Raw genomic sequence first — 115,343 nt, 5'->3', positions numbered from 1 at the left:
CGCACAACGCAAGTTTTTGATCGTGGCAGCTGGATGTCAAAAACCGATACCGTAGAACCGGGCACCCCAGAGAGCCTTAATGCTTGGAACACAGATTGGCCTTCCAACCGCTTGGGTCTTGCGCAATGGATCGTAGACAAGAAAAACCCTTTAACAGCACGTACACTTGTAAATAGAGTCTGGCACCAAATCTATGGCAGAGGCCTTGTATCTACCGTAGAAGACATCGGTTCTCAATCGGACGCGCCCTCACATCCTGCAATGTTAGATTGGCTTTCACTACGGTTTATGAACAAACACAACTGGAGCATGAAAAAGCTGATAAAAGAAATTGTGATGTCCGGCACCTACCGCCAAAGTTCAGAAAGCAACCCTGAAATGTATGAAATAGACCCTGAAAATGAACTTTATGCCCGTGGCCCTAGAATGCGTTTGGGAGCGGAACAGATCAGGGACCAAGCTTTGGCCGTATCCAATCTATTAAGCAGTAAAATGAACGGCCCAGGAGTAATGCCACCTCAGCCCGATGGCGTTTGGCAAACCGTTTACAGCGATGCCCAATGGATTGAAAGCAAAGGCGAAGATCGCTACCGCAGGGGTATCTACACCTTTTTAAAGCGTACAAGCCCCTACCCTTCTTTCTTGACTTTTGATGCCGGTAGCCGCGAGGTTGCTACTATTAGAAGAACGGTTACCAATACCCCGTTACAGGCTCTGGTTACTTTGAACGACCCCGTTTATTTGGAAACTGCTTACCATTTGGCGAAAAACAATTACAGAGAAAATGATATTGACCAAAGTATTGCCCTAAGTTATAAAAGAGCAACTTTTAAAGAAATAAGTCCCAACAGGCTAGAGGCGCTAAAAACCCTCTACCGCACCTCCTTAGCGGAATTCAATAAAAATAGCAAAGCTTATGAACTATTTCTTCAGTTTGAAGAAAAGCCAACGGTAGAACTCGGTGCCCTTACCATCGTGGCCAACGCCATTATGAACTTAGATGAATTTTTAACAAAAGTATAGGCCATGAAAGACCAAATAGAAAAACTGGTTCAAGAACACTTGGCTAGAGAAACACAAGAAAAAACAAGAAGACACTTTATAAAAAGTTGTGCCCAAGGACTGGGCGGATTGGCACTAAGTTCCATTTTTATGGGGTGTGACCCGTTAACCAAGCAGAGCAAAAAATCAGCCTCTACTTTTTCCGAGCGTGATCTTAACCCATTGGCAACTTTGGCTCCTCATTATGGCCCTAAGGTAAAATCGGTTATTTACCTGCACATGGCGGGAGCACCTTCGCAACTGGAAATGTTCGATTACAAACCAACTTTACATAAACTAGACGGTCAAGATTGCCCAGAATCCCTTTTGGCCGGGAAAAAATTCGCCTTTATTAAAGGTACTCCAAAATTAATGGGACCACAGGCCGAATTCAAACAAGAAGGAGAATCTGGTAATTGGGTTTCGAACTTTATGCCCCATTTTAAAAAGGTAGTAGACGATGTCGCCTTTTTAAAGGCAGTGCATACCGATCAGTTCAACCATGGCCCCGCACAACTTTTTATGCATACGGGTAGCGCGCGTTTAGGTCGCCCTAGTATTGGTTCATGGGCTACCTATGGTTTAGGTTCAGAAAACCAGAACCTACCCGGTTTTGTTGTTTTGACCTCCGGCGGAAACACTCCAGATGCCGGAAAAAGTGTCTGGGGAAGCGGATTTCTACCTTCGGTCTACCAAGGGGTACAATGCCGCTCTAAAGGAGACCCTGTACTTTATCTTGAAGACCCCGATGGAATTTCTAGAGACTTGAAGAAAAGTACTATTGATGCCATTACCAAAATAAACAAGGAGGAGTACGCCAAGTACGCAGACCCGGAAATTCTGGCTCGTATCAACCAATACGAAATGGCCTATCGCATGCAAATAGCGGTCCCGGAAGTCATGAACATCAATAACGAACCTGAACATATTAAAGAAATGTACGGTGTGGAACCGGGTAAAGAGTCTTTTGCGAATAATTGCCTACTTGCTAGAAAATTGGTTGAGGACGGTGTACGTTTCGTTCAATTGTTCGATTGGGGCTGGGATAGCCATGGTGTAATTCGTTCCGGATCTATTGATAAAGGACTCCGAAACAAATGCACGCAAATAGACAGACCTTTAACCGCCCTGATCATGGATTTAAAACAACGTGGACTCCTAGACGATACTCTAATTGTATGGGGTGGCGAATTTGGTAGAACGCCCATGCAAGAAAACAGGGGAAACAAAAAAATGCCTTTTAAAGGGCGTGACCACCATGGCGATGCCTTTACCATGTGGATGGCCGGTGGAGGCATCAAAAAAGGAGCTTCTCACGGACAAACGGACGATATTGGATTCTCGGGAATTGAAGGTCGTGTATCGGTCCATGACGTACACGCTACTATTTTACACCTACTTGGCTTTGACCATGAAGAGTTTACTTATGAATTTCAGGGTAGACCCTTTAGACTAACCGATGTTGAAGGGAATATCATCAAAGAAATTCTAGCCTAGAGTAATTAAAACATCAACCTAACATTAAACCAAACCATTCATGAAAGTACCCTTTACCCTCATTATCCTATTGTTTTCAATTTTAGGGTTTTCTCAAGAAAAAAAATTGCAATTTTTTCAGACCGATTGGGGCCGACAGGTTTCTTGGGATCACTTCTGCGAAAAAACAAAAACTGCAAGCTACGATGGTATAGAAACATGGTTTCCTAGAGATGAAAAAAGTCAGAACGAGTTAAAAATCGCCTTAAAGAAATACAATTTAAAAGTCGGTTTCTTAAACGGCACCAATAAATCCGTTCCTTTTGAGGAAAGTTTAAAGCAATTCACCACGCATTTTAAAACACTGGTCTCTTGGAACCCTGTCTACATCAATTGCCACACGGGAAGTGATTTTTTTACTTTTGAACAGAACAAGGCCTTTATAGATGCTGCCAACAAAATAGCCAAAACGCATAATATTCCTATTTATCATGAGACGCACCGTGGGTGTTTTAGTTTTAGTCTTCCCGACACAAAAAAATACCTTTCCGCCATTCCAGAACTAAAATTGAATCTGGACATTAGCCATTGGATGGTGGTTCATGAGTCTCTTTTACAGGGACAGGAAGAAGAATTGCAAGAAGTCATCAATCGGTCGCACCATATTCATGCGCGTGTAGGCCATGCCGAAGGCCCACAGGTAAACGACCCCGAAGCCCCCGAATGGAAAGAAGCTGTAGAGCGCCATATGAATATTTGGGAAAAAATTATTAAAAAACAATGGGAAGGCAAAGACGTTTTTACGATTACTACCGAATTTGGCCCCGCAGACTATATGCCCACTTTACCCTACACCCAATTACCCGTAGCCGACCAATGGAAAGCAAACGTTTACATGATGAAGTTATTAAAAGAACGTTTCAACATAAATTAAGCTATTTGTATGGACGTTCTTAAACAACTTCTAGGAAGGTTACATCCGCTTGTGGTTCACCTACCAATAGGATTCATACTTATGGGGCTCCTTTTGCAATGGTACGATCGAAAGAAAAAAGACAACACCGCAACAATCTCCATTATTTTCCTTTGGGCCGGTATTACCGCCACCCTTGCCTGCATTACAGGTTACTTACAATATTTGGGTGAAGGGTATGCCTTTGATACGGTAAAATGGCATTTATGGTCCGGCATTGCGACTGCCCTGTTATCTTTTTTAATGTATGCCAAGTTAAAGGGAATTCAAGTTTTTGATTTCTTATCGAAGCTCCCGGCAGTCGGTTGGGGTATTTCCCTTTTTATATTGATATCCTTTACAGGTCACCAAGGCGGGAATATTACCCATGGCGAAACGTATTTGATCGAACCGTTACCTAATTCTATAAAATCAGCTTTAGGTTATGAAACTTTTGAAGAGAAAGAAATTAGCCTAAACGAAACCAATTGGCAAGATGCACTACTCTACGAAGATGTAATAAAACCTATATTGAACAACAAATGTGTAAGTTGTCATAACCCTAAAAAAACAAAAGGCGAACTCCTATTACATTCCAAGGAAGGTATTTTAAACGGTGGAGAGAGCGGTGCTATTATTGAAGCCTCAAAAGCATTGGAAAGTGAGCTGTTCACGAGGCTCGTACTGCCTATGGATAATGATGACCATATGCCTCCCGAAGGGAAAACACAGCCATCAAAAGAAGAGATAGAACTGGTACGTGCTTGGATAGATGCGGACGCACCTTTTGATAAAACCATAGCCCAATCCGGTCTTGAAAAAACTCTTTTTCTTTCTTTCTTCCCTCAAAAAGAGGATTTTGACCACCCCAACATAGAAATAGCTGCTGTAGCCCAAGAACAGATTAAAGCTATAGAACAGTCTGGTGTACATATTGATCAAATAAGTAATTCTTCTCATTTCTTGAGTGCTTCCTGCATTAATAAACCCGATTTTACAGATGCCGATTTTGAATTGTTACTACCCATTAAGGAACAGATATCCAGACTTGATTTGGGACATACAAAAGTTACCGATGCCATTTGTTCCAAACTGGCCCAATTACCAAACCTGACCATCCTCTCTTTAGACCATACTGCTGTTACCGGAAAGGACTTTCAACTTTTAACTTCATTGGAGCATCTAAAATCCATAAACCTAACAAGCTCGGCCATCAAGGCAAATCAGCTAGCAGTTTTAGACAAACTAAAAAACTTACAAAAGCTCTATTTGCACGATACGGAAGCTACACCTAAGAACACTTCCTTGAATACTTCAAAAATTACCGTTGTTTTTGGCAATTATCAACTTCCACCAATAGCATCGGACACTATTGTATATTAATTTTCAAAAGAAAAAGAAAAAGTCTAGTTTTAGGAGCACCAATTCAAAACTATGGAATCCAGTAAAAAAGCGGGACTTTTTTTAGGCCCCATTCTTTTTTTCATTATTCGCTTTTTACCGTTTGACCTGGTCTCCGATAAAGGAGATGCCGTAATTGCCGTTGCCGTTTGGATGGTAGTTTGGTGGATTACCGAAGCGGTTTCCATCTCCGTAACCGCACTACTTCCCTTACTCCTCTTTCCTATATTAAAGATTATGGATATTGGTGAGGTTGGGGCAAATTATGGAAGTCCTATAATTTTCTTGTTCTTTGGTGGTTTTGTTCTAGCCTTGGCTTTGGAAAAAGTGAATCTCCACAAACGCATTGCCCTGAATATTATAAAAATAACGGGTACTACTCCCAACAAAGTTGTCCTTGGCTTTATGATCGCCACGGCGGCATTGAGCATGTGGATCAGTAATACGGCCACTACCGTGGTCATGTTGCCCATTGCCATGTCCGTTATAAATCTTTTGGTGAACGATGCGGACGGGTTTACCAAAAGCGATAGGAATTTTGCCCTTTCGGTGATGTTGGGCATTGCCTTTTCGGCTAATGCAGGAGGTGTTGCCACGGTTATTGGTACTCCGCCCAATTCGGTAATGATCGGTCTTCTAGAAAACGAATACAATATAGAAATCTCCTTTTTAAAGTGGATGGTCCTAGGCGTTCCATTCTCCGCCTTAATGATATGGATCAGTTATTTGGTTCTGGTAAAATGGATGTATCCCAATCGAGACCTTGTATTTTCGGCATCAAAAGACGTCATACATAATGAGTTAAGAAAATTAGGCCCAATGAGCGGAAAAGAAAAAATGGTCCTTGCTATTTTTGGTGTTACTGTTTTCCTGTGGATTTTTAGAACGGTCATAAACGGTATTTTCCCTGCCCTTAAATTAAACGACACCATGATCAGTATTATGGCCGCCATCGCTATGTTCGCCATACCCTATAATATGAAAAAGGCAGATTTTATCATTGAGTGGAAAGACACCCAAAAATTGGCTTGGGGCATCTTGATCCTCTTTGGTGGTGGATTGGCATTGGCCAAAGGCATGTCCGTTAGTGGTATTGTAGATATGGTTTCCGCAGCAATTGGAGACAGTAACGTTAGCATACTGTTTACGGCCATACTCCTTATTACCCTCATGCTCTTTATGACCGAGCTTATGAGTAACGTAGCCTTGATTGCTGTACTGGCCCCAGTAGTGGCGGGTATAGCCATTGGTTTGGATATTCCCGTTCTTTATTTGCTGATTCCCGTTACCATAGCCAGTAGTTGCGCCTTTATGCTTCCCATGGCTACCCCGCCCAATGCCATTGTCTTTGCCAGTGGTTATGTAAAAGTGAACGAAATGGCCCGTGTGGGTGTTATCCTTAATATTATTGCTGTTGCCCTATTAGTTTTGATGTTTCAATTTGTAGTGCCTTTACTATTTTAAAATGGGCCAAACATCTGGCCCTGTATCCATATTATCTTAAGGGTAGAGGTCATTACCCGAAAAATCCGGATTTTATGAGAAGTTCGGTCTGCTTGTTCCTTCATTTTGTTATTTTTATCAAATTCGGTATAACAAAAAAATAGCGTTACCACTTATCCACTAATTTAATCGCTCTTGATGAAAAAAATAGTTCTCCCACTACTAGCTTTAGTACTGTTCAGCAGTCATATCATGTATTTGAAATTGGATTCTTATTTTCTAAAACCTAACAAATCTGCAACCATCCAACTGTTTAATGGCACTTTTGACAAGAGTGAAAATGTAATAGACAGAGATCGCATGCTAGATGTTAGCCTGCTAAACAACGGTAAAAGAATTAAAGTAGACGAATCTCAGTGGAGCGAAAAGGATAGCATTACTTTTTTAAACTTCAGAACCGGTGAACCCGGTACTTATGTAGTAGGAGTTTCTACAGCGCCTAGATCTATTGAAATGGATGCCGAGGCATTCAACACCTATTTGGAACATGAAGGCATACAAGATATGCTAACATGGAGACGAGACAATGATGCTTTAGAAAACGATGCCAATGAGCGGTATTCCAAACATGTAAAAACCATTTTTCAAGTTGGGGACAAACGGACGGATGATTGGCAGAAAGAACTAGGGTACCCCATTGAATTTATACCACTTGATAATCCGTATGAATTGAATACCGGAGACGATTTTAAATTTAAACTGTTATTCAAGGGGAAACCTTTAGCAAACCAACTGGTATACGCCAATTACAAAGGCAATTCGGAAGAACACAGTCATGGAATGGGCGAGAATGCCCATAGCCATACCAGTAATCCTGAAGCCAATACACCAGAAAACAACGAGACAAATCATAGTCACGACCACAACAAGGAAGAAGTCCATAGTCACGAAAAAAAACAAGAAAAACATAGCCACGATCATAAAAAGAAAGAAAGTCATAGCCATGGAAAAGGGGAAGAAACTCATAGCCATGATCATAACACGAAAGAAAATCATAGTCATGGCGCAACCCAAGAAACCCATAGCCATGACCCTAAAGAAGAAAACGCCCATAGTCATGATCCAGAGGTGAGCGGCCACACCCACACTTCCGGACAGCAGCTTAGAACCGATTCCCAAGGAATGGCAACCGCTAAACTTACCGCAGATGGAATCTGGTATTTACAGACCATTCATCTACAAAACCTCGAAGAGCAAGAAATTACACATGAGTCTAACTGGTCAACCCTAACCTTTGAGGTTTCTCATGCGCATGGAGCGGATACACATACCCATGCCCCTGTAGAAGAAGAAATCCCTTCTTACGTTTATTGGGTAGGCAGCTTATTTTTATTAGCTATATTATTCTTTTGGTTTAACAGAAAACAATAAATGAACCCACTTTTAAAAAAACTTCCGGTAACATTACTATTTCTGCTTACTCCGTTATTATTGGCTGCTCACGGCGTAAGTTCAGAAGACCAACAAATACTCAATAATGGTGGTTTGCTCTCTTACATTTATGTTGGGGCAAAACACATGGTTACTGGGTATGACCACCTTTTGTTTTTAGTGGGGGTAATTTTCTATTTAAGCGGATTAAAAGACATCGTACGCTTTATTACCGTTTTTACCATAGGACATAGTGTAACCCTAATTGGGGCCACCTACTTAGGCATTAAGGCAGATGAACATTTAATAGATGCCGTTATTGCCTTGAGTGTCTTCTACAAAGGATTCGAGAATTTGGGCGGTTTCAAGAAGTACTTAAAATTTGAATCGCCCAACCTTTTATTGATGGTCTTTATTTTTGGGCTTATCCATGGTTTTGGCCTATCAACTAGACTACAGTCTTTTGATGTAGGAAGTTCTCAGTTTCTTGCAAAAATCGTCAGTTTTAATATTGGAGTGGAATTGGGACAGATTTGTGCATTGATTCCCATTGTTTTTATAATCACACAATGGAAATCCAAAAAGAGTTTTTCCGCTTTTTACAAAGCGGCCAATGTCTACCTCATCATTGCAGGAATAGGCCTATTTATCTATCAGATGTACGGTTATTACTATGGAGGCCACTAAACAACTCATAAACATGCACTTGCACATTTCCTAAAACAACAAAATTAGGAACCCCACATAGGTAAAAAACAAAACCCCTGATTTCAACAGGGGTTTAGCTAGCTAATTCAAATAATTTACAATGGTTAATTGTTCCTTATATACGGGTCAAACCCGCTAGGTAGATGTTTTTTTGTATCAAAATCTAGAGCAATTTCATCATTCTCGTCAATATAATTGAACCCTTCAACATTTTCAGGGAATGCATACGCATCAAAGCTCTGTGGAAGGTACTTTTCTGTGTTGATGTTTACCTCAGATTCGGCCTCAATAAAACTAATTGCATCTAAATTGACATAGATGTCATTGGCATCAAAATCTTCCGGTAAATAATCCGCAGTATCAAAGCCTAAATCAAAATAGGTATCCTCATCTATATAGTTTATAGAATGAATAACCGTCTCATCTTTTTCGGTCAAAGGGTCAGCTGCAATAACTCCGTTTGCAAATATAAGACCCAATAGCATACTTATTTTTAAACTCTTCTTGTTCATAACGTTGTAGGTTTGTTTATGAGTCTATATAACGCAGAAACATCTCTTTATTGTTCTTTTTATTTTGTGGGAGCTTTCCTAAAAACAGTGAAATAATCATATTCTCAAAAAGTGGATTGAAACAATATGAACTTCGCATTTTAGCATCTTTCAATTTGCCATACACGCACTTAATCTAATGTATTTTTACGTCATAAAAATTCACATTTTATTTCCGTTATATTGCACCTAACAAGCAGAGTATTAGCTAATCGGAGTTTTTACGCCTTACACCGGAGCCTAGAAAAGGGAAATAATTGAAAATAGAAAAGCTGCTTCGGCCTATATCATCAAAATCACTTTAAACAAACCTTAAAAGATAAAGCATCTAAAAATATTATATTTACAAACATTAGTAGGAATCATCTTTATAGATGACTTCTCTTTTTCAAGTATAGTACTCAAAACTCTAACCAAAATTACATGCTCAAAACAGTTTTTACCCGATTGGTTTTTTCTTTATTAGTTATCAGCTCCCTATCTGCGGAAGCACAAATTTTCAAAAAGAAAAAAGACAACACTGAAAAGACAGACAAAAAAGGAGACGACAAAAAGGACAAAATAAAACCTTACAATAAGGTAATTACCAAAGATGCCAAAACGGATAAAGGGCTTTTTGATGTGCATGTGGTTGATGAAAATCACTTTTATGAAATACCGGATTCCCTTTTCAACAAGGAAATGTTGATGGTAAGCCGTATCTCAAAAACAGCCACAGGCATTGGTTTTGGTGGAGGAAAAATTAATACCCAAGTACTCCGTTGGGAAAAAAAGCCCAAAACAGTTTTACTTCGTGTGGTAAGCCATGGTGTTGTTGCCGCAGATTCCCTACCCGTTCATGAAGCTGTTGTAAACTCCAATTTTGAGCCTGTACTCTTTGCCTTTGATATCAAGGCCATTAAAAAAGATACCGTTAACCCGTCTACGGTAATTCAGGTAAACGAACTTTTTGAAAAAGATGCTCAAGCCTTGGGAATGCCCGACTTTTACCGGGAAAAATATAAAGTATCACGTTTAGATGAAGCTAGAAGCTATATTGAGGCTATTAAAAGTTACCCTTTAAATGTAGAAGCACGTCACGTAAAAACCTACTTGGCAAAAAAACCGCCCAGTAACGGTAGTTTGGGTTCAATTTCCATAGAAATCAATAATTCTATGATTCTTCTTCCCGAAGAACCCATGAGACGCCGGTATTTTGACGAGCGCGTTGGTTGGTTTGCCAGCGCTCAAACAGATTATGGTCTGGACGTTCAAGAAAGTAAAACCGTGAAGTTTTTGGACCGGTGGCGTTTGGAAGTAAAGGATGAAGATTTAGAAAAATTCAAAAATGGAGAATTGGTTGAGCCCAAAAAGCAGATTGTATATTATTTAGATAGAGCTACTCCAAAAAAATGGATTCCTTATATCAAACAAGGTATTGAAGATTGGCAGGTGGCATTTGAAGAGGCCGGTTTTAAAAACGCCATTGTTGCCAAGGAACCCCCAACCGTTCTCGAGGACCCGGATTGGTCTCCAGAAGATGTACGTTATTCCGTGGTACGGTATCTGGCATCACCTATTCCCAACGCCAACGGCCCACATGTAAGCGACCCACGAAGTGGTGAAATCTTAGAATCGGATATCAACTGGTACCATAATGTTATGACCTTGTTACGCAACTGGTTCTTTGTTCAGACGGCTGCAATAAATCCAGATGCCCGCGGAACCGAATTTAAAGATGAAGTTATGGGGCGTTTGATCAGGTTTGTTTCCGCTCATGAGGTGGGGCACACCTTAGGTCTACCCCACAATATGGGAAGTAGCGTTGCATATCCGGTAGATTCTCTTCGTTCGGCATCGTTTACCGAGAAATACGGTACGGCACCATCTATTATGGATTACGCCCGTTTCAACTATATAGCCCAACCAGAAGATGGTGATGTGGCCCTAATGCCCAATATTGGAATCTATGACAAATATGCTATTAAATGGGGGTACAAGCCTATTTTAGACGTTTCCACTGAGGAAGAAAATAAGATTTTAGACACTTGGATTTTAGAGCACGCCGGAGACCCCTTATATCGTTTTGGCCATCAACAGGTAGGAGATGTAGTTGACCCTAGTTCGCAAACAGAGGATTTAGGCGATGACGCTATTAAAGCCAGCCAATACGGTATAGAAAACTTAAAGCGCATAGTTCCCAACCTTATTACATGGACCAAAGAAGACGGTAAAACCTATGAAGACCTAGACAAATTATACGGTCAGGTTATTGCGCAGTTTAACCGTTATATGGGGCATGTATCAAACAATATTGGCGGTGTTTATGAATACCATAAAACTTATGACCAAGAAGGTGCCGTTTACATTCCGGTCACTAAGGAACATCAGCAAAATTGTATGTCTTTTTTACAAGAACAACTTTTTACCACACCCCAGTGGCTTATTGACCAAAACATCTTTAACAAGATTCAATACTCTGGTTTTGTGGAGAAAATTAGGGCCACACAAACCAAAACTTTGGACAACATCCTAAGTTTAGGAAAACTACAGCGTTTGGTGGAAAACGAAACCGCCAATAAAGCGGAAGCCTATAGTCTAACGGATATGATGAACCAACTGCGTAACGGCATCTGGTCAGAACTTAATACCTTAAGCGCTATTGACACCTATAGAAGAAACTTACAAAAGGCACACGTTGAACGCTTAAATTACCTAATGACCGCAAAAGACCAAAAGAAACAACCGGACTTTGGCGGCTATCAAAAATCAACAGTGGTGCATACCAACCAATCGGACATTCGTTCAGTAGCACGTGGTGAGTTACAGAGTATACAACGAATAATCAAAAGTGCCATTGGCCGTACCTCCGATACCATGAGCAAATATCACTTAGAGGATGTAAGCGGGCGTATAGAGCAAATATTAGAGCCAAAATGATAAGCAAAGGACATTTTCTAAATAACATATTCAAGCCTTCCGATTTTTCCGATGAAGAACTTGCTGCGATTATTCCTAAGTTTAAAAAAGTGGTTTTCTCCAAGAACGACTTTATATTAGAACAAGGGAAAACCGAAAACCACTATTGGTTTATTGAAAGTGGGTTTGTACGTTCTTATGTGGTGAATACCGAAGGCAAAGACATCTCCACGAACTTTTATACTGTTGGCGATATTGTTATTGATTGGACTTCTTTTTTCCTTAGAAACCCTACTAGAGAGAACATTCAAGCTTTGACGGATTGCGTATGCTGGCAATTAGATTTTGATACTTTTCAGGAACTTTTTCATAGCATACGCAGTTTTAGGGAACAAGGACGTACAACTTTGGTTAACAGTTATTTCTCGTTAAAAGAACAAAGCGTAGCTATGATCGCCGATCAAGCATCCCAGCGGTATCTGAAGCTCTTAAGGGAAAAACCACATATTATTCAGAACATTTCGCTTAAACATATTGCCACATATTTAGGTGTTACGGACACTTCTTTAAGCCGAATTAGAAAAGAGATTTCCAGCGAATAGGTTTTCTTGCCCTATGACAAGTTTTATTTTTTGAAATGCAGGTAGCTTAGCCTCATTGAAATATATGAACCATAAAACTTTGAAACAATGGAAAATCTTCAAGACTTCATGTTGCTATTTCGGATGCAACCAAATGACCAACAGCCCACATCTGACCAAATAAGCGAAATGCAGAAAAAGTGGGGTGCCTTTATTGGTGGCATTGCCGCTCAGGCTAAACTTGTAAGCACTACCCGCTTGGCCTTTGAGGGTGTTTTAATCGATAATAAATTAAACGTTAGCACAGGAATTACCATTGCGGACAACGAAACGCTAAGTGGTAACATGGTCATTAAAGCCACCATATTTAAAGAGGCTACCAAAATAGCAAAAGGATGCCCTATTCTTTCCATGGGCGGTTCCGTAGAAGTAAGAAGCATAATACCAATGGAAGCTTAAAACCCGGCAAAAGATGAAAACAATTTTTGATAACAACACAGTTGCCGAATTGGTTGATAGAATAAATTCCCTGCAAATACATGATCAGGCGCAATGGGGCAATATGAACGCTTACCAAATGCTTAAACATTGTACATTAAGCGAAGAGTTGTTTCATGGAATAAAAAGCTACAAGCGTTTGTTCATCGGCAAACTGTTTGGCGGCATGGCATTACGCGGCATTGTAAAAGACGAGCAACCGATGAAGAAAAGTCAACCTACCCATCCTGAGTTTAAAATTACCGGCACAGGCAACTTTGAAAATGAACGTAAAAAATGGATTGAATTGCTTCAAGCATATGACTCCTTTTCAAACCCTGATTTTGTACATCCATTTTTTGGAAAAATGACTAAGGAGCAAATTGGTGTTTTTGTTTACAAACATACGGACCATCATTTAAGGCAATTTAAAAGCTAGCACTATGCTACCATTTCTATTTATTGCAACAACCCTTTTGTCCCTAATTCTTTTCTATCAAGGAACAGGAAAGGATAAAAGGGTGCTTGTTTTTAGCATATTTTGGTTACTTAGTATAGGTCTAATTTCATATAATGGATACTTTGAAAACACCCAAGAAAAACCACCTAGGTTCATTTTTGCTGTTATCCCTACTATAATTGCCTTTATATGGTTTTATAGAACGATTGATTTAAACAGAATTAAACCTAAGTTTCTCGTGGCTGTTCATGTAGTCCGTATTCCTGTTGAACTCATACTTTTTGAATTGTTTCTTCAAAAGAAAGTTCCTCTTTTGATGACTTTTAAAGGGTGGAATTTTGACATTTTAATGGGAATATTGGCCACATTCATTCTTTTTTACATGCTGTACACGAAAAAGAATCCATCCAAATCTTTTGTTTTGTCTTGGAATATTTTGGGTCTTCTTTTTCTAACGGCCATTGTCTTGATGGCCATATTATCGTCTCCATTACCTATACAGTTACTTGCATTTGACCAACCCAATCTAGCAGTCTTACAGTTCCCTTACATCTATCTACCCACTTACATTGTTCCTGTTGTCTTTATATCTCACTTGTTAACTTTAAAAGATACGCTACACGGATAGCGCAAACTTGGCAGCAATTGTTTCAATTTAAAACATTAAAGCATAGACGAAATACAGCAAACCTCGCTAAAGTGAATTTACAAACAACAAAATTGGGCTTGTTGACCACATCCTGAGCTCACTTTGCAACAACCTACAAAACTGCTTTCTTCTTTTACTTAACTTGGTATCAGAATCAAAAAATACATACCATGTCTCAAAAACTTAAAAGTTCTCTGTACCTAGCCGGATTCGTAATTGCTTCAGTAATATATTACAATCAAACCAATTCTGACCAGTCTCCCCAGACTGTAGAAATGGCTTCGGCGGACATTGAACAAGTTATGAATCCTGAGACATTGGATTAAAATACACACACATTGAACGACCTACTATGTGAGGGCGAAGAATTATTTCTTCGCCCTTTTTTTATATCCAAACCCCAGCCTCTCAGATGTTAATTATTACATAAATGGAATATCACTGTTAAACCTTCCACTACTTTTTCACTCTAAGGTGTATAAACAATAAATTAAAAAAGATGAAAAAGATACTTATAGCATTAGTATGTATGGTAGGGTTGACCGCAATGGCGCAAAGAGAAAAAGGTCATCATGGTAGAGATGGAATGAAAGATTTGACCGCTGAGCAAATAGCAACTTTACACACAAAAAAAATGACCTTGGCCTTGGACCTAACCCCGGACCAACAAGCAAAAATGAAGGCCATTAACTTAGACGAAGCAAAACAGCGCAAAGCAAAACTAGAAGAACGTAAGGCCCAAAGAGAAGAAGGAGAACGTAAAAAACCAACATCTGAAGAGCGTTACGCCATGCAAAATGCTAAATTAGATAAGATGATTGCTCGTAAAGCACAAATGAAAGAGATACTCTCTACCGACCAATTTGAAAAATGGCAAAAAATGAACCATAAAAAAGGAAAGCGACATTCCAAAGAAGGAAGAGAAGGACGCAAAGCAAGAAAGTAGGGGGAAGTTTATTTATATAGTTGGGGCTGCACGCACATGCAGCCCTTTTTTTTGCCCTATACCTAAACGGAGACTTTAGATTTCACTATTTTTAAGCCATGTCCAGAAAAACCAATACAGAAGAACTTAAGGGTATTTTTAGTACGGTTTACCAAACTTCCAACCTGAACATCTCAAATTTTGAATTAGAACAGGAAAGTAAAGAGTATAAGGCCTGTAGATTTCAATTGAAAAACCATACCATTATCTGTAGAGATTCAAAAATTACTCCCAAAAAAATGGGACAGTTCGTTACTTTTTGGAAGCGAATTGAAAATGGCCCTATTTCTCCATTTGAAGAGCAAGATACTTTTGATTATTTTATTATTAATGTACAGAAAGGCGATTTGTTGGGGCAATTTGTAATACCGAAAGAAGTACTGATAAAAAAAGGGATTATTTCTACCCAGAAAAAAGAGGGCAAACGGGGTTTTAGGGTATACCCACCATGGGACAAGGCAACAAGCAAACAGGCTGCAATGACCCAAAAATGGCAATTACTTTACTTTCACGAAGCAAAAGACCAACCGGATTTACATAAAATACTCATCCAAAATAACGAACTTTAAGCGACTCTAAAATTCAAGTAGTATGAAAAAGATGACATGTAAACAATTGGGCGGTGCCTGTGATATGGAGTTTTCGGCCAATACATTTGAAGAAATTGCCGAACTCAGCAAAAAGCACGGTATGGAAATGTTTGAGAAAAAAGATGGGGCCCATCTAAAAGCAATGGAAGAGATGCAAAATCTTATGAAATCTCCTAACGGTATGCAGGATTGGTTCGAAAACAAAAGAAAAGAATTTGTTACAATGCCGGATATTGAATAATCCGGCATTGTAATAATTATCTATAGATTCACTTTTTTTAAAGCTGCAACGGTCTCATCTATATCTGCATAGCTGAGGGCATCGTTCAAAAAGTAACTTTCAAAAGCACTTGGTGGCAAGTACACACCGTTTTGCAACATACCGTGAAAGTACTTTTTAAAGGTATCATTGTTTCCCTTAGCTGAACTATTAAAATCTACCACGGCTTCTTCCGTAAAATGTACGGATATCATACTTCCAAATCGGTTAATTTGGTAAGGAACATCTTTCGTTCTTAAAACGGAATCCAAACCTTCATGAAGATAAGCGGTTTTTTTGTCCAGACTTTCAAAAACCTCTGGTTTATTGTTAAGTTCCGTTAGCATAGCTAGACCTGCGGCCATTGCCAATGGATTACCGCTCAATGTTCCTGCTTGGTAAACTGGGCCTTCAGGAGCTAAATGAGACATAATCTCAGCTCTTGCCGCAAAAGCACCTACCGGTAAACCTCCGCCAATAACTTTTCCGAAACAAACAATATCAGCATCTATACCTAGTGCTTCCTGAGCGCCACCTTTGCCCAAACGAAAACCGGTCATAACCTCATCGAACAACAATAAAATACCTTCTTGGGTACACAGTTGGCGAAGTCCCTTTATAAATTCATCCGAAGGAATAATACAACCCATGTTACCTGCTACGGGTTCAATAATTATGGTTGCAATTTCCCCTTTGTTGGCCTCAACCAATGCTTTTACGCTTTCAATATCATTGTAGGTGGCCAAAAGCGTATCCTTTGCGGTACCTTGGGTTACCCCAGGGCTGTTGGGACTACCAAAAGTTACGGCACCACTACCCGCCTGTATTAAAAAAGAATCTGAGTGGCCATGGTAGCACCCTGCAAATTTGATGATTTTATCCTTTCCCGTATACCCTCGGGCCAAACGTACGGCACTCATACAAGCTTCCGTACCGCTGTTCACAAATCTAATTTTATCAATATTGGGTACCATGGAAACTGCCAATTGCGCTAACTGGGTCTCAATCTCCGTAGGCATTCCGAAGGAGGTTCCTAATTTTGCTTTCTCAATTACCGCATTAAGTACAGGTTCATGTGCATGGCCCAAAATTAACGGACCCCATGAAGCGATATAATCAATTAACCGATTATCATCTTCATCATACAAATAGGCACCTTTTGCCTTTTTCACAAAAATTGGGTCGCCTCCTACGGCCTTAAAAGCACGTACTGGAGAATTGACACCTCCAGGTATATATTTTTGCGCCTCAGCAAATAGGGCGCTACTTCTTTGATATAACATCTATTTATTGAAATTTTGAGTCTTAACAGTAAGCTTTTGACCAATATCCAGATTGTTGTCGTACATATAGTTCCATCGTTTTAAATCATCAACGGAAACAGAATACGCCCTGGAAATTGAATATAACGTATCTCCCTTCTTGACCACGTGCACCTTATTCTGGGTACGCGCCGCTATTACGGGTTTTTCTTTTGGTTTGCCATAGCCTTGTTTGGCAATCTCAGTATCATACTTGTACAATTCATACCGCTCAATAAGCGATATCAATTTTTGCGGGTAATGTTTATCCGTAGCATAACCGGCCTGTCGTAAGCCCTTTGCCCACCTCTTATAATCATCGTTACTATAATCAAACAAAAATGCATAACGTGAACGACCTTTTAAAAATATACTGTGATCGCGGTACGAATACATGGGGTGGTTATATTTTCTAAAACACTCCCCTTTTTCATCATCATCATGAAAATCATAATCGCCCTCCCAACCGGTATGGCATTTTATTCCAAAATGATTGTTGGTCTTTAAGGCCAAAGCCCCTTTTCCCAGTCCGCTTTCCAACAACCCTTGCGCCAATGTAATACTGGCAGGAATACCAAAAGCCTTCATTTCCATTTGGGCTATTTCAGAAAATGTCTCAACATATTCCTCCGGTGATTCAATACTAAAATGAATGAATTCACCCGTATCATCGGGCATAGGGTACAGACCGTCATCTGCTTTTTTATTCTCCTTCTTAACCACTACAGCTTCCGTTTTCTTCCGTGGAGTTTCACTACGGGTGGCTACCGTTCGTTTTGCTTTACATCCAATAAAAAATAGGCTCACAAGAGCTACTGCTATAACGCTACGTATCATAAGCTTAATAATGGTAGATTTTTCTTTTGCAAATTACGGTTCATTCCGTCAATACCTTGGAGCCCTCCTGTATGGATTGCTAAAATTTTTGTGTTAGGGGGAAAATATCCTTTTGTAACCTGATCTACTATACCATACATCATCTTGCCCGTATAAATCGGATCCAAAGGTATTTGGGTCTTACTCTTAAAATCGTTTATAAAATGTATGAGGTGTTCATTGACCTTTGCATAACCGCCAAAATGATAGTCCGTTATAAGTTCCCAATTTTCCCTTGCTGCGAATTTACGAATATCTTCTTGTAAAAAATCGCCTTTGAGCGCCGGAAAGCCCAAAACTTTTTGAGCCGCAAAAGCAGAATTACTTATTCCTGCAATAGTACCGCCCGTACCTACCGCACAGCAGATTACATCAAAACCAGCATCGGTATTTGTTAAGATTTCTTCGCAACCTTTAATGGCCAAAGGATTGGTTCCACCCTCGGGCAAAAGATAAAAAACGCCCAATTCTTCTTTCAAATCCTTGATGAATTGTGCATTATTCTTATTCCTAAAAGCTTCCCTAGAAATAAATTTAAACTGCATACCATGGGAATTGGCCAGTTTTAAAGTAGCATTTTCTTGCCATTTTTGAGCCAGTTCTTCCCCACGTATTACCCCTATGGTTTGTAGACCGTGTAGTTTTCCGGCATAGGCCGTCGCGGCAATATGATTGGAATATGCCCCTCCAAATGTAAGCAGGGTGTTCAGCCCTTGAGATTTTGCCTCCTCTAAATTGTATTTGAGTTTTCTGTATTTATTTCCAGAAATAAACGGATGAATACGATCCTCCCTCTTAAGTACAAGGGTTACCTTTTTTTGTTCAAGAACGGGTAAATGAATTTCTTGATTTTTAACAGTTTCTCGCATACTCCGTAAAAGTAGGGCGAAAAACAGTGGTATTAAAGTTCTGTTTTAATTAGACCGGAAGTATTGTACAGGCTAATTTGAAAGATATTTAATAAAACTAAAGGCTTTGCGTTCGTTGGTATAATTCAAATTTTTCTCGTTTGAATAAGCCTCGCGTTCAAAGCTAATGTTTTGATATGCCTTATAACTATCAAAATAAATGGCCGTTCTTATAAGCCATTCCGATATATAGAAAAAGTAGAAGAAAACAATAAGTAGTTCCTGTTGTTGTTTTAAGTGGATTTTCTCATGATTGATCAAGACAATATCTTCTTTGAGTTCATCATGCTTAAGAATAATGAATGGCCAAAGTGATAGACCAACATAATTCTTATAAAAAAAATGTTTAAAGACTAAGATCATAATCAAAGGTTTAAACGGTACAAAACAAAATTGATTGTTGTTGAACCATCTTAATGGGATAACACAACTTTGTTGCCAATAATTGTAATCATTCGTTAAAATACACCTAAACCCTGTAAAATGTGCGGTTTTAAGATGGATTTAAGTACTCTATCAACAAAATGCAGTAATTTTAACCTAAACAAGGTATCGGAAGATAAATTAATGAAAAAAATAATTCCGCCCGAGGAAGGCGACTTTTACCTAACCGAAGAAGGGTATAGAGTATTTACAAAACAGTACCACTTAAAAAGAGGGTATTGTTGCGAGAGTGGTTGCAGACATTGCCCATACGGCTACGACCCTAAGACTAACCGGCAATAAACACGGTTCTTCGGCATGATTTTTGAGACTGTTTTAAACAGAAAATGATGTGTTAACACCAAATACTATTATCCGTTATGAAAAAGATTAAAATTTTAGTGGTGCCAATGCTCGTGTTGTTGTTTTTAAGCTCCTGTACATCTGTACGTGTGCTTTCGGATTACGACAAAGAGGCTAACTTCAACAGTTATAAATCCTACGCGTTTTATAAAACCGGAATTGACAAAGCCCAGATTTCCGATTTGGACAAAAAGAGAATTCTAAGAGCTATTGAAGCCGAAATGACCAAACGTGGTTTTACCAAATCTGAAAACCCAGACATTCTGGTAAGCATTTTCACCAAAGAAAAGGAACAGGTTGACATCTATAACAACTACTGGGGCGGTGGTTGGGGCTGGGGCTGGAACCCATACTACTGGGGTCCCGGTTGGGGCGGAAATAACGTCAGCACCCGTACGGAAGGTTCATTATACATAGACCTTATAGACTCCAAAAGTAAAGAATTGGTGTGGCAAGGTAAAGGCGTTGGCAACCTTACCAACACTAGTAACATTGCTAAGAAAGAAGAGAGAATTAGAGAATTTGTATCTGAAATCTTAATGCAATACCCGCCCAACATTGTTGCCACAAAGTAGGTTGGTTTAACTAATACAAGTCTTAATGACAAAAGCTCTTTCCATCAAAAAGAGCTTTTTTTACACCCAACTTAGTCCTTGTAAATATTAGAAAAAGCGCTCTACCCTTTTTTGTATCTTTATAACAGAAAATTTTGTTGTATGACATACACTAGTAATCCTGTACTTGATAAACTACCTGCACATTTGCAGCAGTATATAAAACCGCAAGACTACAATGAATACTCGGCTATTGACCAGGCCGTTTGGAGATATGTAATGCGCAAAAACATAGATTATCTAAGTAAGGTAGCACATTCTTCCTATTTAGATGGGTTACAGAAAACAGGTATTTCCATAGACCACATTCCCAATATGTACGGTATGAACCGTATTTTAAAAGAAATTGGTTGGGCGGCCGTTGCCGTAGACGGTTTTATTCCACCTTCTGCGTTTATGGAATTTCAGGCATACAATGTGCTTGTTATTGCCTCGGATATTAGGCAATTAGACCATATAGAATATACGCCTGCCCCAGATATTATTCATGAAGGCGCTGGGCATGCCCCAATAATTGCCAATCCTGAATATGCAGAGTACTTGCGTAGATTTGGCGAGATTGGTTCAAAGGCCATTTCAAATGCCAAAGACTATGAGCTTTACGAAGCGGTACGCCACCTTTCAATTATAAAAGAGGCCCAAGGCACACCACAGGATGAAATTGACAAAGCCGAAAAACATATTGAAGACCTTCAGAACAATATGGGTGAACCCAGTGAAATTGCACTCATAAGAAATTTACATTGGTGGACCGTAGAATACGGACTTATCGGAACACCTGAAAATCCTAAAATTTATGGTGCAGGACTACTTTCTTCTATTGGAGAAAGCGCCTGGTGCATGACGGATGAAGTCAAGAAAAAACCGTATTCCTTAGATGCGGCGTACACGTCTTTTGACATTACACAGCCCCAACCTCAACTTTTTGTTACTCCGGATTTTGCTTACTTGAGTCAAGTTTTAGAGGAGTTTGCGAATACCATGGCTTTACGCAAAGGCGGATTGAGCGGAATTAAAAAACTGATTGCCTCCAAAGAACTGGGCACAATAGAACTGAGTACCGGCTTACAGATCTCAGGTAATTTTGATAGCGTTATAGCGCATGATGGTAAGCCTGTTTTCTTTCAAACGGTTGGAGCTACGGCTTTATCCTTCCGCGACAAAGAATTGGTAGGGCACAGTACAAAACAGCACGCTACCGGTTTTGGGTCCCCATTGGGCAAGTTAAAAGGAATAAACTTGGCTATTGAGGATATGAGTCCGCTTGACCTAAAAGCTTACAATATTTTTGAAGGCCAACGCATTTCTTTAGAATTTGAAGGACATATAAAAATAGCTGGAGAAATCGTTACCGGAACCCGAAACCTGCAAGGAGATATTATTCTGGTCACCTTTAAAGATTGTACGGTAACCCATAAGGAAAATGTTCTTTTTAAAAGCAAGGAAGAGCTTTACAGTATGGCCGTAGGTAGCGAAATTGTTTCGGCTTTTAATGGTCCGGCAGATTTGAACAGTTTTGACCTGGTTACCCATAAAGTGTCATCCACTACCATAAAATCAGAAGGCAACGCTTCTCAGAGCCAATTGGAACAATATTACGAACAGGTTCGACACTTCCGGGAAGGCAAGAACATTACTATCTCCAGACACAAGGTTTTTGAAGCCATAAGGGATAATTACCCTGGTGATTGGCTCCTGCCTGTTGAACTCTACGAGCTTGCCAAAGAAAACGGAGACCATGAGTTTGCCCATGAGATATCCGAACATTTACAATCAGTAAAACTGAACAATCCAAAGGTTGGACATTTAATAGATGATGGCCTAAATTTGGTAAACCAAACATGTGAAACAGAAAATTTGAACTAGAAATCTATATTTCCTAATTGACCCCAAACCAAACCGCCGTGAAACGAATAACCTCTCTCTTTTTTATAATTTTCAGTACCATCCTATTGGCACAACCCGAAGCTAATTACGATGAGACCAGAATACCAAAATTCTCAGTTCCAGACCCTCTCACCTCTTTTAGTGGGCGAGCGATAACGGATACCGATCAGTGGGAAAAAAATAGAAAACTAGAAATCTATCAGTTTTTTGAGAAGCAAATATATGGCAAGGTCCCTGCCATGTTGGACGAGTACTCCTTTAAAGTCATAGAACAAGATAATAATGCATTTGAGGGAAAAGCACAACGCAAACAAATTGCGGTTGGCTTAAAGAAAAACGGACGGACGTTAAATTTCAACATCCTTTTATACCTTCCTAACGGACATGAAAACGCACCTGTATTCCTAGGCTATAATTTTCATGGGAACCACACGGTAACGAACGACCCAAAGGTCATAATCACCGAAGCTTGGAATGCCAACAACAACGATTTAAAGATAAGCAATAACAGAGCTACAGAAGCTTCGCGAGGCGTGCGTACCAACCGCTGGCCCATAACCAAAATGCTCGAAAAGGGATACGGTCTCGCCACGGTGTATTATGGAGAAATAGACCCGGATAAAAATGACTTTTCGGATGGACTGCACAGTTTGTACTATACTGAAGAACAGACCAGACCAAGGACCAACGAATGGGGTAGCATAGCCGCATGGGCTTTTGGACTAAGCCGCGCTATGGACTACTTAGAAAACGATACTAATATTTCTAATGTAATAGTGTTTGGGCACTCAAGACTAGGAAAAGCAGCTTTATGGGCAGGTGTAACAGACCCTAGATTCTCCGGTGTAATCAGTAATAATTCGGGTTGCGGAGGTGCGGCCTTATCCAAACGAAAGTATGGAGAGACCATAGATCACATTACTACTTCCTTTCCACATTGGTTTTCCCAAAGCTTTAAAAAATACAGCAACAGAGAAGAAACACTACCTGTAGACCAGCATCAGCTACTGGCATTGATCGCCCCAAGGCCATTGTACGTAGCCAGTGCCATTGAAGATGAGTGGGCAGACCCCAAAGGTGAGTTCTTGTCTTCTCAATATGCGTCTAAAGTGTACGAGCTATATGGCAAAAAAGGACTGTCCCTTACAGATGTTCATGAGGTTGACAAGCCTATTCAGCGAACCCTAGCCTACCATATGAGAGCCGGAAAACACGATATAACCGAATACGACTGGGACCAATACATGATTTGGGCAGATACTTTTGCCAAATAGGTAAAATCTAATCCTTGAAAAGTATTTGGGGCAGATTCTCTTCTACCGGCTGACCATTGTAGACCAGAGACCATCCCATGGAATTGGTTAAAATATAGAATTTCTGAAGTTCGCTGATCAGACGGTTTTCAGCGTTCTTTTTTAAAGCCGATGCTTCTACTTTTTTCATTAGGGAAGCATTTACGTTTTTCTTGATTTTATTATAATCACTGGCATCGAACATATTTAAATAGTCCGAAGTAACATCGTAATACTCAAAATCCGGACTGATCTTTACTTCCGGCTCCGGTATGCTTTTGATGTGTAAAGTCTTGTTTGCCTCATCCACTTCAAAATTAATTTTACTTAAATCATAGGCAATAGTAACATCGGCATTTACCACGACCAACGCTTTCTTTTCCGCGGAAATAAAAGGCCCAAAAAGCATCTTAGAATCTTTGTAATTGTAGACTTCCGCAAAGTGACCTTCGGTAACTATTAATTTACTTACGTTGTCTATTTGTGTCTGTATGAGCATGCTGTTTTCTTCAAGGATGGATTTTTCCTCCCTATCTTCTGAGCACGAACGAAAAACCAAAACAGCGGCCAAGGTAATCAAGACGCCTACAAATACTTTTTTCATAAGATGAAGTTACAATACATATTGAAATTGACGAAACGGAAAGCGGATTCTAACACCCTGAATCTTAACTTGAAAAATCCATAAACGAAAACTGCTTTTGAAGATTGGATATTTTAACGTCCAAGGATTTTAAAAACTTTAAATGTTGTTCCGATTTTGGGTAAAAAGGCCTATGAAGGAGTCCTTTCTGAACAGCATCTACCTGAAGCATAGTTTTTTGGGCTTCTTCCGTAATCCAAACCAATTTAAACTTTTCCCAAATATAATTGACCGCCAATGCGTTTGGGTGGACCATATCTTCTTTATAAAAGCGATAATCTCGCAGTTCGTCCATTTGAATTTCATACGAAGGAAAGTAATCTACTTTTAGCTTCGCAGTTTCAATCACTTCATGAACAGCAGCTATTAAATGTGCCTTGCTACGTTGATTTTCTACAAATCCATCTTTTATATGACGCACTGGCGATACGGTAAAAACAAACTGTACATTGAGGTTCATAGATGTTACCGATGCTATAATACTGCTCAGGCTAGCTGTAATCTCCCCAATACTCAACAGCTCTTTTGAAAACTGTTTTTGAGGAACTTTATGGCAATTAGCTACCACTGCATCTGTTTCCGTATGTCTATACACCCAAGCCGTACCCAGTGTTATGCAAATATGGGTAGCTTGTTTCAGATGATTTGCAGTTTTTTCAATTCCGTCATTTAAGGCATTAAGCAGACTTACTTTGGAAACCGCACTTAAATCTGAATGGGCATCATAGCACTGCCAACGCTCATTGTGAAAAAAAACATCCTCCTCCGTATAGACCTTCCCCAATACGGCACGAGAGACCAAATTGGCAATAGCCAACGGGTGGAATAAAATACCGAACGGGTTCTGAAGTTCGCGAAATTTAAAGTAACTGAATTTTTGCCCAATATTCTCCGAAAAGCAGGAACCCAACAACACTAACCTACTTTCATAGTCAATTTGGTTTTGAGCCTTTTGTAAAGGTATTTGGGTTTGGAGTTTCATCTTAATTTGTTGCTTTTTTCTACCACTCAAAGATAGTGTCCAATTTAGAGGATTTTCAATTCCTTCAACTCAGATATTAAACCAGTATTCCCATTATACCAATTGCTAGGCATAAAGGAATAAAAACTTTTGAATCTGCATTCGCGAATGTGGTATGTTTTATTTTCTTAAAAAGACCAACGTACTTAAATTCGCCTATCGCCCGTAAAATAAAAAGAGAAGGAATAAACCAATATGCATAATTTATAATCCAATTTGGGCCATCAATAGTCAGAAGTCCTGATTTTATTAGATATAGCAAACCAAATAAAACTAATACAACTGCTACAAAGAATGTCGCTATTTTGGGAATTGCTAAAGAGCTCAACCCATCTTTTGTAGGAATAGCTTTTTCTAGTCCCCAAAGCCCTCCAAAGAGCCAATAGAAATGAAAACCGCCCAAGACAACAAAAATTAAAAACAGAATTAAAGATAATATCATAACTACCATAAGCTTGCTCTTTTAAATACCAATTCCCTTGTTTCTTATTCAAACAAATGTCCAACATCTCAATAACATCACGACTTAACTTTGGGTAATTAATGCTTTGAAACCTGATTTCTAATTCTACTTAATGATTGTGGTGTTATACCCAAATAGCTCGCAATATGTTTTAAAGCGTACTTTTGAAAATATTCAGGATGATTTTTCATGAGAAGCAAATACCGCTCCGTTGGATTTAAAAATAGCAGTTGTTCCGTTCTCCGTTTACTATTTACGAATATCTGCTCGCTAATAATTCTCCCAAATTTATTCCAGTAAAAAGAGGTTTCGTAAAGAGAATACAGGCCAGTTCTATCCAAAAAAATAGCTTCCCCTTTTTCTATGCCCTGTATCCACAAGGTAGAGGGCTGTTGACTTACAAAGCTCTCATAGTCCGTTATGAACTCATTAGCGGATCTTAACAACAAATTCGTTTCTACCAGTTGGTCATTTATATGGTAAGACCGCAAAGACCCCAAATTGATAAACGCAATAAAGCGGCATATTTGGGGCGGACAGAGCAACTGTTCACCTTCTTCAAACCCAACAACTGAGAGGTAAGGCAATATATCTTGCCAATCCTCTTCCGTAATAGGAAGAATACTGTTCAATATGCGTTTTAGTTTTTCTATTGGTATATTATTTATATGACTACGCCCTGCCTAGTACTATGAATGCTTTTTATTGATTTGATATTCAAAACTCAAAACCCGAAATCGCCACAAAGTTAAGGTCTGTATTGCTTTAATGCTTCCATTTTCTGAACTAACCACCAGTTTATCTTTAAATGATGAAATAAACTTAGTCCATTTATTTCCCTTGGAATCGTTCAGTAAAAAATAAAATCCACTATCACCAATTGTTTTCCCCGAAGAGGTTAAAATTAATTCACCGTTCTTTCCCACACTTGGGCTTAAAATAACCGTAGCATTACCATTGGGCAACGGAAATATAGCTTTTACACAAGTCTGCCCTTTTGGAATAGTACAGGTTTCATAAACCCCAGAATACACCACTTGCCCCGAGGTTTTAAAGGTTCTTAGCCAAATGGTACGTTTTACTTTTTTTGTTTGCCCATCCAACAAACAAATGATTTCACTTGTCATTGCCTTGGAACCTTTATTGTTTTTAATAGGCACATTTAATTGTTCAATTCTATTACTGAACAATAGGCGTAAAAGTACACCAAACCCTTTAAAGAAGGGATTCCATTTCACTTTTAAGTCAAGATCATAAGTACTTGTATTTTCATAAAAATCGATTACATTTTTGGACAATTTACCCAACTCTGTTTGAGGTAGTTTAAGTTGATTAATGGATTGCAATATACCTTTAGCATGGGTACTTTTATCTTGATTCAACTCTTCCTTATGCGCCAGCTCTTGAATGAACTTTTCTCCAATTCCGTTTTTTGTTCCAAAAGGTCCCAGAAGCCACTTACTAGTATCTTCATCAACTTTTTCCCCAAATAGGATAACCCATTGTTGGGTAATCCAATCCTGTACGTTTTGCTTAAGAATAGCAAGCCCCATTTAATCTACTTTAAGATTAGGAACAAAATTTCTTTGACCTTCCCATGAACCAGATTCCGAGATGGGTTTAAAACGCAGAGTGGTAAATTCAAAATGAAAACTCTTCCTTTTTCTTTCTTTCATTGCAACCGCATGTCTTTGGGGTTTAGACACTTTACTATGACCACGCACCATATCTGTCATTTCTTTCTCCGTTCTCCAAATAGAAAATGTGGATACCGTATTGGGAAATCTAAATGAAGCCAAAGAAAGCGTAGTTCCCGGGTGGTCACGGACCAACTTTTCTACAGGTCTGCCCCAATGTAAAAACCGTGGGATTTCAAAGGGTTTCATTCTCGCAATCGTAACCGCTACTACGGGAGAATTTGGACCATCTAACTCAGATTTATGTTCCGGAATATTAAAGTCCCTAAATTTTCCCCACTCTCGCACAAAAGACAAGCGAACATGCCAGCCGTTAGCTAGAATTTTACCAAATTTCTCTTCTTCTAAATAATCATCTATAGCATCTTCGTTTTCCCATTGGGCAAAGACCACTACCTCCCGAATTAAAAATCTTGATGGGGATACAATAGCAGAACCCAATGTCATAGAAGACATATATTCCGCATGAATCAAACCTTTTGTAAGCTTAGGAACAGGATTTGAGAATACGCCTTTTACGGCCGTAGAAAATGGTATTTTGGCCAAATGATAAGAAAATATAGTCATACTTAATTTAATATCTACGCCACAGAACAATCCACAAAAACTGTAGCCCATGCCTAATTTCAAAGTTAAAGATAGCCCATTAGTTTGACAGGGAAATTTATAAAAATCAGCGAATTTTATATAACATCTAGACTCTTTTCTTGTTTTATAAATAAAACTTGGTGTCAAATTATTTTTGGACGTAATTTCTTACCTTTAAATACGTTAAAATAAATATACTACACCGGCCTAAAAATGTTTTCAAAGTATTGTTGTAAGATTTTTACGTTTTTTATTCTTTTTCTTTCCATACACACGGTTAGATCTCAACAAACAACATCCTTTGATTTTCAACACATTACAGAAGGAATATCACATAGTACAGCTACGGTCTTTTTAGAAGATAGTTACGGTTTTATATGGATCGGAACCAGAAATGGACTGAACAGGTACGATGGTAAGGATTTTGAAATATTCAACAAAACATTAGATAGTGTAACGGGACTTACCCACGAATATGTAGTTTCTTTATATGAGGACGGTGAAAATATACTCATAAGCACCAATGATGGCTTAAGTTTATACGACCGTAGTTTAAATCTTGTTGTTCCATATCCATTTAAGAAAGAGGGAAAGGAAATAGAATCCAAAAGGTTTCAAGGGGTAACAAAACTACATGGTTATTTATGGCTGGGCACGGAAAAAAGCGGACTATATAGGTATCAACCCGAAACTGGAGCGATAAAACACCTTAAACTTCCAAATGACTATGTAAAACTAAAAAACAAACGTATAGATAGAGTTCTTCAAATAATGCCCTTGGCCAGCGATTATATGTTGGTTATTACTACTTACAATATTCTGGTAATAAACAAGGATATGGAAATCCAGAGCAGACATCAGCAAACAGATGAAATCTTTGCGGCTACCACCATAGATAAAAACAAATATTTACTGGGCACCCTATACGGATCTCTCGTAGAACTACAGATAGATAAGAATTTAAAAATACATACCAAAAGAAAGGTTGTAAGCCCAGGTTATTGTATCCGCTCCTTAACCAAAAGCAGCAATGACCAATTGTGGATAGGTACAGAAAACAACGGCCTCTACATCTACAATAAAAATTTAGAACAGCTCCAACATATAGAACATAGTGTTTATAAACCTAATTCCATTTCGGGCAACTCCATTTGGGCACTGCTAAACACTCGCAATGGTATTATGTGGGTAGCCCCGTATAGAAGTGGCCTAAATTACCATGACCCAGAACTATTTAAATTTAAACACTTTACATCAGACCCACTAAACCCCAAATCTTTAAGCAACAAGCTGGTAAATTGTTTTAATGAAGATTCTAAAGGTAATATATGGATAGGAACGGATGGTGGTGGACTAAACTATTGGAACAGAAGTTTAAATACGTTTGAAGATTACTCAATAAAAAGCGAAAATTTTGGCAGTGATGTAGTGCTTTCATTGCTCCAGACAAAACCAAACGAATTATGGGTTGGCACTTGGACCAATGGTATTCTCATCTTTGATACGAAAAGTAAAAAGTACGAAGAATTAAACACCCAGAATTCCTTTTTGAAATCCAATATTGTAGTTAACCTCTTAAAGGATAAAAGTGGTCGTATTTGGATTGTCCATTATTTTACGGGTGTACAGGTTTTTAACCCTAAGACAGACGAACATGAAGACATTACCCTGACCTCTGAAGTAGATGGTACGGAAATAAATTCGTTAAACACCATATTTGAAGACAACCAAGGTAATATTTGGATAGGCACTCTTAACTCCGGCTTGTTTAAACTATCAGAAAACAATGGTACTTGGACAAGCACCCATTATCACATTAAAAATTCGTTAAGCAACAATTTTGTCAACTCTATCATACAGGATACCGAAAATACCATTTGGGTCGGTACCCAAGGAGGACTTAACAAATACGTACCTGAAAAGGATTCTTTTGAGATAATCAACAAATCAAACGGACTTAAAAATGATGCTATTAAAGAAATTATAGATGATAAGAATAAACATCTGTGGTTAAGTACGGAGGAAGGTATTATTAGATACCATACGGGTAACGAAAAAACAATGGAATATGGGGTAGTTGATGGTCTGCAGGCCAACCAATTCAACCCTAACGCCTCGTTGGTTACCAGTAAAGGAGAATATATTTTTGGAGGCGTAAATGGGTTTAACATTTTTACGGCCAAGGATGTTATTAAGCGAAAAGATAAACTCGCCCTGTTTATTTCAGACCTTAAAATTTTCAATAAATCAGTTCTGCCCAATGATGAATTTGGAGTTTTAGAGAAGGATATTAGCCAAGTTGACTCCCTTATCCTCAACCATGATCAATCCGTAATAAATATTGATTTTAAGGCGCTTACCATGAGACACCCAGAAAGTGTTGACTATGCCTTTTATTTAGAGGGGTTTGAGAAAGATTGGAATTATGTAGGAAACAATCCCAGTGCCACATATACCAACCTCAACCCGGGAGAATATACGTTACGAATGAAATCTACCAATTCTGATGGTGTTTGGGTAGACAATGAATTAAAGCTACATCTGACTATTACCCCACCCTATTGGCAAATGTGGTGGTTCCGATTGTTATTGGTCGTATTGATTCTACTATTGCTATATCTAGCCTATTACCTCAAAGTCCGAAATTTCCGGAAAAATCAAAAAGTATTGGTTCAAAAAGTAGCGGAACGTACCCAAGAATTAAGGCTTCAAAAAAACAAACTAGAGGAAGCCGCAAATAGCTTAAAATCTAAGAACAAAGAGATTCAACAATTTACCTTTGCCGTCTCCCATGACCTAAAAAGTCCGCTTAACAATATTAAAGGAATTGCCGGCCTTATGTCCATGTCTATTGAGACTGCAGATTTTGAGACGGTAGAAGAATATCTAAACTTAATAGATATTTCCTGCGATAATATGAGCGCATTGATTTCGGATATTACCAAAATTGCGGAATTGGGTAAAGTCGAAAATAAAAACGAACTGTTGAACACCAATGATATATTGAGTTTATCCAAAGATTTGATCAAAGGAAAACTAGACAAAGAAAAAGTTGAACTTATTATTGCGAACGATTTACCCCAAATTTATGGTGACCACAAAAGGATAACCCAGATTTTTTGCAACTTCCTGGACAACTCTATCAAATATATGGGTGACCAAAAAAATCCAACAATAGCTATAGATTATATTGATAATGGTGACACAAACAGCTTCTTAGTACGTGATAATGGATTAGGAATGAACGAGCATGCCTTACAAAACCTATTTACACCATTTGAACGCTTTCACAAGAATACAGAAGGCACAGGCTTAGGACTCTATATGGTCCAGAAAATTGCGGTCTCGCATGGGGGAACCATAATTGCCGAGTCTGACGGCGTTGGAAAAGGAACCACCTTTAAGTTAACTTTGCCAAAAGCAGAAATAGCAGTACAAAAAGCAAAAGACAACGGTCAGCCACCTATCAAGTCTTAAAAATAACCCAGAAGAATTTTACCCTTATTTATCTAATATTTTCTAAACCCATAGAACACATTCCTCTTCATCAACAATGGACCGTGAATTATGATTCCTTTGAAGATTAGTCAAGTCTACCCCAAAAGAAAAAAGCCCCACCATAATTAGCGAGGCTTTCTAGTATGTTACTTTAAATACTCTTTTGACTTGGCCAATGCCTCATCAATTCCTTCGGGTTTCTTGCCTCCTGCGGTAGCAAAGAAAGGCTGGCCACCGCCACCACCTTGAATGAATTTCCCCAATTCCCTAACAATGGTTCCCGCATTCAAATCCTTTGAAGTCACTAGTTCTTTAGAAATGTAACAAGACAATAATGCTTTTCCGTTTTGCTCCGTTCCAAAAAGAAGGAATAGATTATCTTGGTTCTGACCCATTTCAAAAGAAAGGTCTTTTATTCCTGCGGCATCCAAGTCAATCTTCTTGGCCAAAAACTGAACCCCGTTCACATCTTCCAGTTCGTTTTTTAAATCGCCTTTTAGGTTTTTTGCTTTATCCTTCAATAAGGCCTCTACCTCTTTTTTCAATTTGGCATTTTCATCTTGTAAGTTTGAGACAGCTTTCACCGGGTCTTGGGCATTGTTCAGCAAGGACTTTATATCCACAAGGACCCTATCATTATCAGCATAAAAATCCTTTACGGCATCAGAGGTAATCGCTTCAATTCGGCGTATTCCCGAAGCCACTGCTCCCTCCGACTTAATTTTGAAGTGCCATATTTCACTCGTATTCTTAACATGGGTACCTCCACACAATTCTATAGACTGACCAAAACGCACCGTTCGCACAGCATCACCATACTTCTCTCCAAAAAGGGCCATAGCCCCTTCTTTCAAGGCGTCTTCCATTGGTATGTTTCTTTGCTCCACAAAAGGCAACTGACCATCTATACGTGCATTTACGAAGTTTTCTACCTCGCGTAGTTCCTCTGGTGTTACTTTTGAAAAGTGAGAAAAATCAAACCGTAAATACTTGGAGTGTACAGCAGAACCTTTCTGCTCTACATGCGTGCCCAATATTTCGCGTAAAGCCTGGTGCAATAAGTGCGTAGCCGTATGGTTTGCTTGCGTACGTTCGCGCTGTTTCCTGTCCACTACTGCTTTAAATGTTCCGCTTGTATCTGACGGAAGATTTTTAGTAAAATGGATAATTTCGTTGTTCTCCTTTTTGGTATCCAGAATGTAGACTACATCGCCATTGGGCATCTCCAAATAGCCCTTGTCCCCTACTTGTCCACCTCCTTCAGGATAAAAAGGAGTTAGGTTAAAAACCAATTGATACTGCTCACCGGCCTTTTTGGAAGTTACTTTTCTGTACTTCACCAATTTTACATTGGCCTCGAGCACATCATACCCAACAAACTCCTGCTCCAAATCTCCTGAAAGCACTTCCCAGTCATCCTTAGAAATCTCCGAAGCCGATTTTGAACGGTTCTTTTGCTCTTGCATAGCCGCCTCAAAACCTTTTTCATCCAAACTCAATCCTTTTTCAGAAAGAATCAGTGCGGTTAAATCTATAGGAAATCCGTAAGTATCGTACAGTTCAAAAGCTTTTCTTCCATCTACTTCCTTACCCTTTACATTTGCAATTACTTGATCTAAAAGAACCAACCCTTGTTCCAAGGTTTTCAAGAATGAATGTTCTTCCTCCTTTATAACGTTTTCTATCAATTGACGCTGTTCCTTCAACTCAGGAAAAGCTTCCCCCATATTCTCCGTAAGCACACTTACCAAACGGTACATAAAGGGCTCTTTGGTATTCAAAAACGTAAAACCGTAACGCACGGCACGTCTTAAAATACGGCGGATTACATATCCGGCTCCCGTATTACTTGGTAACTGCCCGTCTGCAATGGAAAAAGACACCGCACGAATGTGATCCGCAATTACACGAATAGCAATATCCGTCTCTTCATCTTTACCATACTTGCTATTGGTTATGGTCTCAATTTCACGAATAATAGGTTTAAAAACATCTGTATCGTAATTGGATTGCACACCTTGAAGCACCATGCACAGACGCTCAAACCCCATTCCCGTATCTACATGTTTTGCCGGCAACGGCTCCAAAGTACCGTCTGCCTTACGGTTGTATTGCATGAAAACCAAGTTCCATATTTCAACTACCTGTGGGTGATCGGCATTTACCAAAGAGGCTCCTGAAACCTTTGCTTTTTCTTCCGCAGAGCGAATATCCACATGAATCTCGGAACAAGGGCCACAAGGCCCCTGATCACCCATTTCCCAAAAATTGTCCTTCTTATTTCCTAGAATAATCCGGTCTTCCGGCACAATGGCTTTCCATAGATCATAAGCTTCGGTATCTAACGCCAAATTATCGGCATCTTTACTTCCTTCAAAAACTGAAACATACAAACAATCCTTATCAATTTTCAAAACTTCCGTGAGCAGCTCCCATGCCCAAGAAATCGCTTCTTCCTTAAAATAATCGCCAAAACTCCAATTGCCCAACATTTCAAACATGGTATGGTGGTAAGTGTCCTTGCCCACTTCCTCTAAATCATTATGCTTACCACTTACCCGCAAACACTTTTGGGTGTCTACGACCCTAGGATTCTTGGCAATACTATTCCCTAAAAAGAACTCCTTAAACTGGTTCATACCCGCATTTGTGAACATTAGCGTGGGGTCATCTTTAATGACCATAGGGGCAGATGGAACTATTTTATGCTCTTTTTCTTTATAAAAATTTAAGAATTGAGATCGGATTTCCTTGGAAGTCATAGAGAATTATAAGGTTTTACAAAAATTAACGTTTTAAAGGAAAGTATTTCTATATTTGTTTATCCCAGTAAAACGTCACAAAAATAGGATAAAATAGATTCATGTCTAAGGTAAAGTACTATTACGATCCGGATACACTTTCATATCGCAAGATAGAACCTAAAAAATCTAGGCGCTATCGTAATATTGCCCTGTTTTTTGTAGGGTCATTTCTATTTGGACTCATGTGTTTGGTATTTTTAATGAATACCAACCTGATCAATACTCCAAGGGAACTTTCGCTAGCACGTGAAGTGAAAAATTACGAGCTTCAATTTGAGCTTTTGAATAGAAAAATGGGCCAGATAGAAGAGGTTTTGGCCAATATAGAAGAGCGCGACAATAATATTTACCGCTTGTACTTTGAGGCTAACCCTATTCCGGAAGAACAGCGAAGAGCCGGTTTTGGAGGTGTTAACCGTTACAAATCTTTGGAAGGCTTTAATAATTCCGAAATGGTAATTGCCACTACAAAACGACTTGACATTATTAAGAAACAGATGTCCATTCAATCCAAATCATTGGATGAAATCACAAAACTTGCCGAAGAAAAAGAAAAATTCCTAATGGCCATTCCGGCAATTCAGCCGGTTACCAACGAAAGTCTAAAGCGTATGGCTTCCGGTTTTGGCTGGCGTTCGGATCCGTTTACAAAAGCACGTAAACTGCATAGGGGAATGGATTTTTCCGCTCCAAAAGGCACTCCTATTTACGCCCCTGGAGATGGTAAGGTCATTCGTGCCGATAACGGTTCATCCGGTTACGGCAAGCACATTCGTATAGACCACGGCTATGGCTACAAGACGCTTTATGGGCACTTGAGCGAGTACAATGTAAAAAAAGGTCAAAAAGTAAAACGCGGAGATCTTATTGGTTTTGTAGGAAATACAGGCCGTTCGGAAGCTCCCCATTTACATTATGAAGTCTGGAAAGATGAAGAACGCATCAACCCCATAAACTTCTACTATGGTAGTTTGACCGCAGAAGAATTTGAGAATATGCTGAAATACGCAGCACAAGAAAATCAATCTTTGGATTAATGCAAATAGAACTTCCAGAAAAGAGGTATTACGGTATTGGCGAAGTCGCCAAGGCCTTTGGTGTAAACACTTCCCTTATCCGTTTTTGGGAGAAAGAATTTGATGCGCTCAAACCCAAGAAGAATGCAAAGGGAAACCGTAAGTTCACCCCACAGGACATAGACAATCTAAAGCTCATTTACCACTTGGTAAAAGAGCGTGGCTTTACCTTGGAAGGCGCTAAAATCCACTTAAAGGAAAACCGTCAAAAAACGCTCAATAACTTTGATATTATTGATAAATTAGAGCGAATTAAGGCCGAATTGACCAAAATTAAAGAGCAGTTGTAACAATTGCACAACTTTGTGGTCTAATATTCCAAATACACTTTTTGCTTACAGCAACACATTAACTATAACCTAATATTTTTAAAATGAAAAAAGGATTAATTGTTCTTATAGTACTAGGAGTCATTGCTTTTGGTCTTTATAATTGGGCCGTAGGCTTTAACAATACCGCAGTAGAACTAGAAGCCAATGCCAAAACAGCTTGGTCTAATGTTGAAAGTGCCTACCAACGTAGAAACGACCTCATAGGAAACTTGGTAAAAACCGTACAGGGCGCCGCAGATTTTGAACGTGGCACTTTAAAAGATGTAATTGAAGCAAGGGCCAAAGCTACCTCAACCTCTATTGATGCCAATAACCTAACACCAGAAAAAATGGCCGCTTTTCAACAAGCACAAAGCGGACTTACAGGTGCACTTAGTAAATTAATGGTAGTTGTAGAGCGCTACCCAGAGCTCAAGGCAAACCAAAACTTTCTTGAACTACAAGCACAGTTAGAAGGTACTGAAAACCGTATAAACGTTGAACGAAACAAGTTTAATGAGACCGTAAACCTTTACGATATACACATTTCTAAATTTCCAGGGTCATTCTTGGCAGGCATTTTCGGGTTTGAAGATATGGCTCGGTACAAAGCAGATGCTGGTTCTGAAAATGCACCGGACGTAGAATTCGACTTCAATTAAGATATGTCCAGAGTAGAAGCATTTTTAACCGCAGAGGAAGAGCAAGAAATTGTTGAGGCCATAATAAAAGCCGAAAAAGACACTTCTGGCGAAATCAGGGTACATATTGAACCCCATACGCGGCTAGACCCAATGGATAGGGCCAAAGAAGTGTTTCTACTTTTAAAAATGGACAATACCAAAGAAGCCAACGGAGTTTTGATATACGTTGCCGTAAACGATAGAAAATTCTCTATTTACGGAGATAGCGGCATTCATAAGGTGGTACCGGAAAATTTCTGGAATACTACCAAAGATGTTATTCAAGACCAATTTAAAAAAGGAAACTTTAAGCAAGGTATCATAGATGGTATCTTAAAAGCCGGCAAAGAACTCCAAGCCCATTTTCCTTGGCAGCGCGGCGATAAAAATGAACTCAGCAATGAAGTATCTAAGGGGTAGTCTACTCATCATTTTACTCTGTTGCTATAGTCTGGTCACGGCTCAATTTCAAATTCCGGACATGCCTAAGTTACAGACCAGTGTTTACGACTACATAAATCTATTGAGTAGTGGTCAAAAACAGGCGCTAGAGCAGAAATTAATTCGTTATTCGGACAGTACGTCTACACAAATAGTTGTTGCCATTATTAGCTCTACGGAAGGAGAGAACATCAATTTTCTTGGGGCTCAGTGGGGCGAGAAATGGGGAATTGGCCAAGATAAAAAGGACAATGGTATATTGATACTTTTGGCCAGAGACGACCGAAGAATAGCCATTAACACAGGATACGGCGTAGAATCAAGGCTTACGGACGCCCTGTCTCGCCGAATTATTGACCAGGCCATTCTACCCAAGTTCAAACAAAACGATTATTACGGAGGCCTAAACGCGGGATCTGATGCCATTTTTCAAGCTCTTAATGGGGAGTTTGAAGAAGAGCGTTCGTTTGACGATGGCGGTGGCTTTCCTTTGGGACAGTTTTTACCATTTATTATTTTCTTCATTATTCTTATCATTCTATCCAACCGAAACAAACGAGGAGGTGGTGGCAGAAACGGAGGCAAACGCGGAAGAGGCTTAGACCTTTGGGACATTATCATTCTAAGTAACATGGGCCGTAGTGGAGGCTCCGGCAGCTTTGGAGGCGGTGGTTTTGGAGGAGGTTCCGGCGGTGGCTTTGGTGGCGGTTTCGGAGGTGGTGGCTTCGGAGGCGGTGGTGCTTCAGGCGGATGGTAATCTTTTAGCTCTATCTCGATTCCCATACTTTACCTGAAGTTGATGATGGAAAGAGGGTTAATAACCGATATATTTTGGTTTAAACAAACACCTCATCAATTTACAGATCTGAGCTGGAACTATATTTAGTCCCTATATACAAAATCCCCATAAACCATTTAGACCAACCAAATTGTTTATGGGGATTATATAAGTCTCTAAAAGAGGATAATTAAATGTCTATCCCTATTTCTTTCTCATATAAATAGTAATGGGAACACCGTTAAAATCAAAGTTTTCCCGCAATTTATTCTCCAAGAAGCGCTTGTAAGGTTCCCGAACATATTGGGGTAGGTTACAGAAGAACGCAAACTGAGGGTAGTTTGTTGGCAACTGTGTAATATACTTGATTTTTACATACTTATCCTTGTAAGCAGGTGGTGGTGTGCGTTCAATTATAGGCAACAATACGTCATTAAGCTGACGTGTCTTAATTTTTTTGGAACGATTTTTATACACATCTACGGCCGTCTCAATAGCCTTATAAATACGTTGCTTGGTCAATGCCGAAATAAAGATAATCGGCACATCTACAAAAGGTTCCATGGCCTGTTTAATACGCTGGGTATATTCCTTCATGGTATTGGTTTCCTTATCCTCCACCAAATCCCATTTATTCACTAAGACCACAATACCTTTGTTATTTCGTTGTGCCAACCAGAAAATATTTTCCACCTGACCATCAAAACCACGTGTGGCATCAAACATTAACAAGCAAACATCGCAATGTTCAATAGCACGAACGGAGCGCATTACGGAATAAAATTCCAAATCTTCCTTTACCTTGGCCTTTCTTCTGATACCTGCAGTATCAATTATATTAAAGTCAAAACCAAAACGGTTGTATTTTGTATCGCTACTATCCCTTGTAGTACCGGCAATATCGGTTACAATGTACCTATCTTCACCGATCAAAGCATTTATGAACGATGATTTACCGGCATTAGGTCTTCCTACAACGGCAAACCTTGGCAACTCACTTTCTTCTTTTTCACTTTCAGGAAGCACTTCTACTAAAGCATCCAACAGATCTCCAGTACCGCTACCGTTAATGCTGGACAGCGTATAATAATCACCTAAACCTAACGCATAGAACTCTACTGCATCTTCGGCACGTTTGGCATTATCTACTTTGTTCACCGCAAGAAATACTGGCTTTTTAACCCTACGGAGCAAATTGGCTACATCTTCATCCATGCCCGTAATACCACTTTCAACATCTACCATAAAAATAATGGCATCGGCCTCATCAATGGCAAGTTCTACCTGCTTATCTATTTCCTGCTCAAAAATATCGTCGCTACCCTGTACGTAGCCACCTGTATCTATTAATGAAAATTCTTTTCCGTTCCAATCACTTTTTCCGTAATGACGGTCACGGGTAACACCACTTACGGCATCAACAATAGCTTCCCTTCTTTGAATCAAACGGTTAAAAAACGTGGATTTCCCTACATTTGGTCTCCCTACAACGGCTACAATAGCACTCATACTTCCTTAAATTTGCTGCAAAAATAGTATTAATCCCGATGGAATCGCAATTCTAAACCACTAATCGTAAGTAAATTAAAAAGAGAATCCCCAAATCTCAAAATGAAATTAGGGGATTCTGTCTTTATAGTCTGTTGAAACCTACTATTTTATCTCGTAAATAGAAACGGTATTTGATACTTCGTTGGTTATTACCAAAAGGTTTTCACCGTTAGGAGACTCATCGGAAGGAATTACCAAAAGTCCCTCTGGAGCAACATCTTGTGTATTGAAAATCCACTTTAAAAACTCAGGAGCCGAAGGCTGGCTAATATCGTACACCATAGCGCCACCGGTTCTTTCCAAGCCTACGAACAACAATGTAGATTCACCAATTTTAAGGGTAGTAACAGACTCAGGTTCCGCACCCTTGTCATCACTTCTACCATCTGCTTCACCTTCATCATTATTGAACAATGCAGGTGCAATTTCCAAAGTTCTTCTTCCTATATCATCACCACTATCATAAACCATTTGGCCCTGAGGGCTCCAAATCGTGAACGATCGTGCACCGTAAGAATAGATTTTATCAAAATCGCCATCGCCATCTGTATCACCATTGGCCGTTGTAGTCTTTAATCTACCTAAATTTTCATCAGCTTGAAGTTGCTCTGCATTTGGAAAAACCGTTGCGTCCAATTCCAGGTCCTTTACTCTTTCCTCTTCTGAATAGCCATCGTAATCACGGGAATCTCCTTCGTTAGCAGAAATGATGTAACCTGCACCTCCAATTTTGGCATAAGTGATAGCATCGGGCATATAAAACCCTAGAACCGGCCATGTTTTAAAGTTTCCAACAATATCATCTTTGTTACTTGCATCCAAAGCATTTTCAGGAAGTGAGTGGTCCTTTACGCCCAAACCAAAAACATCGGTCAAGGTCATTGTGGTCAGATCCACCACGGCCATACCATTGTTTTCCTGTAAGCTAACATAGGCATATTTACTATCATCGGAAACAGCAACATATTCCGGTTCAATATCTTGGGCAACTGTAGCACCGGGACCAAAAACCCTAAAATCATTACCTATAGACTGACCGTTGTAGCTCGTAAAAGCCAACGTATTTACCTTACCGTTTTCTACATCTATTACCGAAATAGAGCCTTCCGGATCAACGGTATAATCATCATTTGGCTCCCCTTCGTTAGCGGAAACAATATACTTACCATTAGGACTAAATGTAACCATATCCGGCAATGCACCAACAGGATAGGAATTTGTCAAAGCCATAGTCTCTGTTTCATAAACCTCTATAGTACCATCTGCCTGTTTGTTGCTGTTCTCTACGGCTATGGCCAAAAGACCACCGTGAACCGCAACGCTATTAGGTGTTCCGCTTAAGGAAATAGAAGATTGTTTAGATGGAATTGTAGGTTCGGAAATATCCCAAACAGAAACCTCGGTCTCCACAGGGTTTACCACGAATAACTTACCGGTTTTGGAATCATACGCACTAATCTCGGCGAAGCCCTCATCACCGGAGCCATTTACGAATCCTCCAATCTTTGTAAAAGTAAGTTCTGATGTGTTTACGATTGGTTCCTCATCCGGGTGACCAACATAGTCTTCTAATTTCTCACAGGAAAAAGCTGTAAGTGCCACTAGGGCAAGTGAAATACTTCTAAAATTTTTCATCTTCAAGTTTGGTTATTAATCGCCAAAGATGAAATTTCAGGATCACTTTAAGGTTAGCTAAAAAACAACCAATGTTTAAAAGAACGCTACCAAATAGTTAAGAAGTTTTAGTTATTGTAACCAAAACGTTTTAGCTGACGGGCATCACTACGCCAATTTTTATTGACTTTTACGTACAACTCCAAATGTACCTGCTTGCCAAAAAACTGTTCAAGGTCTTTACGTGATTCTACCCCTACCCTTTTTAGGGCAGCACCCTTATGACCGATTATAATACCCTTTTGAGAGTCGCGCTCTACCATGATTACCGCGCGCATTCTAATGATATCCTCATCTTCAAAAAACTCTTCGGTCTCTATTTCTACGGAATAAGGAATTTCCTTTTTATAGTACATCAAGATTTTCTCCCTGATATTCTCGTTAACAAAAAACCGCTCGGGCTTATCCGTCAATTGGTCTTTTGGATAATAAGCGGGCGCCTCTGGAAGCAATTCGATTATACGTTCAAAAATATTTTTAATATTGAAGTTGGACAAGGCCGAAATAGGATGCAATTCTACCGTTGGAAGCATTTCTTGCCAGTACTGCACCTGCTCCTCCAACAACTCTTGCGTTGCGGTATCTACCTTATTCAACAAAAGTAAAACGGGAATCTTACTGTTCTTTATTTTCTCAAAGAAAGCTTCGTCCTTTAATGCCTTTTCGCCAATCTCTACCATGTACAGAAGTACATCTGCATCCTCAAAAGCAGATTTCACAAAATTCATCATGGAAGATTGCAGTTCGTAGACCGGTTTGATAATTCCCGGGGTATCCGAAAGTATCACCTGAAAATCATCGCCATTAACAATACCCAGAATACGGTGCCTTGTGGTCTGCGCCTTGGAGGTAATTATAGATAGTTTCTCGCCTACAAAGGCATTCATTAAAGTAGATTTCCCCACATTGGGATTACCTATAATATTTACAAATCCGGATTTATGATTTCCCATACTTTATCTTTTAACGCATTCGCGGTTTTGATAGATTCCTATCATACATAACAATACTTCCGGCAACGGCCACATTGAGGCTTTTTACCGATTTAAAACGAACCAAATGGTGCGACTTTTCACAAGCATGATTGGAAAGTCCGTGGTCCTCAGCACCCAGCAAATATACGCATCGTCTTGGGTGTTCAAAAGTTTCCAAGTCTACCGCATTTTCCTTCATTTCCACTCCTACCAGCATAGCACCCTTGGGCAAATTTTCATAGAATGCTTCAAACGTTTCATAATGAAAATAAGGCATGGCCTTCACCGCATGGTGCGTATCACTTGCCTGTTTGGCATATCTATTACCAATCGTGAAGATAAAACTGGCCCCTAGATTTTGTGCCGTTCGCCACAACACCCCTAAATTTTCCGGTGTTTTTCCGTTTTGGATACCGATACCAAAAAACTCATGTTCAAAATTATCCGTGCTCACCTTTTAACCTCTGAAAATATTTTCTTGCCTCTTTGTTCACCTTTGGTGCCAGCAAAAGTACGGCAATCATATTGGGTATGACCATTAAAGCGTAGGAAAGATCTATAAGGTTCTTTACCAAATCCAAAGAAGCTACGGCCGCAAATACGATCATAAGTACAAAATACCAGTTATAAAACTTGCCGATTTTTGCATTGGTCAAGAAAGAAAGACATTTTACACCGTAGTACGAATACGTAAACAAGGTAGAAAAGGCGAATGCCGTAACAATTATCATGAGCAAAACATCGCCATAACCGAACAATGTAGTCTCAAATGCCGAAAGGGTCATTACAATTCCGCTTCCATCCTCCAAATAAGCTCCACTTAATATAATGACTACGGCAGTAAATGTACATACCAAAATAGTATCTATAAAAGGGCCGAGCATGGCAACCAACCCTTCTTTAATAGGGTTATCCGTTTTGGACTGACCATGGTACATAGGCGCACTACCCAAACCTGCTTCATTGGAAAACATAGCCCTACGAACCCCAATAATGACCAGACCCCAGAACCCCCCGGTTACAACGGTCTTAAAATTCCAGGCCTCCGTAATTATCAACTTTAATGAAGGTATTATCTGCGAAGCGTTCAAAACCATAACCACAACCACCGCCACTAGATAAACCAACACCATAAATGGAACTATGGCTGATGCTACTTTGGCAATTTTGGTAAGTCCACCAAAAATGACGAACGATGTTACCACGGCCAGAACAACCCCAATACCCAACTGCCAATTAAAATCGCCAAAATTGGCTATGGTTTCATTGGGCTCCACAACGCTCATAAAAGTTTCCGTAAACTGGTTTGCCGTAAAAACACCTAAAAACCCGAATAGACCACAGACCGCAAAAAATAATGCCAAAGGCTTTGCTTTTGGCCCCAAACCTTGTGTAATATAGTACATGGGGCCACCTTGCAATTTACCATCGGAGTCCGTACTACGGAACATAATGGCCAGACTACAGGAATAAAATTTGATACACATACCGATAAGGGCGGTAACCCATATCCAAAACACTACACCCGGACCACCGTCATGAATGGCAATGGCTACCCCGGAAATGTTTCCCAAACCAACTGTTGCAGCAACAGCGGCCGATAAGGCCTGAAAGGAACTTACATCTCCTTCTGACTTATCATTATCATATTTACCTGCCGTTATGGCAATGGCGTGACCAAAGTACCTGTAGGGTAAAAATTTAGAATAGAAGACCAGAAAAAGTCCACCTCCAATAAGTAAAAGAAACATGGGCCACTCCGTAAAGGGCAGCGCTGCAGAAATAAAATCGTTAATTGTATCCATACGTAGGCTTGCTAGTCCCGAAGGTATGGAATTTGGAGATTTTTTAGGGTATGCATAAAAAGATTCTGCTCTAAGTTTGGTTTTAAGTAAAAAACAGTTGTATATTTGCAGCCCGTTACAAATAGTAGCGCACCTTTATCTCGTCAGCGTAATGACCTGAAGTTGGAAGACAAGTGAGATAAAAACCAATATCGCGGGGTAGAGCAGTAGGTAGCTCGTCGGGCTCATAACCCGAAGGTCGCTGGTTCGAGTCCAGTCCCCGCTACTAAGTTTAAAGTATTTAAAAACAACGGTTTAGTTTTCGCTAAACCGTTTTTTTATGCCTAATTTTAAGGAGTTAGTTACCTTTGAATACGAAAATGAATACGAAAGTGCATACGATTTGTCTTTAAAAAGAACCTTTTCCTCACCTAAAATATATTCTGCAAACGGCGATTTAAAAAAACGCTGGTATGTCTATTTTTCTTTTCGGGAACCTAAAAGTGGAAAATTAAAGCGTCAAACTCCTTTCTACGGGGACGCAAATAAATATAAGACCAAAGAAGATAGAATGTCCGTTTTGGTCATCTATAGAAAAGTTTTATTAAGACTACTGAACCAAGGTTATAATCCTTATTCCGATAACTTAGAATTACACCAAAGTTTACATCGCAAAAACAATGTTGCAGTTCCTGCCGATCTAACCAATAATAATTTAGAGAAATCCATTCCACTGCCAGGGAAAACATCGATGACAGTAAAGGAAGCTTTTGATTTTGGAATGAAGCTAAAAGAAAAATTGGTAAGCACTAGTACCAAAAGAGATTATCAAAGCAAAATAAAGAACCTTTTGGAATGGCTTTCAGTAAATCACCCTGAAATACGATTCATACCTGAGCTTAACAAAAAGCTTGTTGTAGGATTCTTAAACGATGTGTTACACAGAAATAGTGCACGAACAAGAAATAATTACAAAACCGACCTAAGTAGTATTATACAAGTACTTGTAGATAATGAAATCATAGAACAAAATTTCGTAAAGAAAATACCTAAACTAAAATCTACACCAGAACGTAATAAAACATATTCCCAGAATATTCAAGAGGAAATTTTTGAATATTTAGAAGTTCATGACCCAATTCTATTACTCTACATTAAATTTATCTCTTATAACTTTTTACGACCAATAGAAGTCTGCCGACTTAGAGTAAAAGATATTGATATAAAAAATAGACGAATACAATTTAAAGCAAAGAACAGCCCATTAAAAACCAAAATTATACCAGAGCTGTTATGGAACGATTTGCCAGACCTCAGGAAATTGGATAAAGAAGCCGTCTTATTTACACCGGAAAAAATTGGCGGCGAATGGGACACCCTTGTAGATAATAGGCGAGACTATTTCAGTAAACGCTTTAGAAAAGTCGTTAAAGAGCATTTTAAATTAGGAATAAATTATGGGCTATATAGCTTTAGACACACCTACATAACTAAGGTTTATAGAGCTTTAATGAAGGACTCCTCCCCTTTTGAGGCTAAAAGTAAGTTGATGTTGATCACAGGACATTCTTCCATGACGGCCTTAGAAAAATATTTAAGGGATATAGATGCCGAACTTCCCGAAGATTACTCAACAATGTTAAAAAATGTACATGAATAAAACCTCTTTGGAACTATTGTACAAGAACCTGATCTCAAAGCTGTGGGAAGAACTATTATTTTTCATCCCTGATAATGAAGTTTCAAATGAATTCTTAGAAAACCATAAAGAAATAGAATTCGAAAAACTTCGTAATAAAATATTAGTGATAGATTATTATAAGGGACCTACACGCTACGAAACAGGTAGGGACAATTACATGATAATACTTAAAGACAGCACATTAAAAAAAAGTACACGTCAATTATTAAATGCAAAAGCAAATTCCAATGCACAGGAATTTAATTACATTCTAGAATTATATTTCGAGCAGGTTGAGTGCTTACATTTTATTACAAATTGGCTGAATAAAAATATAACCCAAGTACTACCTCAAGAGGACACTATTCTAGGTTTGTTTAAACTCCAATATAATTTTCACAAGTCACATTTTGAAACAATTCTTAAACAGTTTTATCCCGATATGCAATCTTTGCCGAAAGGTAATTTTAATATCGGAAAATCGGTAGAGTCATCTTTGCCTCATGTATCCAAACTTTTTTATACTAGGGATATACAAAATGTAATACCTGGAGTTTCAAATTTACAAGAAGAGCTGCATGAAAACCTTCCCACTTCTACAGATAAGAAAACACAGCGCAGCAAAAATAAAAAACTACCTCTTATTTCCGATTCTGAGGCAGAAGCGATTTTATTAAAACGTATTTTCAATATTGATTCAAAAGTACTTAAATAAATTATACGTAAATTAAACGTTTAATTTACGTATAATTATGACAAAAACTGAAATTTGCAAGTATTGTGGTGGTGACTATGTTCCAAAAAGAAGAGGTGCGCAAAAGTTCTGTAGCAACTCTTGCCGTAGTTTAAACTGGAAAAACAACCAACAGATTAAAGAATTGAAGGTACCAGATGTAAACACTATAGATGAGAAACCTGTTTTAGTACAAAAGCCGAGCTTTCATGAAAAAATGTCTTTAGCAGGAATTGCAAATGCTGCCGCAGGAGCTGCTGTTACAGAAATAGCAAAGGATTTTGTAACACCTTATGCTAACAAACCTGCTACTAAAAAAGATATTGAAGATTTAAAAGCATTTCTTAAATCTCGTTATTTACCTATCTACAATTTAGGCAAAGATGTATATAATAGAATCCCATATTATGATGTCAAAACATGTAACATTATTTACTTGAAGAGTTAAAATAGAACAGACAAACTTCACTCATAAATATTTAAAAGCTTAAAAATACCAGAATTTTAAATCTCTATTTGCTGGTTAATGTTCCTATATCTTGCTCTATGGTGTTCCGGATATTTGGCATTCTACTCTCGGTAATTTTTAAAAAAAGCATACTTAAAAATAATATACTATTCTATAGAAACTTTGGAATTAAATTACAAATTAACATTCTCCGCACAAATTTAAAGCAGTTTTATAAGTATAGGTGGGGCATTAAAATATTGCGAAAAGCGCCATTAACAAAGTTATAGTTTTGCGAAAATAAAGTTTGAGCGAAACCGGTCGTTGCTGCACTTGAGTAAAAAAAATAATGAACCAGAAGAATCCTGTAGTATTTTATAAATGATACGTCTTAATTTTGAGGGTTTGATATGATTTAATAATACTGATTTTGATTTGAACCCTGTTTAAGTTTTTCATTTATGCTTTATTTTTTGATTTAAGACAAGGGAAGTATGAATTTGTTGATCTGTAAGTTTCGTTTAAAATATTTCGGAGCAATTCTCCTATTATCAAACTATAAATAATATTCTTTATAGGAACTGATAGAATAATTTTCTCAAATTCTCAAATGAATCAATGTGATGGTAAAGCGTATGACGCCATTAAAAAATACGCAATGCCTTAATATTCCGAAATTAGTTTAGAAATATTAAATAAAGGTACACTCTAAATGTGATGATTAAAATCAACGAAATAGGAAATACGGGCTTCAACCTTGCAATTGCACCTAAAAAGGATAGTTGTCTTATACTAAATAAAACGTTTCAACAAGGAAATCAGCTAAACTTATTTTAAATATACTATTCCATTCTAGAATATGCTTTTAAATAAATGAAGCTAACTTAAGTAAATCGAATCCACGAATTAAACAGATAATTTACAAATTTAAACGACTTTATTCCTCAACACCCCAATCCCCTCAATCTCTAATTCAACCTCGTCCCCAGGCTCCAATGGTCTATGAACCGAAAAGTTATTTTCAATAAGACTTCCCCATCCAACGGTACCACTACCTAAAATGTCACCAGGCATTAACTGAACATTATTTTCTGAAGCTCTTTTTATCATTTGTGGAAAAGTCCAATGCACGGTTTTATAATTACCCTCACACATAGTTTCTCCATTAATGCGAGCAGTCATTTTTAAGTCAAATCGCCCATTTGTGGTTAAGGGCATTGCTAAATGTTCCGGATGGGTATCCCTGGAAATGGTGCAGCGATATTTTTCGAACTCGTCTTTGGTTACAATACAAGGGCCAATTGCATTGGCAAAATCCTTTCCTTTATGCGGTCCTAGTGGCACGGTCATCTCTTGTCTTTGTATTGCCCTCGCGGTCCAATCATTAAATACTGTATAACCAAAAATATGGTCATCTGCATTTTCGGCTTTAATATCCGCGCCTTTTTTACCCATGACGACGGCCATTTCTAGTTCAATGTCAAATTTGGTTTCTTTCTCAGGTCTCTTTATCTTATCTTCTGGGCCATAAATGGCTTGGTGATTGGTGAAATAGAAAATAGGAATGTTATACCATTCTGGACTAACGGTATGTCCGAAAGAATTGGATGCATTCAACATATGCTGTTCAAAGGCAACATAGTCTCTAAAGCTTCTCGGGTTGGGTAGTGGCGCTAATAATTTTATTTCCTCTAAATTATAGTGTGGGTCAATTTCCTCTAGATTATTATCCTTTATTATTTGGAAATAGCTTTCATGGTCATCTATAAAACTAAGCATATCATTAGGAAGGCGGTCATCTGCCTTTTGCATGCCAACAACGCCATCTGCTTTTAACCATCCGGTCTGTATAGACCCTTCTTTATTTTGGAATGTTACTAATTTCATTTGTGTTTTATTAAAATGGAGCCATTAAAGTACCTACTGCTTGGCCTATTACTTTACCTAAATTAGCTCCTTCTGGTAACGGTTTTCCTTCAAACTCCATTAGCTCCCATTCGGCCAATGTCTCAGAAGCATTTACAATGGCCATACAACGGTCGTAGCGTCTTTTCATAAAGGCTTTAAAAGCTTCGTCAACTGTAGAAGCTTTTTCTAATTCTTCTGCTAAAACAACCCCATCTTCAAGAGCCAAAGCGGCACCTGAACCTAGTTGTGGTACCGTTGCATGTGCACCATCGCCTATAACAATCGCCCTATTTTTAAACCAAGGGCCTGGTAAGTGGCTTGCTTCGATTGGGCGATAATTTACCAGGTTTGGATCTGTAATCTGTTCTCTTGCATCTTGGGCAATTTTAACCGGGAACTCAGCTAAATAATCTTTCAGCATAGGTATATAGGCCGATTTTTCTATCCAAGGATTATCAGCACCTTCTGCCGATACCAAGAACATATACATTGTTTTATCACACATTGGAATAAAACCGATTTTACTTCGCTTACCATAATACATATAAGCAGTATCTAAGTCCTCATGCTTTTTAAACGCATATCTCCAAACCGAAACACCCATATAGCGAGGTTTAAATTCACCAAAAATTAAAGCACGCATATCAGAGTTTATTCCATCCGATGCTATTAAAATATCATAGGTACCTTGGGTATTGTCTGTAAAGGTTACCGTTACATCATTTTCATTGTTATCTATTTTTGTAACTGTAGTTCCCATTTTGTAAATCACTCCGATTTTTATGGCCTCTTCATACATGATTTCATGAAGTGTTCTACGAGAAATACCATTATGGCTAGGATATTTCTCTACAGGAGGTGCACCGGCAAGTCCTAAAAAATGCCCACCTGCAGTGAACATTTTCAACTGTCCGTATGGGTAGCCTTCTTCCATGGTCTTATCAGCAAGACCAATTCTATCTAATGCTCTAAGGGCATTAGATTGTTGGATAATACCAACTCCATACACATTAAATGCATCCAAGCGTTCTGCAATTTCAACCTCTACACCTTTTTTTGCCAATGCTATCGCTACAGATTGACCTCCTATTCCTCCACCGACTACAAGTACCTTTTTAACTGCTGACATATTGTGAATTTTATGAATTAAACAAAAATGAACGTTAGGCGTGAATTTTCTCTGCAATCCAATCGAACATGTCTAGAGCAGGCATAAAATTATCTACTTGACAATGTTGAGAACCACTTTCTCCTTCAGGTACGATTTTCATTTTGTGTTCGCATGTTAAATGTTTTTCTAAAGTAATTGCGTGCTCCACAAAATTCTGTTTATCACCACCGCCATGCATTATAAATGTTGGTATAGAGATTTTTTCGGCTACGCCGTTCTCCAAGGTATATCCTTCCAATTTTTTAAGAACATCTTCATAACTATCAACACCCATAATATGTTGAACGATTTCTGCTAAAGGATGTTTACCACTTCTACCGGCCCAAACGGAATAGTAAGACCAAACAGCTCCAAATATCATGCATACTTTAAAACGAGGTTCAAAAGCTGCACAACGTGCGGCCATGTATCCTCCCATGGATACGCCTGCAATACCAACGCTAGTGGTATCAACTTCATCTTTCAGGTTTTCTAAAACCCAATCCAAAACTGCGGTACCAGCAACATTATAATCATGTCTAGAGTGAATATGGTTTAATCGTAAAGCGGCTCCTTGGCCTGGACCGTCCATAGCTAACAAGGCAACACCCCTTTCCATTAAGTGGTCACCAATTCCAAAATAAAGTTCTTCAGCCAAACTATCCAATCCGCCAAACATCACCATTACTGGTGGATTTTTCACACCTTTTGGCTTAAATAGATATCCCGGCAAAAAGGAACCTTCAAAAGGAACTTCTACCTGAATTGGTTTTTCTTCAAAATATTTGGTCGCCTTTATAAAAGCCTCTCTTGCTTTAAGGTAAGTTGGTATTTTTCGATCATCTTGTAGATTCATGAAAAATTCCGCCGTGCGTAAATAATTGAATGCTCTTAAATAGGTTCGTCTAGCAGATACAAAAGCATTTTTGTTTTCATAATCTTCTGCCCAACCATAAACCTCATTTCCTTTATTTAGCCAAGCTATATTAAAGGTTTCTCTATTATCTGGGTCAATATTACCCGCTGCTTCTAATATTTCTGCAAACTCGCCACCACCATAATGTGCTTGGGTCAATGCTCTATTAACTTGATAAGAAGGCATGTATTTGCCTGGAAAAAAATGCCACATAATACGTGTGTGTTTTAAAAATTGTTATCTCTACTTAAATAAAGTAGCTTAAATATCTACAGGTTTCACTGTACCATCATCAGATAGTCCAAGTTTTTTACCTTTTGCCATTTCTGCAAACGGATTTACAGAACCCCATGCATCATTTGGGTTATCTTTTAAATAATGAACGTCTAAATGATCTGGTGCAAAAACTAATCTTGCACAAGCATAGTATTCAAATAAGATTCCACTTCCTGGGTCAACAATGTAGATAAAGAAACCTTCATCTGCTTTGTGTCTTGTTGGTGCCCCCATAACACTTTTGTAACCCTTTTCTATGAAATAGTCCAAAGCTAAAAGTACTTCTTCACGGCTGTCAACGTTCCAGCAAATATGGTTTAAAACTGCTTGGTTAGGTTCTATATTCGGGTCTGTAAAGATGGCTATGTCATGAGATAGGTTCGCAAGGGTGTGTAAACCTCCAATTGGGGGTATCTCATCTGAAATACGAATCTCATCCGGATTTTTAAACCCTAAAGCTTTCCAAAATGCTTTTTCAGCAGGGTAAGCGCCTTTAGATACCATATATGTTACGTGGTCAAATCTTCTTGGATTTGCCCCTTGTAGTCGGTTGCTGGAATAGCGGTCTGCATACACGCTACCACGTTCCCCTTCTTCGCGAAGCCATTGCACATCCCAAAAAACTTCATGCATATGACCTTCAGGAGATTGAAATTTAAAAGCTTTACCATGGCCTTGGTCACCATCATACCAACCCCTACCGGCACCAATACTTTCCAAATATTCAACGGCTTCTTCTAAAGCCTCTGGGCTATCCGCTCTCCACCCAATATGTCCAAGTCCAGACTTGTCGCTTTGTGTCAATTTTAAGGTATGATGAAAATAATCTCCCCAAGCTCTTAAATAAACAGAACCTTCTTCTCTTCCTGTAATATCCATTCCAACAATATCACCAAAAAAATGTACCGATTTTTCAAGGTCCTTGGTTAAGACCTCAACATGGGCCATTTGCGAAAAATAATGTGGGTTTTTTGCCATTTCTATAATTTTTTTTATTCTTTCTTTAGTATTACAAATTTACTTTATACTCACTCAAATTCTGAATCATTAAGAGGGATGTACTATTCTAAATCAATTATTTTTATATTTATTACAAGGTTTATTTGGTTTAAATCATTCATTTTAAGCTAAAATCTACTTAAGATTAAAAGGTGACTGATTTAGTGTTTAGACCAATTTTACATATTAGGTCTCAATTACACTGAACTATTACCAATTATCTGCTTTTCGTTATTAAAACCTATTTTATTTGTTCGTATTGACTCAATTCCATTCCACTTCCAATAGGCAATAATACCGAAGTGAAAACTCCTGTATTACGTATTCGGTTTTGATAGCGTTTTGTTTCTTCAATTGATTGCGGCGGGAATATCATATTATCTGCAACTACCCAAGCCTTATTTTTTAATTTAGGATAAAACAACTCAAAGCAAGGCAGGTATAATTCTTTCCAAACATCTACTAAAACAAAATCAAAAGACTCTTTTGCCTCTTTCATAAGCGCTAAAGCATCACCCACTCTAAAATCAACATATTCAGAAAGACCCGCTTCATTCAATTTATGTTTAGCGTATGTTACTTTGCTTTCATCAGCCTCTAACGTAATTACAATGCCGTCATTTTCTCTTGCTGCCTCTGCCAACCATAGGGTAGAATAGCCATAAGATGTACCTATTTCTAATATCGTTTTCGATTTAGCTGATTTTAATAAGGTATTCATAAAAACGGCAGCATCTTCACCTACCGATAACAAAAACTCATCTCGCCGTTTCATACCTTCAACAACAGGCAAAGACTTCATAATCTCATCCTCTGACTGCATGCGCTCATCATAATCCGCTAAAACTTGAAGAAATTTCGAATCCTTTTTCATGCCTTTTTATTCCGCTGATTTTAATTTTTTCATCATAGCACCAAAAGCTGGTCTAAAATCTTCAAATAGTGGATTGTCTTTGTTCTTTAACATCACCTCGCTAAAAAGTTTAAGTCCAATTGCAAATTCTACCGAATCTTGTTCCGTCTTGAATCGATTTCGTTTTTTCATGCGTTCAATAATCTCAAAAATATTGTCATGATTTCCGAACTCTAATTCTATAGGCTCATAAATGGTGTCATTTGGCCTAAGTAGTTCTAAAAGCTCAAGTTTCAGTTTGTATTTATTTGCCTTTTTTTCCATAATATCAATATTGCTATTCCATAACTTCAGGTAAACATTTACCATCAACTTTAAAAGGTTTTGCCTCTATTAAGACAAAAAGTATTCTACAAATATTTGTAGTACTAGGGTTTCTCCATTTATGAATTGTACCACGTTGCACTATAATTTCTTGTGGACCTACCGTTTTAATTATTTGGTCGTCTAATTCTAGTTCAATGGTACCGCTCAATACAATACCATAATCTATACTATTACTACGATGCATAGGTGAGCTTGCACCCGGTAACATGTCAACAATTCGTATTACCGAACCTCCATTTAGTGTTGTACCTACATCGTTAAACCTACCATCGGTTTCATCATTACAGTCTGCAGGTACAGTTAACGTACTCCAAATGGTGGCCATTGCTGCATCACCGCTTGTTATGATTAAAGGCTCAATAGAATTATCCGAACTAAAAATAGCTTTGCCATTTTTGGTATGACCAGTAACAATTCTACGAATTGAGTTTTTCATTTACCCCACAGCATTTTCTGTAAATACCTTTCCTTTTGTTTCTTCTAATTTGGATAAGAAAAATAAGGCTAGAACAGCCAATACAGCAGCAACCCATAAAAAGGCTGATTCATGAACAATATCAGAAAGTGCGCCTGAAATAGCAGGAACAATAACCCCACCTATAATTTCGGCGACTGCAGTTACAAAGCCAATAGCTTTCGCCTTTAAATGATTTGGAACGGCTTCAGAAGGTACAATTGCAGCAACCAAGGGTATGGCGCCTACCATAGCATAACTAAAAAACATAGCGGGTAAATGTATGTCAGATCCGTTTAGGTAATATACCGCAAAAGGGTAAAAAATGCCCAAAATTACTGCGATATACAATGCTTTTTTTCTTCCTATTTTATCTGAAATTCCAGGGAAAAACAAGGAGGATATTAGCATTGCTACCCCTAATAGCCCCATTGTCTTTTGCATATCATTGGCGGCCATACCTTGTACATCTGTAAAGTATTTGGTAATAAAAGGAATGGTCGCAAACCACCAGCCAAATACACAACATGCCAATGCCGTACCCCATTTAATGTTTTTATATGCCCAAATTTCTTTGAGGGCAAATCCCGTATCCTTTTTGGCTCCCCTACTTTCAGTAGTCGATTTTTTTAAATAGAAAACTGCAATGAGCCCTAGTAATAGACCCGGCACACCTGCTACATAAAAAGCAGTACGCCAACCCATATTTTCAGCTATCTGAATAAGAATTACAGGGGCTAGAATAGAACCAAATAATGCACCGCCAACGGCTTGTAATATGCCTACATTAAGACCAAGTCTGCTTGGTGTAGATTCTCGTTCCACAAAAACTTGTGCTAATGGAATTACCGGACCTTCTGCTAAACCCATTATTAACCGGGCAACAAATAAAGTACCAAAACCAATAGCCATACCTGAACCAAATGAACATACCGAAAAAATAACGATGGCAATTAGAAAGGTGATTTTGTTCTTGTTTTTGGACTCTGACCAAGCCGTGGTATAATAACTGGAAAATGCCCAAGCCAAGGATAAAATTCCTGCTAAGAGCCCTATTTGTGTATTATTTAAATTAAGGTCTTTGGCTACGAATGGTACTAAATAATTTAGCGCTAATCGGTCAAAAAATAGTACTCCAAAGGTCAAGGCCATTAGTGTAACTATTCCATTTTCATAAGAGAATAATTTTTTCATAGCTATAATTATTTAGTGTGGAGATTTTCTAAACTGTGTTTTTTTACCTAGCTCATCTGACCATTCGATAACTCCATTTGCATTTGCCCAAACGTTATAAATCGAATCCATTTTAGCAATGATTTCTGGCTGGGAAGCAGCGATATCATTAGATTCGGTTCTATCGGTAGAAAGGTCATACAGTTCCCACTCTTTTTGGTACTGATGAACACCCTTTAAATCGCCCAACCAAACGGCACGGTCACCAAACCATTCAAAACAAATGGGTTGTTCCCTGTTCCAATCTTCACCTTGTAATAAGGGCAGGAAACTTTCACCGGCAAGGGCGTTCGCTTTAGTGCCATTATAGGTTTCAGGGTATTCAATACTGGCGATATCCAATAATGTGGGCATTATATCTACCACGTGGCTTCCCCCTTTCATTACCTTTCCCGCTTCTTTTTGATTTGGATAGCGTATGATAAACGGTGTTGCTAGGCCCCCTTCATAAGGAGATGATTTATAACTTCTTAATGGACTGTTAGACACCTGGGCCCATTTTTTGGAATACGATTGCATTGAACCAGCAGTACCCACAGTGCCTTCATTTCGTTTAACCGTAAAAGGCATTTTGCCAACATCCATATTTTCAGCGCCATTATCAGATAGAAAAATAACTACCGTATTATCCAATTGATCAGTGGTACCTAAATAATTCAGTAGTTTTCCTATATTTTGGTCCAAATTGTCTACCATAGCGGCATAGACTTCCATTTTAAGTGTCCATTCGCTTTTTTCTTCTTCAGTTAAACTATCCCAAGGTGGTAATAATTTATCTTTAAAGAGATTCCAGTCTTCATCAGCAAGTCCTAGTTTTTTGATGTTCTCAAAACGGAGTTTACGTAGTTCATCCCAACCAGCGTCATATTTTCCTTTATACTTGGCAATATCTTCTGGTTTTGCATGTAATGGCCAATGCGGAGAATTATAGGCCATATAAAGTAGAAATGGTTTTTCTGCTGGATTGTTCTTTACAAAATCGATAGCTCTTGTAGTTAGTTCATCCGTTAGGTAAAAATCTTCCTTTTCTATAGTATAAACCTCATTACCTTCATACAAGAATGCTGTTGAAGGTGGACCTTTTAGCAAAGGCTTAGTATCAAAATAACTGGCGCCACCATCCAAAAACCCAAAGAAATTATCAAAACCACGCTGTAGTGGCCAATGTGGTCTCTCATTACCTACGTGCCATTTACCGGCCATATAGGTGGAATAACCACCTGCCTTAAATACTTCACCCAGGGTCAGCGATTCTTTATTAATATAACCTTCATAACCTTTTACCCCAAAATCTTCATTAAAGAAGCCCATACCTGCTTTGTGCGGATATTGCCCAGTAAGCAAACTGGTGCGTGAAGGAGCGCAGATGGTATTGGTGTAAAAACGCGTTAACCGTGTTCCTTCAGACGCAAGACGATCAAGGCTTGGCGTATTTATTTCTGATCCATAATTTCCCAAATCAGAAAAGCCCATATCATCTGCCAAAATCAAAACTATGTTCGGTTTTTTTTCTGGCTGGGTAGCCTCTGCTTTATTTGTAGCGGCGTCTTTACAGCTAAGACAGAAAAGGGTAAAAACTCCTAAAATCAGTATTCTCATAAAACAATTTTTTAAAATTATAAAACGCTCATTTTCAGCTCGTAAAATATCAAATTGGGGTTTGTCTTTTGAAAGAAACTAAGGATATAGAATTTGAAATTCAATATCCTTAGCGTAAAACACTTATTCAATAAACAAAAACAAAAATTAGAATCTATAAGTGGCAGTTAAGAAATAAGCTCTTGGCATGCTACCCTGTGTTGAGAAAGTTGCATTGGGATTGTTGGCAATATAATCAGGACCAAAACCATCTCTGTTCAGAGCCTGTGGAAAACCACCTGGCCCTTGCCATCCTAAAATTCCGTATTTGTCTAACACATTATTTATATTTAGTTGTAGACCGAATTTTTTAGAAAAATCATAACCAAATGCCAAATCAACGTTACCAAATGCAGGTAGGGTAAAGGCATTAAGTACATTTGCTTGTCTATCACCCATATAGCTATAGTTTAATGATCCGTAGAACTTTTCACCATTGTAAATAGGGTTGATGTTAAATATAAGGTTAGCACTGTTATCAGCTTCATTACCAGAGTAATCTACAATTGTATCATCACCAGCTCCATCTTCACCTTCTGCCCAAGCTGTATATTTATCAGCTTTTGCATTTTGCACTACTGCATTTGCCCTTACCAACCACTTATCGGTAATATTATAGGTTCCTTCCAATTCAAAGCCCAAAGTAGTATACTCGTTGAACTGATAAGTAGGAGAATAGTTAGTACGACTCTCAGTTGAAAAAGTTTGAATGTTTGGTACATTTTTCAGGTTACTATAAAATGGCGTCGCCACTAGTTTTAATTTATCAGTGTTCACTTTATACCCTATTTCAAATTGGGTTATTTCTTCTAAAAGAGATTCACTCTGATTTAATGTATTTACTAAATCATCATTGTTTAAATCTAAATAAAAGGAGGTTGATGGCGCCTTGTTACCACGCGCAAACCTTGCATAAATAGCGCGTTGTTCACTAAACTTATAATTTAGACCTGCCGTATAAGAAAAGCTGTTTAAATCATAATCGTAATTTATTGGAGGGCCTGCTGTACCCCCTCCATTATCCCAAAGCGTAAGCGGGTTTCCATCACGACCACCAAAAGATGGGTCGTTTTGTCTAGGGTTTCCAATTGCAATAGAATTAAATCCTTCCGAAGATATATTCTCATATCTAAGTCCGTAATCGAATGTAAGTTTTGGTGTAATTTTCCAATTATGTCCAAAGAAAAGTGCAAACACACCCTGAGTAGTTTCTCCATCATCAGAACCTGTCCACCCTACATTCATAAAACCTTCAGGACTTGTAACTTCATACGTATTTCCGTCATTGGCGTCTAAAGTAATCTGAGCTGGCACTGGGCGATCTTGGATAAGCCCACCACTAAGACCCATACCTTTGCTGTAATTTGTAATATCTAATTTTGAGCGGCTATAAAAGCTACCTAAGTTAAAACTACTTTTTTCTGTTTTTTTAGTAAGAATTAATTGATTGGCAATTTCATTTCTGTCAATATCCGTATAGAATAATGGCATAAACATTAATGAATTGGGCTGTATATTAGATCCAGGAAAATTATTATTTGCTCCTGGTGTAAACAGTACAGGTGGCCCGGGCACTGCATTTGGCCCAACGTTAGGAGTCAATGTTACAGTACCAAATTCTTGTCCTGTAGTTGGATCTGCAAATCGGTATGTTCCGGTACGATGTGGTGCCGGCCCAGCAAATAATCCCGGTATTGCATAGAATGGAATGGATGTAGTGCTAATAGGGGTTACTACGGCCGTAGCATTTCTTTCATCATCCTTTCTAGAATATTTAAAATCATTTTTTAAAGAAAAGCCATTCCCCAAATCTTGCACCCAGTTAAAACCAATAGAACGATCTATATTGTGCAGCAAATCTGTAGAATTAATAGTTCTAGAGCCTTCGTCGTTAAACGGTACTTCCAATGAGAAGTCATATAGCGCATAAGAATCGTACTTAGAAAAACCATTTGCTATTTGTGGGTCTTCCCAGTTTGTAGAAGGTATGAAAGCCATTCTGTCATTCTTATCATTCAAATATTTTAAGTTTACTCTAAAAGAACCTGTATTGTATTTTTTTACAATATTAGCTCTAATTTGACCACCCTTATTAATTGGATAGCCACGGTCTCTTGCTCCATCTGATTTACGGTAAAATCCACCAATATTGTATGTCCAACCATTACTTAAAGGGCCACCTACATTAAAATCAGCTCTGTAATATGGGTTTTGGCCATTGCCTTCAAGACCATATTTAGCCCTTACTTCGCCTGCAAATTCATTTCCTCCTGTTTTAGAAACGTAATTAAAAATACCACCTGGAGCATTAGCGCCTAAAATAGATGCGGTACCACCTCTAACAGCTTCAACACGAGACGTCATAGCATCAGCTCTTAAAAATAAATCAGGATATAACTCAACATTTGTAACAGGTAACCCATCTTCTTGCAAAGAAACATAGCGGTAACCATTTAAATTATCAATTGAGTTTGCAGAAAGCCCCCTTGAATAAACGGAGTTCCAAATTTCTCCTCTTGCTTGGTTTACAAAAACACCTGGTATGTTCTTCAATAAATCTGCAGAACTTGTAGGTGCCACTCTTGCCAATTGTTTAGCTCCAATAGTTGTAATTGCCACAGATGCATCCATACGACTTCGTGCATCAAAAACACCGGTAACAATAACATCATCTAATTGCGTAGCATCTTCTGCTAGCGAGACGGATAAAGGTTGTGATTGTGGAACGGAAACAGCAATTTTCTTTCTTGTAAAACCAACATAAGAAATTATTACTTGGTAATCTCCACTATCTAGACCGCTAAGTCTAAATTTCCCATCAAAATCTGTCATGGTTCCATTCTTTGTTCCTTCTATTAAAATAGAAGCACCAGGTAGTACAGCACCAGATTCATCTTTTACTTGACCAGTAATTTCGCCTGTTTGAGCTTGGGCAAAACCAATCATTAAGAATCCGAAGCAAGTTAAGAGTAGCCGAACGTTATTTTTCATTTGAGTTAGTTTAAGTTGGATAAAAAATGATATTTATCATTTTAATATTTAAATTTTATTAATATATCAAAAATGATGTCTCCAAATTTCCAATATAATAACGGTAATTGTGAATCAAAAAAAGAACTATACTATTCAAAATCAATTCTTTTTGATGTTTTTTTAATTTAGGGTTTGATTAAACACAATCCAAATAGATATAATTTTTCTACAAAATCATTTAGCAGAATCAATACCGGAAAGTGGCAAAATTTAAAATGGGAATAAAGGGCAATTTAAAATGGAATACACTAGTTGGTTTGTGCGTATTCTTTTGGTGAAAGTCCGGTTTGTTTTTTAAAAAAACGCGCAAAATTACTTGGGGTCTGATTACAAAGTTTCACGGCGATTTCCGAGATGTTAAGTTCAGAATGTTTGATCAAAGTTTTTGCTTCTAAGATGAGCATTTCTTTAAGAAGATCCTGTGCGGTTTTATCAATTGCGGTTTTAACACATTTATTAAGGTAGTTTGGTGTAACGTTCAACAAATCTGCATAGTCGGTTATATTTTGATAATCATAAATATGTTTTGCAAGGGCATGTTTGTACCGTTTTGTAATTTCAAAATTAGATTTTCTATTTTTGGTTCTTACCTCTGGCATTTCAGATTTCAGTTCTTCAAAAATGGTCATAAGGTATAAGGAAATTAAGTTTTTACTAGAACTCTCTCCTCTATATATAGTAAATAATCGCTCTAAAATAGTGGCAATAATTTCCTGTGTTCTTGTATTTAATTGGACTATAGGATTAGACTGGTATTGAAAAAACACAAAGCGTTCGGTCAAAATTCCTTTTGGGAATATATCAAGGATACGTTCATGAAAATGGCAGTAAAAACCTTGGGCATCTTCACTGATCATATCATGCTCCGTAATTTGGTATGCGGGTAAAAAGAAAATAGCAGGAGCCTTAATTTCATAACTATTTAAACCCTTACTTCTTCTAGAGGTTCCTTTGGTTAAAAAAAAGAAATCGTGAAAAGTTTTACGATGCGGTAGTACATGAAAACGTTTCTTGTCACTTATATCATCAATCCTATTGATATGGAAATCATCATGTCTTGTGTTGGATATTATGGGCAACCAATCAATAGAATGCATATGAAAATTAGATATTTCATATGAACTTAACGTTGGTATGTTCTTTTCGTTTCCCATGAATACTAAACAAATAAATACTACAGATTACTCTTCTAAAATAGCAACAGCTCTGGTCCATCCTGCGCTGGCCTTTTCAATTTTTGCTGGAAAACACGCCACTTTAAATCCAAAAGGGGGAAGTTTGTCCAAGTTAGCCAATTTTTCTATTTGGCAGTATTCTTTTTCAATACCCACGTAGTGTGCTTGCCAAATGATCCCTGGTCTAGGATTTGATCTGTAATCCTTAGCTTGTAGGTGTAGAGGAATGTCCCAACTCCATCCATCTGTACCCATAACCTTAATGCCTTGGTCTATTAGCCAATGGGTTGCTTTTGCAGAAGCACCAACATGCCTGCTGGTAAAATCTTCTTCATGTAAATGTTTGGAAGCATCACAACGAATTAGAACAATATCGTAAGGTTTTAAGGTGTATTTAATGGCGGCTAATTTCTCTTTTAAATCGTTTGGTTCAAACATATAACCGGCGGGCTTATCCGTAAAGTCCAACACAACTCCATCTCTAAAAAACCAATCCAGGGGCATTTCATCAATTGTTCTTGATGGTTCGCCATTACAGGTTGGGTAATAATGGTAGGGAGCATCAACATGAGTCCCCGCATGACTATTTACCGTTAAAAATTCTCCGGCAGGGCCATTTCCATCTGGGAATACATTACCTAAACCGTCGAATAAAATCTTACCCATGGTTTTGGCCCCTTCTTTGTGGTCTTCATAATTAATGGCGGTAGGGAAAGGCTCTTTTACTTTGTCTGAAATGGTTACGGATAAGTCAATTATTTTCATATTCTATTGGTAATAATACATTTTTAGTATGGGCTTTATAAATAAATCCTATTTTTTGCAGGATACTTTTGTAAAGTTGATAAAAAGAATTAATAAAATTGAATCATTTGTACGCTAAATATATTCAATATCAATCCTTTATTGTGAAATTTATTAAAAATGTGTCAAATTGTATTCTAAATCATAAGGTTTAGCAGATAATCCTATAAAATAACATCATGTCTACACATACTTTTACCATGAACGAATCTTTCCCCATGAACGCTTGGTATGCGGTTGCTTGGGATGTGGAACTGAAGCATAAATTATTGCCTCGCACTATTTGTAACAAGCCTTTGGTGTTATATCGAAAAAAAGATGGAACGCCAATAGCTTTGGAGGATGCTTGCTGGCATAGACTATTGCCCTTGTCCAAAGGTAGTTTAAGGGATGATACGGTTGTTTGTGGCTATCATGGGCTTGAGTATAATAGTGATGGGCGTTGTTCGTATATGCCATCGCAAGAAACCATAAACCCATCTGCCTGTGTTCGCTCCTATCCTGTAATTCAGAAATATCGTTTTATTTGGGTATGGATGGGCAACCCGGCATTGGCCGATGAATCAAAAATTCCGGATATGCATTGGAACGATGATCCGGACTGGGCAGGTGACGGACAAATGATCAAAGTGCACTGTAATTACAGGTTGGTGGTTGATAATTTGATGGACCTTACCCACGAAACCTTTGTACATTCAGAAACTATTGGTGACCGTAATGTGGCAGAAGCACCCTTTGATGTACACTACGATGAGAAAACGGCGACCGTTACGCGATGGATGAAAGATATACAGCCACCACCATTTTGGAAAGGGCAATTGAACAAAGTATTTGACCATGATGGTACCGTAGATCGTTGGCAGATCATAAAATTTGAAGCTCCCTGTACCGTAAATATAGATGTCGGCGTAGCCCTAGCAAATACAGGCGCTCAAGAAGGTGATAGGTCAAAAGGGGTCAATGGCTACGTATTAAATACCATAACACCATCTACGAACCAGACCTGTCTTTATTTCTGGGCCTTTAGCAGAAATTATAACTTAAAGGACCAAAGCAATACCACAGAACTTAAAAATGGGGTCGCCCATATTTTTTCTCAGGATGAGGATATTTTAGAGGCCCAACAAAAGGCAATCAACGAAAACCCGGATCGTGAATTTTATAATTTGAACATAGATGCCGGGGCCATGTGGGCAAGAAGAATTACTGATAATATGGTCGCAAAAGAAAAGAAGGACTAATGAGATATAGGAATACTTGGGAAGATGCCGTGGTGGGTAAAATGGAAAAAGTTGCAGATAATGTAATGCAAATTCAAATTATCCCTGCAGGTGACACAGCGGCCTTTACAGTGGGATCACATTTAGATATTGCTGTTTTGATCAATGACTTGCCAGAAATCAGGAGTTACTCTTTGGTTGGGCGGTACGGTTCAAATAAACCCTATACCATAGCGGTAAAACGTTTGCCCGCAAGCCGTGGCGGGTCCAAATATATGTGGGGATTAAAAGAAGGTAGCAAATTGCGCATTTCACAGCCCACCAATCACTTTGAACTTAGTTTTAATACTTCAAATTATCTACTTATAGCAGGCGGTATTGGAATTACGCCCATTCTAGGGATGGCAGAAGAGTTGATAGCAAAAACTGACAAGAATGTACGCATGTTATATTTGGGCAGGTCTGCCCAAGAAATGCCTTATATAGAAGTATTACAAAAGGTATTGGGGCAACGTTTAACAGTACATTATAGTGATATTGATGGTTTTTTTGATACGTCAAAGATTTTAAAATCTTGCGATATTGAAACGCAAGTATACCTATGCGGACCCATTGGTTTAATGAATGCAGTTCGAAAGACGTGGGAAAATGGACCGTTAAATAATCAAAATTTACGGTTCGAGACTTTTGGGGCTTCGGGTTTGTTTGCTCCCCAGGCATACACTGTTAAATTACCAAGGTTTAATAGAGAAGTACAGGTAAATGAAAATCAAACCTTATTGTCAGCTTTACTTGATGCAAAAATAGATGTCATGTATGATTGCAAAAAAGGAGAATGCGGATTATGTCAAGTAGATATTCTTGAATATTCTGGCGATATTGATCATCGCGATTTCTTTTTCAGCGAAGAAGAAAAAGGTGAAAATAAAAAAATGTGTGCCTGTGTAAGCAGGGTTGCCAATGGTAATATTACCATAGACACTGCTTATAGGGGATAGTTACAACGTCTAATACCAAATAAAATGTCTAAACCAATTGCACTGCAGTTAGATGAGCGTGCCATCTCTACCATGCAATACGCTACCATATTCGTTTGTTTTTTAATGAACATTTTAGATGGTATGGATGTGCTGGTCATTTCATATTGCGCCCCTGCAATCGCTAAATCGTGGGCTGTTGGTCCCGAGGCTTTGGGTGTCGTATTTAGCGCCGGTCTTGCAGGTATGGCATTGGGTGCATTATTGCTGGCGCCATATGCGGATAAGATTGGTCGAAAAAAAATGATTTTAATAAGTGCCTTTTTAATGGGTACAAGTATATTTTTAACAGGTTACACAGAAACAGTACCGCAATTAATTTTTCTACGTTTTATTAGTGGCTTAGGCATTGGTAGTATGCTCGCCAGTACCGCATCTTTAACGGCCGAATACACACCAAATAAATCTAAAGATTTTTGGGTAAGTTTTGTTATAGCTGGTTATCCTGTTGGGGCAGTTTTGGCTGGGTATCTAGCAGCGTCTGTTGTGCCATCTAGCGGATGGCAAATGATGTTTAAATTAGCAGGCTTGGCTTCATTTATTACTATTCCGTTAATTTTTATATTCCTTTCGGAATCCATTGAATATTATGTAAGAAGGCAACCAAAGCATGCACTTGTGAAGGTTAATCGTCTTTTAACTAAATTAAAAATACCTGAAATTTCTACCTTACCAGAAAAACCGGCTAAATCGTTGGGTATTCCTGTAAATCAATTGCTTTCTAAAAAATACAAACGATCTACTATTCAGTTATGGGTAGCCTTATTTTTTGCCTTCGGATGTTTGTATTTTCTCGTCAGTTGGATTCCAAAACTGGCTACGAATGCGGGCTTGTCTATGGAACTGGCCATTTACTCGGGTACGGTTTTTAATGTAGGTGCATTTTTCGGTATTGTCATACAAGGGTATATTTCATCTAAAATGGGACTTAAAAAAACCATTGCCCTGTTCTTGGGAATAACAGCTGTTTTAATGGCAATGTTCAGTGTATTTGTGGGTTCAGATTTTATACTGATAGTCTTTGGACTACTAGGTTTTACCCTACAAGGTGGTTTTGTTGGGCTGTATGCCGTGGCTGCCCGTATGTATCCCACAGAATTTAGAACTACAGGTCTGGGCTGGGCCATTGGTGCAGGTAGACTGGGAGGTGTATTGGGTCCTGCACTTGGCGGTGTACTCGTAGGTATGGGGCTTTCGATGTCCGCCAATTTTATGATTTTTGCCGTTCCTGCGCTTTTGGCAGGGGTGGTTACCTATTTTATTTCATCAAAGGAAATTTCTTAGAAAAACAGAGCATAAACAAGTATTGCTCAAAGCGATCAACAATGAACAATTTAAAATCACTTCTTACAGGAAAATATATGCTTTGGCTTCTATTGGCCATACCGGGCGTTATGATGACCTTAGATTACGCAAAAGGACAATTTAAGTATGAAGATATCATGCATATTACCGGAGAATTTGCTGCTCGTATGTTGATTATAAGTCTTATTGCAACGCCAATACGTTTAATGTTCCCTAAAACGAAAGTAGCGCAATGGTTATTAAGAAATAGACGCTTTTTTGGTGTTGCGGCATTTGCCTATACCTTACTCCATACCATTTTTTATGTGCTGGAATTTCCAATTTCTAAAATAGTAAACGAATCAATAGAGCTATCAATATTAACGGGGTGGATTGCCTTTTTCGTGTTTATTCCTTTAGCTATGACGAGTACCAATGCAGCAGTCAAACGAATGGGGCGCAATTGGAAAAAGTTACAACAATGGGTGTATCTGGCTGCTATTATGGCTTTCGCTCATTGGGCACTTCTTGGGCTACAAGGAGAAGAAGGTAGTATGGCCGGAGCTTTGGCCCATTTTGTACCTGTAATGCTTTTACAGCTGTACCGGGTTTATAAGCAGAAGTTTTCAAAGTAATCAGCAAGCTTTTTAGGTTTCTGTCTTTGTTGAATTATGCTTTAATTTTCATTCTAAAATCTGTAAAATTGAACTTCCCAATTTTGCTAGCCAAGGGGATTACTCTTATCCTTGAATTAAAACTCCAGTGACTGGTAGACCCAATGACTGAATACGCTCTTTGCTGTATTGCATTTATACTGCCCTAAATACCAATTCCGGAACAATAGTTTTAGCGTTAGTAAACCTACAACAACAGCAATCATTTCTTTACATAATTTTAGTACCCTTTTTATGCGCTAGGTTTCAATGCAGAAAACAACAATATGTAAATCGTATCGTTACTTTTTAATAGCGGTAGGTAACCAAAAGTGCTAACATAGGGTTATAACACTATGTGGCATATATTGAGAAAACTAAAAAAGAACAGGTGTAATATGGTAACGAAGAGCGTAGTATCCAATTTTAAGCATATCATGAGCGGAAAAATGTATTTCTTCTTTAAAAAAAGTGTGTGGAGCTACCTTTTGGCAACCCTAATGATTGCGGTTGTGGTGCCTGTAAAGCAGTATAATTTCATCACCTCTTTTCTGATCTATTTTTTTGGTTTACTGCTGATCGTATTTCCAATAATGATCATGGCCGCCAGGGTTCAGGGTAAAAAAATGGAATTTGATGCGGAGGTAACATTTGCTGAAGAAAAGATAACAATTAGGCATAGGAATAAAGACTTGGTAGAAACCAAGGATTGGAATTGGATCAAGAAAATAAGTGCTACAAAAGATAGGTTTGTGTTGGTGGTAAACCAACGACAGCAATTTGTAATTTCTTTAGCTAAAGAAGAGCTAACACAAGCTGAAATAGCGTTTTTTGAACGAAAAAAATAAACAACTCCTAACTACCCTATAGAATCCATCAACCATCAACCATCAACCAAACTTTACGCTTTCCCGTAATTTAGTACCATTAAGTTTATTTACCTTTCCATTGAATACTAAAGCATACCTCCGTCTACCGCTTTAGAATTTAGAATTACCTGTAGTGTGGTTTATGTATGATTACATATATCCGTACGTTGTAAAACATAGAAAAACTAACACCTTAATGAGTTGGATTGAAGATTTACCTGAAAAATGTCCACCAAACGAAGCTTTCGTACCGGACAAATTTAAAGTTTTTAGACTTGCAACAACTGAGAGTACAGATGAAATAAACTTTCAATCTCAAAGAGCGTTAAAACCAAATGCAAGATTTAAAGGGGTTGATGAATGCGTTGCTCGCTCAACATCTGTTTTCGATGAAATTAATAAGTGCATAAATATGTCAAAACTTCCGTTATATAAGAATAAATGGAAGGCTGTTTTGGAACTTGAACTTAATCAAAAAGATGGTTTAGTATTAAAAACATTTAAAGACCCTAATCATTATTCTTGGTGGAGAAGCACTAATTTTGAAACAAACAATGTAATAATTAAGACAATTGAATAGAGTCTTAAACATATCGCAAATTCTGGTCTACTATGACTTTCCGCATATTTTCATTGCGAATGACGTTGTAGGGACTGACTACCTATGTATGTTGGCAACATATGAAGACGATGAAGCTAATTTTATTGCGGTGCAAATCTCTAAGAATAAGCTAATAGGTTTCCTCAATGGCAGTTTAGATTTGAGAGATATATTCGAAAGTCCAGAAATTAAACAATGGTTCACTTTTAATACGATTGAGGATAATGTTATTGCTAATGCTCTTGATATAGATGTTTTACCAAATGAATATCTTCCAGAACCAGGTTTCAATTTTAAAAATCATGAAAAATCGGACGATATAATCGTAAATGAATCAATTGAATATTCTAATGCCGTTGTTCATTTGGCAATATCAGATGAAGAAGACAATTACAGTATAGAGGCAGATGATTTGGGAGATATCATGAAACTTTATCAAATAATCTTAGAAAATACTTATAAGAAAGAACTTTTCAATCGAAAAGTAAAAGATAAAAAATCATACTACTTACCAAAGAATTATAAGTTAAGAGCATTTGCTTCTTCGCATAGCTCATTTAATGTTCATCTATATTCGACTTCACACACGGACTTATTTGGTAATGCAATCATCGAAATGGGACTTGAAAAGTTGAGTAAGATAATATCTGACTTTGATAATGAAGATAGTTATCTAGAAATATTGCGTAGTGTCAAAGGTCATTCAGTAAGTACTTTAAAAAAACTAGTAAAGAAAATAATTGATGATAATCTCGTAATTAAACATAAATGGTATTCACCAAACCAAGAAAAAGTTCACTTTACAAGAATAAATTCTGTCAATGCAAAAAAGATTTATGACGTACTGAATTCATCTGAAGAACTCGCTGAAGAAACAAAAGAATTTATCGGTTATTTAGTTCAAATTGATGTCGACAAAGGAACTTGGAGAATTTTTAACCTTGAAGATGAAAAGGAATATAGCGGAGATAGTAATCCAGAATTATTGCAAGGTCTTACAGTTGAAACTGTAAATTATAAGTTAGTGTGTACAGAAATAATTGAAGCAATGAAAGTATCTCAAAACGAAAAAGTGAAGTATATTCTAAATGAAATCACAGAGTTGAAATAATACATTTTACAACAAAACCTATAAACAATACGGGCTTCGAACTTAAACGAAAAGTCTGTGTAAATTTATAAAGTCGCAAAATCTTTTGGATTTTGCTCAGGATAGGAAAAAAAATAAATCAAAAAGATTATTCCACGTGTCAAACTTTGTATTTAGCTTAAAATTTAGTGCTTGTTAACGTCTACTTTGTATACGGGAAAACGTATAATAACAACCACCAACCAAAACTCATCCCTTCCTAAACTCCCCAGGTGCTACGCCCACCCGCTTTTTAAACAAGCGGCTAAAATAGGCAGGGTCGTTAAAATTTAAGAAGTAGGCTACTTCGGCAATGGAGTAGGAAGTATTTAATAGGTATTTTTTGGCCTCGATCATGGTGAAATCTTGTACCACTTTAAGGGCAGATTTTCCGGTTACGGTATGGCAAACACGGTTAAGATGGGTTTGGGTAATGCCCAAGGCATCGGCAAATTTCTTTATGCTCAGCAGATTTTGTGCATGTAGTCGTATCAATTCTTGAAATTGCTGATAATACGCCAAGTTTTTATTGTTGGAAAGTAGGGCATCTGCCGTATTCCTGAATTTTTCACGAAAGAGCGCTAGGTACACCAATTCAAAATACCTTCTTAAAGCTAAAAGTTTTTCTGGAGCATCATCAAAGATTTCGGTTTGAATTTTGTCTTTAAGGTACCGCACATCAGAAAAAGTAGTGGTGTTCTCTAAAAAGGAAAAACAGTTCAATTGGTTGCTCTGCTTTTTAATACCGGCTTTATCCTGTAAAAGAGTGTCATAAAAAGATACGGAGAGGGTAATGACCTCCCCAACAATAAAAGGCTCAAAATGAAACCCATGTAAGACGTTGGCAGGTACCGTAACCACGCAGGGGGCAGCAAGTTCAATACGGTTACCTTCAGAAAGTAAAACACCGCTACCTACTTCTATGACAAACAACTGCACCAAATCTGTATGAATATGCTCGGCAATCTCCCACTCATAAATTTTACTGCGATCCTCTAAGGGTTCAATATGTATAAAGTCGGTCACCAAAGGCTGTTGATGCTCGCCGTACAATCCCTTATAACGTAGTAAATCGTTCATTATGTTTATTTATAACTGATGTTATTATGTTTTAAATATAGTATAAAGTAATGTATTACAGTATTTTAATTAAATATATTATCTTATTTAAACATTTTACAGTATTGATAATGTTTATTTTGTCCTACTATTATTCAAAATTGTCCTAAGGATTAAAAATTACTTGTACTAGCTTTGGAAGACAGTAGTTTAATACATTGAACATGAGCATTACAACGGACTCCAAATTTGATATCGAAGTACAACCGCCCTATCTAGACGAAGCCTATAAATCGACTATTTTAAGAGCGCCATTGCAACCCTTGGTCGTCCCTAAAAAGAAGGACATTACCTTATCAGGTCCGCTTTTTAAAGATTTTAAATTAGGGGCTTTAGACCATGATCTTACCAAGAATTCAGTAAAAGACGGAGAACCTATTGGTGAGCGTATTGTGGTGCATGGCAAAGTCACCAATGAACATGGGCACCCTTTACCACATACGTTAATTGAGTTGTGGCAGGCAAATTCTGCTGGGCGCTATGTACATAAGGTAGATCAACATGACGCACCCTTGGACCCTAATTTTTTAGGTACGGGACGTTGTATGACAGATGCACATGGCTATTATAAATTCTACACCATAAAACCGGGTGCTTACCCTTGGGGAAACCACCCCAATGCATGGCGACCGAATCATATACATTTTTCGTTGTTCGGGGGTGATATTGCCAGTAGGTTGATTACCCAAATGTACTTTCCTGGCGATCCGCTCTTTGAGCATGACCCTATTTTTAAGGCTGTTCCCCTAAAAGGCAGGGAATTGTTGGTGTCAGCTTTTGACCTATCGGTTACCGAGGCCAATTTTGCACTGGGCTATCGGTTCGATATTGTTTTACGCGGAAAAAATGCAACCCCATTTGAAAATTTGTAAACAAGTATGAAGACATCAGCAGTTAAAAAACAGACTCCTTCACAAACTATAGGGCCTTATTTTGCCTACGGGTTAACGCCACAACAGTATGGCTATGATTTTGATAGTTGGGTAGACCATGATATGGTTAAAGGGTTAAATAATGTGGAAACCATTACCATAACGGGTACCGTTTACGATGGTAATGCACAGCCCGTAGATGATGCCATGATAGAACTTTGGCAGGATGATGGAGTGCATAAATTGTTTGGACGCTACGGCTCGGGTACGGATGAAGGAAATACATTTACCTTTAAAACAATAAAACCAAAATCGGTTAATGGTCAGGCACCATTTATTCATGTAATACTATTTATGCGTGGTCAATTATTGCATTCATATACACGTATTTATTTTGCCGATGAACAGCAACTTAATGAAACCGATGCTAATTTAAATGCTGTTGACGCCGATAGAAAGCACACGTTGATTGCGGAGAAGAAAGGCGATTCCTATGTATTCAATATTCACATGCAGGGCCCCAATGAAACCGTTTTTTTTAAAATTTAATACATAGCAGTACATGTCGCTCTACACTGAGACTTTTTACGCCAAAGAACTCACTGAACTTTTTTCCGATCGTGAGTCCGTCACCAAACTTTTAAACGTAGAAGCTGCCTTGGCACAGGCACAAGCTGAGGTAGGGTTGATCCCATCAACGGCATCAAAAATAATATCAGAATGTTGTGTGGTAGATGCTATTGATATTAATGCTTTAAAATCTGATATTGTTTTAGGGGGTAATGTTGCCATTCCTTTAGTAAAGCAATTAACAAAGGCCATTAAAAATCGTGATTTTGAGGCCTCTAAGTATGTGCATTTAGGAGCTACCAGTCAAGATATTATAGACACTGCAACGATACTAACGATCAAGGAATACGTTGTTTGGTTAGAGGGCAAATTAGAAGTTTTACAGCATGCATTGGTACAACTCACCAAAGACCATGTGCACACGATTATGATGGGTAGAACCTTGTTGCAGCAAGCAAAACCCATGACGTTCGGTCTAAAATCTGCCGGATGGCTAGAAGGTATTTCGCGCACTGGAACAAGATTGAACGAACTAAAAAGTCGTTTGTTTTGCATTCAGTTGGGTGGTGCCGTAGGTACTGGTAATGCCAATATCACAACCGAGGTTCAAATGGCCTTCGCAAAAAACCTTGACTTGAATACATCTTTTCCATGGCAGTCACAGCGAGGTTCCTTAGCAGAATTTGCTTCTTTTTTAGGGGTTCTGTCAGGTTCTTTGGGTAAAATAGCAAAGGATATTTCCTTACTCATGCAAACAGAAGTTGGGGAGGTTTTTGAAGGTGCCGAAGAAGGCAAAGGTGGTTCCAGTACCATGCCACATAAACGCAATCCTGTTGGATGCACGCTTATTTTGAGCAACGCCACCCGCACACCCGGTTTAGTGGCTACAATGCTTACCGCTATGCCCCAAGAACATGAACGTTCTGCCGGATTATGGCATGCGGAATGGGAAACATTAACGCAACTCATGAATTTAACTGGTGGTTCTTTAGAAAAGTCCGTCGATTTAATAACGAATCTAGAAGTTAATAAAGACCGGATGCTCCAGAATATAGAGATTACGAACGGACTCATTTATGCCGAAAAGGTGTCATTGTATCTATCAAAATCCTTAGGAAAAATGCAAGCCCACGAATCGGTAAAAAAGGCGTGTACCTTGGCTTTGCAACAACAAAAGCATTTAAAGGAGGTAGTTCAAGAAATGCACCCACAAATAGAATCTATAGAAGATTTGTTCAAACCTGAAAATGCCATAGGCAATAGTGTGGTCTGGACAGAAAATATATTAAAAAAGTATTCATAAGGTTATGAAAACAAACTATAAATTACAGGGAACACCCAACAGTCCCGTACTGATGTTCTCCAATTCTTTAGGGGCAGATTTAACCATGTGGGATGAATTGGTGCCGTATTTACTACCTTATTTTAGGGTTTTACAATATGATACTAGGGGGCATGGGCAAAGCGAACTTACGGATGGACCATACACAATAGAACAATTGGGCCACGATGTAATTGACCTTTTGGATACATTAAAAATAGATAAAGTGTATTTCTGCGGCTTGTCCATGGGCGGGTTGATCGGTCAGTACTTGGGCATCAACCATCCAGACCGTTTGCACAAACTCATTATCAGTAATACAGATGCTAAGATTGGTACTGTAGAACGATGGAACGACCGTATTGAAACCATCAATGAACAAGGCATGCAAGCTATCGTAGATGCCACAATGGAAAAATGGTTTACCGAAAGCTATCACCAAACGCATCCATCCCGCGTAGCGGAAATGAAAAAAATATTCTTGGCGAACAGAACAGAAGGATATACCGCCTGTTGTGCTGCAATTGGCAATGCCGATTTTAGGGCGGATATTAAACAAATTCAGCCAGAGACTTTAATCATTACAGGTGATGAAGATGCCGTTACCAATGTGGCCCAAGCCGAAAACATGCAAAAAGAAATAGCAGGTGCTAAGCTAAAAGTATTTCATGCCAGACATCTGCCAAGCACAGAATTACCATCATATTACGCTGAAACGCTTATCAATTTTATAGTCGGCGAAGATACTTTTGATAGAGGTATGCATGTACGTAGAACGGTTTTAGGTGATGCCCATGTAGATAGGGCCAACGGAAACAAGAATGAATTCAATACCGATTTTCAAGAATTTATTTCGCATTACGCATGGGGAGAAATTTGGACCCGACCGGGTTTGCCCAAACACAGCAGAAGCCTTATAACCCTTGCCATGTTGATACCGCTCAATAAGAAAGCGGAGTTTAAAATGCATGTAAAAGCGGCATTCAACAATGGTGTAACCATAGATGAAATAAAAGAAGTGATTCTACAATCAGGAATTTATTGTGGTTTACCCGCAGCCAACGATGCCATGCATTCGGCAGAAGAAGTATTTACAGATTTAGGAATAGAATACTAACCGGATGATAAATATCAAAACACAAGTAGGAATTATAGGTGCCGGACCTTCTGGGATGGTCTTGGCAAATTGGTTGAAAAAACACGATATAGATGCCGAAGTCATAGAACTGCGTTCACGGGAGTATGTTGAAGGTAGGGTTCGTGCCGGTTTGGTAGAACAGAACACCAAAGATATTTTGAAGGAATTGGGTCTTGATGCCAGAATGAAAAAAGAAGGCATTGTTCATGATGGCGTATACCTTAGTTTTGATGAGGAACGTGTTCATATCCCTTTTGGCGAATTGACCGGCGGCAGAACCATAACTATTTACGGTCAACAGGAAATTACCAAAGACCTTACGGATGCCTGGTTGCAAGAGGGCGGAGAACTGCACTTTGAAACCAGGGCGACCAAAATAGTAGATTTTGATACGAAGCGTCCCAAAATACATTTTGAAAAAGACGGCGAAGAAGGAATTCTAGAATGCGATTTTGTGGCAGCCTGTGATGGTTTTCATGGCATAGGAAGAAAGGCCTTGCCAAAGAAAAGTTTCCAGTCCTATGATATTACCTATCCGTTCAGCTGGTTGGGCATATTGGCAAATGTAGCACCTTCAACAGATGAGTTAATATATGCATACCACGAGAATGGTTTTGCATTACATAGTTTACGTTCAGAGACCGTAAGTAGATTATATGTTCAGGTAGACAATGATGAATCGGTAGATAATTGGTCAGACGACCGTATTTGGAGCGAACTTTCCCAACGTCTTGCGGCCCCTGGTTTTGACTTGGAAGAAGGTCCTATTTTTGAAAAAGGAATAACGCCAATGCGCAGCCATATGATTGATAGTTTACGAAGTGGGAGATTATTATTGGCTGGCGATGCGGCTCATATCGTTCCACCAACAGGGGGTAAAGGAATGAATTTGGCCATTGCCGATGTAAAACATATGGTTGACGCCTTTGTGGCCTATTATAAAACGAATTCTGAAACGTTACTCGACACCTATACCAATGATGTCCTTCGTAGAATATGGAGAGCGCAGGACTTCTCTAATTTTATGACCAAATTATTTCACAAACAAGACGCTCATGGGTCATTTACCTATCGCTTACAAAAAGCAAAATTTGATTATCTAAAAGTATCTAGAGCATATAAAACCACCATAGCAGAGAACTATGTAGGGCTACCGTTTGAATCGTTTAAAAATTAAATTCCAATGAAAACAGTTCCAATAATAAGTGCTGAAAAAGCAGCAAGTTTAGTAAAAGATGGCGACATCATTTTAGGGGGTGGCTTTGGTATGACGGGTAATCCCGTGAATATCATTCATGAATTGGCAAAGACCAAAACCAAAGATTTAACCTTTATCGCCAACAATGTTGGAGAGCCCAATATGGGCGGTGGTCGCTTGTTGAACAATGGACAATTAAAGAAAATGATCGGCTCTTTTTTTACTTCGAATAGAGAAGCCGTTTTAGCGGCACAAGAAGGTCGTGTGGAATATGAATTATTGCCTCAAGGAACTTTGGCAGAAGCCATACGGGCAGGTGGTGCAGGTATTGGCGGATTTTATACGCCCACATCAGCAGGAACCTTGATTGCTGAAGGACGGGAAACCAAAATGCTTAATGGAAAAGAGCAAGTTTTTATAGAAGGTATTCGAGGAAATGTAGCCATCATAAGAGCTTGGAAAGCAGATACGGCAGGAAATCTGCAATACCGCATGACGGAACAAAATTTCAATAGAGCAATGGCAACAGCTGCTGATATTGTAATTGCCGAAGTGCAAGAAATTGTTCCTAATGGGGAAATTGACCCTAATGAGATTCATACTCCAGGTTGTTTTGTGGACTATTTGGTGGAGCGAAAACTAACAGAAGAAGATTTGGGTTCATCAGCATCGGTAGGTTCGTCAAAAGTAATTGATGAAAAACGGATGAATATGGCCAAACGTGCGTTTGCGGAATTAGAAAAAGGCGATGTGGTGAATCTTGGAATTGGCATCCCAACTTTAGTAGCCGATTTGATAAAACCAGAAGACGGCATCATTCTACATACCGAAAACGGAATGCTAGGTGTAGGCCCCGAACCAAAAGATGGTGGCGGCGCAATGTACTATCCTGTAAATGCGGGTAAAGTACCCGTTACGGCGTTGCCTGGAAGCAGTTATTTTGATAGTGCCGATAGTTTTGCCATGATTCGTGGCGGGCATATTGATGTAGCCATTATGGGCGGATTGGAAGTAGATGCGCAAGGAAATCTGGCCAACTGGTCCGTACCTGGAAAACCTTTATTAGGTGTAGGCGGTGCGATGGATTTAGCATCGGGCGCCAAAAAATTAATTATTACATTACGCCATACGGATAGAGACGGCGGTTCAAAAGTAGTTGAAAATTGCACGTTACCCATTACGGATTTTAGCTGTGTAGATATGTTGATTACGGAATTGGCCGTGTTCAAATTTATTGACGGGCAGTTGACCCTTATAGAGATTTTACCAGGTAGCACCTTGGAAGAAGTACGTGAAAAAACCGAAGCCAAATTTGTAGAACAGTTACAGTAGAAAAATGAAAGAAGCATATATAGTTGACGCGATAAGAACCCCAATAGGAAGTTTTAGAGGTGCTTTGGCACAAGTGAGAGCAGATGATTTGGCGGCAATTCCCATCAAGGCCTTACTCGAAAAATATCCGAATCTACCCAAAGATGCGATTGATGATGTTATACTAGGATGCCATAATCAAGCCGGGGAAGACAATAGAAATGTGGCGCGTATGGCGCTACTCTTGGCAGGATTACCCTATACCGTTCCAGGTGAAACGATCAATAGATTATGCTCGTCAGGTATGTCTGCCGTGGTGCAAGCAAATCGTGCTATTAAAGCTGGTGATGGCGATGTATTTATTGCCGGAGGAATGGAACACATGTCTAGAGGACCTTTGGTGATTTCAAAGTCAGCTATAGCGTTTGGCAACGATTCCAAAATGGAAGACTCTAGCTTTGGATGGCGTTTTGTGAATAAAAAGTTACACGAAATGTATGGTACGGATGCCATGGGAATTACCGCAGAGAATCTAGCCGAGATGTTTAGCATAAGCAGGGAAGACCAAGATTTATTCGCGTATAATTCTCAAATGAAAGCCACTAAAGCACAACAAAATGGAATTTTAGGGGAAGAAATTTGTCCGGTTGAAATTCCGCAACGAAAAGGAGACCCCATTATCGTGAGTCAAGATGAATTCATAAGACCGAGTACAACGGTAGAAAAATTAGCCACTTTAAGAACCGTCTTTAAAAAAGATGGAACGGTAACCGCAGGTAATGCATCAGGATTAAATGACGGTGCGGCAGCCATGTTAGTTGTTTCAGAAGATGCCTTGAAAAAATACAATCTCACGCCAAAAGCTAGAATAGTAGCTTCAGCTGTAGTGGGTGTAGAACCAAAAATAATGGGTATTGGTCCTGTCTACGCCACTAGAAAAGTCTTGGCAAAAGCAGGTTTAGAATTAAAGGACATGGATGTACTGGAATTCAACGAAGCTTTTTCGGCTCAAGCGCTAGCCTGTACACGAGAGTTAGGTTTAGCAGATGATGACCCAAGAATAAACCCTAACGGCGGAGCGATTGCTATTGGACATCCATTGGGTATGTCGGGCACACGAATTCTTCAGGCAGCTACGAATCATTTAGTTCGTTCTGGGGGTAGATATGGCTTGGCCACGATGTGTGTAGGAGTGGGCATGGGATATGCCACTATAATCGAAAATGTAAACAGGTAAAAAAATCATAAGAATCAAACAGTTAACAATTATATTGATAATGAAAAAAATAACCATTAGGCTACTAGTTTCAAGTATGTTTTTCTTTGGTGCCTTTTCACAAGCACAATCCGAAATTCAAACGGGTGCAAACATTGCAGTTGCACAAACAAATTCTGGAAAAGTCCGTGGATTTATTCATGATGGAATCTATACCTATAAAGGAATTCCATACGGAACAGCAGAACGATTTGAAAAATCAGTAAAACCAGATGCTTGGGAAGGCGTGAGAAGCTCGACTATGTATGGTCCTGTTGCTCCGTTAGAAGTTCCTACCACAGCAGTTCGAGATGAATCTGAATTTGTTTTTGACCATGATTGGGGTTTTTCTAATGAAGATTGTTTGAACTTGAATGTTTGGACTCCTAGTATTAATGATGGTAAAAAAAGACCAGTCATGTTCTGGATTCATGGTGGAGGATTTACCACCGGTTCAAGTCACGAATTACCGTCCTACGATGGGGAAAACTTAAGTAAAAAAGGTGATGTTGTTGTAGTTTCAATCAATCATCGATTAAACGTTTTAGGTTTCTTGGATTTATCCGCCTATGGTGAAAAGTATAAGAATTCAGCAAACAATAGTATTTTAGATTTAGCTTTATCCTTAGAATGGGTAAGAGACAATATTTCCAATTTCGGTGGTGACCCAAATAACGTAACCATTTTCGGTCAATCGGGTGGTGGTGCTAAAGTGAACACGCTAATGGCCATGCCACGGGCAAAAGGCTTGTTTCATAAGGCAATTAATCAAAGTGGTTCTTTCAGAACTGCCATGTTGGAAAAAGAAGATACCCAAGATATCGCCAAAGAAACGATTTCCATTTTGGGACTGGAAGCAGCTACTATTGACAGTATCCAGAATATTCCTTTCGAGGATTTGGTAGCAGCAAGCGGAAAAGCCCTGAAGATAGTGGCGGAGAAAATGAAAGCTGCAGGAAAACAGGTTATTGGTTTCGGCCTGAACTGGGGGCCGAGCAGAGATGGTGTTGATTTACCATATCAGTTAGGCTCTGAGGAAGCACTGGCAATGTCAAAAGACATTCCATTGTTGCTAGGTACCGCCAAAAACGAATTTGCCCCATTTATGAATATGCGATTTGTTGGAGCTTCAAACGAGGTTATTATGGGGCACATTAAAGAGCAATTCAAAGAGAAAGCGGACGATTATATAAAAGCGGTTAAAAAGGCCTATCCAAATGACACTGCGGCCAAAGATTTAATAGACGTTGATACCATGTTCAGGCCCGGGGCGGTTGCTGAGGCAAATGCAAAGTCTGCACTTAAGGATGGTGCTTCTGTGTATATGTATTTGTTTACATGGCAGTCTCCGGTTTTTGATGGGAAATACAAAGCATTACACTGTATGGAACTTCCATTTATGTTCGATAATATAGCATTGGCAAATCAGATGACCGGAGGTGGAGAAGAAGCACATGTCCTGGCAGCTAAGATGAGCCAATCATGGATAAATTTCGCCAAAACAGGAAATCCCAATCATACGGACTTGCCAGCTTGGCCCGCCTACAATAGCTCAAATACAGCGACAATGCACTTTGACACAAGCTGTGAAGTCAAGCCACAAATGGATAAAGAATTATTCGCTATCGTAAAAAGAAACTAAACAAATGAAAATCAAAAGAACAAAACTAGGATTTACAATAGCGATTGTTAGTGCAATGGCACTAAGCAGTTGTGGCGAAAAGTATACTTCAGTAGTTAAGGACGGAATAACAGTTGTTAGTAATCAAGAAGGCGCAACTTTAGGTCATTCAGCAGATTCTGGTGTCAAGATTATTGCCCAAGACCGTTATGCTTTTAAGGACCTTAACAAAAATGGAACCTTAGATGCATATGAAGATTGGCGTTTACCAGTAAATGAACGTGCTCAAGATTTAGCAAAACAAATGAGCCTTGAAGATATAGCAGGACTGATGCTATACAGCTCGCACCAATCTTTACCAGGAAGAAGCCGTGGTTTTGGCTCATCAACTTACGGCGGAAAATCATTTGCGGAAAGTGGTGCGGTTGCCAGCGACCTATCGGATGAGCAGAAGAAATTTTTGACCGATGACCATCTACGTCACGTATTGATTACTTCGGTAGAGTCTCCTGCAGTTTCGGCCCAATGGAACAATAATGCCCAAGCTTTTGCGGAAGGGCTATATTTAGGAATTCCTGTAAATACCAGTTCAGATCCACGACATGGTAGTGATTCCTACGCTGAATTTAATGCCGGTGCGGGTGGAGACATTTCTATGTGGCCGGGCACCTTAGGTATTGCCGCTTCTTTTGATCCGGCATTAATGAAGCAGTTCGGTGAAATTGCCTCAAAAGAATATAGAGCTTTGGGTATTGCCACCGCATTATCACCTCAAATAGACTTGGCAACGGAACCACGTTGGAGCCGGTTTGATGGCACTATGGGTGAAGACCCTGTCTTGGCTGCAGATTTGGCCAGAGCTTATGTAGATGGCTTCCAATCTACCGATGGTGGTGATTGGGGTATGCAAAGTGTAAACGCGATGGTAAAGCATTGGCCAGGTGGTGGCCCCGAAGAAGGTGGCCGAGACGGTCATTTTGGCTACGGTGCTTACGCCGTATATCCTGGGAAAAATATTAAAGACCATATGAAACCATTTACTGAAGGTGCTTTTAAATTGGACGGCCTCACAAAAATGGCTTCCGCTGTAATGCCGTATTACACCATTTCAACAGGAGAAGGAGAAAACGTAGCTAATGGATATAATAAATATCTAATTACCGATGTCTTACGAGGGGAATATGGTTATGAAGGCGTATTGTGCACAGATTGGGGTATTACAAGAGATATCACCTCTGTATCTAAATTTGAAGGTAAACCTTTTGGTGTTGAAGGCCTTTCAGTTGCGGAACGTCATTATAAAGCTATAGATGCTGGTATGGACCAATTTGGAGGGAATAATGATATGGCTCCAGTTTTGGAAGCCTATAAAATCGGGGTTGCCGAATTGGGCGAAGATGCCATGCGTGCTCGTTTTGAGGAATCAGCTGTTCGTTTGTTAACCAATATTTTTAGAGTAGGACTTTTTGAGAACCCCTATTTGGATGTTGAAGAAACAAAAACAATTGTAGGCAATAGCGAGTTCATGACAGCTGGTTTTGATGCACAATTAAAATCTATCGTTATGCTCAAGAATAGTAACAAGAGCTTACCGATAAAAACAAAGAAAAAAGTTTATGTTCCTCAGCGATACGTTGCGCCAACTACAAATTGGTGGGGTGTGACCACAGAGCCAAAAACCATAGACGCATTTAATATGGAGGTAGTGGCAAAGTATTTCGATATCGTAAACACTCCGGAAAAAGCAGATTTTGCCCTTGTAGGCATTACAAGTCCTGATGGCGGGGTTGGTTATGATGACGCAGACCTAGAAAAAGGCGGTAACGGGTACATTCCTATTAATTTACAGTATAGCCCGTATACAGCTGATACGGCAAGGGAAGTAAGTTTGGCAGGAGGTAGTCCTTTAGAAGACTTTACCAATAGAAGTTATAAAGGAAAATCAGTAGAGACCATTAATACGACCGATATGCAATTGGTAAACGATACAAAAGCAAAAATGGGAGACAAACCTGTAATTGTATCTGTGAAAGTAGCAAAACCAATGGTATTTTCAGAGATAGAAGGTAGTGCTTCTGCTGTATTGGTTCATATGGGTGTACAAGATCAAGCCTTAATGGAAATCATTACGGGTGCTGCAGAACCTTCTGCTTTATTACCTTTTCAAATGCCTGCTGATATGCTTACTGTAGAAGCTCAGTTTGAAGATGTACCGAGGGATATGCAACCCTATACCGATGCTGACGGAAATGCTTACGATTTCGCTTTTGGGTTGAATTGGAACGGGGTAATCGAAGATGCAAGGGTGCAAAAGTATCGATAAAACTAAATCTTAGGGAGGTCACACATTTTAATAATTTCTTTAAGAGAAAAATACAAATCGGTCACTCTAAATTTTAGAGCTCATACTAAACGATGTGCTAATTTTAGACAAATGAACTATTTCTAAATCTAAAACTGAAATGAAAATTGAATTTAAAAGAATTAAAATAATCTGAACACCAATTTCTTTTTTACCTAAATTGCAATAAGAATTTATTAATAATCAGAAAACTAAAACTGCATACGTTTTTGCATACGATTTTATAATTTAATAGCGGTTGAGCCCAATAAAACCGTTGGGAATTTTCCATACGAGGAGCTCATAACCCGAAGGTCGCTGGTTCGAGTCCAGTCCCCGCTACTAAGTGTAAATACTGTAAACAAACGGATTGTGAGCTACAATCCGTTTTTTTTTGCCTTGTATTTCCTTATTATTACGCTCCGTAAACAAAAGCGTAAACACTTTCCCCATGAAAATGAACTATGTCGAACCTAAAATCCATACCGGAGGTGTCGATGTTTCCAAGTGGTCAAGCCTAACCAAAACTGAACGGGAGGCGGCCCTAAAAAAACCTTGGTTCGTTTATTTTTCGTTCCGAGACCCTAAGACAGGTAAATTAAAAAGACAGCCTTTTATAAAAGGGGGTGCCAATAGGCATAAAACCAAAACCGACCGATTGCGGTTTTTAAGGGTATTACAGCGCAACCTACTTGTATTGCTCGAAGCCGGTTTCAACCCTTACGAAGACAATTCGGAGCTAGTGGCCAAATTCCGTGGGCAGCCAAGCAAAGAGGAAACCGCTGGAACAACTCCCCGGCCCCAACAGCGTAATGAACCACCATTAGTCATCCAACAGGCGACCACTCCCCTTTCTACTCCTGCACCCTCATTAAACGATGACAAATCATTAATTCAAGAAGAAGCGGAAGAAGCCCAAGAAAAAGTATCAGTGGCAGAAGCTTTTGAACTCGCATTGAAAATTAAGAAGAGTACCCTAAACGAGAACTCCTATCCCAAGTATAAAAGCCGGATCACCAAATTCCAGAGATGGCTGGAAGAGAACAATATTGATGTTTCCGACATTAAAAAGATAGACCGCAAGATTGTAATACAACATTTAAACTCGGTACTGCAGAGGACGAGCCCCAGAAACCGGAACAATACCCGAACCGCTTTAAGCTCGTTTTTCACCACGTTGGAGGATAACGAACTAATAGCCGAAAACTTCATCCTTAAAATTAAAGTACTAAGGGCCGTACCCGAGCGCAACAAGACCTACACCCCTCAGCAATTAAAAGAAATAGATGCGTACCTAAAGACCAACGACCCGTTGTTGCGCCTCTTTGTTCAGTTCATTAGTTATAACCTTTTACGTCCTATTGAAATATGCCGTTTGAAAATCGGAGATGTGGATATACAGGACCGAAAACTCTATGTTAGGGCCAAGAACAAAGCGGTAAAAATCAAGATTATCCCGGAAATCATGGCAGACCTATTGCCCGATACGTCACAAATGATAAAAACACATTCGTTCTTTACCCCTGACGGAATTGGTGGTGAATGGGACATTGCGGAAACGAACAAACGGGATTATTTTTCCAAGCGGTTCAAAGAGGTAAAGGACCATTTTAAACTTGGCAAGGATTACGGGCTCTATAGTTACAGGCATACATTCATTACCAAATTATATAGGGAACTGGAAAAGAACGCCACACCGGAAGAGGTAAAGAGCAAGTTGATGCTCATTACAGGACACACCAGCCCCTTGGCCCTTGAAAAATATCTAAGGGACATTGACGCCTCGTTACCGGAAGATTATTCAAAGCTTTTTAACCCTAGTGACAACAATATTACCAAATGACCTACTACGGACTATTGAAAAATTTGGATTTGAATTCAGTTTCCCTGAATGAACTAAAAGGGATTCACCTCTCCAATGGACTTTTTCAGGAAGTGCAAGCTATTAGGCTCTCCCTTGACGGGAGCCCCAATGCTATCTCAAAAGATAATAGCCAGCCGGTGTATGTACCCAATGCAGAAATGACCAAGGAATTTTATGACTTTATCCTAGAGGTCTATGAGGATATAATCGATAATTCATTGATAGGGTTTTTCCATGCCTATGAAGAGGATATACTAGGGCTGGATGAAATTGAAACGAGAAAGATTGCTCTTAATTATTACAAAGAGATTGCCCTACTTACGATAAAGGATGAATTTGATATATTAAGTGTTCGTAAATCCGCAGCTGGACATCGACTCATAAAAAGAGCAAAGAAGTTGGAGCTTTTTAATATGAGACAAAAAGCATTGCAAGAAAACCTTGCCGCTCAAAACCCGATGCCACTCACCCACTTCCTTATTGGCGATGCAGCCTATTTTGATGAACGGCTTATTGCCAAACTTCCCGTTCTGGACGAAGTACTGAAGTTTGAAGCCTCGTTAAGAATTCTACTGACCCTTAACGAACAATTCAATTTTGAAGAAGATGATTCCGGTTCAATACCCAGCGCCACAAACCTGGCTGTAACACAGCCGATACAAAAGAAGAAAAAAGCACCATTGTTATCGGATGCCGAAGCCACTAACTTTTTGATAGACACGGTCTTTTCAAAACAGTTGAAAAAGGACAATTAATTATAAGTGGGGTGTCCTTTTAGTGTGTACCCCAGATATTGCACCCTACTTGCAACACCCTATTACCGACCAATTGTTGCACCACATAGATATAAATTATTAAACACATTATCCTTGGACGAATGCACTTACCGTTAAACGTTTGTAAATGTATATTATACGTATAATAATTACTTATTTTTCTACATACATTGGCAATATCCAAGATTTGAGTAAATTACCGTTAAAAGAGATGTATAGCAACTAGTTGCTTTATGCAATTGTTGTGTTTAATTATAAAAGCCTCTTATTTAATTTGAAAAGAGCTGGAATGAAGACCAAAATATGTTGGAAATAGAAAAACCCTATAATGTAGCTTACCTCAATTTTAGTTTAATTGATGAACTTGACTATGTAATTGGTGGATACGGTAAACCCAAGCAGGAATTTCTTTTCTCTCTAAATAGTTTCATAGAAAGTTATGTACTAAATGAAACCTTTCATTTTTCTGTACTCGAATGGTATCATTTTACAAATACTAATAAAAACACTTTCAAAAATGGTAGACCTATTTATAATATACTCTTTAACAAAGGAGACAAGATAATCTTTAGAGACTGGTTAGGTCCATTTTATGGCAAGTGCCTTTTTTGCGAACCATTTATTGAGGGTAAAGATGAAAGTCAATTCCATATAGATAATTTCCAAAAAAACTCATCAGAAGAAATAAAAAACAAATACTTCAAACCCATAATTTTTTTGGAACCAGACGAAAAGTTTCCCTATTTGTGGAGAAATTTCGGATTTAATATTTTACCCAAAGAGCCTAATTATTTAATAATAGCGATAGGGAGGTCTCAAAAAGAAATGCTACAGGGACTTTACAATGAAAATTCAGATATAAATTGTCATTCTTGTATGCCCTATAGCGGAATGAAGGCTCAAAAAGAAGTCAATTCTTCTCTATTGCCTTCAAATCAATCCTACAAAATCTTATCTGAATTTCACAATCAAAAAATTGAAACCCTAACTAAATATACTGGATATAAAAAAACACCTATTCCTCCATTAGTTTCAATAGTCCTATCCCAATGCAATGAACTGTCTGATATTCCTATTAAATTAAGACAATTAAGAGAGGATTTTACAGAGTTAAGAAATTCGTTTGGACTACTTGAAAAAAGGATTGAGGAAGCTGATAATATCAAAAGTCAAATCGAAGCTATTGACGAAATAAAGGATTTTTGGAATTCATTTTCAAAAAAATATAACAATAAAAGTTCAAGGATTCTGCATCATTTTTGGGATATAAAGAAAGCTTCTGGAGTAGATGGTGCGTTAGAAAAAGTTGTAGATAATCAAGATACCACCGAGGAGTTTTTATCAAACCTTAATTATGTTAGTCTTGCAGGAAAAATAACAAGTAAAGCGTACTCATTTTTTAAAGACAAAAAATCACTAAATAGATTTCAAGGAATAATTGATTTGTGGGACTTATCTCAAAATACGCCTGCATTAAAACAACAAGCAAAGGATTATGAACGGTTGTTTAAGGTTAAAATTGACCTCAAAGTATTACAGCAACTTTATCTTAATACAGTTTAACTTTTAATCAACAAAGAAAAAATAACTAAACACAACAAAACCTATAAACAATACGGGCTTCGGGCTTTGCCAAAGATTTGCGTATTTTTATAAAGACCGCAAAATCTTTTGGATTTTGCCCTGGACAGGAAAAAATAAATCAAAACAAAAAGATTTCGCTATGTGCGTGGCGGAAAGCAAACGCTAGTTTGCTCCCGTACTGTTCATAGCTCAACCGTTGGCAACTATATGGAAAAACAATTTTATATCCCATTTAAGAATTCGGAATTTAAAACCGAAAATTGCTTCTTGTGTGGACACAAAATTGAAGGAAAAATAACTCGCGAACACGTATTTCCTAAATGGTTACAAAAACAATTTGATTTATGGGATAAAACTATCTCAATAACCAACGATACAACTATTCAATACAAAAACCTTACAGTTCCTTGTTGCTCGAAATGTAACAATGAACACTTATCAACTATGGAAAGTGATTTTCAAAAGTTACTAAAAAAAGGTTTTAAAGAATTGACAAATATTGACGAACAAGTTATTTTTAATTGGTGTGGTAAAATATTATATGCTACTAGACACAAAGAACTCTCATTACTTTATGACCGAAAAAAACCTGAATTAGGCTCAATAATATCAGATGAAGAATTTCAAAGTTATTCTTGTTTTCAACTTTTTTTTACAATCGATTAGATACAAAACTACCTGGAATGTTAAACCTTGGAGTTTATTCCTTTTTGAATCTGAAACAGAAAGTTTCTTTTATCAAACAAGAGTTAGCTTCCCTTGTTTATCTATTAAATTAGGAAAGTACATTGTAATTGTTCTTTTTGAAGATAATAATGCAATAGAACATCATTTTTAAAAATTTAAACAAATAAGATATACACCTCTCAGTTTTGTTCAACAAATTGAAATTACAGCATATCTTTTTTATTCAGCATCAATAAAGGCTAAAATTCCATATTATCATTCTCATTTTTTCAATAATCACCTAACAGTCAATAGTACTAACAATATCTATAGTAAGGAATTTAACCACGACGATTTTGCTCTTTATTATAGATTGATGTTACTTGAAGTAGGAATTGAATTTAAAGATAAAATACATACTGGAAACGGAATGATAAATACAAGCTTAATTGATGAGAATTATGAACCTTTGATTAAATAAAATACAGTTGCCAATCGAGTAGACGGCTCCCCTAATTAAAGGAGAGTGCGCCTCTCACACCACCGTACCCTTCGGCCATGCTCAGGATAAACCAAGCGGGTCTCGTATACGGCGGTTCGCAATCCATCTTTTCAATCGCTCTTTACACCGATCAAAACTATGCCGTACTTTTTCAAAAGGCTACGGATTTTCTAGGGAATCGGTCACCCAATTAGCGAAAATCAATGCTCCCATTGTAATTTCCAGAAGGACTGCGTTCGGTCCTTCCCTACTTGTGAGACCTATACAGTTTTCTGTAACTCGTGTCCTGTGGGTACTGTGAATTTGGCTTAACACTATAGTGTATTTCCAATATTTATGTAGAAGTATAAAATAAATTATACGTAAATTAAACGTTTAATTTACGTATAATAATGAAAGAAAGACAAATTTGCTCTTATTGTGGTGATGCATTTATACCAACAAGAAGAGGAGCACAAAAATTCTGCAGTAACTCTTGCCGCAGTCGTAACTGGCAATCCAAACAACGAGATAAAAATAAAAATCAGGTACTTATAAATCCTCATAATGAGGGATTAGAAATACCCAAAACAACAACTGGCGAAAAAATGTCCCTAGCAGGAGTAGGAAATGCAGCTACCGGAGTAGCAGTTGTAGAACTCGCTAAAAACATGCTTACCTCGGCAGAAAACAAACCGGCAACAAAAAAAGATATTCAGGAACTCAAGAGCTTGATCAAATCCCGGTATTTGCCTATTAAAAATCTTAAAAAAGACCCATACGGAAGATTACCCTTCTACGATGTGCAGACAGGGTATTTGGTTTATTTACAAAGAGGAAACAAACAATACTAAAGTCATATCAATTTGAGCAAAAGGGCTTGGAGCATATTCTTTAGAAATGTAGTTTTCATTGTTGTATTAATTTTCGTTAGACGGCTTACCTATCGTAGCCAAAATACCCCCATCTACATATAATATGTGTCCATTTACAAAATCACTGGCCTGGGAGGCCAGAAATATAGCCGCTCCTGAAAGATCTTCGGGGTTTCCCCATTTTGCCGCAGGGGTTCGGTTAATTATAAAATCATTGAAAGGGTGTCCGTCTACGCGAATAGGGGCTGTCTGAGCAGTTGCAAAATAACCCGGTCCTATCCCGTTTACCTGTATATTGTGCTTGGCCCATTCCGTAGCCATATTCTTTGTCAGCATTTGAAGTCCTCCCTTGGCCGCCGCATAGGCACCCACGGTGTTTCTTCCCAATTCGCTCATCATAGAACAGATATTGATGATCTTTCCCTGCTTTCGGGCAATCATTCCCTTTACCACATGCTTTGATACAATAAAAGGACTCACAAGATCCACATCGATGACCTGTTTGAAGTCGGCCACTTCCATTGCTTCCAAAGGTGTTCTTTTTATAATGCCCGCATTGTTGACCAAAATATCAATATTACCGACCTCTTGCCCAATGCGTTCTATGGCATCTTTCACCGCTGCCTCATCGGTAACATCAAATTTAAATCCGAAGGCCCGTATACCGGCATTTTTATAATATGCTACCGCATCATCGATCTTCTGTTGGGAAGAATTCCCATTCACTACAATAGTCGCCCCCGACAGTCCAAGGCCTTTGGCCATAGCCATTCCCAATCCGTGCGTACTTCCTGTGACCAAGGCTATTTTGCCGGTCAGGTCAAACAATTCTTTTGACATATGCTTATGTTTTTTTCTTTATACTATTCTGCTTCCCTATGAGATCTGGGCGTGTATTCCTTTACCGCCCCGTTTAGGCCCTTCTCCATAATACGAACTAGCTTAACCTCCCAAATTCACCAAGAAGTACAACAAGGCCAAAACCACGAGAACAAAACCACAGGCCGCAATAAAGCCTATCCCATCGGTACGGTCCCATCGGGTAAATTCCCAATTGGAATCGGGCCCGAACAATTTGGTTGCATTACAGTCCTTCATATGGGCATAAGACCACTCCAATTTCAATTCATCCTCCTCCTTGGTTTCCCCTACGGGGGTTTTCATTTTCGCATAGAACCTTTTTATGTTATACTCCTCATCTTCTTTTCGGGGAAAAATAGAGCTGATAAAAATGATCAAGAAAAAAGGAAAACTCATCCGAATCAGAATTCTCAAGGTTTCGTTTAAGGAGTAAGAATTATTTTCTAGGGCGAAGCCCATTTTATCAAGAAGTAAGAGTTCGGGATTGATCATACCCGTTCCAACAGGCTTACCCTCTTTATCAATTTTTATGCCCGTACTCCAAAAGATGGACTTGCTAGGTAGTTTAAACTTTTTGACAAACTCCTGTCCTACCATAAGTTCTTCAGGCCTATCGCCAATGTGATCGGTTTCCCAAGCCGCTATTTCCCCCTTTCTGCTTTCTACGTCCGATTCCTTTGCAAAATAGGTGCGTATCTCAAATTTTTCGGAGGTGGTCTTTAAAAAATAAGGGTCTTCCTTAATGTCAGGATTTATCAAATTAATAAGTATCGGTATTCCAAAAAACACCAAAAAGGTAGAAATAATGGAGACCTTGACTGAAAGACGGCTGGTCTTGCGCCACAAAATACCCATCCAAAACCCTGCGGAAAATATTACCCCAAATTCCCACCACAATTTCATGATTTGAAACAGGTTGTCATTTAAAAGGGTAATGCCCGCCGCGGCAACGATAACCAAACTACCCAATATGCGTCCTATGGCTACATAGTGTCGTTCACTTTTATTGGGAAAATAAGGTCGATATACATTATTGGTCAGCAAACCTGAAGTTGTAATCATGAGCGTAGCGGCGGTAGACATCAGTGCCGCCATTAAACTAGCGATCATTAACCCTACGAGTCCCATATTGACGGAGCCCAGCAATTTAAACGAAGCATACCCCCATATTTTATCGGGATCGGTAATCTCATCGGCATATAAGAACACTATAAGTAGGGCCGTAAAACCCCACAGTACCGTGGTAATCCTTTTGAGGTAAGACCCAAAGGTCAATCCTACCCTTGCCGAATACTCATCTTTGGCGGCACTAGGGGTTACAAAGGTGTTGGCCTGCGCACAGGTATTTATGATGGCCATAATCGATAAGGCCGCTATATAATACCATGTAAAATCCAATGAATACGGAGAACCAAAAATTTCAAAAAAGCTCTCGGGGAGGTTGTCGTGCATACGGGTCAAAGCCCCCATCACACCAGTATCGCCGTATTTATCATTGATGGCCATAATAGCAAAGGGAACAAGCATTATAGAGAGAAATATGATAAACACCCCTTGAATAAGGTCACTTAAGAATGCCGCTTCGAGCCCTCCCATCATAGAATAGCCGGCCACAATGACCACGATGATGAATACCAACCAATACTTATTGATGTGGGAAAACGATTTTTCGGGTTGTAACTGCCGTAAATAAGTCAGTTCTCTCAGTTCTGGGGCGTCTAAGGTGGTAAAATCCTTCGCTTCGAGTACACGCATGCGTTCGGCCTGTCCGTACTCCTCTTTTTCCCCAAGGGTAAATTCCTCATACGTTTTCGGGGTCATTACCGATACGGTCTTGATAATGGTTATAAACCCTAGGGAAAGTAATATACCCAAGCCAATACTCGAAATAATGGCATACATTCTACCCAATCCTTTGCTCGTAAACCTTTCAGTGTAAAAATCGGCCAAGGTCGTACACCTCATCCTTCTATACCAAGGCCCTATAAACCAGAACAGAGGCGTACTAAAAAGCATCAACAAATTGGCCCAAACGCCGGCCGCTCCATTATTAAATGTAGCCGTCCCTACGGACGGGCCGGTATCGGAACTTGTGGCTTGGCCGAAGGTGGCAAAAATCTGCACGATCTTTCCAAACTTTCTTCCTCCTAGAAAAAAATCTTCCTGATTCTTAATTCTTAACATAGACCTGATACCAATCCCTATGATTACCACAAAATAGACCACAATTACCACGAGGTCGATAGTACTTAATCCGAACATATGTCTTTTATTTTGGCGAACCGCCATTAATTTCCATGCAATTAAGACCATCCCTAGATCGTGATGGCTTGGAGATGTTGCAGAAGCTATTGGAGATAAGCCAATACCCTTCGGAGAAAACATATTTCCCTTTAAAAAGGGCGTATTGAATCACGGTCTCAACGAAAATTGGCCCCCTTGGAAAGCTCCGCTACCTATGGTTTTCCTAGAAAAACCACCCTAGCATTGAAAAATCACATGCCCAGGTGTGCCTGAAAGCTTCCTAATTGATATCAACCCGCGTCACATCTACAATTATACCGTCAACAAAACGGCATACTGCAACCTCGGAAACATGATATGAGACATTTCCCCCTAAACATATGCCGGGCAAAACGATAATTTTATGCCAGCCTTTTAGTGTAGCGATCTGCTGTAAGAAGTAGCCGCCCCAAAATAGGGAACGCCCCTTTTTCGATGGCTCTTTCCTATTCATATTTATAAACCAATGCGTATACCCATGATCAGAATTCTTAGTATTCTTATTTTGCTCCTCATCAGTCTTAACGGTTATTCCCAAACGGAAACCGTTGTTCCACAAATACGGTTCAAACAGTACGACCATCAGAAATACAATCAAAGGGTCGCCCAAAAAGACTTTTCCCTAGCCGAAAACAGCCCGCTCAATTTTCAAGAATCTAGCTGGGTACGTAAAATAGATACGGTAGGAATCGACAAAGAATCGGGAACCATTGACCTTAAGATCAGTTTAAGTTGTGTTTCCGGTCAAGTATCACAAAGTAGTATCGGCCTTGTCTTTCAGATCGACGATTGGCACGACTCCAATTATGTACTGATGCCCGGCGCCCTTTATAACGGGAATAAATACGATTACCGAAGAATCCGATATTCGCCCAAACTCATGGACCCCAGGGACATTGCCCCAGAGGTACCCATTATCATTACAGACGTTCCGCGCCTCAACAAATATGAAGGCGTTTCGGAAGTGCAGCTCAGAAGCGGGGCTACCACCTCGCCTTCCATTTCCTATTTTGATTCCATACAGAATAAAGGCTACATTTTATTGAGCGAACAAGGCAATGCCTTAGGGGATTTCGGCCTAGGCATATTAGAATCAAGAAACCGCGAGCATGCCGAATTTTCGATAAGCTCTCCCCTGGTCAGGGAAAAGCACCAATATTTCGCCAATGACAACCTGGCCCCTTCCAATGACCGTGGGGCCGATTTCAAGGCCGGTGATACCCTTACCTTCCACTTTAAATCCTATTCGTTTGAGGCCCAGAACGTTCAAGACCTGTTCGATAAATTTGCCATGGTCAGGAAAGAACTCAATACCGATAAGGCATACAACAATGTCATACCTCTTTCCTATGCCTTTGAAACCATAGAAAAAAAGTTCAAAAGGGACAATTGGGTACCCATTGACGACCATGGATATTTTTCAGTAGGCCTACGTGAAAACTTCCTGCAGGATTTTCAAACCGGTTGGACGGGAGGAATGATTTCGACCTACCCCCTGCTCTTTTCGGAAAAGAGGGACACACGTGAACGGGTAATCAAAAATTTCGATTGGTTCTTTCCCAACAGTACTTCTCCCTCGGGACTTTTTTATGGGTTTTGTGAAGGAGGCACGGATTGGTTTGGCGGAGACAAGCGTAAATACCATACCAAAGATTGGCTACTGACCCGAAAAAGTGCCGATGCCATATTTTTTGTGCTCGAACAATTCAAGCTTATGAAGACCAAGGGAATTCCTATCGACCCACAATGGGAGAAGGGAATTCGAACCGCCTGCGATGCCTTTGTCAACATATGGCAAACATATGGGCAAATAGGCCAATTTGTAGACGCCAAAACCGGTACCATTCAGGTAGGCGGCTCTTCCTCTGCCGGAATATTGCCTGCCGGACTGGTGCTTGCCGCCGACTATTTCAAGGCCCCGAACTATTTGGACACCGCTAAGGAAATTGGCCAGTATTTCTATAGCAATTTTACGGAAAAAGGCATTTCATGCGGTGGTCCGGGCGATGCCTTACAGAATTTCGATAGCGAGTCCACCTATGCTTTAATAGAGTCTTACTACAGTCTCTATGAAGCCTCTGGCGACCCACAATGGGAAGTCGCTGCCGAGGAAGCCGCCAAGCAATTCTCATCTTGGGTCATTGCCTATAATTACGATTTTCCCGAAGAATCTACCTTTGGCAAGTTGGGCAACCATTCTATCGGTGGAGTGTGGGCCAATACACAAAACACCCATGGGTCGCCCGGTATTTGCACCCATAGCGGCTTGGCCCTCTTAAAACTATTCCGTTCTACGGGCAAGCCTTTCTATGCTGAACTCCTATCCGATATTACCCATGCCATTCCGCAATGCCTCTCCGTTCCTTCAAGAAAGATAATGGATGCGCCTGACGGATGGATGAGCGAACGCTTAAGTACCACCGACTGGAACGAAGGTATCGGGGAAATATTCGTGGGCTCAACTTGGGCCGAGACGGCACTGATGCTTACTTATACCGAGATCCCAGGTATTTATGTCTGTGCGGCCAAATCTGAAGTAATTTCTTTTGACAATCTCACCGTTGAGATACTTAAGGATACCCCCAAATACATAAAAGTGAAAGTAAAAAACCCGACCCAAATGGAGGCGAAGGTCAAAATTTGGGAAGAAGACCTTAAGGAAAGACAATTGTTCTTGGAAACCAATTACCTACTGAAAGCCAAACCTGTAACGGTACCTCAGCAAGGACATATCATATTAACCTTTAAAAAATAACGCGCCACCGGTTGAAAATTGGATCAAACACCACCGTTTTCAACCCTCGGCCAATCTTGTTGAACATCTCCATATCGCGATATGGAAAGTATTGGGCAATTTGCCTTGATTATATCGATACCCATAAAATAAACTATACATATGAAGAGTAATTTTAAAATACGATACGCCACACATCCCGACGATGCCAAAACGTATGACACCCAACGATTGAGAGAGGATTTTTTGGTAAACGACATCTTTACCGAAGACGAAGTAAACCTCACCTACTCCCACTATGACCGATTCATCATGGGCGGGACCATGCCAGTTCACGAAAAGTTACAATTGGAGTCCATTCCCTTTTTTGCCACCGAATACTTTTTGCAAAAGAAGGAGATGGGAATAATCAACGTTGGCCAGAAGGGCAAGGTTATCGCCGACGGTCAAATCTATGAACTTGAACATAAAGACGCCCTATACTTGGGCAGTGACGTTAAGGATGTATCTTTTGAAAGTGAAGAAGCCAGCAAACCGGCCAAGTTTTATTTGAATGCCTGTATCGCCCATAAAGCGCTTCCCTCAAAACTAATATCATTTGCCGACGCCCCTGTTCTTGAACTGGGGACTACAGAAGAATCGAACAAACGAAAATTATACCAACACATTGTTCCCCATACCGTTGAAACCTGTCAATTAATGATGGGGATTACCTCACCTGAACTTGGAAATGCATGGAACACTATGCCCGCCCACGTACATGAACTCCGGATGGAAGCCTATTTCTATTTTGACATTCCCGAAGGAAAGGCTGCGGCGCACATCATGGGCCAACCCCAAGAGACCCGTATACTATGGGTAGCCAATGAGCAAGCGGTCATTTCCCCACCTTGGAGCATCCATTGTGCCGCAGGAACCTCTCCCTACAGTTTTATATGGGGAATGGCAGGCGATGACGACCCCATAGTTCCTTATCCGATCAGTCAGCTGCAATAACCCTAAAACCAAAAAATGAGTTTTTTACACGATAAAAAAGAAGTAGAGCGCCTAATACGGCTCGTTGCGGACAGGATACTAGAAGACACCACCTATCAGTTCATTGACAAGGCTTCGGGAGAAACCCTAGACGATCTAAAAACGGTGGCTCCCACCAAGGATGTTTGGCTTAAGAGCGGTTACGAAGACTGGAAATACTGGAACGGGGTAACCCATATTGCATTGTTCAAAATGGCCCACCTTCTTCAAGACCAAAAATACGAAGATTATGTGCTGCGTAATTTTGATTTCATCTTTGAAAACCTTGATTTTTTTGAAAAACAATTCGCCGATTTCGACCCCGAGCAATATGCCCCCAATTTCCATCAATTTTTTAGGCTCGATAGGCTCGATGATTGTGGGGCCATGGACGGCAGTCTCATTGAGGCATATCAGGTACGAAAGAACGACCATTGGCTCGATAGGCTCCAAAAAGTAAAAGCCTGGGTTTCATCGGAGCAAGACCGGTTGGAAAACGGTGTGTTTTGCAGAAATTACAAAGGCTATACCACCGTATGGGCCGATGACGTATATATGAGCGTTCCCTTTTTAGTACGTATGGGAAAAATGAGCGGTGATACTTCGTTTTGGGACGATGCCATTACAAATACCCTCGGATTCCACGAATTACTGTTTGACGATTCCAAAGGGCTATACTGGCATTCGTACTGTACCCAAATAGGCGAAAAAGGGGTCGCACATTGGGGAAGGGCCAATGGCTGGTCGATCGTTGCCAAATGCGATTTACTGGAATATATCCCTAAAGATTACCCTGGTTGGGAAGAAGTTCGGAAATCCCTTTTCGAGCAAATCATAGGCATATCTAGGTACCAAACGGCAAATGGCATGTGGCGTCAGCTCATTGACAAACCCGATTCCTTTTTGGAAACATCGGGTACCGCCATGTTTACCTACGCGGTAGCCAAAGCGGTCAATGAAAAATGGATTCCCGAAATATACTCGTCCATTGCCATAAATGGATGGAAAGGAATTTCAGAAAACATAATGGCCGACGGACAGATTACCAATATTAGCGAAGGCTTCAACATACGGCAAGACCTATCGTATTACTATAATCGCCCGCGTCCCGTGAACGACCCCCATGGTTTGGGCGCCGTATTGCTGGCCGGAGTAGAGATCCATAAAATGAAAGATTATCAAGACTATATGTGGTATTGACTAAAAACAATACAACATTCCTTCTATAAAAATCGAGTTTTGTTAGTTAGTTGAGTGAAGAAAGGCCATTTCTTTTTAGAAAATGGCCTTTTGTTATTTCCTTCTGGAACCTTAAGAATCGAGTTATCCCCGACTTCCAAAAATATTACTTTCCTCCCGTTAACTCCTCAAGGGTCCAATAGGCTTCGCGGTCTTTTACCTCTTCGCGTACCCTTTTCACATCCCTTTCGGTAATTCTCTTGGCATCGTTCAGCTCGGTCCTTACATAGGTCAAGACATCGGCGATCCATTGATCATCGTTCCCTTTCATTCCTGCCATCACACCTGCATATTTAATACCATCTACCGGACCGGTAAGGCCGTTCAAGACAATTTTCAAGGGTACATCAATACTACCCTTTACCCTAGAAGAGCCGACTAATGGAGGGGCCGTATTCTTAATTCCCTCCCCATTTGGCCCGTGGCAAGCCGCGCAAATTGTCTTAAAATGACTATATCCGTTAATTACACTATTCCTAAGCTCAGGACGTTCTAAAATGTATTTCTTCTTCAAGGTTTCTATTTCCAAAGGAACGTCTTTGATGCCTTCTTCGCCAATAACCGTTAGAGCCTCGTTTTCAGCATTTCCAGAAACGACTTGTTGCATAATTGCCTTTGCTTCCCCTGTCGGACTTGACCTAAGGCTCAACAAGAGCTGTACCAGGACCTCCTTATCGGAATCAGTCTTTAGTTGACTTACCGCGGCAAAGACTTCTTTGTTCGATTCCCCTAGAAAGCGTTCGCTAATCCGGAGGGCCGCACGTCTTACCCTCGCGTCTTCATCGGCTAAAGCCGATAGTATGAGGGTTTCGTCTATGGCATCCATACCTTCTAAGGTCCACAAGGCATGAAGTCGGCCCAGGGCCAAATCCGTATCGCTGAACCACGACTTATAAAAAGCTTCCTCACCTTGCACCCTATCCTTGAGTTCGTCAACCACAGTAGTGTCCCTACGAAGGACCAACAACCTTTGGGCCGTTTTTCTGTACCATGAGTTAGGATGACAGAGATACGAAAGCAATTCCCCACTGGTTCGCTCCAGCAATTTCTCCGGCCGACTAGGTTTCCCGCTTTCATGTACGATTCTATAAATTCTTCCCTTGCCAATATGTTTGTCAAAGCCCTTTCTTTCCACCACGGGACGTAAAAAACTTCCTTTACGGACCCAATTCCCCTCTTGTATGATTCCCCTATACATATCGACGATATACAGGCAGCCATCAGGTCCGGTCTTTGATTCTACCGGTCTAAAATTGGCATCGGTGGAAGCCAAAAATTCGGTTTCCCCATAAGGATTCCGCAAGACGGTCTTGCCGTTTATGTGTTCTACTTTGGCACGGCGCACCAATCTACCCACCGGTTCCGGAATAAAGAGATCGCCATAGGCCGGAAGCTGGTCGCCCAAAAATATAGATTGGCCACAACTTGCCGTAAAGTGGTTCAAGGTACCATCTTCCCGTAGACGTTTATTTCCTCCCTGTACGTCAGGGGTGCCGATAATCGGCCATACCTTCTCGAATCCTTCCTCCCATTTGCCGGGCATCTCCAAATTACCATAGGTAGGGTGTTGTTGAAATCCTAAGGCAGGTACTTCCCCCCCTGCACTCGAATAGAACAATTGTCCATTTTCGTCTTCGGTAAGTCCCCATTGCCCAACAGGCGCATCCCTGAGGGTATCTATCTCCATCTTACCTCGGGTAAACCGATATCTAAACGAATTTCGTGAAACGTACAACCAATTGTCTATACTCCACATCATATTGGCGGATTGATGTTCTAGATTGGCGTTGTCCCGAACCGTATCTTTCAAGATCAGTATTTTCTCGTCGGCCCTCTTATCCCCATCCGTATCGCGGTAACTGTATAAGCTACGGTCATAGGTTTGTCCTACGATGACCCTATCGTCCAAAGGCAAAAGAATCCTTGGTAAAATCAAACTATCAATGAATACGGTACTCTTGTCCATTTCCCCATCGCCATCAAGGTCTTCCAATACCGAAATCCTACTCCATGGTTCATTTTCATTGATACCATCTATATCTTGCATATAGGTCAGCATCTCTGCCACATAGAGTTCTTGGTTGGGTCCCCAAGCAATGGCCACTGGTTCGTGAATCATTGGCTCGCTGGCTACGAGCTCTACACGATAGCCCTCTGGCAAATGCATGGTTTCCATACTTTCTTCGGGAGTCAAGGACCTAACGGCAGGATCCCTGACGATAAGGGGTTTTTCATAAATTTTTCCCGTATCCCGTAACTCTTTTTTACAACTACTGCCCATTGCCATTAAAACGGACAGGGCCGGTAGTATAAAACGTTTCTTAAAAATGCTCATAGTATTTACTTTGATTTATTGGTCTTGAGGCAGTTGGTCCTTGCCATTATTCTCTTAGAATCGTTGCTTTTTATAAAACTATAGATATGGCAACCGATAACCTACTTGTTTTTCAAGCGAAAAGTCCTGTTGTTATAACTCTTTCCTGCTGCCCCACCTGTTACGTAGAGCTGCCCATTTAGATTAAAACCGACACCCCAAGCCAATTCACGAGGAAGGTCAGGCCCCGTTTTCCACTGCTGGTTCTTAAGGTTGTATATCTGTACACCGGCCTGATTATCGGTATCACGTCCGCCCATCACCCAAATTTCATCATTTATACTCGCCACTTGGGGAGAGCGTACTTTTAGGGGCATTTCTATAGTGGTCCACTGATTCATAATGGGATCAAAGAGGGCCAGATACATGTTGGCTACCACGATACAAATTTGGTCTTTATACTTACATCCGTAAATAGCTCCTTTTCCTTCCGGTCCTGTCGGTTCGGTACGCCATTGGGTTTCCCCTTCACCTATACTGGTTACATATAAGGGCGCTTGGGCATCCCCTAACCAATTGGTATATCCCATAACATAGAGCCTTCCCCTAGAATTAAAGGCCAAGGGCGCGGAGAGAGCGCTATTTAAGGAGGGCGCTGTTTCTACAGTTCCGCTTTTGGGGTCTACTTTTTGGACCATACGGGTCGTATGCCTTTCCCCTTTTATGGGCAGTAGGTCGCCCCCCGCTACCCAAAGCTGTCCGTTTAGGGTGCCGGTGGCACAGTATATTCTTGGAACCCCAAGGTCAGCGGTGACCTCCCAATTATTTGTATCGGGACCGAAGGCAAAAAGCTTGGAATACGCATGGCTGCCCATAGGATAGCCATACTCGGCCGTGAGCCCTCCCGCCATATAAAACCTATGGTCTAGCACATCACCTCTTAGGTCGTGGTTACTCCCGGGCATACGGGCGACCATCTCCCAGTTTTCCATCCATGAAACTCCCAAATCTACGCTAAGGCTGCCTTCCGAGCTTACACAAATCACATCACCCCGTTCATCGAGGCTCAACGATTTTAGTCCTTTTGGTATTCGGTGTACTTTTGAACTAGGGAGATAGGAACTAGCTCCGTCCTTTGTGGTTTTCTCCAAATCGACCTCAATAAGGTTCCCAGAGTTCAGTCCCACTAAGGCAGAACCATTGCTCCCTATGGCCAGGTCCATAATATCGCCTTCGGCCAAGCCCGTAAATTCGGTCCACCCTTGGCTTAAATCCCTAAGGTCACAATACAACAAGCTCTTGTTGCCCGCCAGCCATAGCATCCCATGTTCATCGGCCAGTACCGTATGCCAACGTCCTGACGGAGCACGGCTTAAAGCCTCCTTCTCCCAAACCTTCTTTCCCGCCGGGAGTACCCTAAGCGTATTTCCCTTGCTGCCTTTGCTTGAGGTAAGGGCCCAATACGTATTCCCGCCATCATACGTCAAGGAAATAGTAGATTCTGGAGGCGGTACAGGAATACTGCCATATGTTTTCCGAACCGTATCTGTATGCTTGCCCCCTATACAGGAACAAGCCACTACGAGCAACAAGTAATATAGAAATCGCATAAAACTATTTTTCGGCATTATAGATGGTTTCGATTTCCTTAGCGGTCAAGACCCTATCGTATATGCGACATTCATCCATGGTAGCATTGGTAGCCCCTGACCTATTGACCATCAGGTTGATTTTTGACGCCCGGCCGCTTCCCCTTCGTGCCGATTTGTTCTGTACTTGTACCGAATTGATCATTTGCCCATTAAAATACAGTCGGATTTCTTCTCCGTAGGTCGCTGCCACGTGAAACCATTTGCCTGGGGCCATGTCGGCTTCGTTCACTTCCTTTTTTATCAGTCCGATGCTCCTGGCATAGTCTGCCTGAAGTGCATTCCCCTTATTCTCTAAGGTGTATTCTTCGTAGAAATAAGGTAGTCCCGTAACGAACATGACGTTTGACTTATCCTTAAAATTTATCCACATACTTACGGTCGCCGCATCTTCATGCGTATGCATTTCATCGACCACCAACTGTGAAATTTCCTTGAACAACCCTATCCCGTTTCCAATCTTTCCTGGGACGATTACACCACCCTCAACGACTGCGGAAACATTGCCCCCTCCGTTTACAGGGGTAAGTCCGTTTGTAATTTCCTCTGAAGCCAAATAGGCGACCAGACCTTTTTCCGGAATCTTGTTTCTTTCTAGATGGACTTCCCTAAATTCACCGATCAATGTCTTGTTTTTGAACAATCCAGCCTTTACGACCGTCAACTTTGACACTTTTAAGGGGAGTTTGTACGATTGAAGCTTTCCTCCATTGAGGCTATACCGAATCTTGTACGCCTTGTCGGGAGCGGCCAATGACAACTGAGTATCCTCAAAAATTTCTATGGCATTATTGCTTAGTTCTTCCCCTGCAATTTTAAAGGTCGGCGTCAAAGGCACGGTAATAGCCGATACCAGAAAGTCTTGTACGGCATTGCCGTTGGGGTATTTAACACTGATTTCCGCCTTACCAAGTGCCACTTTGATCTGTATCCGGTGCTTTCCCTTTTTGAGGTAAATACTGCCAGGCAAGGCAGGGGCATGTACCCTTCTATGCAAAACGGTTTCACCATCTATCACCAATTGCACACTGTTATCCTTACCATTGGGCATCATAAAGTCATAGACGCCATCGGCCACGACCTCAAATAGACCGGTATAGACCATTAGCTTCCTAGGAGTATCATTGGCAGAAAGCGTAGTTACAAAACGATCTTCGTAAGGTTTTGATCCCTTCACTTCAAAATATGAAGGAGCCAATCCATTTTCAGGAATGTCATTATTGCCTCCCAGTAAATCGATTCGATCATATTTTTGAACCCTTATTCCCTGTACGGAGGCTACCTCCACGGCAGGGTGGGCCTTTAGCACGTGGATACGCTTACCGATAATTTCCCCAAGCCTAGACCCGTTTTTAAAAGCAGCCACGCGTAGCGAATGTAAGCCAGGTTCCGTGACCACGATTTCCCGTAATTCCCTTGCCTTTGCTACAAGAGGGTCGGAACCATCTAGCGTATAGGCATACTTAAGTTTGGAATGATCGGTCAACAGTTTTAACCTAACTTGATCTACATGGGTTTCGTTTCCTCGTATTACAAAGGGAGCCTTGGTAGTCAACTCTTGGTCTTGCACCGCTGTATATTGTTTTTCTCCCGGTCGCTTAACACCCACCTTAATTTTATAAGCTTCCTCGATATCGCCTTTCCAAAACATGGGATCACAAACCAAAAGCCTGAACTTATGCTTGCCTTTGGCGAGGGCCACCTCCCCATACCTACTCTTGTACGAGAGTCCGTATTGCTTGTCTACACGTAAGACCGAAGCAGTTCCCATGCTAAAATCGATAGGGCCGTTAGAGCTTACCTCAAACCTGTAAACACCATCTTCCTTGGCTTCAAAATACCCTTCAAAAAGGTAGAAAGACTTCGTCATTAGGGTACTGGATTGCCTCGGTTCTACAAATGGTACCGTAAAATTGGAGCTTGTAGAGGTAAGGATAGGCTTGTGATCTTCTACTTCAGGTAAAGATATTTTGTCCCCTTGAAAGAATCCCTTTTTATCATATATCGTTGTTTTCAACTCGTAGACCTTGGCAGAAAGGCCTTGAACGCCTTGTACCTGACCGGAAGCTTTCAAAGGACTGACCTTTTGGAAGGCAAATTCGGAAACCGGACTCCATTTTTCGCCAAATTTCCATGAGTCTTGATAGGTACGCGCCTTTAAAAGACAAGACCTGTCAATTTTAATCGGACCGTCATAGACTTTAGATGTAGGACCTGGTTCGGTTCCGTCAGTAGTATAATACACCACGCTGCCCAATTGGGAAGGTGCAAAGGAAACCGTCTCTTCGTCTATGAAGAGGCGGGCAGGCCGATACCCTGGATTATTGTGGTCTATGGTCCACTGCCCCTTCTCGATTAAAATAGGCTTGCCCGGAGTGGCTTTAGAGTTCATAACATTTTTGCCATTACGCTCCATTGCGTAGACCGTACGTTCTTTATCGGTTCTCCCAAAAGTGTAGGTATCGGTATTCCCCCCAACGTTTACCGTAAGTTGGGTAAGGTCATCCGACCATACGGTGGTAGGCAATTTGTCACCAAATCGAAAAGGAAAAAGCATCACCTTATACTCTGGATCAACGGCATTCGCGGGAATACTCAACATATTGTATCCCCAAGCTTTTTGAACATTGGGCAAGGGAAACGGAAAATTACTGTTTCTCCATAAAACCCTTACCAAGAGCATGGGATCTCCCTTTTTAGGATTGGGTTTCATAACGGGATATGAGGCTTCCCATGTTGCGGCCCTCCCCCTATTCACATTATTATCGGCCATGGCCATAATGATATCGGTACCTATTACGCCCTTGGTGTTCAATTCTAAATGACGGTTCTGTGCCGCGGGGTTTACCTCATATACATACGAATCGCCTATAAGGGGCATTCGCCAATCGTATTGATGGGCCTTGCCGTCTTTTTTCAAATCGTCAACGACCAATAAATAAGGTTTTTCCCCACGTGCAAAATGCATGGTACGAAACACGTGATCCATATCATTGGCCCATTTTCCATATCGTTCCACACCACGGGTTTCCCCATGCCACGGACCGTAATCCAAGTGGCCGAATCCATCGTAGTGTTCCTTTATCCTCGGTTGGAAAGGGAGTTCGGAGAAGCGATCTAATTTATAGGCCGACTCCTTAAAACGTCCCATAATATGATTGACCTGTGCCAAGGCCGGATGATCCAGTTCCATCAGCTTTTCGTACTTTCTCCAGCCGTAAGCCGTGGTCATTTCCACTACACTTGAGGCCGCCTCAGCTGTATTGGTCGCCGTCATCGAATCTCCAGAGACAGGCTGATAGACCCCTGCAAGTCCGTCTACGGTCACCAAGGCCCTATATGAAGCATCTCGGTAAGCCCCTACGTTCGGGCTCCAAGGAATGCCATGTGACCATATTTGAAAATCGCCATGTTGTGGGGTCTCATGTCCGGCGTAGTATTGGTCCACCCTATTCTCCATATGTACCAACATATCATCTTGGTGCCAACCATTGCCCATGGTGACCATACCCCGTTCTCCGTCATACCAAAAGCGGGGCATATCTTCAAACTGGTCTAATTCTTCCTTCTGTTCGTAGGATGTAATTTCAGAGGCCGTTATGAGGGTTATCCCTGGTAACTGAAACCACGATTTATGAAGTTTTCCCGAATAATCTTCGCCCTTCTTGCCTTCAAACATAGCGGCATTGAATATGGAGTTCTTTATGTTGTATACAAAATCTACCCGGGTATCTTTAGGGTAAAAGTATTTCATTATGTGCCAAAACTCTAAATGTCCGCCTGTACCACTCCCTGGGGAAGTACGCCAAAATCGGGGTTCGTCAAAACCTGTTCGTATATCTTCCAATCCGGGGGCATTTGGGCGTTGACGAGGCCGATGTACATAACGGTTGTATATTTTTCTGGCATTCAAGGCTTCCGATTCGGCCCTTGCCAAAAGATGGCTGTGCTTTAATAAGTTGCGATCGCCCCTTCTACCAGCGGCCCATACGGCCAACATAGGTATAAATCCTTTGGTATTCTCATAGGTAGTACCATTGGAAGACAGGTCGTAATTCAATTTATTCTGCAAGCTCCACGTAGCTATGGGCAAGATCCTTTCATCATATCCTTTTTCCCCCTCAATGGCAAGTGCCAAGGGAATCCAGTTGGCCTGGGACGACATATGGTTATTGATGTACATCTGCCCGGGAATAGCCATTCCCGTGTCGTATTTTCCATAGGTGGCCTTAGCAATGACCCTACGTACAATGCTACGCTCTTCCTCGGTCATAAAATTATACCCGTAGTCGTATTCCCATCCCAAGGTAAAATAACCTCCGGGGGTGTTGGAAAAGAAGTATTCCATGCCGTATTTTTCCTTTAGCTCCCCTACTCTTTTACGTCCTCCGGAATAATAGGCTTGGGCATAGGTATAGGGGCCAAATTTTAAATCGGTCCTAACAAAGTCGTAGGATACATCTTTGAAGCTTTCCGCGGTTTTCTCGTGGTTTAGGATATCGATACGAGGTTCCAAATACAGGGCATGCGCCACAGTTGCCTCCGCTGCGCGCCTCCCTAGCTCTTGATCATCGGTCAGTAAGGCCAAGAGGGCCCATTTGGCAATATTACCGTCCGCACCGAAAGGATTGGCATAGTACTCAAAATTTTCGGGCACTTCCCATTCTACATTCTTGCGCAGATCTTCTAACTGCAGTTTGAAGAATTTCGGAGCCCGGTCTCCCATAGCTACCATCTTCTTCATCCGGTCAACATCCGACGGGCTCATGATTACCCTTGGGTGTACCCCTGGCTCGGGTACCTCGCTCAGTTTTTCCGAATCAAAACCTTCACCCTTAAAATCAAAATCAACCTTGGGCATGGGAGGTAAATCTTTTATTAATCCGCCCTCCAAAATATAATCCGCATCCGGTCCGTGGCTTCCCTTATAAAAATCTTGTTCGCCTTTCGGAATATATTCTTGGGCAAGCCCCTTCCCTATAAAAAGGGTCAAGCAGAAAGCCAATAAAGTCAATTTTTTAGTACACATGTGCATTCGGTTAAAATTCTGTAGTAAAGTTTATATCAATATCCTAAAAAGGGGATTCGCCCTATCTCCAAGCCATCGGTCTCAAGTACCGGTTTTATCACGTTTTTTCCATTGACCGTCTGATAACGTATTCCTTCGTCTATGGGGCTGTATTCCGTTTCAATAAAAAGATCTCCCCGGTCATACTTCACATATCTATGTGGGTTCTTCCTATAATGTTGATACGCCCTATAATTATCTTCCACCTTTGCCCCGCCTATCTTTTTCCTGAACTGTTCAAAAGATGAATACTCCTCCGTAGAAGCCACTTCACATACAAAACCATTCCCTACTAAAGCGAACTGATTACGTGTAAAGTCGATCGGTTTCCCTTGATAATTGAAGAACTCTATGACCGTATAACCTTCCCTCTCTTGAATCCGAAGGTCGTATTCCGAACCATAGTTTACGGGCACCAGTGGCACAAACGCCATATACACCTCCCCATCTTTCACATAAATGGTCTTATGGCCTTTGGCCGTAAAGTCTTTTCCCGAGATCTTGTCATCACCGACCCATATTTCATCGATAGTATTGGCCCCATCTCCCCATTGATCATTGGGAATATAAATACCTACACTTAGGCTGCTTACTTGTTCCCGTTTATATCGTTTTGGACGATAGAGAACCACGGCGGTATTTTTATGTTGGGTGACCAGGCGTCTTCCCCTTTCACTGTATAGAATTCCCCGATCTCCATATCCGTCGGTCGGTCCGGATAATTTTTCCTGCCCATTGACAATAAATCGCGAAAAGATGGTTGCCGTATTTTTGGGGCTCTCGGCGATGTTCTTTTTAGGATAGGTGACCAGGAAGCTTTCGGTCTGCTCGCCTGAATGGTAAGGTATAGAAACGGAACCTATGGTATACTTTTCGGTCATATAGGTTTCTATGCGACTGTTCCATGCCCCGTAAGGTTCCAAATCGTAATCGACAAAGGGGTCCATGGCATCGGCATTGAGCCCCAACTTCTCCATTCCCCTATCGTCATAGCTGGCACATCCATCTGCGGTAGCAAGGAAATGAAATGGATATTGTCGGTTCTTTACCCAATCGACAAGATATTTCGGACAATGGTACTCATTTCCATAACAGGAAGCCGCCCTCACCTTTATCCATTCTTCACTGGGAAGGAAATAATCGTCAAGACGGAAGTAAGGAGTAAGGTCGCCCAATACAAAATCGAACATAGCGAACGGAAGTCCGACCCCTCTCATATCCCATTGATATGCCCGCGACCAAGGCCCCACCATTTTGGCCATGGGGAGGTGGTAATGTGCCAATACATCGATCCAAAGACGCTCCTCGATTTCGAGGGCCAATTTTTTAATCGTGCTATCTTGGGTCATCTCGGCAATCATAGCTATGGGCTCTATCTGTAAAAAGCAATAAGCCTGCGAACTGTATTCCGTGTTTACCCCACTGCGGGTAAGTTGCTCCTTGAACATTTGCAAACGTTCCCTGCCTTTGTCGACCTGTATCGTATTACCGGTACGCTCGCCGTACAAAATATTGCCACAGGTGGCCATACAGGGGAAATTATCATTGGTCCCTACAAAGTTCCAATGATCTTCCAAAAAGCCATCGGCAATGGTTTTTAAGTGACCTTCGAGCTTTACTTTGGCCTTTTCACTGATCAGCGCGCCGTATTTTGACAGTAAAAAGTTGACACGATGCCACTCTTGATAGTAATCGGGAAAATTTTCGAGGTAGCGATTGGCTTGGGCAATGGCCTTTTTATTTCCCGAGGCCAAGGCCGCTTGACAATAAGCCAGTGGTTCCAAGGAACGGGTAAAGCCCCACTCTTCCTTTCCTTTCCATTCTCCCTGTTTTGAAAAGTAGGCCAAGCGTTCGGGCGTAAAGAAATGCTTCAGTTGGTCTTTGGCCCTCTCTTTATCAAGATGGTCATATGAGCGGTCTAATTGGCCCTTTGCCTCCCTCGGTAAAAGTGCCATAACGAATAGACAAGCTGCAAAAAGGAATGTTTCGAACGTTTTTTTCATTTGGTTTGGTCTTTGTTCCCGGGGTCGGTTTATCGGTTTTACAATCGTACAATACGACCGGTCGATACAGGGCCGGCCCTACCCCCAGATCGTGAATCGGTAAATTATGTTTCGCTTCGCACCGGCCTTTTTAGATTTCCGCGATTACTTTTCCATTGCGGATTACCTTGTAGGTGGTACGCCCCTTTCCGTCCTCCTTAAAAATGACCCTATCTTTCTGGTCTTGCCATTCTATGGAGACTTCGGTCTTAGATTCGTTCCATTTTACCAGTGGTTTTTCCTCTCCGTGATAGTAGGGAAAAAGCAGCATCTTGAAATTAGGGTTCACCCCATAGGAAGGAATGACCAAGCGCTTGGCCATACCAAAACTTCTACCATCGGGCCAATCTCTTGCATCTTTGTATTCAAAGGTTTCCAACCGTATCTGGGGATTCTTGAACTCATCTTCGGGAACGGTACGATCCAAAACCTTGACCAATAATTGGGCGTCTCCCTCTTTCGGTTCGAATTTTAAGGTACCCCAGGCCCCTTCGGTCTTTTTCGTATCACCGCCTAGTATGATTTCGTCAATTTGAAGACTAAGCATTTCCACATCGCTATCGACCATCATGATCCATTCATAGGTGTGGTCTTTGCTGTCTTTTTGAATATCGTCTACCACCAGCGCATAAGGGTGTGTCCCTCGCACGAGTCCTGCCGAACGAAACGCTTTTTCAACGGGATTGTGCTTTACACGAACCGGACGGGCATATTCATCCCACATTCTGGGATCGCCACTTTCAAAGCCGTTGTAGTAGGCTTCGACCACCGGTGAACGGTCGATATTCGCCTTCCAGTCAAAATTTGGGTGTTTGGCCAGCCACTTGTCGGTTTCCCCGGTCAAGTATTCCCATCGTTTAAAACGGCGTCTTGGTTGGTCTTTGTCGGCAAACCCGCTCAAGGTACCCTGCCAGTACCAATCGTACGCATACTTGGCGTTCAAAACCCCAAACGTAGCGTCGTCGTTATCTATAAGGCCCAACCATTCTCCCGGGGGCGGCACATAACCTTGTCCCTTACCGTCAATGATCACACAATTGTGATGTCGTGATTCTACACCCCTAAAACGATCGATCGCCCACGCCCTTCCGGCTCCAGAAAAAGTAAAATTACCGCGATCGGCATGTTGATGGCTTGGCCCTATTTGGTCATCGCGGCATTCCAATTGTAGCTGCACCTCATCGTCACCCCAATTCGAACGGGTAATCAAGGACTTGCGTTCGGGATCAAAATACGTATTTGGGAGTTCTAATCGCTTTCCCGCTTCAAAATCGGTCGGCAATGGATCATCAGCAAAAATAATTTGATATATGACATAGCCTCTTCCTCCGTCCAACTTATCGCCGCCGCCATTTTGATAGGCGAGGGTTTCTTGTAAAACATAATTTACCAAAGGATCTTGGGGATAACTCCGCTTCCAGGCGAGAAGGGTCTGCAGGGTAGGTCCGGCCTCTCCCCCATCACCATGACTAAGAAAACGTGCACCTCCCGGCTGTACCGAATTGGCATACCATTTCAAGGAGTTGTACCAACGCTTCTGATTCCATAGGTTATGTCCTCTTCTGGCCATGGCCACAAGTGCGGGCCCGTGCCATCGCAAACCAAATTGGGTATATCCTATAGCTTCTTTGCTCATCCCCATTTCTGACCATCCGTATTTTTGGTAATCGGTCTGAACTTCTTTCTGGTGTTCGTAGACACGAGCATCGTTACCCTCTTCCCCTTCAGTAGCCAAAGAGGTCAGCAATAGTCCCGATCCTACGGCAACCCAGTTCCAATTACGGAAATGATGGGGCATATGTGAGCCCATGGCCGTCTTTCCTTTGGTGTAAGTATTCAAAAGGTTTCTACAGCTCTTCTGCTGTCTTTTATTCATCCAGTTATAGGCGAAATCATATAAAAAGGCAAAATAAGGCTCTCCTCCAATAGCGTCTTTTCGACCGCTACGCCACACATCACTGTTGAGTTGTGAATTGAATTTTAAAGCATTGCCATCATCCCCTCCTTGGGATAGAATTTCCGACGCGCTTTTAAAGGCTCGGTCCATTTGATCCAAATTCTTTTGATAGATTTTCCCGAGGTTGGTTATCACCGTGGCCAGTTCAGCCCCTTTTTCCGTGTCGTCTCGCAATAGGCAGTCAAATGTTTCCAATAAAAGGACATAAAGAAACTGCGGACGGTGGTGCCAACTCACCCCATCGCTTTCCCCTGCTTTGGCATAATTGTTAAGTAGACCCTTAGCTTTCTTTATATTTCCGGCCAATAAGGCTTGATAGACATTATAACTGGCCGTATGTTCCTTACGGATCGATACATCTTGGTACGCCCTTAGGTTTTTTAGGGCGAGCCTTCCGGTCTGCGTATTCTTGGACCGGTTTCTAATATCCTCCAAATCCTCCGGGGAAAATAAAATTCTTGGATGCACCCCAGGTTCAGGTACGGTTCCGAAGGCATCCTTTACAAAGAAAGGAGAATCAAGGGCCTCCATTTTGATTTCAGGGGAAGCGGGCCATTGATATTCCCCATTAAGAATTTGTTCCGCGGAATATTCGCCCGGAAGCTCCTTCTTTTTCAGCAAATTTTCTTGTCCCCTACCAGAGACCTGCCCCTCACTTTCGTTATAGGCCAACAGCCCTAAAAAGCAAAGTGCTACGGTTATTCTTTTATTCATAACTAGATTCAAATTTTACATTCGACTCAAAATTTTATTTCTTCAATACGCCTTTTCCGCCCCCCTCTTGGGAAAGAGATCCTGCTGAAAACAAAATAAGGCCACCATCCCTTTTTTCATCGGTCCCCAAGGTGCAATCTCTTGCGCTAAGGTTGCAGAGTAGAATTTTAGGGGTGCTCAATCGATTACTGACTTTATAAAATAGTTCTATCCTTACCCATTTCACGAACTAAAAAAATGCCTATTCTTTCTCAAATTTGAAAAACGAGACTTTCCTTTAATTATATAATGAGAATAACCAAACTTCCTCTCCATTATAATTTTGACTATTAAATTATTACGGAGAGGTCCTTTGAATTCCTATCTTAATATAATTGAGAAGATATTTACTTCGTTAGAGAAGAGAATGGTGGTATTTCAAAATAAACAACTTCCTTTAATTCTTGTTATAATTATCATTATAGTCGGTTTCTCCTAAAGGAACCGGAGTATACATCCCTTCATAAGGAAAATCAATGGCAGGAATAGCAACTCCGGCTTCGTTGAATTTGTTGCCGTCTATTTCTTTCTTGAAACCTTTCATATATAACATACGATCTCCGCCTTCACCAGCAAGCTCCCTTAGCCGTTCTTCTTCTACAGATTCTGCCGTAACGGCGGGTAAGTTAGATAGGCCAGCTCTCTGCCTAACTACATTTACATCTGCTGTGGCCCCAATAATATCATTGTTCACAGAAAGACGCAACATGGCACGTGAAAGATATAGTTCCGGTAATCTCATTAAAGGCAATTGAGCATACCTTCCATCTTCCGCCCGATAATATTTATCGACCCAAATATGATTTTTCGTTACCTTAGAATTATTATCAAAAGAAGTCATGTAAGCAACTCTCTCAGGTACCGACATGCCAACAGTATCCACTTCAGCATTTCTATCGGCTCCTGCCTTTAAGAAATAATAGAGCTGATTGAATCTTTTATCAGCCAAGGCTTCAGGTGTAGGAGTATTGGTCGTCATATCCATCCAACCCATTCGCTCCAAGGCGTAATATGACAATGCCATGGTCCCGGCCCAACTCTGTATCCAACCGTTAACATTACCGTTCTCATCAAGTGTACCATCTCCTCTACCACCACCATTGGCCCTATAGTAACCTATCTTCGTCATTCTTGCGAAAGGGATATCATTATCGCTTGATTCAGGGCGAAAAGCCACCTCCCAAATTACCTCGTTAGCTTTTGGATCACCAAAGTTTCTGACCCAGGCCGTTTCTGGATCTTGGGAAAGGTCATAATAACCTTTGGCATCTACTGCATCGGTAATGACAAAATTGCATTCATCTAATGCCCCAGCATGGTCTCCCATGGCAAATTTTATTCGATACAATAAAGTCGCAGCGGCATACTTATTAGCTCGGCCCGCTTTAGCATGTTGTTCCGGAAGCAGCTCTTTTGCCTTTTGCAAATCAGATACCATTAAGTCGTAAAATTCTTGAACGCTGCCCAGTTGTGAACTTCGTAATGCATCGGCCGTTTCATCAAAATTTTGTTTCAACGGTATATATCTTCCGGAATTATCTCCTCCCGGAACGTAGGTAGGCATAAAGCCCTTTGCCAAATGATAATTGGTCCAGGCTCTCATGAAGTATAACTCACCCTTTTGCTGTTGTAACTGATTTCGATCTTCGGGAGTCATAGCAGAAAAGGCATCCGTACCTTCTTGCTCCTTCTCCTCTATAAATTTTAAACCTGGTAATATTTGGTTCAAAACCCTATATAGTTGGGCAAACTCAGCATCACCTTCTGAATTTGATACTGCCGTAAAATCACGGTCGTATTGATTGATTGCTGCGTGCTCCAAAGGTTGATGGTCTGTATGGGTAGAAATATCGCTTATTACAAAATCGCGATATGCTGAATAACCATAGGGGGCAGTCCAACCTGAGTTAAGAAAAAATCCGTAGTAAGAATCCACAACGGAAAGTTCAAACTCATCCACACTATTCCAAGGAAACAGTTGAGGACGCTCTAGCTCAAAAAATTCATCGTCATTGCACTGTACAAAAACTAAAGCCAATAGCGATAAAACTATTAAGGTACTATATCTATTTTTCATCTTTCGTCTTTTTTGATTAGAAATTAAGGTTGATACCAAGGGAGAAGGTTCTTCTCTGTGGCCCGGAAGAACGAGATGTCATTCCATTAAGAACACCATCACCGCCATAACGTTGAAGTTCTGGATCAAAACCTGTATAATCAGTGATAGTAAGTAGATTGGTGGCATTAAAATATAGGCGGCATTTGGAGACTCCCAAGCGGTCTATGACGGAAGCAGGAATAGAATACCCCATCACCAGCTCTTTCAACTTTATATAATCCCCTCTTTGAAGAAACCTAGACTCAGCTCCATCGTACAGAAATTTACCTCCCTCTACATATTCACCCTCGTCATTATATGGATATCGATTCCCGTATACCAACTGTGGATATTCAGCAATATCTCCCGGTTTCTCCCAAGATTTGGTATAGGCATCTGCCAACACAGGAGCGCTTCCGGTTCCTAACCCTTTGTATAGGTCATCATTGTAAATATAGTTCCCGCCTTGAAAAGAAAACAATACGGAAAGATCAAAATTCTTGTATTTAAAATCATTGAAAAAACCTCCATAAAATGTAGGTAAGGCAGTCTTATCCTCTTGAATCATTCTGTTATTTCCTTTGTTATTGGTCGTTGCTGGAATCAACCTACCTGTTTTAACGGTAGCACCTGTTTCTTCATAAACATCCCTATCAACTTCATAAATCATCGAAATCCCAGTTTGAGGATCCACTCCCGCAGATTCAGGTAAATAATATTGACCTATTGCCGCTCCCGATCTCGTAAGCGTATAGTATCTATTGGCAGCATATTTAATTATCCCCTTTCCGGTTTTGTCTGCTTCAGGGTTAAGAGCTGCCACTTCATTTTCGTTAAAAGCGACATTACCTCCCACGGTCCATCTAAATTTATCATTGTTTACGGCTACCCATGAAACATCCAACTCAATTCCCTTATTGACCATGTCTCCAATGTTCTCCACAAAAGAACCTCCTCTTGCCGTGCCACCATTTCCGCTAGCTAAGCCAGAAGAATAAGGTAGTGGTGTTGCCAGCAGCATATCTTCCACATCTTGTTTATAGTAAGCAATGGAACCGTTAATCCTATTTTTAAGGAACCCAAAATCCACTCCAAAATCGCTCATAGTAGAAGTTTCCCATGAGGCCAATTTATTAGCGAAATTAGTGATGTAAGTATTTCCTACACCTCCATAATTTCTGATAGATGTATTGGTAGAATAATTGGTTTCCGTTACATAGGGAATACTTGAATTACCAGTCTGTCCGATGCTGCCTCTTATTTTCAAGAGCGAAATCCAATCTGCCGATGACAAAAAGTTCTCATCCGAGATAATCCAACCGGCCGATCCGGAATAGAAAGTTCCCCAGCGGTTTTCCTTCACGAACTTAGCCGAACCTTCCCTACTCACACTTGCTCCGAGCAAATACCGATCTTTAAATTTATAGTCTAAACGCGAAAAGAAGTTTCTACGGTAGCCTTCCGACCTCAAGTAGTCGGAACCTGTAATGGGGTCAGTTGATTTTCTTACTTCATGGAAAACCCCTAAAAGGTTGGTGCCCTGAACCCCGGTCCATGTGCTTTTTGATGCTCCTTGCTCAAATCCGCCCACAAAATCAATATTGTGATCTTCGCCGAAAGTATGGTTGTAATTTATTAGTGAATTAAAAACATATCCATAACTCTGAGTAGCGGTTCCATTACCGGTATTGCCTTGGGTCGCAAAATTTTGTGTAATGGCTCCCGCTTTGTACGAATCGCTTTTGCCCATACTTATATTGGGCTGATAATTTGCCGACAATGTCAAGCCTTTTACAAACGGCATCTTCCACTTGGCAAAAACCACGGAATTAACTCCAAAATTACGGCTATTATTAGACCTGAATTTAGGATCGGAATTTGCTAACGGATGGGCCCCGGTCTCGGCATTCCAATAACCTGATGCGTTGGTATCGCTATAGACGGGCAGCCAAGTAAGACCATGTACAAAACCCGCCCCACTATTACTACTCTTGTTATACTTTCCAAAAATCCTTAGTCCATAGGTAAAGCTTCCTTTTACAAACTCCACATTTAAACGACCCGAAACATTTTCACCACCCTCATTAATATAATTTCCATCGTAACTTCTGTAATTGACCGTCGCATAAAGATTTGAATTTTCAGTACCGCTAGATGCCGAAAAATTAACATCATGGTAACTTCCTGCCCGAGTAAGCAAATCGTTCCAATCGGTATTTATACTTCGAGCCTCTTCGTTAGTAATTGTTTCATTACCCGTCGCCCATGGATTTTGGGACATTACGCTCTGCTGAAAATCCCAATTGGTGCCGTCGTAGTTTTGGCTACCAATCTCCATAATATCAAATAGTCTATCCGTACCGGCATACCCTAAATCGGTATTTGTAAATTGAGATAATCCTGAATGATAGTTCAAATTAAAACGTGGGTTACCCCTTTTTCCTCGTTTAGTGGTTACAATGATAACTCCATTGGAAGCCCTTGAACCATATACTGCTGTAGCAGCTGCATCTTTCAACACCTCAATAGATTCAACGTCATTTGGATTGATATCTCCTTGACCTCCGCCAACACCATCAACTATCCAAAGTGGCGAATTTCCCGAATTTATGGAACTTATACCTCTTAAGGTAACCTGTCCGTTCGTAACCTGAACTCCAGATGCCCTACCAGCCAAGGCAGTAGTAATGGAACCTGTTGCCGTTTGAGCAATCTTAGCCCCATCTACTTTCGCAATCGAACCTATAACATCCCGTTTTTTCTTAGTTCCGTATGCCACAACGACAACTTCATCTAGGTTCTCAGACGACTCCTGTAAAACTACGTTAATGATTGCCTTACCTCCTACAGGTACTTCCCTAGCTTCAAAACCAACAAAAGAGAACAATAGCACCTCCCCTATGTCAACCTTAATATTATAGTTACCATCAAAATCGGCAACTACTCCTCTATTGGTTCCCTTGACCACCACATTTACCCCAGGAAGTAGCTCTCCTTCAGTATCGGTGACCATTCCAGAAACCGTTTCTTGTGCTTGTGAGGAAAATATACTCCCGGATAAAATCATCAAGAAATAAACCAATTTCAGTCCCAAAGTTTGCTTTTTACATTTTTTCATAATTTTTTGGTTGTAGTTATTATATTCCTAAATACTTGTGTTCAAAAATCAGAATACATTAACTCATACACATGCCTGAAAGTGTCAAAAGCTTTTCTATATGTTGCAAGCTGCTATTCTAGTTGAACTTAAAAGAAATGGGTGATGGAGATAAGTAAATGAAACTTGGGGCATAGCCTTATAAAAGAGAATTCAGTTTTTTGGACTAGAGAAAAGATTCTTTTCCCCATCCATTAAAACAGAACATATGCCACAGGTGCCAAAAAAGAAAAAGCGAAATAAAAAGAAAATCCAGTACGCAACCTATATATTGCTCTATATTTCAATACTAATTTTGAGTACTATTTTGATTATCACCCTATTGTTCTATTGAAACACCCCCATTCACCCCAATACATCATCGTAGAATGGAGGTGTTTCTCCTTAAACCTTAAAACGGAGCATTAAGGACTTAAGGCAATGATTCTAATTTTAGTACGTATTTGCGCATTGCGGTAGGTTTAACTAAGGCCTTATGACCACAGGACACAAATAGAAAGATCAAGGCAGACCAGTACATTTAAAAAACAGACGAAACCATGACCATCAAACACTACTATCCCCCAATCAAAACGCTACTCGTAGTGCTAGCGGTCTTATTCTTACCTACACGTAACCTTTCCCAAAAAACAAAAGCAGAAAGTGCCATACAAAAAGGATTGGCCTTTAATCGTTTTTTTGCCAAGGATGGACTTCCCGATAACAGAGTGAGAAGCATCTACCAAGACAAAAAAGGGTTCATTTGGATAGGCACGATGAACGGCCTTTGCCGATACGATGGGTATAACTTTAAGCAATTTTCAAAAAATGTACAGGGTAACGGCATTGCGGGAAATTGGGTATATGCCATAGCCGAAGATGAGGACGAGAATATTTGGATAGGCTCTACCGAAGGCTTAAGTAAGATCGAACGCAACAAAGACTCTATTCTAAATTACAAAAACTCCAATTTTTTGCCCCATAAGGAAATCAAATCCCTTTATATCGACCAAAAGCAACGTTTATGGATTGGCACGAAAAAGGGGCTCAGCATATTGGAAATCGAAACCGAAAAAGTACACCAGTTCAAAGATTTCCCGCTCAACAATGCCGTAAATGTCATCGTTTCTGACGAAAAGGGACATATATGGGTGAGTTGTGAAACAGGTA

At 39.9% G+C, this 115,343-nt stretch carries 94 protein-coding genes and 1 tRNA gene (2 of these 95 cut by a window edge); 56 read left to right on the top strand and 39 right to left on the bottom strand.

The genetic code is table 11. From position 1 onward, the window contains the following. From H9565_RS05430 to H9565_RS05400, 7 genes are all read left to right on the top strand, one after another. Window positions 1–1,023, top strand: the 3' end of a protein-coding gene (locus H9565_RS05430) for a PSD1 and planctomycete cytochrome C domain-containing protein (protein WP_246560306.1). The gene continues 1,716 nt to the left of window position 1, outside the view; the window shows 1,023 of its 2,739 coding nt (coding positions 1,717–2,739); its start codon lies beyond the left edge, outside the window; it ends in the stop codon at window positions 1,021–1,023. Between the two features lie 3 nt (window positions 1,024–1,026). Then, a complete protein-coding gene (locus H9565_RS05425) occupies window positions 1,027–2,538 on the top strand; it encodes a DUF1501 domain-containing protein (RefSeq protein WP_215438160.1) in 1,512 nt (503 codons plus the stop codon). A 40-nt stretch (window positions 2,539–2,578) separates the two neighbouring features. Continuing rightward, complete coding sequence (locus H9565_RS05420; RefSeq protein ID WP_215438159.1) at window positions 2,579–3,451, top strand: sugar phosphate isomerase/epimerase family protein; 873 nt, start codon at window positions 2,579–2,581, stop codon at window positions 3,449–3,451. Window positions 3,452–3,460: 9 nt separating this feature from the next. Beyond that, a complete protein-coding gene (locus tag H9565_RS05415; protein ID WP_215438158.1) occupies window positions 3,461–4,852 on the top strand; it encodes a c-type cytochrome domain-containing protein in 1,392 nt (463 codons plus the stop codon). A gap of 51 nt (window positions 4,853–4,903) precedes the next feature. Further along, window positions 4,904–6,334 carry an SLC13 family permease gene (locus tag H9565_RS05410; RefSeq protein ID WP_215438157.1) on the top strand — a complete coding sequence of 477 codons (1,431 nt, stop codon included), beginning with the start codon at window positions 4,904–4,906 and terminating at the stop codon, window positions 6,332–6,334. A 177-nt stretch (window positions 6,335–6,511) separates the two neighbouring features. Then, window positions 6,512–7,744 (top strand): DUF4198 domain-containing protein, encoded by a 1,233-nt coding sequence (locus H9565_RS05405; protein ID WP_215438156.1) that lies wholly within the window; start codon window positions 6,512–6,514, stop codon window positions 7,742–7,744. Beyond that, window positions 7,745–8,431 carry a HupE/UreJ family protein gene (locus H9565_RS05400; RefSeq protein WP_215438155.1) on the top strand — a complete coding sequence of 229 codons (687 nt, stop codon included), beginning with the start codon at window positions 7,745–7,747 and terminating at the stop codon, window positions 8,429–8,431. A 125-nt stretch (window positions 8,432–8,556) separates the two neighbouring features. On the opposite strand, the gene H9565_RS05395 is transcribed toward H9565_RS05400, so the two are convergent. Beyond that, a complete protein-coding gene (locus tag H9565_RS05395; protein WP_215438154.1) occupies window positions 8,557–8,964 on the bottom strand; it encodes a hypothetical protein in 408 nt (135 codons plus the stop codon). 462 nt (window positions 8,965–9,426) lie between these two features. Between H9565_RS05395 and H9565_RS05390 the strand changes: the two genes are divergently transcribed. The 9 genes from H9565_RS05390 (at window position 9,427) to H9565_RS05350 (ending at window position 15,884) form a co-directional block, all read left to right on the top strand. Next, window positions 9,427–11,922, top strand: coding sequence for a zinc-dependent metalloprotease (locus H9565_RS05390; protein ID WP_215438153.1), 2,496 nt, complete (start codon window positions 9,427–9,429; stop codon window positions 11,920–11,922). After that, window positions 11,919–12,503, top strand: coding sequence for a Crp/Fnr family transcriptional regulator (locus tag H9565_RS05385; protein ID WP_246560304.1), 585 nt, complete (start codon window positions 11,919–11,921; stop codon window positions 12,501–12,503). Before H9565_RS05390 ends, H9565_RS05385 begins: the two co-directional genes overlap by 4 nt. Before the next feature lie 87 nt (window positions 12,504–12,590). Continuing rightward, on the top strand, window positions 12,591–12,941 hold the full coding sequence (locus tag H9565_RS05380) for a YciI family protein (RefSeq protein ID WP_215438152.1): 351 nt from the start codon (window positions 12,591–12,593) through the stop codon (window positions 12,939–12,941). A gap of 13 nt (window positions 12,942–12,954) precedes the next feature. Further along, window positions 12,955–13,398: a DUF1569 domain-containing protein gene (locus tag H9565_RS05375; protein WP_215438151.1), complete on the top strand. Its 444-nt coding sequence runs from the start codon at window positions 12,955–12,957 to the stop codon at window positions 13,396–13,398. Between the two features lie 4 nt (window positions 13,399–13,402). Beyond that, complete coding sequence (locus tag H9565_RS05370) at window positions 13,403–14,047, top strand: hypothetical protein (protein ID WP_215438150.1); 645 nt, start codon at window positions 13,403–13,405, stop codon at window positions 14,045–14,047. Window positions 14,048–14,238: 191 nt separating this feature from the next. Next, window positions 14,239–14,394, top strand: coding sequence for a hypothetical protein (locus tag H9565_RS05365; RefSeq protein WP_215438149.1), 156 nt, complete (start codon window positions 14,239–14,241; stop codon window positions 14,392–14,394). A gap of 173 nt (window positions 14,395–14,567) precedes the next feature. Further along, complete coding sequence (locus H9565_RS05360) at window positions 14,568–15,014, top strand: hypothetical protein (protein ID WP_215438148.1); 447 nt, start codon at window positions 14,568–14,570, stop codon at window positions 15,012–15,014. A 98-nt stretch (window positions 15,015–15,112) separates the two neighbouring features. Beyond that, window positions 15,113–15,622 (top strand): MepB family protein, encoded by a 510-nt coding sequence (locus tag H9565_RS05355; RefSeq protein WP_215438147.1) that lies wholly within the window; start codon window positions 15,113–15,115, stop codon window positions 15,620–15,622. A 22-nt stretch (window positions 15,623–15,644) separates the two neighbouring features. Further along, complete coding sequence (locus tag H9565_RS05350; RefSeq protein ID WP_215438146.1) at window positions 15,645–15,884, top strand: DUF1059 domain-containing protein; 240 nt, start codon at window positions 15,645–15,647, stop codon at window positions 15,882–15,884. A gap of 20 nt (window positions 15,885–15,904) precedes the next feature. On the opposite strand, the gene hemL is transcribed toward H9565_RS05350, so the two are convergent. The 4 genes from hemL to H9565_RS05330 form a co-directional block, all read right to left on the bottom strand. Then, entirely contained in the window at window positions 15,905–17,185 is a 1,281-nt protein-coding gene (gene hemL / locus H9565_RS05345) for a glutamate-1-semialdehyde 2,1-aminomutase (RefSeq protein WP_215438145.1), read from the bottom strand. Then, window positions 17,186–18,040, bottom strand: coding sequence for a glucosaminidase domain-containing protein (locus H9565_RS05340; RefSeq protein WP_215438144.1), 855 nt, complete (start codon window positions 18,038–18,040; stop codon window positions 17,186–17,188). It lies immediately after the preceding gene. After that, window positions 18,037–18,948 (bottom strand): 1-aminocyclopropane-1-carboxylate deaminase/D-cysteine desulfhydrase, encoded by a 912-nt coding sequence (locus H9565_RS05335; protein WP_215438143.1) that lies wholly within the window; start codon window positions 18,946–18,948, stop codon window positions 18,037–18,039. The genes H9565_RS05340 and H9565_RS05335 overlap by 4 nt, the downstream gene beginning before the upstream one ends. A 72-nt stretch (window positions 18,949–19,020) precedes the next feature. Further along, window positions 19,021–19,350 (bottom strand): hypothetical protein, encoded by a 330-nt coding sequence (locus tag H9565_RS05330; RefSeq protein WP_215438142.1) that lies wholly within the window; start codon window positions 19,348–19,350, stop codon window positions 19,021–19,023. A gap of 204 nt (window positions 19,351–19,554) precedes the next feature. Here H9565_RS05330 and H9565_RS05325 point away from each other — a divergent pair, with 204 nt between their 5' ends. The 4 genes from H9565_RS05325 to H9565_RS05310 all read left to right on the top strand — a co-directional run bounded on the left by H9565_RS05325 (window position 19,555) and on the right by H9565_RS05310 (window position 23,548). Then, complete coding sequence (locus H9565_RS05325) at window positions 19,555–19,713, top strand: DUF5522 domain-containing protein (RefSeq protein ID WP_215438227.1); 159 nt, start codon at window positions 19,555–19,557, stop codon at window positions 19,711–19,713. A 77-nt stretch (window positions 19,714–19,790) separates the two neighbouring features. Continuing rightward, window positions 19,791–20,348, top strand: coding sequence for a DUF4136 domain-containing protein (locus tag H9565_RS05320; protein WP_215438141.1), 558 nt, complete (start codon window positions 19,791–19,793; stop codon window positions 20,346–20,348). Window positions 20,349–20,489: 141 nt separating this feature from the next. Continuing rightward, window positions 20,490–22,253, top strand: coding sequence for an aromatic amino acid hydroxylase (locus H9565_RS05315; protein WP_215438140.1), 1,764 nt, complete (start codon window positions 20,490–20,492; stop codon window positions 22,251–22,253). A 38-nt stretch (window positions 22,254–22,291) separates the two neighbouring features. Beyond that, window positions 22,292–23,548 carry a glucuronyl esterase domain-containing protein gene (locus tag H9565_RS05310; protein ID WP_317195429.1) on the top strand — a complete coding sequence of 419 codons (1,257 nt, stop codon included), beginning with the start codon at window positions 22,292–22,294 and terminating at the stop codon, window positions 23,546–23,548. 7 nt (window positions 23,549–23,555) lie between these two features. Here the strand turns inward: H9565_RS05310 and H9565_RS05305 are convergent, their stop codons facing one another. From H9565_RS05305 to H9565_RS05280, 6 genes are all read right to left on the bottom strand, one after another. Then, window positions 23,556–24,170, bottom strand: a complete 615-nt coding sequence (locus H9565_RS05305) for a DUF4230 domain-containing protein (protein WP_215438139.1) — start codon at window positions 24,168–24,170, stop codon at window positions 23,556–23,558. Window positions 24,171–24,234: 64 nt separating this feature from the next. After that, window positions 24,235–25,191: a GSCFA domain-containing protein gene (locus H9565_RS05300; RefSeq protein ID WP_215438138.1), complete on the bottom strand. Its 957-nt coding sequence runs from the start codon at window positions 25,189–25,191 to the stop codon at window positions 24,235–24,237. Between the two features lie 76 nt (window positions 25,192–25,267). Next, a complete protein-coding gene (locus tag H9565_RS05295; protein WP_215438137.1) occupies window positions 25,268–25,681 on the bottom strand; it encodes a DUF3995 domain-containing protein in 414 nt (137 codons plus the stop codon). A gap of 89 nt (window positions 25,682–25,770) precedes the next feature. Then, complete coding sequence (locus H9565_RS05290; protein WP_215438136.1) at window positions 25,771–26,325, bottom strand: Crp/Fnr family transcriptional regulator; 555 nt, start codon at window positions 26,323–26,325, stop codon at window positions 25,771–25,773. A 57-nt stretch (window positions 26,326–26,382) separates the two neighbouring features. Continuing rightward, complete coding sequence (locus tag H9565_RS05285; protein ID WP_215438135.1) at window positions 26,383–27,246, bottom strand: hypothetical protein; 864 nt, start codon at window positions 27,244–27,246, stop codon at window positions 26,383–26,385. Beyond that, window positions 27,247–27,957 carry a hypothetical protein gene (locus H9565_RS05280; protein ID WP_215438225.1) on the bottom strand — a complete coding sequence of 237 codons (711 nt, stop codon included), beginning with the start codon at window positions 27,955–27,957 and terminating at the stop codon, window positions 27,247–27,249. 234 nt (window positions 27,958–28,191) lie between these two features. On the opposite strand from H9565_RS05280, the gene H9565_RS05275 reads away from it, so the two are divergent. Next, complete coding sequence (locus H9565_RS05275; protein WP_215438134.1) at window positions 28,192–31,455, top strand: ligand-binding sensor domain-containing protein; 3,264 nt, start codon at window positions 28,192–28,194, stop codon at window positions 31,453–31,455. Window positions 31,456–31,622: 167 nt separating this feature from the next. Here H9565_RS05275 and alaS read toward each other — a convergent pair whose 3' ends face one another. Beyond that, on the bottom strand, window positions 31,623–34,238 hold the full coding sequence (gene alaS, locus H9565_RS05270; protein ID WP_215438133.1) for an alanine--tRNA ligase: 2,616 nt from the start codon (window positions 34,236–34,238) through the stop codon (window positions 31,623–31,625). A gap of 101 nt (window positions 34,239–34,339) precedes the next feature. Here alaS and H9565_RS05265 point away from each other — a divergent pair, with 101 nt between their 5' ends. The 5 genes from H9565_RS05265 (at window position 34,340) to H9565_RS05245 (ending at window position 37,548) form a co-directional block, all read left to right on the top strand. Continuing rightward, window positions 34,340–35,317: a M23 family metallopeptidase gene (locus H9565_RS05265; RefSeq protein WP_215438132.1), complete on the top strand. Its 978-nt coding sequence runs from the start codon at window positions 34,340–34,342 to the stop codon at window positions 35,315–35,317. Then, the gene (locus H9565_RS05260) at window positions 35,317–35,646 is read left to right on the top strand and encodes a MerR family transcriptional regulator (RefSeq protein WP_215438131.1); all 330 of its coding nucleotides are present in this window, start codon (window positions 35,317–35,319) and stop codon (window positions 35,644–35,646) included. Before H9565_RS05265 ends, H9565_RS05260 begins: the two co-directional genes overlap by 1 nt. An 83-nt stretch (window positions 35,647–35,729) precedes the next feature. Continuing rightward, complete coding sequence (locus H9565_RS05255) at window positions 35,730–36,329, top strand: LemA family protein (protein ID WP_215438130.1); 600 nt, start codon at window positions 35,730–35,732, stop codon at window positions 36,327–36,329. Between the two features lie 3 nt (window positions 36,330–36,332). Next, window positions 36,333–36,770 carry a TPM domain-containing protein gene (locus H9565_RS05250; protein WP_215438129.1) on the top strand — a complete coding sequence of 146 codons (438 nt, stop codon included), beginning with the start codon at window positions 36,333–36,335 and terminating at the stop codon, window positions 36,768–36,770. Then, a complete protein-coding gene (locus H9565_RS05245) occupies window positions 36,751–37,548 on the top strand; it encodes a TPM domain-containing protein (RefSeq protein ID WP_215438128.1) in 798 nt (265 codons plus the stop codon). The genes H9565_RS05250 and H9565_RS05245 overlap by 20 nt, the downstream gene beginning before the upstream one ends. A 225-nt stretch (window positions 37,549–37,773) precedes the next feature. Here the strand turns inward: H9565_RS05245 and der are convergent, their stop codons facing one another. The 5 genes from der to H9565_RS05220 form a co-directional block, all read right to left on the bottom strand. Next, on the bottom strand, window positions 37,774–39,078 hold the full coding sequence (gene der, locus H9565_RS05240; RefSeq protein ID WP_215438127.1) for a ribosome biogenesis GTPase Der: 1,305 nt from the start codon (window positions 39,076–39,078) through the stop codon (window positions 37,774–37,776). A 144-nt stretch (window positions 39,079–39,222) separates the two neighbouring features. Next, a complete protein-coding gene (locus tag H9565_RS05235) occupies window positions 39,223–40,755 on the bottom strand; it encodes a choice-of-anchor I family protein (protein ID WP_215438126.1) in 1,533 nt (510 codons plus the stop codon). Between the two features lie 107 nt (window positions 40,756–40,862). Then, window positions 40,863–41,747: a GTPase Era gene (gene era, locus H9565_RS05230; RefSeq protein WP_215438125.1), complete on the bottom strand. Its 885-nt coding sequence runs from the start codon at window positions 41,745–41,747 to the stop codon at window positions 40,863–40,865. Between the two features lie 10 nt (window positions 41,748–41,757). After that, the gene (locus tag H9565_RS05225) at window positions 41,758–42,222 is read right to left on the bottom strand and encodes an RNA methyltransferase (RefSeq protein WP_215438124.1); all 465 of its coding nucleotides are present in this window, start codon (window positions 42,220–42,222) and stop codon (window positions 41,758–41,760) included. Further along, window positions 42,209–43,573, bottom strand: a complete 1,365-nt coding sequence (locus H9565_RS05220) for an alanine/glycine:cation symporter family protein (protein WP_215438123.1) — start codon at window positions 43,571–43,573, stop codon at window positions 42,209–42,211. Before H9565_RS05220 ends, H9565_RS05225 begins: the two co-directional genes overlap by 14 nt. Before the next feature lie 192 nt (window positions 43,574–43,765). Here H9565_RS05220 and H9565_RS05215 point away from each other — a divergent pair. From H9565_RS05215 to H9565_RS05200, 4 genes are all read left to right on the top strand, one after another. Continuing rightward, window positions 43,766–43,838 (top strand) — tRNA-Met (locus tag H9565_RS05215). 54 nt (window positions 43,839–43,892) lie between these two features. Beyond that, the gene (locus H9565_RS05210) at window positions 43,893–45,212 is read left to right on the top strand and encodes a tyrosine-type recombinase/integrase (RefSeq protein ID WP_215438122.1); all 1,320 of its coding nucleotides are present in this window, start codon (window positions 43,893–43,895) and stop codon (window positions 45,210–45,212) included. Beyond that, on the top strand, window positions 45,205–45,948 hold the full coding sequence (locus tag H9565_RS05205) for a hypothetical protein (RefSeq protein WP_073240418.1): 744 nt from the start codon (window positions 45,205–45,207) through the stop codon (window positions 45,946–45,948). Before H9565_RS05210 ends, H9565_RS05205 begins: the two co-directional genes overlap by 8 nt. 37 nt (window positions 45,949–45,985) lie before the next feature. Continuing rightward, entirely contained in the window at window positions 45,986–46,414 is a 429-nt protein-coding gene (locus H9565_RS05200) for a hypothetical protein (RefSeq protein ID WP_215438121.1), read from the top strand. Window positions 46,415–47,341: 927 nt separating this feature from the next. Here H9565_RS05200 and H9565_RS05195 read toward each other — a convergent pair. The 12 genes from H9565_RS05195 to H9565_RS05140 form a co-directional block, all read right to left on the bottom strand. Further along, a complete protein-coding gene (locus tag H9565_RS05195; RefSeq protein WP_215438120.1) occupies window positions 47,342–48,301 on the bottom strand; it encodes a fumarylacetoacetate hydrolase family protein in 960 nt (319 codons plus the stop codon). A 10-nt stretch (window positions 48,302–48,311) separates the two neighbouring features. Beyond that, window positions 48,312–49,451 carry an FAD-dependent monooxygenase gene (locus tag H9565_RS05190; RefSeq protein ID WP_215438119.1) on the bottom strand — a complete coding sequence of 380 codons (1,140 nt, stop codon included), beginning with the start codon at window positions 49,449–49,451 and terminating at the stop codon, window positions 48,312–48,314. A 34-nt stretch (window positions 49,452–49,485) separates the two neighbouring features. Further along, a complete protein-coding gene (locus H9565_RS05185; protein WP_089261070.1) occupies window positions 49,486–50,601 on the bottom strand; it encodes an alpha/beta hydrolase family protein in 1,116 nt (371 codons plus the stop codon). 48 nt (window positions 50,602–50,649) lie between these two features. Beyond that, window positions 50,650–51,642 (bottom strand): VOC family protein, encoded by a 993-nt coding sequence (locus H9565_RS05180; protein WP_089261069.1) that lies wholly within the window; start codon window positions 51,640–51,642, stop codon window positions 50,650–50,652. Window positions 51,643–51,904: 262 nt separating this feature from the next. Further along, window positions 51,905–52,537 (bottom strand): O-methyltransferase, encoded by a 633-nt coding sequence (locus H9565_RS05175; protein ID WP_215438118.1) that lies wholly within the window; start codon window positions 52,535–52,537, stop codon window positions 51,905–51,907. Window positions 52,538–52,543: 6 nt separating this feature from the next. Further along, window positions 52,544–52,840, bottom strand: coding sequence for a DUF3861 domain-containing protein (locus H9565_RS05170; RefSeq protein WP_215438117.1), 297 nt, complete (start codon window positions 52,838–52,840; stop codon window positions 52,544–52,546). Window positions 52,841–52,853: 13 nt separating this feature from the next. Then, a complete protein-coding gene (locus H9565_RS05165; protein ID WP_215438116.1) occupies window positions 52,854–53,339 on the bottom strand; it encodes a cupin domain-containing protein in 486 nt (161 codons plus the stop codon). Continuing rightward, complete coding sequence (locus H9565_RS05160; RefSeq protein ID WP_215438115.1) at window positions 53,340–54,551, bottom strand: MFS transporter; 1,212 nt, start codon at window positions 54,549–54,551, stop codon at window positions 53,340–53,342. A gap of 12 nt (window positions 54,552–54,563) precedes the next feature. Then, window positions 54,564–56,189, bottom strand: coding sequence for an arylsulfatase (locus H9565_RS05155; protein WP_215438114.1), 1,626 nt, complete (start codon window positions 56,187–56,189; stop codon window positions 54,564–54,566). A gap of 147 nt (window positions 56,190–56,336) precedes the next feature. Next, window positions 56,337–59,219, bottom strand: a complete 2,883-nt coding sequence (locus H9565_RS05150) for a TonB-dependent receptor (protein WP_215438113.1) — start codon at window positions 59,217–59,219, stop codon at window positions 56,337–56,339. Between the two features lie 290 nt (window positions 59,220–59,509). After that, a complete protein-coding gene (locus H9565_RS05145; protein WP_215438112.1) occupies window positions 59,510–60,358 on the bottom strand; it encodes a helix-turn-helix domain-containing protein in 849 nt (282 codons plus the stop codon). 84 nt (window positions 60,359–60,442) lie between these two features. After that, on the bottom strand, window positions 60,443–61,201 hold the full coding sequence (locus tag H9565_RS05140) for a cyclase family protein (protein WP_144803340.1): 759 nt from the start codon (window positions 61,199–61,201) through the stop codon (window positions 60,443–60,445). A 218-nt stretch (window positions 61,202–61,419) separates the two neighbouring features. On the opposite strand from H9565_RS05140, the gene H9565_RS05135 reads away from it, so the two are divergent. The 7 genes from H9565_RS05135 (at window position 61,420) to H9565_RS05105 (ending at window position 68,015) form a co-directional block, all read left to right on the top strand. Next, the gene (locus H9565_RS05135) at window positions 61,420–62,481 is read left to right on the top strand and encodes an aromatic ring-hydroxylating dioxygenase subunit alpha (RefSeq protein ID WP_215438111.1); all 1,062 of its coding nucleotides are present in this window, start codon (window positions 61,420–61,422) and stop codon (window positions 62,479–62,481) included. Beyond that, a complete protein-coding gene (locus tag H9565_RS05130) occupies window positions 62,481–63,458 on the top strand; it encodes a PDR/VanB family oxidoreductase (RefSeq protein ID WP_215438110.1) in 978 nt (325 codons plus the stop codon). The genes H9565_RS05135 and H9565_RS05130 overlap by 1 nt, the downstream gene beginning before the upstream one ends. Before the next feature lie 24 nt (window positions 63,459–63,482). Next, a complete protein-coding gene (locus tag H9565_RS05125) occupies window positions 63,483–64,781 on the top strand; it encodes an MFS transporter (protein WP_215438109.1) in 1,299 nt (432 codons plus the stop codon). Window positions 64,782–64,822: 41 nt separating this feature from the next. Then, the gene (locus tag H9565_RS05120) at window positions 64,823–65,416 is read left to right on the top strand and encodes a protein-methionine-sulfoxide reductase heme-binding subunit MsrQ (protein WP_215438108.1); all 594 of its coding nucleotides are present in this window, start codon (window positions 64,823–64,825) and stop codon (window positions 65,414–65,416) included. A 416-nt stretch (window positions 65,417–65,832) separates the two neighbouring features. Further along, complete coding sequence (locus H9565_RS05115) at window positions 65,833–66,282, top strand: hypothetical protein (protein WP_215438107.1); 450 nt, start codon at window positions 65,833–65,835, stop codon at window positions 66,280–66,282. Between the two features lie 217 nt (window positions 66,283–66,499). Beyond that, window positions 66,500–66,883, top strand: a complete 384-nt coding sequence (locus H9565_RS05110) for a hypothetical protein (protein ID WP_215438106.1) — start codon at window positions 66,500–66,502, stop codon at window positions 66,881–66,883. Beyond that, window positions 66,876–68,015, top strand: coding sequence for a DUF6575 domain-containing protein (locus tag H9565_RS05105; protein WP_317195428.1), 1,140 nt, complete (start codon window positions 66,876–66,878; stop codon window positions 68,013–68,015). Before H9565_RS05110 ends, H9565_RS05105 begins: the two co-directional genes overlap by 8 nt. Window positions 68,016–68,243: 228 nt before the next feature. Here H9565_RS05105 and H9565_RS05100 read toward each other — a convergent pair whose 3' ends face one another. Beyond that, complete coding sequence (locus tag H9565_RS05100; protein ID WP_215438104.1) at window positions 68,244–69,113, bottom strand: helix-turn-helix domain-containing protein; 870 nt, start codon at window positions 69,111–69,113, stop codon at window positions 68,244–68,246. Window positions 69,114–69,316: 203 nt separating this feature from the next. Between H9565_RS05100 and pcaH the strand changes: the two genes are divergently transcribed. The 15 genes from pcaH to H9565_RS05025 all read left to right on the top strand — a co-directional run bounded on the left by pcaH (window position 69,317) and on the right by H9565_RS05025 (window position 87,004). Continuing rightward, window positions 69,317–70,024, top strand: a complete 708-nt coding sequence (gene pcaH, locus H9565_RS05095; RefSeq protein WP_215438103.1) for a protocatechuate 3,4-dioxygenase subunit beta — start codon at window positions 69,317–69,319, stop codon at window positions 70,022–70,024. A 6-nt stretch (window positions 70,025–70,030) separates the two neighbouring features. Beyond that, window positions 70,031–70,573, top strand: a complete 543-nt coding sequence (pcaG, locus tag H9565_RS05090) for a protocatechuate 3,4-dioxygenase subunit alpha (protein ID WP_215438102.1) — start codon at window positions 70,031–70,033, stop codon at window positions 70,571–70,573. Window positions 70,574–70,586: 13 nt separating this feature from the next. Further along, entirely contained in the window at window positions 70,587–71,897 is a 1,311-nt protein-coding gene (gene pcaB, locus H9565_RS05085; RefSeq protein WP_215438101.1) for a 3-carboxy-cis,cis-muconate cycloisomerase, read from the top strand. Between the two features lie 4 nt (window positions 71,898–71,901). Beyond that, the gene (gene pcaDC / locus H9565_RS05080) at window positions 71,902–73,032 is read left to right on the top strand and encodes a bifunctional 3-oxoadipate enol-lactonase/4-carboxymuconolactone decarboxylase PcaDC (protein ID WP_215438100.1); all 1,131 of its coding nucleotides are present in this window, start codon (window positions 71,902–71,904) and stop codon (window positions 73,030–73,032) included. A gap of 4 nt (window positions 73,033–73,036) precedes the next feature. Beyond that, a complete protein-coding gene (locus H9565_RS05075; RefSeq protein ID WP_215438099.1) occupies window positions 73,037–74,230 on the top strand; it encodes a 4-hydroxybenzoate 3-monooxygenase in 1,194 nt (397 codons plus the stop codon). 6 nt (window positions 74,231–74,236) lie between these two features. Then, the gene (locus H9565_RS05070) at window positions 74,237–75,583 is read left to right on the top strand and encodes a 3-oxoacid CoA-transferase (protein WP_215438098.1); all 1,347 of its coding nucleotides are present in this window, start codon (window positions 74,237–74,239) and stop codon (window positions 75,581–75,583) included. Between the two features lie 4 nt (window positions 75,584–75,587). Then, window positions 75,588–76,799, top strand: coding sequence for a 3-oxoadipyl-CoA thiolase (gene pcaF / locus H9565_RS05065; protein ID WP_215438097.1), 1,212 nt, complete (start codon window positions 75,588–75,590; stop codon window positions 76,797–76,799). 40 nt (window positions 76,800–76,839) lie between these two features. Further along, window positions 76,840–78,459, top strand: a complete 1,620-nt coding sequence (locus H9565_RS05060) for a carboxylesterase/lipase family protein (protein WP_246560301.1) — start codon at window positions 76,840–76,842, stop codon at window positions 78,457–78,459. A 4-nt stretch (window positions 78,460–78,463) separates the two neighbouring features. After that, window positions 78,464–80,761: a glycoside hydrolase family 3 protein gene (locus H9565_RS05055; RefSeq protein ID WP_215438096.1), complete on the top strand. Its 2,298-nt coding sequence runs from the start codon at window positions 78,464–78,466 to the stop codon at window positions 80,759–80,761. A 469-nt stretch (window positions 80,762–81,230) separates the two neighbouring features. Next, a complete protein-coding gene (locus H9565_RS05050) occupies window positions 81,231–82,622 on the top strand; it encodes a tyrosine-type recombinase/integrase (protein ID WP_246560299.1) in 1,392 nt (463 codons plus the stop codon). Beyond that, a complete protein-coding gene (locus tag H9565_RS05045) occupies window positions 82,619–83,398 on the top strand; it encodes a hypothetical protein (RefSeq protein ID WP_215438094.1) in 780 nt (259 codons plus the stop codon). Before H9565_RS05050 ends, H9565_RS05045 begins: the two co-directional genes overlap by 4 nt. Before the next feature lie 324 nt (window positions 83,399–83,722). Continuing rightward, window positions 83,723–84,982 (top strand): hypothetical protein, encoded by a 1,260-nt coding sequence (locus H9565_RS05040; RefSeq protein ID WP_215438093.1) that lies wholly within the window; start codon window positions 83,723–83,725, stop codon window positions 84,980–84,982. Between the two features lie 162 nt (window positions 84,983–85,144). Continuing rightward, entirely contained in the window at window positions 85,145–85,669 is a 525-nt protein-coding gene (locus H9565_RS05035; protein WP_215438092.1) for a hypothetical protein, read from the top strand. A 558-nt stretch (window positions 85,670–86,227) separates the two neighbouring features. After that, entirely contained in the window at window positions 86,228–86,365 is a 138-nt protein-coding gene (locus H9565_RS05030) for a hypothetical protein (RefSeq protein ID WP_215438091.1), read from the top strand. 198 nt (window positions 86,366–86,563) lie between these two features. Next, entirely contained in the window at window positions 86,564–87,004 is a 441-nt protein-coding gene (locus H9565_RS05025; RefSeq protein WP_215438090.1) for a hypothetical protein, read from the top strand. 66 nt (window positions 87,005–87,070) lie between these two features. Here the strand turns inward: H9565_RS05025 and H9565_RS05020 are convergent, their stop codons facing one another. Then, the gene (locus H9565_RS05020) at window positions 87,071–87,865 is read right to left on the bottom strand and encodes a gluconate 5-dehydrogenase (RefSeq protein WP_215438089.1); all 795 of its coding nucleotides are present in this window, start codon (window positions 87,863–87,865) and stop codon (window positions 87,071–87,073) included. 102 nt (window positions 87,866–87,967) lie between these two features. Beyond that, entirely contained in the window at window positions 87,968–90,271 is a 2,304-nt protein-coding gene (locus H9565_RS05015) for a sodium:solute symporter family protein (protein ID WP_215438088.1), read from the bottom strand. Window positions 90,272–90,647: 376 nt separating this feature from the next. Here H9565_RS05015 and H9565_RS05010 point away from each other — a divergent pair, with 376 nt between their 5' ends. From H9565_RS05010 to H9565_RS05000, 3 genes are all read left to right on the top strand, one after another. Beyond that, complete coding sequence (locus H9565_RS05010) at window positions 90,648–92,924, top strand: hypothetical protein (RefSeq protein WP_215438087.1); 2,277 nt, start codon at window positions 90,648–90,650, stop codon at window positions 92,922–92,924. A 141-nt stretch (window positions 92,925–93,065) separates the two neighbouring features. Next, on the top strand, window positions 93,066–93,899 hold the full coding sequence (kduI, locus tag H9565_RS05005; protein WP_215438086.1) for a 5-dehydro-4-deoxy-D-glucuronate isomerase: 834 nt from the start codon (window positions 93,066–93,068) through the stop codon (window positions 93,897–93,899). 15 nt (window positions 93,900–93,914) lie between these two features. Further along, window positions 93,915–95,117, top strand: coding sequence for a glycoside hydrolase family 88/105 protein (locus tag H9565_RS05000; RefSeq protein ID WP_215438085.1), 1,203 nt, complete (start codon window positions 93,915–93,917; stop codon window positions 95,115–95,117). 145 nt (window positions 95,118–95,262) lie between these two features. Here the strand turns inward: H9565_RS05000 and H9565_RS04995 are convergent, their stop codons facing one another. The 7 genes from H9565_RS04995 to H9565_RS04965 all read right to left on the bottom strand — a co-directional run bounded on the left by H9565_RS04995 (window position 95,263) and on the right by H9565_RS04965 (window position 114,155). Then, window positions 95,263–97,491, bottom strand: a complete 2,229-nt coding sequence (locus H9565_RS04995) for a DUF7133 domain-containing protein (protein WP_215438084.1) — start codon at window positions 97,489–97,491, stop codon at window positions 95,263–95,265. Window positions 97,492–97,592: 101 nt separating this feature from the next. Beyond that, complete coding sequence (locus tag H9565_RS04990) at window positions 97,593–99,080, bottom strand: Kelch repeat-containing protein (protein ID WP_215438083.1); 1,488 nt, start codon at window positions 99,078–99,080, stop codon at window positions 97,593–97,595. A 4-nt stretch (window positions 99,081–99,084) separates the two neighbouring features. Beyond that, on the bottom strand, window positions 99,085–104,148 hold the full coding sequence (locus H9565_RS04985; RefSeq protein ID WP_215438082.1) for a chitobiase/beta-hexosaminidase C-terminal domain-containing protein: 5,064 nt from the start codon (window positions 104,146–104,148) through the stop codon (window positions 99,085–99,087). 35 nt (window positions 104,149–104,183) lie between these two features. Further along, the gene (locus H9565_RS04980) at window positions 104,184–106,190 is read right to left on the bottom strand and encodes a hypothetical protein (RefSeq protein WP_215438081.1); all 2,007 of its coding nucleotides are present in this window, start codon (window positions 106,188–106,190) and stop codon (window positions 104,184–104,186) included. 130 nt (window positions 106,191–106,320) lie between these two features. Beyond that, window positions 106,321–108,900, bottom strand: coding sequence for a heparinase II/III family protein (locus H9565_RS04975; protein WP_215438080.1), 2,580 nt, complete (start codon window positions 108,898–108,900; stop codon window positions 106,321–106,323). Window positions 108,901–109,336: 436 nt separating this feature from the next. Further along, window positions 109,337–111,016, bottom strand: coding sequence for a RagB/SusD family nutrient uptake outer membrane protein (locus H9565_RS04970; RefSeq protein ID WP_215438079.1), 1,680 nt, complete (start codon window positions 111,014–111,016; stop codon window positions 109,337–109,339). A 16-nt stretch (window positions 111,017–111,032) separates the two neighbouring features. Then, window positions 111,033–114,155, bottom strand: a complete 3,123-nt coding sequence (locus tag H9565_RS04965) for a SusC/RagA family TonB-linked outer membrane protein (RefSeq protein ID WP_215438078.1) — start codon at window positions 114,153–114,155, stop codon at window positions 111,033–111,035. Window positions 114,156–114,733: 578 nt separating this feature from the next. On the opposite strand from H9565_RS04965, the gene H9565_RS04960 reads away from it, so the two are divergent. Next, window positions 114,734–115,343: the start of a hybrid sensor histidine kinase/response regulator transcription factor gene (locus H9565_RS04960; protein WP_215438077.1), read on the top strand. Its footprint extends 3,470 nt past the window's final position; only the first 610 of its 4,080 coding nucleotides appear in the window; it begins with the start codon at window positions 114,734–114,736; the stop codon falls past the right edge of the window.

It is taken from the genome of Zobellia russellii (assembly GCF_018728565.1).
Classification (GTDB): domain Bacteria; phylum Bacteroidota; class Bacteroidia; order Flavobacteriales; family Flavobacteriaceae; genus Zobellia; species Zobellia russellii.
The sequence above is the reverse complement of the archived record's forward strand: the minus strand, read 5'-3'. Positions and strand labels throughout refer to the sequence as shown.

Bases quoted from the DNA above. Each gene is read 5' to 3' on its own strand.
- H9565_RS05110 (WP_215438106.1), top strand. From the start codon at position 66,500: ATGAGTTGGATTGAAGATTTACCTGAAAAATGTCCACCAAACGAAGCT.
- H9565_RS05390 (WP_215438153.1), top strand. From the start codon at position 9,427: ATGCTCAAAACAGTTTTTACCCGATTGGTTTTTTCTTTATTAGTTATC.
- H9565_RS04995 (WP_215438084.1), bottom strand. From the start codon at position 97,491: ATGAGCATTTTTAAGAAACGTTTTATACTACCGGCCCTGTCCGTTTTA.
- H9565_RS05330 (WP_215438142.1), bottom strand. From the start codon at position 19,350: ATGATCTTAGTCTTTAAACATTTTTTTTATAAGAATTATGTTGGTCTA.
- H9565_RS05015 (WP_215438088.1), bottom strand. From the start codon at position 90,271: ATGTTTTCTCCGAAGGGTATTGGCTTATCTCCAATAGCTTCTGCAACA.
- H9565_RS05155 (WP_215438114.1), bottom strand. From the start codon at position 56,189: ATGAGAATACTGATTTTAGGAGTTTTTACCCTTTTCTGTCTTAGCTGT.
- H9565_RS05245 (WP_215438128.1), top strand. From the start codon at position 36,751: ATGAAGTATCTAAGGGGTAGTCTACTCATCATTTTACTCTGTTGCTAT.
- H9565_RS05115 (WP_215438107.1), top strand. From the start codon at position 65,833: ATGGTAACGAAGAGCGTAGTATCCAATTTTAAGCATATCATGAGCGGA.
- H9565_RS05205 (WP_073240418.1), top strand. From the start codon at position 45,205: ATGAATAAAACCTCTTTGGAACTATTGTACAAGAACCTGATCTCAAAG.
- H9565_RS05260 (WP_215438131.1), top strand. From the start codon at position 35,317: ATGCAAATAGAACTTCCAGAAAAGAGGTATTACGGTATTGGCGAAGTC.
- era (WP_215438125.1), bottom strand. From the start codon at position 41,747: ATGGGAAATCATAAATCCGGATTTGTAAATATTATAGGTAATCCCAAT.
- H9565_RS05325 (WP_215438227.1), top strand. From the start codon at position 19,555: ATGAAAAAAATAATTCCGCCCGAGGAAGGCGACTTTTACCTAACCGAA.
- H9565_RS05320 (WP_215438141.1), top strand. From the start codon at position 19,791: ATGAAAAAGATTAAAATTTTAGTGGTGCCAATGCTCGTGTTGTTGTTT.
- H9565_RS05195 (WP_215438120.1), bottom strand. From the start codon at position 48,301: ATGAAATTAGTAACATTCCAAAATAAAGAAGGGTCTATACAGACCGGA.
- H9565_RS05000 (WP_215438085.1), top strand. From the start codon at position 93,915: ATGAGTTTTTTACACGATAAAAAAGAAGTAGAGCGCCTAATACGGCTC.
- H9565_RS05030 (WP_215438091.1), top strand. From the start codon at position 86,228: ATGCTCAGGATAAACCAAGCGGGTCTCGTATACGGCGGTTCGCAATCC.
- H9565_RS05305 (WP_215438139.1), bottom strand. From the start codon at position 24,170: ATGAAAAAAGTATTTGTAGGCGTCTTGATTACCTTGGCCGCTGTTTTG.
- H9565_RS05130 (WP_215438110.1), top strand. From the start codon at position 62,481: ATGAGATATAGGAATACTTGGGAAGATGCCGTGGTGGGTAAAATGGAA.
- H9565_RS05040 (WP_215438093.1), top strand. From the start codon at position 83,723: ATGTTGGAAATAGAAAAACCCTATAATGTAGCTTACCTCAATTTTAGT.
- H9565_RS05335 (WP_215438143.1), bottom strand. From the start codon at position 18,948: ATGCGAGAAACTGTTAAAAATCAAGAAATTCATTTACCCGTTCTTGAA.
- H9565_RS05385 (WP_246560304.1), top strand. From the start codon at position 11,919: ATGATAAGCAAAGGACATTTTCTAAATAACATATTCAAGCCTTCCGAT.
- H9565_RS05050 (WP_246560299.1), top strand. From the start codon at position 81,231: ATGAAAATGAACTATGTCGAACCTAAAATCCATACCGGAGGTGTCGAT.
- H9565_RS05265 (WP_215438132.1), top strand. From the start codon at position 34,340: ATGTCTAAGGTAAAGTACTATTACGATCCGGATACACTTTCATATCGC.
- H9565_RS05285 (WP_215438135.1), bottom strand. From the start codon at position 27,246: ATGGGGCTTGCTATTCTTAAGCAAAACGTACAGGATTGGATTACCCAA.
- H9565_RS05220 (WP_215438123.1), bottom strand. From the start codon at position 43,573: ATGGATACAATTAACGATTTTATTTCTGCAGCGCTGCCCTTTACGGAG.
- H9565_RS05255 (WP_215438130.1), top strand. From the start codon at position 35,730: ATGAAAAAAGGATTAATTGTTCTTATAGTACTAGGAGTCATTGCTTTT.
- H9565_RS05165 (WP_215438116.1), bottom strand. From the start codon at position 53,339: ATGAAAAACTCAATTCGTAGAATTGTTACTGGTCATACCAAAAATGGC.
- H9565_RS05355 (WP_215438147.1), top strand. From the start codon at position 15,113: ATGTCCAGAAAAACCAATACAGAAGAACTTAAGGGTATTTTTAGTACG.
- H9565_RS05340 (WP_215438144.1), bottom strand. From the start codon at position 18,040: ATGATACGTAGCGTTATAGCAGTAGCTCTTGTGAGCCTATTTTTTATT.
- H9565_RS05150 (WP_215438113.1), bottom strand. From the start codon at position 59,219: ATGAAAAATAACGTTCGGCTACTCTTAACTTGCTTCGGATTCTTAATG.
- H9565_RS05100 (WP_215438104.1), bottom strand. From the start codon at position 69,113: ATGAACGATTTACTACGTTATAAGGGATTGTACGGCGAGCATCAACAG.
- H9565_RS05280 (WP_215438225.1), bottom strand. From the start codon at position 27,957: ATGACTATATTTTCTTATCATTTGGCCAAAATACCATTTTCTACGGCC.
- H9565_RS05300 (WP_215438138.1), bottom strand. From the start codon at position 25,191: ATGAAACTCCAAACCCAAATACCTTTACAAAAGGCTCAAAACCAAATT.
- H9565_RS05295 (WP_215438137.1), bottom strand. From the start codon at position 25,681: ATGGTAGTTATGATATTATCTTTAATTCTGTTTTTAATTTTTGTTGTC.
- H9565_RS05125 (WP_215438109.1), top strand. From the start codon at position 63,483: ATGTCTAAACCAATTGCACTGCAGTTAGATGAGCGTGCCATCTCTACC.
- H9565_RS05140 (WP_144803340.1), bottom strand. From the start codon at position 61,201: ATGAAAATAATTGACTTATCCGTAACCATTTCAGACAAAGTAAAAGAG.
- H9565_RS04975 (WP_215438080.1), bottom strand. From the start codon at position 108,900: ATGAATAAAAGAATAACCGTAGCACTTTGCTTTTTAGGGCTGTTGGCC.
- H9565_RS05415 (WP_215438158.1), top strand. From the start codon at position 3,461: ATGGACGTTCTTAAACAACTTCTAGGAAGGTTACATCCGCTTGTGGTT.
- H9565_RS05200 (WP_215438121.1), top strand. From the start codon at position 45,986: ATGACAAAAACTGAAATTTGCAAGTATTGTGGTGGTGACTATGTTCCA.
- H9565_RS05145 (WP_215438112.1), bottom strand. From the start codon at position 60,358: ATGCATTCTATTGATTGGTTGCCCATAATATCCAACACAAGACATGAT.
- H9565_RS05060 (WP_246560301.1), top strand. From the start codon at position 76,840: ATGAAAAAAATAACCATTAGGCTACTAGTTTCAAGTATGTTTTTCTTT.
- H9565_RS05425 (WP_215438160.1), top strand. From the start codon at position 1,027: ATGAAAGACCAAATAGAAAAACTGGTTCAAGAACACTTGGCTAGAGAA.
- H9565_RS05185 (WP_089261070.1), bottom strand. From the start codon at position 50,601: ATGTGGCATTTTTTTCCAGGCAAATACATGCCTTCTTATCAAGTTAAT.
- pcaH (WP_215438103.1), top strand. From the start codon at position 69,317: ATGAGCATTACAACGGACTCCAAATTTGATATCGAAGTACAACCGCCC.
- H9565_RS05250 (WP_215438129.1), top strand. From the start codon at position 36,333: ATGTCCAGAGTAGAAGCATTTTTAACCGCAGAGGAAGAGCAAGAAATT.
- H9565_RS05360 (WP_215438148.1), top strand. From the start codon at position 14,568: ATGAAAAAGATACTTATAGCATTAGTATGTATGGTAGGGTTGACCGCA.
- H9565_RS05070 (WP_215438098.1), top strand. From the start codon at position 74,237: ATGAAAACAGTTCCAATAATAAGTGCTGAAAAAGCAGCAAGTTTAGTA.
- H9565_RS04985 (WP_215438082.1), bottom strand. From the start codon at position 104,148: ATGTGTACTAAAAAATTGACTTTATTGGCTTTCTGCTTGACCCTTTTT.
- H9565_RS05235 (WP_215438126.1), bottom strand. From the start codon at position 40,755: ATGAAAAATTTTAGAAGTATTTCACTTGCCCTAGTGGCACTTACAGCT.
- H9565_RS05395 (WP_215438154.1), bottom strand. From the start codon at position 8,964: ATGAACAAGAAGAGTTTAAAAATAAGTATGCTATTGGGTCTTATATTT.
- H9565_RS05025 (WP_215438090.1), top strand. From the start codon at position 86,564: ATGAAAGAAAGACAAATTTGCTCTTATTGTGGTGATGCATTTATACCA.
- H9565_RS05315 (WP_215438140.1), top strand. From the start codon at position 20,490: ATGACATACACTAGTAATCCTGTACTTGATAAACTACCTGCACATTTG.
- H9565_RS05120 (WP_215438108.1), top strand. From the start codon at position 64,823: ATGAACAATTTAAAATCACTTCTTACAGGAAAATATATGCTTTGGCTT.
- H9565_RS05380 (WP_215438152.1), top strand. From the start codon at position 12,591: ATGGAAAATCTTCAAGACTTCATGTTGCTATTTCGGATGCAACCAAAT.
- H9565_RS05020 (WP_215438089.1), bottom strand. From the start codon at position 87,865: ATGTCAAAAGAATTGTTTGACCTGACCGGCAAAATAGCCTTGGTCACA.
- pcaB (WP_215438101.1), top strand. From the start codon at position 70,587: ATGTCGCTCTACACTGAGACTTTTTACGCCAAAGAACTCACTGAACTT.
- H9565_RS05075 (WP_215438099.1), top strand. From the start codon at position 73,037: ATGATAAATATCAAAACACAAGTAGGAATTATAGGTGCCGGACCTTCT.
- pcaG (WP_215438102.1), top strand. From the start codon at position 70,031: ATGAAGACATCAGCAGTTAAAAAACAGACTCCTTCACAAACTATAGGG.
- H9565_RS05370 (WP_215438150.1), top strand. From the start codon at position 13,403: ATGCTACCATTTCTATTTATTGCAACAACCCTTTTGTCCCTAATTCTT.
- H9565_RS05420 (WP_215438159.1), top strand. From the start codon at position 2,579: ATGAAAGTACCCTTTACCCTCATTATCCTATTGTTTTCAATTTTAGGG.
- H9565_RS05170 (WP_215438117.1), bottom strand. From the start codon at position 52,840: ATGGAAAAAAAGGCAAATAAATACAAACTGAAACTTGAGCTTTTAGAA.
- H9565_RS04965 (WP_215438078.1), bottom strand. From the start codon at position 114,155: ATGAAAAAATGTAAAAAGCAAACTTTGGGACTGAAATTGGTTTATTTC.
- H9565_RS05175 (WP_215438118.1), bottom strand. From the start codon at position 52,537: ATGAAAAAGGATTCGAAATTTCTTCAAGTTTTAGCGGATTATGATGAG.
- pcaDC (WP_215438100.1), top strand. From the start codon at position 71,902: ATGAAAACAAACTATAAATTACAGGGAACACCCAACAGTCCCGTACTG.
- H9565_RS04980 (WP_215438081.1), bottom strand. From the start codon at position 106,190: ATGAAAAAAACGTTCGAAACATTCCTTTTTGCAGCTTGTCTATTCGTT.
- hemL (WP_215438145.1), bottom strand. From the start codon at position 17,185: ATGTTATATCAAAGAAGTAGCGCCCTATTTGCTGAGGCGCAAAAATAT.
- H9565_RS05190 (WP_215438119.1), bottom strand. From the start codon at position 49,451: ATGTCAGCAGTTAAAAAGGTACTTGTAGTCGGTGGAGGAATAGGAGGT.
- H9565_RS04970 (WP_215438079.1), bottom strand. From the start codon at position 111,016: ATGAAAAATAGATATAGTACCTTAATAGTTTTATCGCTATTGGCTTTA.
- H9565_RS05160 (WP_215438115.1), bottom strand. From the start codon at position 54,551: ATGAAAAAATTATTCTCTTATGAAAATGGAATAGTTACACTAATGGCC.
- H9565_RS05010 (WP_215438087.1), top strand. From the start codon at position 90,648: ATGATCAGAATTCTTAGTATTCTTATTTTGCTCCTCATCAGTCTTAAC.
- H9565_RS05135 (WP_215438111.1), top strand. From the start codon at position 61,420: ATGTCTACACATACTTTTACCATGAACGAATCTTTCCCCATGAACGCT.
- H9565_RS05410 (WP_215438157.1), top strand. From the start codon at position 4,904: ATGGAATCCAGTAAAAAAGCGGGACTTTTTTTAGGCCCCATTCTTTTT.
- alaS (WP_215438133.1), bottom strand. From the start codon at position 34,238: ATGACTTCCAAGGAAATCCGATCTCAATTCTTAAATTTTTATAAAGAA.
- H9565_RS05275 (WP_215438134.1), top strand. From the start codon at position 28,192: ATGTTTTCAAAGTATTGTTGTAAGATTTTTACGTTTTTTATTCTTTTT.
- H9565_RS05400 (WP_215438155.1), top strand. From the start codon at position 7,745: ATGAACCCACTTTTAAAAAAACTTCCGGTAACATTACTATTTCTGCTT.
- H9565_RS05405 (WP_215438156.1), top strand. From the start codon at position 6,512: ATGAAAAAAATAGTTCTCCCACTACTAGCTTTAGTACTGTTCAGCAGT.
- H9565_RS05350 (WP_215438146.1), top strand. From the start codon at position 15,645: ATGAAAAAGATGACATGTAAACAATTGGGCGGTGCCTGTGATATGGAG.
- der (WP_215438127.1), bottom strand. From the start codon at position 39,078: ATGAGTGCTATTGTAGCCGTTGTAGGGAGACCAAATGTAGGGAAATCC.
- H9565_RS05210 (WP_215438122.1), top strand. From the start codon at position 43,893: ATGCCTAATTTTAAGGAGTTAGTTACCTTTGAATACGAAAATGAATAC.
- H9565_RS05365 (WP_215438149.1), top strand. From the start codon at position 14,239: ATGTCTCAAAAACTTAAAAGTTCTCTGTACCTAGCCGGATTCGTAATT.
- H9565_RS05180 (WP_089261069.1), bottom strand. From the start codon at position 51,642: ATGGCAAAAAACCCACATTATTTTTCGCAAATGGCCCATGTTGAGGTC.
- H9565_RS05375 (WP_215438151.1), top strand. From the start codon at position 12,955: ATGAAAACAATTTTTGATAACAACACAGTTGCCGAATTGGTTGATAGA.
- H9565_RS05045 (WP_215438094.1), top strand. From the start codon at position 82,619: ATGACCTACTACGGACTATTGAAAAATTTGGATTTGAATTCAGTTTCC.
- kduI (WP_215438086.1), top strand. From the start codon at position 93,066: ATGAAGAGTAATTTTAAAATACGATACGCCACACATCCCGACGATGCC.
- H9565_RS05055 (WP_215438096.1), top strand. From the start codon at position 78,464: ATGAAAATCAAAAGAACAAAACTAGGATTTACAATAGCGATTGTTAGT.
- H9565_RS04990 (WP_215438083.1), bottom strand. From the start codon at position 99,080: ATGCGATTTCTATATTACTTGTTGCTCGTAGTGGCTTGTTCCTGTATA.
- pcaF (WP_215438097.1), top strand. From the start codon at position 75,588: ATGAAAGAAGCATATATAGTTGACGCGATAAGAACCCCAATAGGAAGT.